Genomic DNA, 87029 nt, shown 5'->3' with positions numbered 1-87029 from the left:
TTCACCCAGCTGATCCAGGTCTCCATGGCCTATCGCAAGATCGATTGGGAGCACACCGTTGCCGGTACCTCCGGTGCGGACGACTGGCGCGCGCCGATCGAAGCGTAATTCTCAGTCAAAGGGCACTGCTTGCGGTGCCCTTTTGCCGTTTCTGGCATTTCCCGCTCCGTTTCAATACACGCGTTTTTTCTTTTGCCCGTTTGCCTGAGGTGAGGGGGCACAAGAAAAAATCCGAGTTTACGTCTTGCCGCACGCCGTCAAGGGCGTGCGGTAGCCATGGTGTCAGAAAAACCGGGGCGAAGGCGGATCTCTCACACGGCTTGAAGTGCCCCGCCTGATGGGGCTGCACGATATCTCAGGGGCGAGCAACGATGGCAGACAGCACAGGATTACAATTTACCGTCAAGGTGGGGGCCCTGCCCGAGAGCACCTTCGTGGTGGCCGAGTTTGCGCTTGATGAAGCGCTCAACCGGCCGTTCAACCTGCGCCTGGAGCTGGCGAGTGCCCAGCCCGACATCGACGTTGGCGCCGTGCTGGACCAGCCGTGCGAGCTGCTGGTGTGGTACAACGGCGAGCGGCAGCGCCGGGTGTGCGGGGTGGCCAGTGACTTTACGCAGGGGGACAGCGGTTTTCGCCGAACCCGCTATCAGCTCATGGTACAGCCGGCCCTGTGGCGGCTGTCACTTCGCCAGAACTCCCGCATCTTCCAGGCGCAGAAGCCCGATGAAATCCTCAGTATCCTCTTGCAAGAACACGGCATCACCGACTATGCGTTTGCGCTGAAAAACGAGCATGCCAAGCGGGAATATTGTGTTCAGTACCGCGAGTCCGACCTCGATTTCGTGAACCGGCTCGCCGCCGAAGAGGGGATGTTCTACTTCCACGAGTTTGAAGCGGGCAAGCACCGCATCGTGTTTGCCGACGATACGGCGGCATTGACTCAAGGCCCCGAGCTCTTCTTCAACCTCGGCAACCGCTCGCTCGAGCAGGGGCCCTATGTCCGCCAGTTCCATTACCGGGAGGCGGTACGCCCCTCGGACGTTGAGCTCAAGGACTACAGCTTCAAGACCCCGGCCTACGGTCTCTCCCACAAGAAGGTGGGCGTAGAGCTCGAGCATCAACGGGATACCTACCAGCACTTCGACTATCCGGGTCGCTACAAGCAGGATGGCAGCGGCAAGGCCTTTGCCCAGCACAGGCTCGATGCGCTGCGCAACGATGCGGTGGCGGGCCAGGCTAAGTCCAACTGCGCCGCCTTGCAGCCGGGGCAGACGTTTTCCCTCACCGAACACCCCAACGGCAGCCTCAACACCGATTGGCAAATTGTGCGCATCCAGCACACCGGCTTGCAGCCGCAGGCGCTGGAAGAGGAGGGGGGCAGCGGCCCGACCGTCTATCACAACGAATTTGGGGTGGTGAAAGCCAGCACTACTTGGCGGGCACGCATCGGCAGCCCGGAGGCTCCTCACAAGCCGATGGTGGATGGCCCGCAAATCGCCATGGTGGTGGGGCCCGAAGGGGAGGAGATTTACTGCGACGAGCACGGCCGGGTGAAGCTGCAGTTCCCGTGGGACAGATATGGTAGCTCCAATGACCAGAGCTCCTGCTGGGTGCGGGTCTCCCAGGACTGGGCGGGCGGTCAGTATGGCATGATGGCCATCCCGCGCATCGGCCACGAAGTCATCGTGAGTTTTTTGGAAGGGGACCCGGATCAGCCCATCGTCACCGGTCGCACCTATCACGCCACCAACCGCCCGCCCTACGAGCTGCCTGCCAACAAGACCCGCACCGTGCTGCGCACCGAGACCCATCAGGGGGAGGGCTTCAACGAGCTGCGCTTTGAAGACCAGGCGGGGCAGGAAGAGATTTATATCCACGGTCAGAAAGACCTGAATGTACTTATCGAGAATGATGCGGCGTGGCATATCAAACACGACGAGCATCGTGACATCGACAACGAGCGGGTGACTCGTGTCAGAAAGGTGCCGGGTGAGGAGGGGGCTCCGCCCAGTCTTGGCAACGATCATCTGACCGTTGAAGGAGAGAGGCGGGATCATATCAAGGCTGACTACTCGCTGACGGTGGATACCTCCATGCATCAAAAACTGGGTGACAGCTGGCTCACCCAGGCGGGGCAGGAGGTGCACGTCAAGGCCGGTGCCAAGGTGGTGCTGGAAGCAGGTTCTGAAATTACCGTCAAGGTCGACGGCTGTTTTATCAAGGTCGATGGCGGGGGGGTCACCCTGGTGGGGCCCACCATCAAGATGAACTCGGGTGGCAATGCAGGCTCTGGATCCGGTTGGGCTGGCAAGGTACCCAAGAGTATTGAGGGTATGTTGGATAGCCCTCACACGCACTGGATGAAGTTCTATCACCTCGACTCCGAGCTGATGCCGCTGGCGGGCACTCCCTACAAGGCCGTATTGAGCGATGGTTCGGTGCGGGAAGGCACGCTGGATGGTGATGGCATGGCGCTGCTCGAGGATGTGCCTGCTGGCACCGCTTCAGTGACCTATGACCTGCAGGACAATTTTGTCGATCTGCCCCGTGAATCCATCTCGGCCCTCACCGGCCATCTCGACAGTCTGAGCGACGAGGGCTGATATGTTCGGTAACGATCTGTTTGAGCAGCTCTATGACCACCTGGATCAGGCTGTTTCCGGTGGGGCTGCCTATGTCAAACAAAGTGCTGAGGCCGTCAAAAAAGGGGTTGCCTCCAGCTTGCAGTGGATCTGGTAGGCCCTGCAGGGGGATTTCAACCCCAATCAAAGCGCAGGACAGATCGCCGCCAATGCGGTGCTGGGTCTCATTCCCGTAGTTGACCAGGTGCTGGATTGTCGCGATCTGATTGCCAATGCTCGGGATATTTCCCGTGATCCCAAGCAGCCGAATAAGTGGGTTTTCTTAAGCTTTACCCTGATAGGGCTGATCCCGTCGCTGGGTTCAGCCCTCAAGGGGGTGTTGAAAATCATCTTCCTGTTTGTCCGCAAGGCGGGTGGGGATGCCACCAAGGCGATCAGACCTGCAATGGCGCCCGTGCTGACGTTTCTCAGTGATCCCAAGGTCAAGAAAGTGCTGGGTATCTCGCGCCTCGACAAAGTGCTAAAAGAATTTGCCGGTCAGATCCGTGGGTTGAGGGGACAGATTGCGGTCAGTGTGTTGCTGGGTTATCTGAACGATGCCGTCAAGTCGCTGACCAGCTTGATCTGCAAGATAAAGGGATTGGCTCCTGCTTCAGTCAGGATCTGGCTTGAGCAATCCCAGCGTTTGGTGTTGCAGATGCAGTCACAGGCCGGTCAGATGCTGCCTGTCGCCATGGGGCCCGTGCTCAAGTCCCTCGATGAGATAGCCGCTGGATTGGAGAAAGAGGCGGTCAAGCATGCCCCTGGTTACAAGGCCATGCCCGGTGGTACCGTTATCCACCCGCTGCCGGATGATGTGGTCAAAGTGGAGCTCAAGATCCTGAGCCGCTCGAAGAAAGGGATTTATGGCGAGATCATCAGCGACAATTGGATGGCAAATCACAAGTTCGAGAACCTGTTGCCAGAACATCGCCGGGTACGTAGCCTGAATGACAAGCCCAGAGGGCGGGGCATCGATGGTATCTACAAGAACACCAATCCTCCGCCTCCCTACGTGGTGACCGAGACCAAGTTTCGGACGGCAGGGGGGGAGTATATCGACGAGGATGGCACCAAGAGCACCCAGTTGTTGTCGATGACCAAGGGGTCGGGCAAGCAGATGAGCAATTTGTGGATAGAAAGGCGATTACCGGATGAAATAGCAGATAAAAAGCTATTGGCGGATATCAGAAAACAAAAATATGAATCTTGGTTGATGATCGTCGATGAGTCTGGTGAGGTGATTCAGATCACCAAGTTGAATAAGAATGCCGATGCTATCGGTACTATCCCGGTCAAGTAGGAGTAGAGAATGAGTTCGTTTATTGAGCAGCGTCGAGATCCACTATTATCTGAGGATTTCTTCTTGGTTCAGCTAGAAGACTACAAAGAATCGCTCTATTTTGACCAGGAGTGGTGGAGTTGGATAAATGATCCTCACCATGAACGCTGGAGTGACCCAGCAGGATTGCCTACTCGCTCTGGTGCCAGTGCGGGCATGTTTATGGATAATCTTGAACATCTGATCTTGCTTTATTCTGGCGGAGTCTCTCATGAAGAGGTTATTGCTCAGCTAGGCGTCGTCACTAAAGAGTTTTTACGCCATAAAAAAGAGTTTCCAGATGAACAGTTTTATTACTGGGAGCAAGATGCTTATCAATATCTGCTCTGGATGCTCTCATTAAGCATCCTCTATGGCCAGGATGAGATATTGCCCGAGTTGGTGCGTTATATCAGTAAGAATCCGGAAGGGGACGACGACCCGCTGTGGAGCGTACTGTTGGCCCGCTTGGGTTATCTTGGCTTCCCTCGAGGTCCAGAATCCTATATTCCAGAGGTGTACCGCCCGCTATTTGATGCCATCAAGGGAGATGATGTGAATCCCACCAAGGTTGAGCGTCAGGCGAGCATCAAGCAATATCTCAAAGGATGGTACAAGGGGTGTAAAGAGTGCTATTGGCACGACAGGCACAAGGCAAAGCATGCCATCTACTTTGGCTATTGGGCTTTTGAAGCGGCGCTGGTCACCCTGCTTTATGAGCTGGATGACAGCAGCTATCGAGACATGCGCTATTACCCCAAGGATCTGGTCGATTATGCCAGAGCCAATGGTATTGCAGAGAAATGGCAGGCATTGCGAGTAGCCCAACATCCTATTGCCATGCCGGGTTCCGTGGTGGAGCAGGATGGCAACTGGCGCTGCAACCTGACCGATGAGCAGTGGCAGCTTCGCAAAGGGCAGCGCTTACCTTCCCAAACCCATGTCAACAAGGATGACATGTTGTTCTGGGTACAGGAGTAGTCCGCAGTGTATCGATCATGCATTGTCTGCGTGATCGATACATCGCGAACCGAACATCGTTTTGGTGCTGCCGTGGTATTGCTTGGCCCCTTTGGCTCTGTATGAAACAATCGGGAAAGAAAGGTGAAGGCGATAAAAAAACTATTTCTGCTCCTATCCGTCATTATCTTGTCACCCCTGTTGATTCCCATGGTCTATGTCGAAAGACGAAGAAAGAAATGGCTTCTATCAATTTTACTATCTCCTCTGCCTGAAGAGATCAGAGTCGGCAGATTGAACGCGCTGATGAATACCCATACCGATGAGCTACAGGGTGGCATTGTGTCAGCACTTGTTGAATTCAACTCTGATGAACATTGGGTGTGTCTCAATATTGACTGGCGAGACGTCGAGGAAGTTGAGTTGCAGGGCAACGCATTGGCGGATATTCACGGTATCAAGGAACATTTTATTTGCTCCGAACCGGGTGAGGATACATCGGTTTGGCGCCTGTTGGTGCTTTATGACTTATGGCTGCAAGCGCGAGGATATGCAGTCGTGCTTTGGGATATAGATGCAGATCAATATACAGGGTTTATTTGTCGAACGGATGTTCTCGATAAACTGTTAAACGAGGGGCGCAAGCTGGGTTTGGCTATGGTCAAGCTGGAACATGTGAACGAACAATAGCGCCTTGTATCAACCGAAAAAGCCCTATACCGGTATTTATTGAAACAGAGCCAACGTGAAATAGTAAATACAGAAAGTAGTTAGAAAATGTCATGTATGCAGTTCTCCCACCCATCTTAATTAGTCGCAGATATCAATGATGACATACCGCACATTATGCTTGGTGCTGGCGAGCCATTGGCTGGCCGCTTGTACAACCACGACGTCACAGACGGAATCCGAACTCTTGCAAGCCGCACAACAAGGGCAGGGCAAGGCCCAATATGAATTGGCCAATCGTTTGGTGGCCAAGCCCGATTACCCGCAGGCGATGCGCTGGATGAAGCAGGTGGTCGAGCAATCCGGTCCGTTGGCGGCTGATGCCGGACTGCGGGGAAAGGCAGCCCTGCAAGTAGGGAGTTGGTATCAGGCAGGGTTGGGGGAACCAAAGAACCCCATGCTGGCCACGCAATGGTGGCAAAAATCAGCCAAGTTGGGCAATGCCGAAGCCAGCTATCAGTTGGGTCAGGATTGCCGGCAACGGCACAAGGACAAGCTGGTCAGTGAGTGCCTCGACTGGTTCGAGCAGGCTGCCAAGCGCGATCATGCGAATGCCCAGTTGGTTCTGGGGCAGTGGTATGCAGGCCAGGCTGGGGCCGATGAAGATGCCGTCAAGTGGCTGGAGAAGGCCGCAGAGCAGGGTAATCGCGATGCTCAATATCAGCTTGGTGCTCGCTATGAGCAAGGGAAGGGGGTGAGCAAGCGCTCCGATCTTGCTTTGCACTGGTATGAGAAAGCAGCCGCGCAGCAACAGCCGGATGCCTTGTTGGTGCTGGCCCGCAAGGCGCCTTCTGAAGAGGCATCCAGCCTTTATCAGCGAGCCGCCAATGCGGGCTCTACACCGGCCCAGTTGTGGCTGGGGCAAGCCTATCTGGTCGGCAAACAGGTTCACCAGGATCTTGCGCTTGGCCGCTATTGGCTGGAGCTGGCCGCGGGCAGTGGTTCCCACGAGGCAGAATATCAATTGAGCCTGCAACAGAGCGATAGCGTCGCGCGAGAACATTGGTTGACACGTGCCGCAGAAGGGGGATTCAGCGAAGCTCAGCTGGCATTGGCGCAATGGCAGCAAGAGCAAGGAGATCTCGTCACAGCACGCCAGTATTTTGCTTTGGCAGCAGCACAGGGCAACGTCGATGCTCACTATGCCTATGGCGAGATGCTACGGCTGGGATTGGGCGGCAAGGAAGACTACCCGCAGGCGCTTAAAGAGTATCGACAGGCCGCCAATGCTCAGCACCGATCTGCTCAATACCGCATGGGTATGATGCGAGAGCAGGGGTTGGGAGCTCCACGCAATAGACTGCATGCCTATGCATGGTATCTGCTTGCTGCCACGGATGGAAACAGTGAGGCTTCTGAAGCACGTGACGAGCTTGAAAAAGGTATGACTGAAAAAGAGAAGAGCGCAGGGCAAAAACTGGCTCTGCATTGGTTTGTAGCGCTTGCCAAAGGGAAGAAATTGAACAGTTAGTCTGTTTCTTGTCAACAATGATGAGATTTACAATCTACCTGAACGGTCGATGATCCAGAGTGCTTGATATAAGCCGCCTTATCCTGGTGATATCGTCGTGCATATTATGTTCTCCAGTCCCTTCATTGTTTTGCATGATGAAGGGATTTTTCGTTCTTGAGCGGTAATTTTTTGTTACATATCCATGTCTGGTTACGACAATCATTGTCGCATTGGGCCGTGGTGAAATGCATGAATCACTAACGCTCAAAGTGAATGACTCTGGAATATGTTTTTCTGAGAGCGTGGAGGATATGGGGTGTATTTTAAAACATCACGCAAAGGCATTGTGATTTTGCATTAACTTGTTGTTTTTGCTTTTCTTTTTTCTTTTTGCTCTTCTTCGTTGAGAAATAATCAATTGACTATCTGTGCTACACGCATATACCATGCGGCGCAAATGGCTCTAGGGCCAATATGACCTCTAACAAAGAGTAGAGGCAAAATCGGATTGTATAGATAACAAGATGCATACTGCGTTTTTGATTATTAGAGCTTTTGCTTTTGTATATCGGAGACGCATCGTCAGCTGATGAACTACTCACTTAATCCGTCAGTGAGTTCAGTCAACTGTCATTTTTGACAGTTGTTGGTATGTGCATTGGCTATAAGCTTTAGGGTCTTTGTTGACCTTTAACTTGGTATTTAGAGCATGGGAAAAGGAATTGACGGCGGCACTGTTGCGCCCAAAGAACGTATCAACATCAAATATGTACCGGCAACCGGTGGTCAGCAGGCGGAAATAGAGCTTCCGTTGACCATGATGGTGGTCGGCAATATGAAGGGTCGTACCGAAGACACTCCGATCGAGGAGCGTCAGACCGTCTCCATCGACAAGAATAACTTCTCGTCTGTCATGAAAGAATCCGCGCTGGAACTGAAGTTTTCCGTTCCCAATCGTCTGGAAGAGAATAGCCAGGATGAGCTGCCGGTTTCGATCAAGATCCAGTCTCTGGAAGACTTCACCCCTGACAGCGTGGCACAGCAAGTGCCCGAGCTGCGCAAGCTGTTGGAACTGCGTGAGGCCTTGGTTGCCCTGAAGGGACCGCTGGGTAATATCCCTGCCTTCCGCAATCGTTTGCAGGATCTGCTGTCCAGTGATGATGCTCGTGAGCAGCTGCTCAAGGAGCTGGATTTGATTAAGCCTGCCGAGTGATCGCCGGGTTGGATTGACTGAACGAGAAAGGAACAAACATGTCTTTGGTCGAAGAACAGGTTCAAGCGGGGGCGAGTGCAGCCTCCTCGTCCTTGCTGGACGAAATCATGGCGCAGGCTCGTATCACCCCGGTGGACGAGGGTTACAGCGTTGCCAAGCAGGGGGTTGCAGCCCTGATCGCCAACATCCTGGACAGCGGTACTACCAGTGAGCCGGTTAACAAGGCGCTGGTCGACAGCATGATTGTCGAGCTCGACAAGAAGCTGAGCAAGCAGATGGACGTCATCCTGCATGCCAAGGAGCTGCAGGAGATGGAGTCCTCCTGGCGCTCCCTCAAGCTTTTGGTGGATCGCACCGATTTTCGCGAGAACATCAAAATCCAGGTGCTGCATGCCACCAAGGAAGAGCTGCTGGAAGATTTTGAGTTCTCACCCGAAATCACCCAGTCCGGTCTCTACAAGCATGTCTACTCGACTGGCTACGGTCAGTTCGGTGGTCAGCCCGTCGGCGCAGTGATCGGTGACTACGCTTTTACCCACAGCTCCCCCGACATCAAGCTGATGCAGTATGTCAGCGCGGTGGGCGCCATGGCCCATGCGCCGTTCATCTCTTCCGTCGCACCCGCTTTCTTCGGTGTCGACAGCTTTACCGATCTGCCTTCCATCAAGGATCTGAAATCGGTTTTCGAAGGCCCGGCCTACACCAAGTGGCGTTCCCTGCGTGAATCGGAAGATGCCCGTTATCTGGGGCTGACCGCACCGCGCTTCCTGGCGCGTCTGCCCTACGACCCGACCGAGAACCCCATCAAGGGCTTCAACTATCAGGAAGATATCAGCTCGGATCACGACCACTATCTGTGGGGCAACACCGCCTATCTGATGGGCACCTCCCTGACCGACAGTTTCGCCAAGTATCGCTGGTGCCCGAACATCATAGGCCCGCAGAGTGGTGGTGCCATCCACGATCTGCCGGTACACGTCTATGAAGCCATGGGCCAGCTGCAGGCGAAGATCCCGACCGAGGTGCTCATCACCGATCGTCGTGAATACGAGCTGTCGGAAGAGGGCTTCATCACCCTGACCATGCGTAAAGACAGCGACAACGCCGCCTTCTTCTCCGCCAACTCGGTGCAAAAACCCAAGGTGTTCCCGAACACCAAGGAAGGGAAAGAAGCGGAAACCAACTACAAGCTGGGAACCCAGCTGCCCTACATGTTCATCATCAACCGCCTGGCGCACTACATCAAAGTGCTGCAGCGCGAGCAGATCGGCTCCTGGAAGGAGCGTCAGGATCTGGAACGCGAGCTGAATGGCTGGATCAAGCAGTACGTTGCCGATCAGGAGAACCCGCCGGCAGACGTACGTAGCCGCCGTCCGCTGCGCGCTGCCCAGATCAAGGTGCTGGATGTGGAAGGGGAGCCGGGCTGGTACCAGGTTGCCATGGCCGTGCGCCCGCACTTCAAGTACATGGGGGCGAGCTTCGAGCTCTCTCTGGTAGGTCGACTGGACAAGGAATAAGGCACGATGCCGCATCTCTCTTCCTGGGATAGAGGAAATGCGGCCAGCCTGTTTGATCGCATCCGGGGGGAGGGGCTTGGCTCCTCCCCTCGTTCGGAAGTTGATGAACTGGTCGAGTCTGTCAAACGGCAGCTCGACCAGATCCTCAACACCCGTCCCGGCAATTGCCGCAGTGCACCCGATCTGGGGGTCATTGATCTCAATGACGCGACCCAGGGCAGTGCGGATATCAAGGGGCGGATCCGGGAAGCGATCCGGCAATGCATCCGCCGTTATGAACCGCGGATCATCCATGTGGATGTTCGTTCACCGGACTATCAGGCGAGCCCGCTTGAGATGTCGTTTCAGGTGACGGCCCACGTGCGGCTGGAGCATATCGAGCAAGTTACCTCGTTCAACGTCCATATGGACAGTCATCGTCACTACCGCATGGTCTGATCAATGTCGCTGGAACATTACTTCAGGGATGAACTGGCATTTTTGCGCCTGCAAGGGCGCGAATTTGCAGATAGCCATCCCGAGCTCACCCGCTTTCTGTCGGAGCAAAATAGCGATCCGGACGTGGAGCGCCTGCTGGAGGGATTCGCCTTCCTCACGGGCAACCTGCGCGCCAAGATTGAGGATGAGTTTCCCGAGCTGACCCACGGTCTGCTCAACATGCTCTGGCCCAACTACCTGCGTCCCGTGCCCAGCATGACCATCATGCAGTTTTCGGTCATTCCGGGGGCCATCGCCCAGCCGGCGCTGGTCAGGCAAGGCTGCCAGCTCGACAGCCTGCCCATGGACGAGGTGACCTGCCATTTCCAGACCTGTCACGATACCTGGGTCTATCCGGCCGATATCCGTCATATTGCCGCCCAGAGCGGCAACGATCTCTCCACCATCTCGCTGGATATCGCCCTGCATGCCCCTCTGCCGCTCAGCGAGTTGCAGCTGGACAAGCTGCGCTTCTTCCTCGGTGGCGACAGCTACACCGCCTATGAGCTCTACTTCTGGCTCTCCAACCAGCTCTCCCATATCGAGCTCGAGATCGACGGCAAGCGCTTTCGTCAGGAGGCCAAGGCCCTCAAACCGGTCGGCTTCGAGCGCGGTGATGCGCTCTTGCCCTATCCGAACAACGTCTATTCCGGCTACCGGATCCTGCAGGAGTATTTCTGCTTCCCGGAAAGCTTCCTCTTCTTCGAACTCGCCGGTGGCGACTGGCCCAAACAGCCGCTGCCGGTGAGCGAATTCAAGGTGCACTTCTGCTTCGACCGGCCGCTGCCGGCAGAGCTCAAGATCCGTCCCGACTCCTTCATGCTCAACTGCGTGCCGGCCATCAACCTGTTCCAGCACGACAGCGAGCCGGTCAATCTGAATGGCCGCCAGGCGGAGTACCCCCTCAAGGCGAGCTATCGCCACGCCGACAGCTTCGAGATCTTCTCGGTGGATCAGGTGGAAGGCTGGGTCGAGGGGAACCTCGGTCGCTCCCGCGGCACGCCGCGCATCTATCAGCCGTTCGAGAGCTTCCAGCACCAGATTGAGCGGGCCAAGCAGCGGCTGGCGCTCTACTACCGGGTGCGGGTCAAGGAGGCGGTGAGCGGGGATGGTTTCGAGCACAGTCTCTCGTTCGTGCGCGGGGATGAAACCACCACGGTCGAACTGGATGAATCCATCTCGGTGACGCTCACCTGCACCAACCGCTCCCGCGCCGCCCGCCTCAAGGTGGGCAGCGTCTGCGTACCGACCGGCAGTTCGCCCTCGTTTGCCACCTTCCGCAACCTGATCCGACCGACCCGGCCGTTGCGCCCGGCGCTGGACGGCAGTCTGCACTGGACGCTGATCTCCAACCTCTCCCTCAACTATGTCTCCTTGTTGCGCCGCGATGCCCTAGTGCAGGTGCTGCGCACCTACGATTTTCCGGCGCTGCACGACAAGCAGGCAGAGCAGGCCTCGCGCAAGCGGCTGGCGGGGATCGAGGAGATCGAGACCAAGCCGGTGGACCGGCTGGTGCGCGGCATGCCGGTGCGGGGGCTCAAGTCGGTGCTCTCCATCCGCCAGTCCGCCTTTGGCAGCGAAGGGGAGCTCTATCTGTTCAGCACCGTGCTGGCCCACTTCTTCTCGCTGTATGCCAGCGTCAACGCCTTCCACCTGCTTGAGGTGGTCAATCTCGACAACAAGGAGCGCTATCAGTGGCCAGTCCAGATCGGTCAGCACTCCCTGATGTGACGTCCGGCAAGGACGCGCCCCGCTTCAACTTCTTCCAGCTGGTTGAGCTGCTCAACCGGCTGGATGGTGCCGATCAGGAGCGAGGGCTCGACTACCTGCCCGGTGACGAGAACATCCGCTTCAAGGCGACCGCCTCCCTGGGGTTCCCTACCAGCGACGTGTTGCAGATTGGCCGGGACGGACAGGGCCGCCACGAGCTGGAGGTGGCCTTTCTCGGCCTGCACGGCAGCCAGTCGCCGATGCCCGGCTATTACCTCGATTCGCTGGCGTGGGAGTACGCCCAGGGGGAGCAGAAGCTCGGCCTGTTCCTGGACTTCTTCCATCACCGCCTGCTGACCCTGCTGCACCGGATCTGGCGCAAGTATCGCTACCACGTCCGGTTTCAGGACAACGGCGAGGATGGTTTCTCCCGCCTGATGTTTGCCCTGGTAGGGCTTGGCAACGAGGCGGTCTGCCAGAGCCTGCCGGTCAACCGGGCCAAGATGCTCTCCTATGCGGGCATGCTGGCGAGCCCCAGCCGCTCCCCCGAGGTGGTGGCTGGTCTGGTGGCCCACTGTTTCGATCTGGCGGACGTGGAGGTGAGCGCCTGGCAGTGGCGCAAGGTGCCTATTCATCAGGATCAGCAGAACCGCCTCGGCGGGGCTGGCTCCACCCTGGGGGATGACTTTGTTATCGGCGACAAGGTGAACGACTGTGCCGGCAAGTTCTTGTTGAAGATCAACAACCTGAGTTTTGGCCAGTTTCTCGGGTTTCTGCCGAACGGGGAGCACTTCCACGCCCTGGTGACCTTCGTCTCCTTCATCCTGCGCGATCAGCTGGCCTGGGATCTGCGGCTGGGTTTCGGCCAGGAGCAGGCGAAGGGACTGAGACTCGGTGAGGAGCAGAGTGCCCGTCTGGGGTGGAGTACCTTTCTCGGTCAGCCGCCAAGAGATCCGTTTGTGACCATTTGTGTACAGGAATAAGTGCAGAAATAAGCTGCGCGGAACATTTAAGTACAGAGATCAGTGCAGGAGTAACCGTGGACGATTTTAACCAGCAACTTTCCCTGGTGGTGCTCAACAGCGAACAGCTCGACGGCAGCCAGCAGGTGCAGTACCGCTTCGACGAGATGGGGGGGACCCTGGGCGCCTCCGAGCAGGATGACTGGCAGCTGCGGGACAGGTTGGGGGCCGTGCTGCCCGCCCACGCCCGCATCGAGCTCAACGATGGCCGCTTCTGCCTGTGCGATCTGAGCGGCCAGACCTACATCAATGGCGCCACCTCACCCATCGGGCGGGCCCGCAAGGTGCATCTGGAACAGGGGGACGAGCTCATCGTCGGCCCATTCCGGCTGCGTACCTACCTGGGGGCCATTACCCCGGAGCAGAGCCTGCAGCAGGTGCTGGGCAATCGTGCCACCGAGCAGCTCGACGAGTGGCTGACCGGTGATGAGCCCGCCGCCCGGGCCGATGATCCGCGTACCCTGGCGGCCGATCCCCTGCTGGCACTGCAACAGGAGCGCCGGACCCCCAATTCGTTGATGGATGGCTTGCCAACAGCTGGCGTGCCGACGGATGGCCCGCTGGCGGATAGTCGCCTGCAGGCTTCACCGCGTTCACAGCCGGATGTGGACGTTCCCCCCCTTGCCCCCTTTTCTGCTGTCGAGAACACCATGAACCAAGAATTTCTGGATATGCCCAGCATCGAGAACCACCCCGATTATCAGCTGTCGCTGGACGGCGTCGATCACGTGGCCCTGACCCCGCTGATGCGCGGCCTGGGTCAGCCCTTACAACTGCAGGACACCCAGCAGGCCCACGACATGCTCGAAGAGATGGGCAAGACGGTGCGGGCCATGGTGGAGGGGTTGCTGCAGTTGCAAACCGAACAGGCGGCGCTGGCGGACAAGCACCTGCGCCCCATCGAGGACAATCCGCTGCGCCTGGGCCTTGACTATGACGAGACCCTGGCGGTGCTGTTTGCCGAGCAGAAGAGCCCAGTCCACCTGAGTGCGCCGGCGGCGGTGGCCGAGAGCCTACACAATGTGCGCATCCACCACGTGGCAAACCAGCAGGCCATCGGTGCGGCGCTGGACAGCATTCTGCAAGCCTTCTCGCCCGAGGCGCTGATCGGCCGGTTCGAACAATACCGCCGCAGTGGCGCGTCGGGCATGGCCGATGAAGGTTGGGCCTGGAACATGTACCAGCACTACTACCGCGAGCTCACCTCCGCCCGCCAGCAGGGGTTCGACAAGCTGTTCCACCAGGTGTATGCCCAGGCCTATGACCAGGCCGTGCGTCAGCAACAGGGACTGATTTGATGATACGTGCGCTGATGCTGGGCGCCGCGCTGCTGGCCCTGGCTGGCTGTACCACCATGGGCAAGATGGCCGACGTCGCCATGAACCCGGATATCCAGGTGGGCAGCAATGACAGTCAACCCTCCACCCTGGGACTGAGCCTGCTGGCGGAGCCTGATGTCAACCCCAACGAGAGCGGGGAGGCGGCACCTATAGAGTTTCAGGTGGTGCTGCTGGCCGAGGATTCCAAGCTGCTTGCCACCGACTACGACCAGGTGACGGCAGATGTCGAGAAGGCCCTTGGCAAGAACTACCTCGACCATCAGGACTACACCCTGCTGCCGGGCCAGTTCAAATACCTGCCCCCCGTCAAGCTCGACGAGAAGACCCGTTACATCGGCGTGATCGCACGCTACGCCGACCCGGACAGCGCCGAGTGGCGCAAGGTCATCAAGATCAAGAGCAAGGGCGCGGCTTATCAAATCCTGGTGCACTTGCGCCTGGATGAAGTGGAACTGCAAAAAGAAGAAGAATAACCATGTCGAGTCGAAATCGGGTTATCTGGCGTGAGGGGCTGTTCATCAAGCCCCAGCACTTCCAGCAACAACAAAGGCATTCGGATTACGCGCTGCACGCTCGCCTGAGCGCGCTGTCCGACTATTTCTACGGCTTGCAGTCGCTCGCCATCAACGAGGATTACCTCGGCTTTGGCCGCATCGCCCTGGTGGGAGCTACCGGCATACTGCCGGACGGAACCGTGTTCAACATCCCCAACGACGACATGCTGCCGACCCCGCTGGAGATCACCGACGCCTCGGTGGCCAACCAGAAGGTCTATCTGGCGCTGCCGCTCTCGGTGAGTGGCGTCAACGAGGTGGGGCAGGGCGGCCAGGTGGCCACCCGGCTGCAGGCCCATCGCCACGATGTGCGCGATCTGCACAGCGAAGGGGGGGACGTGGTCTCCCTCGAAGTGGGGCGGGTCAGCCTGCGGCTGATGCTGGAGCGCGAAGATCGCAGCGCCTACGCGTCGCTCGCCATTGCCCGCATTCTGGACAAGCGTCCGGACGGCGGTCTGGTGCTGGATCCCAACTTCATGCCCTGCAGTATCAGCGTCTCCGCCATCCCGACCCTCAAGCGCTTCCTCGGCGAGTCGGCCGGCCTCGTGGCCGAGCGGGCCCGCAGCCTCTCCCAGCGCATCGCGGCGCCCGGTCAGCAAGGGGTGGCCGACGTGGCCGAGTTCATGATGTTGCAGCTCCTGAACCGGGCTCAGCCCCAGCTCTCCCATCTGGCGCGCCTGGGCACCCTGCACCCGGAGCGGCTGCACGAGTCGCTGGTGCAGCTCTGTGGCGAACTGATGACTTTCACTGACGAGTCCCGCCTGCCGCCAGAGTTTCCCGCCTATCGTCACGACGATCAGCAGGTGAGCTTCGAGCCGGTGATGCTGGCACTGCGCCAGGCGCTCAGTACAGTGCTGTCGCCGCGCGCCGTCTCCATCCAGCTGCGCAAGCACCAGTACGGCATCATGGTGGCCATGGTCAACGAGAGCGAGCTGATGAAAAGCGCCGACTTCGTGCTGGCGGTGCGCGCCCGCATGCCGCAGGAGCAGTTGCGCAAGCAGCTGCTGCAGCAGACCAAGGTGGCCTCCAGCGACAAGATCCGCGAGCTCATCAGCCTGCAACTGCCGGGCATCCCGCTGCTGCCGCTGCCGGTGGCGCCGCGCCAGCTGCCCTATCACGCCGGTTACAGCTACTTCCAGCTCGATCGGCAGAGCCCGGCCTGGCAGATGCTGGCGGTCAGCAACACCCTCGCCTTCCACATTGCCGGCGACTTCCCCGAGCTCGACATGCAGCTCTGGGCCATTCGCAGCCAGTGATCGCACCAAGGAATAAGCAGAGATGACCACGGACATTATCAAGAACGAGCAACTCAGCGACCTGCTGTTCGATCACGCCGAGCAGCTGGACATGGATTCGGACTACTGGTTCCGCCTGCGCGGCCAGAGCATCAACCCGATGATCGACGCGGTGACCCCCTTGCTGGGGCTGGTGCAGCGGGTGCGCCTGCTGTCGCGCTATGACCAGGTGCCCGAGCTCTACCAGCGGGTGGTGACCGAGATCCAGGCCATCGAACAGGAGCTGATGGCCCAGGGTTACGAGAACGGGGTGGTGCTGTCGTTTCGCTACATCCTTTGCACCTTCATCGACGAGGCCGTGATGGGGCGCGACTGGGGCAGCCAGAGCGAGTGGTCCCAGCACTCCCTGCTGGCCCGCTTCCACAACGAGACCTGGGGCGGCGAGAAGGTGTTCGTGTTGCTGGCCCGCCTGCAGGAAGACCCGGTGCGCTACCGCGACATTCTGGAGTTCATCTACCTGTGCCTCTGCCTCGGTTTCGAGGGGCGCTACAAGGTGATGAGCCAGGGGCGGGAAGAGTTCGAACGCATCGTGCGCCAGCTGCACAAGCAGTTGGCCCCCGAGGCTGGTGGCGAGGCGCCCAGCGTGTTTCACCTCGATCTGGGGCAGCAGGCCTCCCGCTATCAGCTGCGCAAGCAGGTTTCCCTGCGCAGCCTGTTCATGGGCGGGGCGCTGATCCTGGCACTGATCTTCGGCCTCTATCACCACCAACTCAATAACCAGACCCAGGACGTTCTGCGTCAACTGGGCGAATTATTAAAATAAAATACTAAGGAGAGCACGCCTTGATTCGTATAGAGCTACCGGTACTGGTGGAAAGACTCAACCCCATCTGCCGTCACATGCTGGAGGAGGCTGCGGCCCTCTGTGTCAATCACCAGGGAGCCGAGATCCGCATCGAGCACCTGCTGCTCAAGATGCTGGAGACCCCGCTGAGCGACGTGCGCCAGATCCTGAAGGTGGCCGAGGTCGACGTTGAAGAGCTGAAGGCCCTGCTGCAACCCTCGCCGGCTGACAATGGTTATGGCCAGGGTTACCCCTCCTTTTCGCCCATGCTGGTGGAGTGGCTGCAAGACAGCTGGCTGCTCGCCTCCGCCGAGTTGCAACATGCCCAGCTGCGCAGCGGTGTCATGCTGCTGGTGCTGCTGATGACCCCGCAGCGTTACCTGCCGGGCTCGGTGACCCGCCTGCTCGCCAAGGTCAATCGCGAGCTGCTGCGCCAGCAGTTTGACGAGTGGGTCAAGGAGTCCGCCGAGACGCAAGTGACCACTACCCCCGGCGGCAAGACAGCCCAGGCCGCGCTGCCGGCCGATGCCAGCCTGCTGGCCCGTTTTACCGTCAACGTGACCGAACAGGCCCGTCAGGGCAGCCTGGATCCCGTGCTCTGCCGGGATCACGAAATCGACCTGATGATCGACATCCTCTCTCGTCGTCGCAAGAACAACCCCATAGTCGTGGGGGAGGCCGGTGTCGGCAAGAGCGCCCTCATCGAGGGGCTGGCCCTGCGCATGGTGGCGGGTCAGGTGCCCGAAAAGCTGCGCGGGGTCGAGCTGATGACGCTGGATCTTGGCGCCATGCAGGCCGGCGCCTCGGTCAAGGGGGAGTTCGAGAAACGCTTCAAGGGGGTGATGCAGGAGGTCAAGGACGCCGTGCAACCTGTCATCCTGTTCATCGACGAGGCGCACACCCTGATCGGGGCCGGCAACCAGGCTGGCGGGCTGGATGTTTCCAACCTCATCAAGCCGGCGCTGGCCCGGGGCGAGCTGCGCACCATCGCCGCCACCACCTGGGGCGAGTACAAGAAATACGTGGAAAAAGACGCGGCCCTGTCGCGCCGCTTCCAGCTGGTGAAGGTCGGTGAGCCCGATGCCGACGAGGCCACCGTGATCCTGCGCGGCCTGCGCAGCATCTACGAGAAGGCCCACGGGGTACTGATCGACGAGGAGGCACTGCAGGCGGCCGCCCAGCTCTCCGCCCGCTACATCTCCGGCCGCCAGCTGCCGGACAAGGCGATCGACGTGCTCGACACCGCCTGTGCCCGGGTGGCCATCAACCTCACCACGCCGCCACGCGCGGTCAGCCACCTGCAAAACGCGCTGCGCCAGCGCGAGCTGGAGATCCGCCAGCTGGAGCGCCAGAGCCTGATCGGCCTCGGTGACAACGCAGAGCGCCTGGCCGAACTGCAGGCGGCCCAGCAGGCTTGCCGTGAAGAGCTGGCCGAGCAGGAGGCCCGCTGGCAGCAACAGCAGGGGCTGGTGCACCAGATTGTCGAGCTGCGTGCGGCCCTGCTGGCCGATCAGCAGGATGAGATGCTGGCCAGAGAGGCGCTGGATCTCGCCGACGTGCCGCTCGATCCGCAGGCCGCTGCCGAGCAGCTGGCCACCCTCGAGCGCGAGCTGGCCGAGCTGCAGCAAGGAGAAGTGCTGGTCTCAGCTCACGTCGACAAGACCCAGATTGCTGCCGTCATCGCCGAGTGGACCGGGGTGCCCCTCAATCGCATCTCGCAAGGGGAGCTGGACGTGGTGACCCGATTGCCGGAATACCTCGGCGAGCTTATCAAGGGGCAGGATGTGGCGGTGGCCCACCTGCACAAGCACCTGCTCACCGCCCGTGCCGATCTGCGCCGTCCCGGCCGCCCGCTCGGCGCCTTCCTGCTGGTGGGGCCGAGCGGGGTCGGCAAGACCGAAACCGTGCTGCAGATTGCCGAGCTGATGTTCGGTGGCCGCCAGTATCTGACCACCATCAACATGTCCGAGTATCAGGAGAAGCACACCGTCTCCCGTCTCATCGGTTCGCCGCCCGGCTACGTCGGTTTCGGTGAGGGGGGCGTGCTGACCGAGGCGATTCGGCAGAAGCCTTACTCCGTGGTGCTGCTGGACGAGGTAGAGAAGGCCCACCCGGACGTGCTCAACCTCTTCTATCAGGCGTTCGACAAGGGCGAGCTGGCGGATGGGGAAGGGCGCATCATCGACTGCAAGAACGTGGTCTTCTTCCTCACCTCCAACCTCGGTTTCCAGACCATAGTCGATCACGCCGAGCAGCCTGACGTGCTGCTGGATGCCCTCTATCCGGAGCTCGCCGCCTTCTTCAAGCCGGCGCTGCTGGCACGGATGGAGGTGATCCCCTACCTGCCGCTCGGTCACGATACCCTGGTGCAGATCGTCGGCGGCAAGCTCAACCGGCTGGTCAAGCTGCTCAAGGAGCGCTTCGGCGCCGAGGTGGTGCTGGACGACGAGGTGGCCGAGGAGATCCTGCTGCGGGCCAATCGCAGCGAGAACGGCGCGCGGATGCTGGAATCCGTCATCGATGGTGCCCTGCTGCCGCCGGTCTCCCTGCAACTGCTGCAGCGCCTCTCGGCCGGTGAACCCATCAAGCGCGTCCACTTTTCCGTGGCCGATCACCAGTTCGTGGCCGAGGTGGGGGCTTGAGTATGGAGCAAGCCCTCGCATTTGCCCTGGCCCTCACCGCCCAGCGCGATGAGCCGCACCTGTGCCACTGGTGGAGCTCGACCCTTCATGCCAGCTTCCAGCCCAAGGGGCTGCTGCTCGGCATGCTGGATGTGAGTGGCCGTCAGCTCGAATGCAAAGGCTGGGTCAGGGGGAAGGAAGTGACGCTGGGGCTGGCGGTGGACGATTTTTCCCACCCGCTGGCCTATGTACTGCACAAGGCTCAGTCCCGCACCTGGGACTCCCTCTACGGCGGTGCCCGCATCGAGCACGCCGGTTTTCGCGCACTGCTGGCCGATCTTGGCCAGCAGTGCGGCCTGCACGCCTATCCGCTGCTGGATGGCAACGGCAAGCCGTTTGCCGTGCTGGCCCTGATGGATGAAGGGGAGGTGCTGCGGGCCTGGGCCGAGGGGCCCGAGCTGGCCCAGCTCTCCCAGGTCTTTTGCAACCAGCTCACCCTCATTCGCGATCTCGGCCGCAGCCGACGGGATCAGGGGGTACTGCGCGACTCCCTGCGCCAGATGAAGGGGGAGGGGGAGCGGCTGCGTCAGCACGAGAAGCTGCTCGGCGATCAGCTGGTCGGCCAGTCGGCGGTGATCCGCGGGCTGCGCGAGCAGATAAACCAGGCCGGCCAGCACAAGCTGACCGTGCTGATCCAGGGTGAGACCGGCAGCGGCAAGGAGGTGGTGGCACGGCTGGTGCACCAGTGCTCGGATCGCGCCAACAAGCCGTTTGTCGCCATCAACTGCGCCGCCATCCCGGAGAACCTCATCGAGAGCGAGCTGTTCGGCTACCAGAAGGGGGCCTTCTCCGGCGCCCTAGCCAACAAGACCGGGCTGGTGGCTCAGGCCAACGGCGGCACCCTGTTTCTGGACGAAGTGGGGGACATGCCCGCCGCCATGCAGGCCAAGCTGCTGCGGGTGCTGGAAACCCGCAGTTACCGGCCGCTCGGGGCCGAGCAGGAGTATCACTCCGATTTTCGCCTCATCGCCGCCACCCACCAGCCACTCACCCGTCATGTGGAGGATGGGCGGTTTCGGGCCGACCTCTACCACCGTCTCTGTCAGTGCCTGCTGCTGATCGCCCCCCTGCGCGAGCATATCGAGGATGTACCGCTCTTGTGCCAGCACTTCATGGCCCAGTTTGCCGCCCAGGATGGAAAGGTGCTCGCCGGCTTGCAGCGCAAGTTCTTGAAACAGCTGCAGACCTATGACTTCCCCGGCAACGTGCGCGAGCTGCGCAACCTGCTGGAAGTGGCCTGTGCCCATACCCGCTCCGGGGAGGAGGTGGGGCTGGAGGCGCTGCCGCCAGAGCTGCGCGAGCGGGTCTGCGTCGAGTTGCCCGGCTACATGGACGATTACAACCATATCCGCGATCTGCGCCGGGCCATGCAGCAGTACGAGGCCTCCGTCATCGAGGCGCGGCTGCGCCACTTCCACGGCAACCGGATGCTGGTGGCCGAGAGTCTCAACATTCCCAAGCGCACCCTGGATCACAAGTGCCAGAAACTGGAGGTGAACTGATGAGCGTCATCGCCCTATTGCCTCTGCTGCTGGCCACCAGTGCGGCCGAGGCACCGCTGGACATGGCGCGCTGGCAGGCCTGCCGGCAGGAGCCCTCGCCGCTGGTGCGGCTCGCCTGCTACGACGCCATCGGCAATGGAGCGGTCAGTGCCACCGAAGGGGATTCCCCCAAATCGGCGGCCTGGCAGGCCATCTGGGCCCAGGAGCAGGCCCGCACGCCAGAGAGCGCCCCCTTCCTCCTGCAAAGCGATGAGGCGCGCGGCAGTGAAACCCTGACCCGTCCGGCGCTGCGTGGGGCGACGCTCTCCATCGGCTGCGTCGACAGCATCACCCATATCCGGCTGCGGCTGGATCAGCCCTGGAGCGGCGAGAAGGTGCAGGTCGCGCTGGATGGTCAGCCGAGTGCCGGCTCCCAGAGCTGGTTTATTCGGGATCAGGGTCTGTTGCTGGAATATGGCCGCGGTCTGCCCGCCATCGAAGAGCTCAAGCGCTGGCTGGGCCATCGCGAGCTGCAGGTGCGGGCCGACAACGGTGCCCTCTTGCGGGTCGATTTGAGCGGCCTGAAAGAGGCGCTGGCACCGCTGCGTCAGCAGTGCCGTTGGTAGGGGGGAAGATGAGCTATCAACACCCCTGGTGTGCACGCCTGCTCACCAGCCTGCCGGATGAACAGATCAGAGGCGCGGTGCTGGCCGATGAGCCGCGCTGGGACTATGTGGAGACCGAGCTGGTCAAGCTGGGCTCCCTCGCTCACAGCCAGGTCGATCTCAATGCGGTGGCCGAGGCCTGCCTCGGGTTGCTGGAGAGCCGTACCAAGGACATGCGGGTGCTGGCCCAGCTGCTGCGCTGCCTGCAGCACCCGGCCAAGGCGACCCCGCTGGGGGCGGCGATCAGCCTGCTGGAGGCCTGGATCCAGGCCTACTGGCTGTTGGCCTGGCCCGGCAATGCCAGCCAGAAACAGCGGCTGATGGTGCAAATCGTCAAGCGCTTCGAAGGGGCACTGCCGCGTATTTGCGAGAGCGCTTCGGCAGCCGAGCTGGCCCAGTTGCTGGCCCAGGCCGAGCAGCTGGAGCAGGTCTGGCTGGCGCAGTGTCCCGACAAGGGGGAACTGCTCGACCCGCTGGTGATGGGACTGAAGCGGGCCCAGCGCCAGCAGGTGGCACAGGCCGAGGCCAATGCCGCCGGGCAGCCCCAGAGCAGCGGCGCGGCGGCAGCGGGCAACCCGACAGCGGCTGGGCCGAGTGCCAGCGGCGCCATGCTGCTCAGCGGTGGTGGCGGCAGTGCCGGCATCGATGTCGACAGCTCCAACGATCGCGCCTGGCGCCAGACTCAGCTCAAGGTGGCGGAGCTCCTGATCGAGCGCCAGCCGGAGGCGGCAGTGGGCTATCGGCTGCGCCGTCATGCCGTCTGGGCCGGGATCACGGCGGTTCCCATGAGCGGGGCGGGCAATAAAACCCCGCTGGCGCCCATGTCGGCGGACATGGTGGATGAGTACCGCGCCGCCATGAACGCCCCTGATCAGGGGCTCTGGCAGCGCATCGAGCAGAGCCTGACCCTGGCGCCTTACTGGTTCGAGGGGCACAGGCTCTCGGCCGAGGTGGCCCAGAAACTCGGCTTTGGAGCTGTGGCCCAGGCGATCGCCGAGGAGCTCGGGACTTTTCTGCAGCGCCTGCCGGCCCTGCGGGAGCTCGCCTTCAGCGACGGCTCGCCGTTTCTCTCCCCCGAGTGCAGCCGCTGGCTGCAACCGGCCAAGGGCGGCAGTGCCGGCAGTGGCGAAACAGGGCTGGCCGAGGAGGTCGCCCAGCGCCATGGCGAGCAGGGGGTTGCGGCGGCGCTCGCCCTGCTCGATGAGCGGATTGCGCAGTTGAAAGAGCCAAGAGATCGTTTCCACGCCTTGCTGGTGCAGGCGGAGCTGTTGGCGCAGGAAGGCATGGAGGCGCTTGCGCGCCAGCACTATCAACACTTGTGGCAAGAGGCCAGTCGCCTCGGGTTGTCGCACTGGGAGCCCGGGCTGGTCAACCGCCTGGAGAGCCTGGCGGCGCCGTTGTCGAAATGAGTGCCGAAATGAGTCATTGAGTCGGAGTTGGATCACATTTTATGTTCAAAACCATTTTTACTTTTCTGCGGCAACAGCTGCCGAAATTGAAACCCTCCTGGCCCCTGCTCGGTGCTGTGCTCTGGGTGCTCGCCCTCATCCTGGTGTGGTGGCTGGGCCCTCGTCTCGAGCTGCGCGGCGCCAAGCCGTTCGAGCCGCTGTGGGGGCGGGTGGTGTTCACCCTGCTCTGGCTCTGGCTGCTGCTGGGGGTGGTCTCCTGGCGGGTGTGGCGCAAGATGCAGCAACTCAAGGCCGAGCGTCAGCACGAACAGGTGCTGGAGCAGGACCCGGTCAAGGGGCTCATCGACAGGCAGGCGCTGTTCCTCGATCGCTGGCTGCAGGCGTTGAATACCCATCTGGGTAAGGGGGCGCTCTACGCCATGCCCTGGTATCTGGTGCTGGGCCTGCCCGGCAGCGGCAAGAGCAGCCTCATTCACCGCGCCAACCCGGCCAACAAGCTTAACCCGAGACTCGATACCGAACTGCGCGACGTGGCGCAGGATCAGCTGGTGGATTGCTGGCTGGGGGAACAGGCGGTAATGCTGGATCCGGCCGGGGTACTGCTCTCCCAGAGCGAAGCCGAGCTGGATCCGCAGGCGCGCAAACATGAGCGGCTCTGGCTGCACCTGCTTGGCTGGCTCAATGAACACCGTCGTCGCCAGCCCCTCAACGGCCTGGTGCTGACCGTGGATCTGGCCTGGCTCTCCCACGCCAGCGTGGCCGAGCGCAAGGCCTATGCCCAGCTGATGCGCTCGCGCCTGCAGGAGGTGTCGGCCACCATGAATACCCGGTTGCCGCTCTATGTCACCTTCACCAAGCTCGATCTGCTGCGCGGCTTTGACGTGATCTACCAGCAGCTCGACAAGGAGGCCCGCGAGGCCGTGCTGGGGGTGACCTTCAAGCCGGGGGCCGACTGGCAGCAGGATCTGGCCCTGTTCTGGGATCAGTGGGTGGACAACCTCAACCAGAATCTGCCCGAGCTGATGCTGAGCCGGCTCGATGCTGCCCAGCGCAACGCGCTGTTCTCGTTCGTGCGCCAGCTGGCGGGCCTCAAGGATTACGTGACCAGCCTGCTGGCCGAGACCCTGGCCATCGAGGAGAGCAAGCCGCTGCTGGTGCGCGGGGTCTATGTCAGCTCCGTCTATCAGCAAGGGGTGCCGTTCGATGCGTTTGCCCAGGCAGCCTCCCGCCGCTACAACCTGCCAGATCCCATCCACTCGGCCCTGCGCGGGGAGTCCAACACCTATTTCGTGCGCCAGCTGTTCTCCTCCATCATCTTCCCGGAGGCCCATCTGGCCGGCGAGAACCGGCTGCACACCCTCTATCGCCGGCGCCGCATGGCCATCGGCCTCAGCTGCCTGTCGCTCTTCTCGGCCGCTCTCATCGGTGGCTGGCACTACTTCTACCGGGTCAACGAGGAGGCGGGCCGCAACGTACTGACCAAGGCTCAGGCTTTCATGGAGACCAACGAGGTGGCTGATGCCCACGCCTTCGGGGTGAGCCAGCTGCCGCGCCTCAACCTCATTCGCGAGGCGACCCTCTCCTTTGGTAACTACCGCGAGCGCATGCCGCTGGTGGCCGACCTCGGCCTCTACCAGGGGGACGAAATTGGTCCCTATGTGGAGGGTTCCTACCTGCAACTGCTGAGCCTGCGCTTCCTGCCGGCCCAGATGCAGGGGTTGCTTGAGGATCTCAACCAGGCGCCTGCGGGGAGCGAGGAGAAGCTTGCCATCCTGCGGGTGATGCGGATGCTGGACGATGCCTCCGGTCGCAACAAGGAGCTGGTGGCGCAGTACATGGCGAGCCGCTGGCAGAAGGCCTTCCCGGGGCAGGGGGCGGTACAGGAGCAGCTGATGGGGCACCTGGACTATGCCCTCGATCACACCAACTGGTATGGCGCCAGGGCCGAGCGGGATCAGGCCGCCATCACCGCCTTCGTGCCCTTCAAGGAGCCGGTCTACGGTGCCCAGCGCGAGCTCGGCAAGCTGCCCATGTATCAGCGGGTCTACCAGAACCTGGTGGTGAAGGCGAACGACGTGCTGCCGCCGGATCTCAACGTGCGTGACGAGGTGGGCCCCACCTTCGACACCGTGTTTGCCCTGCGCAGCGACAACGCCGGTCAGGTGCCGCGGCTGCTCACCTGGCCCGGTTTCAACGACTTCTTCCTCAAACAAGACAAGGCCCTCATCGATCTCACCGCGATGGATGCCTGGGTGCTGGGCCAGCGCAAGCTGAGCCAGTTGAGCGAGGCGGATCGCAAGGAGATCACCCGTCAGGTCAACGACCGTTACGTCACCGATTACGTCAACCAGTGGCAAAAACTGCTGACCAATCTGGATGTGCAAACCCTGGAGAGCCCTGAGCAGGCGCTGGACGTGCTTGCCGCCATCACCGGCAACGATCAGCCGTTCCAGCGGGTGCTGGCCTCGCTGGATGACAACACCCGCATTCGCAAGATCTCCGACGTGGAAGGGGACCCGGCTCAGGCCATCAGCGCCCGCATCGGTCGTCCCTTCATGGCTACCAACGCGGCGCTCAGTGGTCGCGGCGAGCAGGGGCCGCTCATCTCCGAGGTCAATCAGAAGCTGGTGGAGCTGCAGCACTACCTGGAGCTCATCGTCAACGCCACCGAGCCGGGTCAGTCCGCCTTGAAAGCGGTGCAGCTGCGCATGACCAACAAGTACGCCGATCCGGTGTTCGCCCTGCAGCAATATGCCCGCAGCCTGCCGGCCCCGCTCGATCGCTGGGTGGGTCAGCTCTCCGAGCAGAGCTCGCGGCTGGTGATCGACCTGGCCATGTCCTCCCTCAACCAGGAGTGGCAGGACAAGGTGCTGGCGCCCTTCAACAGCCAGCTGGCCGGCCGTTATCCGTTTGATCCGAGCTCGAACAAGGATGTGCCCCTCTCCGAGATGGAGCGCTTCTTTGCGCCGGGCGGGACGCTGGACAGCTTCTATCAGGTCAACCTCAAACCCATGGTGGAGAGCGGCCTGATGGAAGGGGAGTTCAGCTCGCCCATCCAGGCCGAGCTGGTCAAGCAGCTGGACCGTGCTGCCCGCATCCGTCAGATCTTCTTCAGCCAGCAGGGCAACCTGGAGGTGCAGTTCGCCCTCGAGCCCATCGAGCTCACCGCCAACAAGCGGCGCAGCGTGCTGAACCTGGATGGCCAGTTGCTGGAATATGCCCATGGCCGCCGTACCAAGATCCCGCTGGTGTGGCCCAACACCATGCGCGACGGGGCCGAGAGCAAGATCACCCTGGTGCCGGCCGCCCGCGAGCGTTCACCGCGCAGCGAAGGCTTCGTCGGCCCCTGGGCCATGTTCCGCCTGATGGACAAGGGGGAGCTGACCCAGGTCAATGACGCCACCTTCGATGTGCGCTTCCCGGTGGATCAGGGGGCCATGACCTATCGCGTCTACACCGACAGCGCGCAAAACCCCTTCACCGGCGGTCTGTTCAGCCAGTTCAGACTGCCCGAATCCCTCTATTGATCGCGTCGGGGGCACGCTGTGCCCCCTTCCTGCGTTGGAAGTCCATATGTCACAGAATCAACAAGGTCAGCAGGCCCTGAAAGTGGGGCGCGACCCCAGGATGTTGCCGGAGTACGAGGCGCTGCGGGCCGAGATCAACAAGCTCAGCCACGCTTCGCGCCCCGAGGTGGACTGGCAGCGGATCCATCAGCTCGCCAGCCTCATCTTCGAAAAACACGGGGTGGATCTGCAGACCGCCATCTACTTCACCCTGGCCCGTTCGCGCCTGCAGGGGCTGAGCGGTTTTACCGAAGGATGCGAGTTTCTCGCCAACCTCATCGTCACCCAGTGGGAGAGCTTCTGGCCGCCGGTCCATCAGGAGCGGGCCCGTATCGAGATGCTCGACTGGTTTATCGCCCGCATCAGCGACGTCATTCGCCAGTACCAGATCAGCCACGAGGACAAGCGGCTGATCTATCGCTGCGAGCGGGCGCTGCAGCTCATCAGCGAGAAGCTGCACAACGCGGATCTGAGCCGCATTCCCCGGGTCGAGAATCTGGTGCACTTCATCGAGGGGTATACCCACCTGTTCGATGAGACCGAGATCGTCATCGTCTCCGACGAGCCGGGCCTCAAGGAGGATCTGCAGATCCCGCCCATGGTGTTCTTCAAGTCCGACATGGAGAGTGATCATGGCGGCACGGTTTCGGCATCTGCCCCGCACCTGCCCCAGGGCAGCATTCTGGTGGGGCGCGAGAAGGGGCAGGTCAAGCCGACCGTGCTGAAGATTGAGCAGCACCGCCGGCAGCGTCCCGCCTGGTTCTGGTTTGGCTGCGGCCTACTCAGCTGCGCCCTGCCGGTGATGGGCTGGCTCGGCTGGCAGCAACACCAGCAGGAGAAAACCGTGGCGGCCCAGCGCCTGGTACAGCCGGCCGCCGAGCTGCCCCGAGCCCTCAGCTACGACGACATTCGCCAGGCACGCATCGTGCTGGGGGAGCAGACCCTGCAGAACATGGAGAGCGATCTGGTGGCCCGCTACCAGAACCAGTTGACCCGGCTCGAGCAGACGTCGCCGCTCTACTGGTATCGCTATGGTGAGGGACTGCGCAACTCGTTACAGATGCTCTATCCCGACTCGCTGGCGGTCAAGGCGCTGGACAAACAGTGGCAGACGCAGCTTGGCAGTCAGCAGGGGGGTGTCATCAGCGTGCCCACCTATCTGGATGCCCGCGCCGGGGTGGATGCCCTGCTTGATCAGCTGCTGGAGCTGGAGCGCCAGCGCAAGACGGTGACCATCTCCTACCTCAAATCCCAGCTCTACGAAGTGCAGAAGAACCTGATGCAGAACATCCCGTTCAGTCTGCGCCTGGATGAACTGGAGGCGAGAAAAGCCTCTCAGGAGCCCATCACGGCAGCGGAGCTCAAGAGCCTGGAAAATGATCTGAAAGCGCTCAACATCCGCCTCTATCAGCTGCAACAGGGCGCTTATGGTAGCTGAAAATGCTGTTGTGAGCAAAGAGTTGCGCAAAATGTGGTGAGTTTGACTGGCAAGGCAAGGTTTGCCGGAAAACTAGCTCTGTCTTGCGCAATGGATTGCAGCAGATTGGTCAGACTCAACGAGCTTGAATCGTAATTGACTGATTTTTAATGTGATTGTGGGCGACCATGCCATGGCATGGAGGCTGCTGGGTCGCCGCTTCAACTGTCTCTGCACCAGGCTGCGCTTGCACCATGGTTGCCCCACGGAGAATCCAGATGTGTCCTTCTATTGCATTGCTCGGTGACATCGGCACCGACCACGAGGGTTTCCACCCATCCCCCGTGATTGCCGCCAGCCCCGATGTGTTCCTCGATGGCAAGCCGGTGGCCCGCCAGGGTGATCCGCTGGCCCCCCACGACAAACCCAACAATCCACCCCATCCACGCAGTATCTCGGGCGGGGTCGGCTCTGTGCTGGTCAACGGCAAGCCCATCGCCGTGACCGGCACCGCAGTCGGCTGCGGCGGCGTGGTGATTGGTTCAGGCAGCGGACAGGCAGGTTAAGGAGCGCTTCATGGCAGACAGCACAGGATTACAATTTACCGTCAAGGTGGGGGCCCTGCCCGAGAGCACCTTCGTGGTGGCCGAGTTTGCGCTGGATGAAGGGCTCAACCGGCCGTTCAACCTGCGCCTGGAGCTGGCGAGTGCCCAGCCCGACATCGACTTTGGAGCCGTGCTGGACCAGCCGTGCGAGCTGTTGGTGTGGTACAACGGCGAGCTGCAGCGGCGGGTGTGCGGGGTGGTGAGTGACTTTGCGCAGGGTGACAGCGGTTTTCGCCGCACCCGCTATCAGCTCATGGTGCAGCCGGCCCTGTGGCGGCTGTCACTTCGCCAGAACTCCCGCATCTTCCAGGCGCAAAAGCCCGATGAAATCCTCAGCATTCTTCTGCAAGAGCACGGCATCACCGACTACGCCTTTGCCCTCAAGAACGAGCACGCCAAGCGGGAATATTGTGTTCAGTACCGGGAAACCGACCTCGATTTCGTGAACCGCCTCGCCGCCGAAGAGGGGATGTTCTACTTCCACGAGTTTGAAGCGGGCAAGCATCGCATCGTCTTTGCCGATGACGCAGCCGCCCTGACCGCTGGCCCCGAGCTCTTCTTCAACCTCGGCAACCGTTCCCTCGAGCAAGGCCCCTATGTGCGCCAGTTCCATTACCGGGAGGCGGTGCGCCCCTCGGATGTGGAGCTCAAAGACTACAGCTTCAAAACCCCGGCCTACGGCCTCTCCCACAAGAAACAGGGCGCAGAGCTCGAACACCAGCGCGATACCTACCAGCACTTCGACTATCCGGGTCGCTACAAGCAGGACGACAGTGGCAAGGCCTTTGCCCAGCACAGGCTCGATGCGCTGCGCAACGATGCGGTAGCCGGTAGTGGCAAGTCCAATAGCTCAGCCCTGCAGCCGGGGCAGACCTTCTCGCTCACCGAACACCCCAATGACAGCCTCAACACCGACTGGCAAATCGTACGCATCCAGCACACCGGCTTGCAGCCACAGGCGCTGGAAGAGGAGGGGGGCAGTGGCCCGACCGTCTACCACAACGAATTCGGGGTGGTGAAAGCGAGTACCACCTGGCGGGCACACATCGGCAGTCCCGAAGCCCCTCACAAGCCCATGGTGGATGGCCCGCAAATCGCCATGGTGGTGGGGCCCGAGGGGGAGGAGATTTATTGCGACGAGCACGGCCGGGTGAAGCTGCAGTTTCCGTGGGACCGCTACGGCAGTTCCAACGACCAGAGCTCCTGCTGGGTGCGGGTGAGCCAGGGCTGGGCCGGTGGCCAGTACGGCATGATGGCCATACCCCGTATCGGCCACGAGGTTATCGTGAGTTTCCTGGAAGGGGACCCGGATCAGCCCATCGTGACTGGTCGCACCTATCACGCCACCAACCGCCCGCCCTACGAGTTGCCGGCCAACAAGACCCGCACCGTGCTGCGTACCGAGACCCACCAGGGGGAGGGCTTCAACGAACTGCGCTTCGAAGACCAGGCGGGGCAGGAAGAGATTTACATCCACGGCCAGAAAGACCTGAACCTGTTGATAGAAAACGACGCCGCCTGGCATATCAAGCACGACGAGTACAGGGACATCGACAATGAGCGGGTGACTCGCATCAAGGCCAACGACCACCTGACGGTGGAGGGTGAGAAGCGCGACCAGATAAAAGCCGACTACTCGCTGACGGTGGATGCCAGTCTGCATCAGAAGCTGGGGCTGTCCCTGCTGGTTGAAGCCGGGCAGGAAGTGCATATCAAGGTGGGCGACAAGCTGGTGCTGGAGGCGGGTTCCGAGATCACCCTCAAGGGCGGCGGCAGCTTTGTGAAAGTGGACCCGAGCGGCATCAAGCTGGTGGGCCCCGCTATCAAACTCAATGCCGGCGGCAGCGCAGGTTCTGGCTCTGGCTGGGGTGGTAAGGCCCCCGTGGTGCCCAAGGGAGTAGAAGTTGTCAAGGCTCCCGAACTGGTTGAACTGGTCAAGGCCATCCCCACCGAGAAGGCGATGGAGGCGCTGCTCAAGGAGCAAGGGCCTGCGCAGACCTTTTTCGTGCCATCCCGCTAGGGGCCATAGTTCGTACGATTACGAGTGAAAAGAAAATAAGATGAAAACCCTATATCCAATGCAAGTGGGAGGCGGTGATGCTCCCAAAGAAGTTGCCTCACTTGAAGAGTTCATCGGCATGCTCAATGGTGAGCCGGGCGGCACTTTCCTGCTCGGCGGCAACCGTATTTGGCATGGCGGCATTCATTTAAGCGACAAGGGCGGTTGGCATCCAGGGGGGGCCGTACGAGCTATTGCTGATGGAGAGATAGTGGCCTACCGCATCGCGTCCGATCCCGTTGCCGTGACGTTGGAGCCGGAAAAGGGAAAGCCTGGTGAGCCAATTACTCTGCATACCTCCCCTTCATTTTGCTTGGTCCGGCATCGCTATGAGGCCACAGAAGAAGTTTCCGGACAGCAGCAGCCAAAGAGCAATACCCTTACCTTCTACTGCCTCTATATGCATATAGCCTGCAAAAACGCTTATCAGGGGGAGCCTGAACGTTATGTGCTGACAGGGAGTGGTGTCGCTATATACAAGGCTACTGCAAGTCTGCAGTTTCAGAAAGAGGATAAGCTCGGTACGGCTCGCAAGGGGGTTGACGTTACCTTGATTGGAGCACCATCGCAGCGGATGAATCTGAATAATGAGCCTTATTCTTACCAGCTAGTCAGATATGCGACTCCAAAGAGCGATGATCCGTCAGAGTTTTATGTAGCTTCACAGTTTATCAAGGAAGAACGCAAGATTGAGCCCAGCTGGATGATGGCCAAGCAAGATATTCCTTGTCTCTATCCTGTCAGTCGCAACAGCTATCTGCGTAAAAGTAAAGATCAGGGTGAAGCTGTAACAGCAGGATTGCCAAAAACGAGCAAAGTAGCACGAACCACAGCTCAGCCCGTCGTATTTTCCAATATGAAGGAGTATCTCGAGATTGAGGTCTGGGAGGTTACGCAAGGCAAACTTACCGATGGTAAAGGGAATGTTGTACCCAATGCCTCGAAAGGTGATCGTTATTGGATTGCCAAAGAGATGTTGGGTCAACCCAGCGATGCCATTCGGCATACCCCCATTGTTTACGACAAAGTGGAACTGCGACATACCAATCCCATCCCTGTCAAGGTCGGTGAGGTGGTTGGACATTGGGGAGAGCATGAGACTCCGAAACTGACGGCCAATGGTTTTGATCTCAATGAGGATCGTAAAGCAATCCATATGGAGATATTTGTCACAGAGAGTGACAAGGATGCTCTTGGTAAATGTATCAGCAATGAAGGGAAGTTGGCCAAGGGACAAGAGTATTTGCTGCTCAAAAATGGGGATCCGGTAGACACCTACAAGTTGACCAAGGAGAATAATAAAATCGGTTACAGCAAGGTGGGAGACTTTGGCCCGCTGGAGGCACCCAAACCGATAAATACTCAAGATATCGTGACCCATGGTGCCGACAAATTTGTGAAGGTGGCCGAAGATCAGTATGTGCTTATTAGTGGTGACACCCGTTTGGTGAGCCAACATGAATGGGCCAGCTTGGGTGTGACACTGGTTGATGGCGGCTCGGATCCCGACGGATTCCTGGACAAGGCTGACACTGACGGCAAGGAGGGGGGAGACTTTTTCAGTACCCTTTACGAAGAGCTGGTGACAGATCGGGATGGCGATGGCAGTATCAGTGCCGATGAAATCCAGGCGGCGATGGCTGAGAAAATGGTTGCAGAAAAAGTGCGAAAGCTGTTTATCAAGCACGAAAGTGAATGGGTAAAGCGCGATACGTGGCCAAGGCTCGAGCAAGAGCTAAAAAACATGCCCAATCTGTATAAATATGTACTGGAAGTGACCAATGACATGGCCTGGATAGAGCAGGCTGCTGAAGTAGTGGGTGATACCAAACCTTGGTTTATTCATCCGGCTGGAATGATGGGGCTGGTGGCTGATCCTGTCTCTGATGATGAAATGGATGAAAAATGGCTCATAGTTACCAAGGGGCAGCTTACATTTGACGCAGAAGGAAATGATGTTGAAAATAGTACTTTCTTCTCAAGAAGAATCCATTGGCCAGGTAATAGTGAGTCTGGTGTAACCATCGGTCGTGGATATGATATTGGAAGTCGCTCAAAAGAAGAAGTATACCGTGATTTATTTGGCTCAGGGGTTCCTGATAATATCGCCTCATTAATATCCGATGGTGCGGGAATAAAAGGGGGGGCTGCATCTAATTTTGTTTTGGCAAATAAAAACTCGACCTTAATAACTAGGAAGTCACAACATCGTTTATTTGAAAAAATATACCCTGATTATGTTCTCAGGGCAAAATCAAACTATGAGCGCTGGACTACAGCTCAAAGTATTAACGATGCTAATATCCCAAGTGTATCTATATCTGATAAAATCAATTGGGAAATCTTAGACGATAAGGTTAAAGATGTTATTGTTGATTTAGTTTATCAGGGTTTTACGAAAGGCCCCAAGCCCATGATCTATGGAATGTTAAATGATAGACAAAAATACGCCGATTACATCAAAAATAACCCCACCTTGAGCCAATATGAACCAGGGCGTAAAAGAGCTAAATATCTAACTGGAGAATAACTGTGAAAAGACTATCTTTTTTCCTATTTTTTATATCATTGAATGTGTTTTCAAGCACAGATAGTAATTGTGATATCTCTGCGCCAGCTACCAATCTTGCTGCTTGTTATGAAAGTAAATCAATACAAGCTGATACTGAGTTAAACAAAATATATAATAATTTAAAGTCTACATTGTCATCTAGTGGTTATGATAAACAATCTAAAGAAAAATACTGGAGTCAACTGGTTCAATCCCAAAGGAATTGGATTAAGCTCAGAGACGCTCAGTGTAACGCAAGGGGGGCTTTCTTTGAAGACAGTTCTATCGCTCAACAGATAGAAATTAAAAAATGCCTTATGAATGTGACAAATGAAAGAGTATTTTTCTTGAATAATGAGATTCAATTCATTCATGATTTACCTTGATAGGCAAGGCTGATGGCCAAGGAAGGCGCTGCATCAGCTTTGTGCCCATCAGATGGTTGTGTAGCATATTAGCTTTTTTACAAAACAGCATATTAGGCAAAAAATATAGAAGGAAGCAGCCTATCCAAATCGCTTCTTTTATTTGGTCGATATTTCTCCAGTAACAAATTCAGTCTAGGCATCCATCATGGGAAGACGTTGATCCAGTAAGTCCGTACGGTGGAAAAATCTGGGACACCCAGGATTTTTGACCCTGCTAGATACTCAACCATTTACTCAGCAGGAGATGAGTAAAAAGTGGTATGGACGGCTTTGTCGAGATTGGCGAGGTTTTGTTGAACAGCGTATTATCACTCTAGAGTAACTTAAATGAATAAATATTTGGCCTTGGTTTTTATTCTGTTGTCTTCTGTCTGCCGTGCTGAAGATATTGGCGTAGACTATCGATGCTTTGTTAGTCCCAATGGTAAAATTAAAATGCGAATGATGTGGGCCTCCACTGTAGGTTGGGTTGGAGGATATGTTCAATATGGGAAAAACAAAGTTAAAATAACTATAGTTCAAGTGAATTATGAAGAAGAGACGAATGATGAAGGTCGACCATATGCTGTTAATAGTGACTGGGTTGAAATAATTGATGGCAAGGTAAATGGACGGTATCACTTTGGTTACCAAGGTGCTAACTTTGACAATGTTTTTTATATAAATGCTAAAGGAAAGAAATTTGATTTTTCTCAGGCATTAGAAAATTATGAGGATTGTTTTTGATTGCGGTGGTTGTGAAATACTGAGGCACCTTATTCTTCGGGTGTACAGATCTAGTTATCACCTGACGGCGTTGTTGCCCAAATCAACCATCAAGTCATCACTTCCCCATCCCCGGGTGACAGCTACACTCGGGGCTTTCTGACTGGCAGGCCCATGATATTCAGTTTGTTTATGGTGCTTACATACGCTATGACTTCCTCCACTTGGCCGTTGTAGTTACGCAGACTAATTTTCCCCGCCAGCAACTGCTTGAACCGATATTACCTAATAGGCATTGATAATAGTGAGTGAAAATTTGTGAGGTCATAATGAGGAAGTATGATTTTTTCATTTTAAATTTAATTTTTCCCACTTTGTTTGTGAATGCAGCTGATCTTATTCAAGGGCCATATAGGATAAGTAATGATACAGCGAGCGTTAAAATTGAGAAAAATGATGACATAAACTGCCCATTATCTATAGTTATATATGATAAATCATCACATTATGAGTTGGATAAAATATGTGAGAACGGCGATTACCCGAATCTCAGGAGCGTTTTTTTCTTTACTCTGAAAGGTGTTAATCATATAGGAACTATAGTTTCATGGCATAATAAGCATCAGGCAGAAGGGATTGATGAGACAAATTTTGAAGTTAAGATTTATAAAAATAACGCTGGTGGAGAATATACTGTTGATAAGGCAAAGACTTTGGATCCAGTTTTAAGTGGCACAGAGGATGGGGCAGGTGATGGAACATATAAGTTTAACAATGCAATATCGGTAAAGAAGTATATGAAAGAAAGATATGGTTAAGAGTTTGGCAAGGTGCGATAGGCATCCAGTGAGAATATGGGGTGCACACCTTTTTCATAGCTGTTTAGCTGCATGTTAAAGAGTATTGCTGGCAGTGGATAAGCTGGTAGTAGCATGCACAAATATAGTTACCATATGACACTGGTCTCAAACCGGTGTCTTGCCTACACCACTCTAAGAGCACACCTTCTTCGGTACCAATTTCAGAGCCTTCTTGAGCATGCAATAAGGGGGCCTGTCCCTCCATCATTAGGCCCTGACAAGACCACTGTTTGTTGTAGTGTTCTAGGTAGTTGTCCAGACCTGTTTGCATCTGCTCCACCGGTTCGTCCGGGTAGTGCTGATCGAGCAGGCGACTTTGCTCGTCATTGAGCACAATCGTTTGTTCTTGGTGGTTTTTCTCGAGGCGCAACAAACGTCGTATCTGGAGTGCAGGTTGTGACGTTGCCATTACGCCACACACACCACCCGTACCGGCACTGATGCCTCCCTTGAGGCCCATTACAGACATTTTGCAGGCAACCATCAGGACGCAGGAATATAGGGTTATTTCTACTGGATTGAAATAGCTAAGATTGGATGTTTTCTGAAAGGAGATAATGGGGTGGCTGATGGGGCTCGAACCCACGACAACCGGAATCACAATCCGGGACTCTACCAACTGAGCTACAGCCACCACTGAAGATAACCATCAATGCCTGCATTGGGGAGATGCATATCATCAATGGCGCGCCCTGCAGGATTCGAACCTGCGACCCACGGCTTAGAAGGCCGTTGCTCTATCCGACTGAGCTAAGGGCGCATTGCCTCGACAAGCCTGGCGGCATGTCGAAAAACCTGGTCGGTGATAAAGGATTCGAACCTTTGACCCTCTGGTCCCAAACCAGATGCGCTACCGGGCTGCGCTAATCACCGAAAATCTCGTCTCCAGCATAGCGACAGCGGCTGTACTGGGCAACGGGCCGGCATCATACCCAAGCGGGAAAGCCAGCGTCAACGAATTTTTCCACCAATGAATTCAAATGCCTACTTATTGCCCTCCATGCGAGAGCCGCTAACACCCGTGGCAAAAAAATGCGACAATGCGCGGCAGTTGAACACATGGTGAGTGAAGAACGATGTCTGCCAAAATCATTGATGGAAAACAGGTTGCGCAAACGATTCGCAATCAGGTCGCAGCGCAAGTCCAACAGCGGTTGGCACAAGGAAAACGGGCGCCGGGCTTGGCGGTGATCTTGGTCGGGGTAGATCCTGCCTCTCAGGTCTATGTCGGCAGCAAGCGGCGTGCCTGTGAAGAGGTGGGCTTTATCTCCCGCTCTTACGATCTGGATGCGACGGCGAGCCAGGAAGAGTTGTTGGCACTAATCGATAAGCTGAATGAAGACGCAGACGTTGACGGTATTCTGGTGCAGCTCCCCTTGCCGGCTCACTGCGATACGACTCAGGTATTGGAGCGTATTCGCCCCGACAAGGATGTGGATGGTTTCCACCCCTACAACGTGGGTCGGCTGGCACAGCGAATTCCGGCACTGCGTCCCTGTACTCCCAAAGGTATCATGACCTTGATTGAAACGACCGGGGTCAAGACACACGGCTTGCATGCGGTGGTGGTCGGTGCGTCCAACATCGTTGGCCGGCCGATGACGCTGGAGCTGCTGCTGGCCGGTTGTACTACCACCACCTGTCACCGTTTCACCCAGGATCTGGAAGAGCAGGTTCGCCGTGCCGACCTGCTGGTGGTCGCCGTTGGCAAACCCAATTTCATCCCGGGTGAGTGGGTCAAGCCGGGGGCACTGGTGATCGATGTGGGTATCAACCGGTTGGCTGATGGATCTCTGGTTGGTGACGTGGAGTTCGAGACGGCCCGCAACCACGCATCCTTCATCACGCCCGTACCGGGTGGGGTGGGCCCCATGACGGTCGCCAGCCTGATGGAAAACACCCTGAGCGCCTGTCAGGACTATCACGACAACGCAAAATGATCTTTGCCTGACCCGCCAGGAGAATGCACTTCTCCTCTAGGATCGCAGCAATAAAAAAACCGGCAAGCCGCAAGGTTGCCGGTTTTTTTATTTATCCAGTTCGACTCTTACATGTTCTGTGCTTCGTTTGGCACAATGACAGAGGCATGATTGCCTTTCGGCCCCTGCTGCAGTTCGAAGTTGACTGCTTGACCTGCTTTCAACGTCTTGTAGCCTTCCATTTGTATCGTGGAGTAGTGGGCGAAAATATCTTCGCCACCTCCTTCCGGACAGATAAACCCAAATCCTTTTGCGTTGTTAAACCACTTGACTGTTCCGGTTGCCATACATCTACATCCTTTTATTGATTACCTTGAAGTCGTTGAGTAACCTGCGCCAGCCCTTTATAACTAGTAACATAGCCCATAGCAGACGGGCGCCGATTAGCAAGTAACCAATCTAGTCTAACTTTTGAGCGAGTCAAGGAGTTGTTAACAACTGATGTGATCTGGTTAACAAGTCTATTGACCAATCTTGTGTTAGGCGGTAGTAATCTAGAGGTACCAAAGCGCGACTATGAGCAAGCAGAAAGAACTCTTTGCTAATGAAGAGATTGCAGAGGCAGAGAAAACCAAGCTGCAACCGCCACCCATGTACAAGGTCGTCCTGAACAACGACGACTACACACCGATGGAGTTCGTGGTGGAGGTGCTGCAAAAGTTCTTTGGTATGGATTTGGACAAGGCCACTCAGGTGATGCTGAGCGTGCATTATAGTGGTAAGGGAGTCTGTGGCACATTCACCGCCGAGATTGCCGAAACCAAAGTGGTCCAGGTCAACACCTATGCACGTAACAACGAACATCCACTGCTCTGTACCATGGAAAAGGCTTGAATCTGATGACTTGATGGCGATGACGACACCACATTGTTGCTGTACTAGGGGAGGTGCCTATGTTGAATAAAGATCTAGAAAAGACGCTGAACGAGGCTTTTAAACTGGCCCGTGACGAGCGCCACGAATTCATGACCGTCGAGCACCTGTTGTTAGCCCTGCTGGATAACAGCTCAGCCAATGAGGCGCTGAGTTCTTGTGGTGCTGACGTGGAGCAGATGCGCAAAGAGATCAGCGCATTCATCAGTCAAACAACCCCGCTTATTCCCCGTGATGATGAAGACCGCGAGACCCAGCCCACACTGGGCTTCCAGCGGGTGCTGCAGCGCGCCGTGTTTCACGTTCAGTCCTCCGGCAACACCGAGGTCAGTGGAGCCAACGTGCTGGTTGCCATCTTCAGCGAGCAGGAGTCCCAGGCTGCTTACTTCCTGAAAAAGGCCGAGATCAGCCGGCTGGATGTGGTCAACTTCCTCTCCCATGGGGTACGTAAAGACAGCAAACCGGACAACAGCAGCAACAACGTCGAGTCTGACGATGAGGTCTCTGCTGCCCAGATTGAGAGCTTTGCCACCAACCTCAATCAGCTGGTACTGGAAGGGCGTATCGATCCGCTCATCGGGCGCGATCAGGAGCTCAACCGCACCATTCAGGTGCTCTGCCGCCGTCGCAAGAACAACCCCTTGCTGGTGGGCGAAGCGGGGGTGGGCAAGACAGCCATCGCTGAAGGGCTGGCCTACCGTATCGTCAAGGGTGATGTACCCGAGGTGATTGCGGGCAGTACCATCTACTCCCTGGATATGGGGTCGCTGCTGGCAGGGACCAAATATCGCGGTGACTTCGAGAAGCGCCTCAAGGTGCTGCTCAAGCAGATCGAGCGTCAGGAAGGGGCCATCCTCTTTATCGACGAGATCCACACCATCATTGGGGCAGGGGCTGCCTCCGGTGGTCAGCTGGATGCGGCCAACCTCATCAAGCCACTGCTCTCCAATGGCTTGCTGCGCTGCGTCGGCTCTACCACCTACCAGGAATACTCCCAGATCTTTGAAAAAGACCGCGCCCTGGCGCGTCGCTTCCAGAAGATCGACATCGTCGAGCCCAGCGTGGATGACACTACCCGCATCCTGATGGGCCTCAAGAGCCGCTATGAGGCGCACCACGGGGTACGTTACACCGTCAAGGCCATCCGTGCCGCGGTGGAGCTTTCCGCCAAGTACATCAATGACCGCCATCTGCCGGACAAGGCGATCGACGTGATCGATGAGGCCGGCGCGGGTCAACGCTTGCTGCCGGTGAGCAAGCGCAAGAAAGTGATCAATGTGCAGGAGATCGAAACCATCGTCGCCAAGATTGCCCGCATCCCGGAGAAATCAGTCTCCTCTTCCGACAAGGAAGTGCTGAAGAATCTGGAGCGCAATCTCAAGATGGTGGTCTTTGGCCAGGACAAGGCCATCGAGGTGCTGACAGACTCCATTCGCCTCTCCCGCTCGGGGCTAGGTAATGAGCGTCGCCCAGTGGGCTGCTTCCTGTTTGCCGGCCCGACCGGGGTAGGCAAGACCGAAGTCACCCAGCAGCTCGGCAAGGCGCTTGGCGTCGAGGTGCTGCGCTTTGATATGTCCGAGTACATGGAGCGCCACACCGTCTCTCGTCTGATCGGGGCGCCTCCCGGTTATGTGGGATTTGAGCAGGGGGGTCTGCTGACCGACTCTGTCCTCAAGCATCCGCACTCAGTGGTACTGCTGGACGAGATCGAAAAAGCGCATCCGGACGTGTTCAACCTGCTGCTGCAGGTGATGGACAACGGCACTCTGACTGACAACAACGGGCGCAAGGCGGATTTTCGCAACGTGATCCTGGTGATGACCACCAACGCAGGGGTACAGGAGACCCAGCGCAAGTCCATCGGCTTCCAGCAGCAGGATATGAGCCACGATGCCATGGCGGTGATCAACAAGACGTTCAGTCCGGAGTTTCGCAACCGGCTTGATCACATCATCTGGTTCAACCATCTGGACATGCAGATCATCCATCAGGTGGTCGACAAGTTCATCGTCGAGTTGCAGGTACAGCTGGATGCGAAAGGGGTATCCCTTGAAGTGTCCGAGGGTGTCCGCCACTGGTTGGCCGAGAAAGGGTATGACAGGGCCATGGGGGCAAGACCCATGGGACGGGTCATCCAGGAACACCTCAAGAAACCCCTGGCCAACGAGATCCTGTTCGGGGCGCTGGTCGATGGGGGGGTTGTGAAGGTTGAGTTGATAAACGACAGCCTCAGCTTTGACTATCAGGTCAATGTTGAAGCCGTTTCCCACTAAGCATTGAACAGTTGAAAGACCACAAAAAACCCCAACCGAAAGGTTGGGGTTTTTTGCTGAATTCCTGGCTTAGCGAGAGCGGAAAACAATACGTCCCTTGGAGAGATCGTACGGAGTCAGAGCTACCGTTACTTTGTCTCCAGTCAGGATACGGATGTAGTTTTTGCGCATCTTGCCGGAAATATGAGCGATAACCACGTGACCATTTTCCAGTTCCACACGGAACATGGTATTGGGCAGGGTTTCGAGAATAGTGCCCTGCATCTCAATACTGTCTTCTTTAGCCATTGAATCCTCTTGATAAGCCACAACAAAAATCCGCTGGATCATGCCGGATTTAAGGCTATGTGTAAAGTTTACTCGGGCTTGCTGTCGATATTTTTCCATTCTCCCTGTATCAGGCGCTCATGAGGCAGGTACTGGCTCTTGTAATTCATCTTGCGGCACTCCTCCACCAGGTAGCCCAGATACAGCCAGTTGCGGCCGGTACGCCTGGCCAGTTCCAACTGGCTCAGAATGGCAAAGGTACCGAGTGAGCGATCGGCATGGGCCGGGTCGAAGAAGGTGTACATGGCGCTGAGGGAATGGGGCAGCAGATCCGTAGTGGCGACCCCGATCAGCCGGTTATCCTTGCGCATTTCCAGATAGAGGGGCGGCATCCAGTCACAGTGCAGGAAGCCCTTGTACTGGGTGCGGCTGGGGGGATACATGCTGCCGTCATGGTGGCGTTCGCGAATGTAGCGCTCATAGAGCTGATAGTATTCGGGCTTGTCGTCGTAACTCAGCACCAGCTCGATATCCCGGTTGAGCTGGCGGATCCGCTTCTGGCTGCGGCTGGGCACGAAGCGTTCGCTGTGGATGCGCAGTGACTGGCAGGCATTGCAGGCCGGGCAGTGGGGGCGATAGATGTCGTTGCCACTGCGGCGGAAGCCGGCCGTCAGCAGGCGCTCGTAACCGCTGGCGTTGAGCAGGCTGTGATCCATCAATACCAGCAGCTGTTCCTGTTCATGACCCAGATAGCTGCATTGATGCTTGGGGGTCAGTCCTACCTTGAGGATCACTTCTTCGGTCATAGTGTCATGCTCCCCGCCTGCCAGCAGCCGGCCGCCAGTGGTTGCCGACTCAGCTGGGTCAGCGTCGTCAGGAATTTGCTTCTCGGCCACTCCTCTATTCCCATGGTGGCCAGAAAGTCGTTCTGCATCTGGCAATCGATCAGGGCCCCGTCATGCCGGGCAAAGTGCTGGCAGAGGGCTACCATGGCCAGCTTGGCGCCGTTGTCGATGCGACTGAACATGGACTCGCCACAGAACACCCGGCCGAGGGAGAGACCGTAGAGGCCGGCCTGCAGCTGACCATCCTGCCAGATCTCGATGGAGTGGGCATGGCCAAGGTGGTGCAGCTGTCGATAGGCGTCGATCATGGGTGTGCTTATCCAGGTTCCACTGGCACTGCGACGGGGGGCGGCGCAGGCCGCTATCACCTCATTAAAGGCGCGATCGATGGAAATATCGAATGGGGTACGGCGGATAAATTTGCGCAGGCTGCGGCCGATGTGCAGTTGCGTCGGCAGCACTACGCCTCTGGGATCGGGTGACCACCACAGCAGCGGCTGGTGGGGTTCGTTCCACGGGAAGATCCCCTTGTGGTAAGCTGCCAGCAAACGGGCGGGGGAGAGATCGCCACCGATCGCCAGCAGGCCGTTGGGTTCATCCAGGGCGTGCTCGGGGTCGGGAAACCAGCACAGCTCATCATCCAATTGGGTAAGATAGCGAGACATAAGGCAACGAGGTTCATAGATGAAGGCCATTATCCTGATAGTATCCAGCTTGTTCTGCTTTGTCACTGCGCCCGCCTGGGCCCAGGTCTACGAGCGCAATACCGCCAGGCCCGTGAATCAGGTGGTGTTTGGTCAGGTTGAAACGGTGCGCAACATCACCCAGCGTCAGATTCTGGAATCCGAGCGTTCAGGCTGGAAAACCCTGGGCGGCGCCGTGCTGGGTGGCCTGCTTGGCAACCAGTTCGGTGGCGGCCATGGTCGAGAAATCGCCACTGCCGTCGGGGCTCTGGCGGGCGCCGCTGCGGCGCAGCAGTATCAATCCGGCGGCACAGTGGTGGAGAACAAGCTGGTGGAACTGCTCATTCGCAACGAACAGAACGGACTGATCAACGTCATTCAGGATTACGATCCGGCCATGGTATTCATGAACGGTGACAAGGTGCGCATCCTCTATTTCGACGATGGCGTGCGGGTCGACAAGACCTACTGAGCAGGGCTGTGGCATGACGGGAGGTAACAGGAGGGGAACCCGACGTGTGCCCGGGGAGGGGCTGCGGTCGGGCGGTACTACACGACGAGCATCCGGGATGGTGCGATCAGGCCGCTGAGCCTTGAGATACTATCTTGTCACGACCGGTGTTCTTGGCCTGATAGAGCAGGCGATCCGCTTCGCTCAATGCCTCGTCCATGGAGACGCGCCCGACCTGGATCACCCCGAAACTGGCGCGAACGAACAGCGGCGTTTCCCGTGACAGCGGTTGCTGGCGCATCTGCTGGCGCAACCCTTCCAGCCGCTTGAGCAGCACGGGCACGGTGCAGTGAGGCACCATCAGGGCAAACTCCTCGCCGCCAAAGCGGGCGATCATGGCATCGGGGAAGAACTGGGTGAGCAGACGGGTGAGGTGACACAACAGCTGATCGCCGATGGCGTGACCCCAGTGATCGTTGACCTGCTTGAAGTGATCTACATCGAGCACGCACAGTGCAAGCGGCGTCTCCTGGCGCTGGTGTTCCTCGAACCATTTTTGACCCTCGTTGAACCAGTAGCGCCGGTTGTAGAGCCCGGTCAGGTAGTCACGATTGGCCGACTCCTGGATGCTGTTGAACTGTTCCAGCGCCTCCAGATTGTGGCTGACCCGGCACTGCAGCTCTTCCGGCTCGAACGGCTGGTTGAGGAAGTCGTTGGCACCCTGTTTGAGGTAGCGGGCGGAGAGGCCGCGTTTGTCCGACACCGAGATCCCGATGATGGCGAGCTGCTGCTTGCTGTAGCGCTCGCGCAACATACGTACCAGGCTGATCCCGTCAATTTCTGGCATATAGTAGTCGACCAGTACCAGCCGGATGGCCGGGTTCTGCTCGAGCTGGGCCAGTGCTTCACGGGCGTGGCTCGCCTCGTACACCTGCAGCAGTTGCTTGCGCAGCTGGGCCATGGTGCGGTGGCGGGAGGTACGGGAATCATCGACCACCAGCACTTCGATGCGCTGGTTGAGGTAGAGGCGATGGACCAGGCTGACGGCATACTGCAGGGAGTGACGTGAATCTTTCATCACATAATCGAGCACCCCGGCCTCAAGCCAGGCTTCTCGTTTCTCCTCGCTGATGTCGGCGGTGAGGATCACCACCGGCAGGCCGCGCTCCAGCAATACCTTGACCGCTTCTCCGCTGGGGGCATCCGGCAAGGTGAGATCCACCAGGGCAACCACATACTCTTCTCCCCGACAGTGTCGGGCCCCTTCCAGGGTTTCGAACGCATCGATTTCCAGCCCGGTTTGCTGGGCAATGGCCTGGATCAGCATGCGACGAATAGTCAGACTATCCTCGACAATCAATATTTTCTGTTTCATCCGGCTCCTTAAAGCAAAAAGGCATGCCTTGCGGCATGCCTTTTATATCCCTTGTGCTTATTGCGCGTCCAGATAACGCTCTGCATCGAGGGCGGCCATACAGCCAGTACCGGCGGAGGTGATGGCTTGACGGTAGGTGTGGTCAGCCACGTCACCGGCGGCAAAAACCCCTTCGATGCTGGTCTGGGTGGCAAAGCCGTCGAGGCCGCCACGCACCTTCAGATAGCCGTTCTGCATCTCCAGCTGGCCGTCGAAGATCTGGGTGTTGGGCTGGTGACCGATGGCGATGAAGACCCCCATCAGCGGCAGATCCTGGGTGGTATTGTTCTGGGTGTTGCGCAGGCGCACACCGGTCACCCCCATGTCGTCACCCAGCACTTCGTCCAGGGTCTGGTGGGTGTGCAGCACGATGTTGCCGCTGGCAACCTTGTCGTGCAGGCGCTTGATCAGGATCTTCTCGGCGCGGAACTCGTCGCGGCGATGGATCAGGTGCACCTTCTTGGCGATGTTGGCCAGATAGAGTGCCTCTTCCACGGCGGTGTTGCCGCCGCCGACCACGGCCACCTCCTGGTTGCGATAGAAGAAGCCGTCACAGGTGGCGCAGGCGGAGACGCCACGGCCCTTGAAGGCCTCTTCGGAAGGCAGGCCCAAGTACTTGGCGGAGGCGCCGGTCGCGATGATCAGCGCATCACAGGTGTATTCGCCGTTGTCTCCCTTGAGGCGGAACGGACGCTGGGTCAGCTCCACTTCATTGATGTGATCGAACAGGATGCGGGTATCGAACTTCTCCGCATGCTCTTTCATGCGCTCCATCAGGGCCGGACCGGTCAGACCCTCGGGGTCACCGGGCCAGTTCTCCACTTCGGTGGTGGTAGTCAGCTGACCGCCTTGCTGCATGCCGGTGATGAGCAGCGGATTGAGGTTGGCACGGGCGGCGTAGACAGCCGCGGTGTAACCAGCCGGGCCGGAGCCCAGGATCAGCAGTTTGCTATGAGTGACTTGGCTCATGATGTGATTTCCGAGACGTGATGAGTTTGCGCGATTGTAGGTAATTCGTGATATGGGGTCAAAGGCCAGTGCGTCGATTGCATCAATCGGCCTCAAGGCCCTTCATGAAGGGGAAGCGCTCTCTTGTCACGGGTTGTTTGCCACGGGTTGTCCCTGGCGGTCGTCATGGGCCCGGGCGAGCTGTACCTGGTGGCCCCACAGCCGACAACAAGGGGAGTGGTGCTTGAGCGCATTGATTGCCGGCACAAGTGAACCGGACCCCGCTCAGATGGAGACAAGCTCGCCAGGATTGACAGCTTCTGGCGCAATGGTGCCCGCCGTGGGTGGGACTATCCGGCTTCTATGGGGCTCACCAGGAGGCCCTGTTGTCAGCGAGGGTCGCTTCGGCGGTGCTGCTTGGGGGACGAGCCTGGGCTCTCTTGCCGAAGAAACGCCCTCGTTATGGCACGTCGGATGCAAACACGCTGGGGTGGTGAGGTGCATATCTATAGAAAGGAGGGAAACACGAGAGGGTGACTGCCGGCTTGGCGGCCTTGGCTGATCGTTGTGGTGACTCTGCCCGGGCGAAAAGTTCGGCAACACAGGACAAAATAGCAGCAGTGGCAGCGTGATAATCTGCATTGGCAAACTCATTGCCGCTTCCTGCGCCGCTTTGGGCGAAAACGGTATGGTTTCGTGCTGTTAGTTAACGTACACTGGCCAGAACCATGCCTAAGCGGTATTCATGGTTTTTTATTTCTTCAGGTACACCGATAATCATGCTATCCCTCGACTATCGATTGGTGTTTTGTGTTGCGTTCGTTTTCCGCAACATTTGCGCCTAGCATATTCAGGTATTGACAGGATTTGTGACCATAATTATAAAATGACTGGTGATTCTTACCAAAAAATAGCCAAAGGATGGAATAAATGATGGAAGCTAAGAGTCGGCTAAAGGATTTGGACAGGATTGACCGCAACATTCTGAATGAGCTGCAAAAGGATGGCAGAATTTCGAACGTTGAGTTGTCCAAACGTGTTGGCCTGAGTCCCACACCGTGTCTGGAACGGGTTCGTCGCCTTGAGCGACAAGGGTATATCGAAGGATATGCCGCCATTCTGAACCCTCATTATCTGGATGCGTCTCTGCTGGTATTCGTGGAAATCACCCTCAATCGCGGTGCCCCGGATGTATTTGAACAGTTCAACAAGGCTGTTCAGGTGCTCGAAGAGATCCAGGAGTGCCATCTGGTCTCCGGCGATTTCGACTATCTGCTCAAGACCCGAGTCAGCGACATGTCGGCCTACCGCCGCCTGCTGGGGGAAACCCTGCTGCGTCTGCCCGGTGTCAACGACACCCGCACCTACGTGGTGATGGAAGAGGTCAAACAGAGCAGTCGGCTGGTGATCAGCACCCGTTGAGTTGGGTTATGCTGTGGCTTGCCAGCCTTGCGACAAGTCACGACATTCAGAAACGAGCGGCCGGTCCGCTCGTTTCTTCTTATCGTGCCGGTTGTGAATACGGTCGGCACATCGGGCACTGGCTGACAACCGGTGGGCTTTTCAGTGATACTAGGCCCCCTTATCCCCCTGCATTACATGTTTTCAGAAAGGAGCCGGAGTTTGGCCGATAAAAAGCTGTTTACTCCTTTATCAGGTACACAACGGATCTTCGAAGCCGTCTTGATCGCCATCACCCTGATGGCTGCCTATCTCTTGCTTGCCCTGTTGTCCTACCACCCCGCCGATCCCGGTTGGTCCCAGACCTCCTGGCAAGGGGAGGTGAAGAACCTCGCCGGCAGCGCGGGGGCCTGGCTCGCCGATATCACCATGTTTACCTTCGGGGCTTTCTCCTACCTGGTGCCCCCCTTGGTCGTGCTGCTTGGCTGGAGCCTGTTTTGGCGCCCGAGCCGCTTGCTCGATGTGGACTACCTTACCCTGTCGGTGCGCATCGTCGGTTTCATCCTGACCGTGCTCGGCATGTCCGCCATCGCCAGCATGAACTTCAACGATCTGCAGAATTTCTCCGCCGGCGGCCTGGTGGGGGACGTCATCTCCTCCGCCGTGGTGCCGCTGTTTGGCGGCGTCGGGGCCAACCTGTTGCTGCTTTGCTTCGTGGCCACCGGCATCACCCTGTTTACCGGCTGGTCCTGGCTCACCATCGTCGAGCGGATCGGCGCCGCCTGCACCGGCTCGGTCAGCGCCGTTTATCACTTTCCTGCCACCCTGGGCCGCTGGCTCACCGGTGGCTGGCGCCAGCCCCGTTACGAGGGGCCGGATCCCCTGCTGGAAGGAGGCGTAGGTGCCATCGAGCTGGGTGACGACGAGGAGGATGAGCCGCACACCGGCTGGACCCGTCGTCCCAAGGAGAAGGTGGCCGCCAAGGGCCAGAAGGCCAAGTCCGAGGAGTGGCTGCCCGAGCTCGACGAGGATACCTTCCAGTTCGATCCGCAGTTTGACGACGACGATGATGACGCGCCTGCGCCGGTTACCCGCACCAAGCGGGCCGCCGCGGCCGCCGCCCGTCGTCAGCCCGCGCTGGTGACGGCCGATGACGAGGACGATGATCTCGACTTGCCCTGGGCTGAAGGGGATGAGGAGGCGCCGGCACCGGCTGCCCCAACTCCTGGCAAGCCCAAGCGCCGTCTGCAACCAGGGCTGCCCCCCTTGCCGAGCATCGAGCTGCTGGACCGTCCGCCCGCCAAGACCCAGATGATGAGCAAGGACGAGCTGGAGCGCATGGGCCGGCTGGTGGAGGCGAAACTCGCCGACTACAACGTGCAGGCCAAGGTGGTGGGCGTCTATCCGGGCCCCGTCATCACCCGCTTCGAGCTGGATCTGGCTCCCGGCATGAAGGCGAGCAAGATCACCAACCTCTCCCGCGACTTGGCCCGTTCTCTGTCGGCCAGCAGCGTGCGGGTGGTGGAGGTGATCCCGGGCAAGACTTATGTGGGGATCGAGCTGCCCAACCGGGTGCGTCAGACCGTCTACCTGCGCGAGACCCTTGACTGCGAGGCGTTCTCGGGCAGCCGCAACCCGCTCACCATGGGCCTGGGTCAGGACATCGCCGGCGAACCCGTGGTGGTGAACCTCGCCAAGATGCCCCACCTGCTGGTGGCCGGTACCACCGGCTCCGGTAAGTCGGTGGGGGTGAACACCATGATCATCTCCATGCTCTACAAGTCGACGCCGGACGATCTGCGCTTCATCATGATCGACCCCAAGATGCTGGAGCTGTCGGTCTACGAAGGGATCCCCCATCTGCTGACCGAGGTGGTGACCGACATGAAGGACGCCGCCAACGCCCTGCGCTGGTGCGTGGGCGAGATGGAGCGTCGCTACAAGCTGATGTCGGCGGTCGGGGTGCGCAACCTCAAGGGCTACAACGACAAGGTGCTGGCAGCCATCGAGGAGGGCGACCCTCTGCTGGATCCGCTGTGGCGTCCGGGCGACTCCATGGATCAGATGCCGCCTGAGCTGGAAAAACTGCCCCATATCGTGGTGGTGGTGGACGAGTTTGCCGACATGATGATGATCGTCGGCAAGAAGGTGGAGGAGCTCATCGCCCGTATCGCCCAGAAGGCGCGGGCGGCCGGTATTCACCTCATTCTCGCGACCCAGCGTCCGTCGGTGGATGTCATTACCGGTCTTATCAAGGCCAACATCCCGACCCGTATCTCGTTCCAGGTGTCGAGCAAGATCGACTCCCGTACCATCATCGACCAGGGCGGTGCAGAATCCCTGCTCGGCATGGGCGACATGCTCTACATGCCGGCCGGTACCTCCAACCCGACCCGGGTGCACGGTGCCTTCGTCGATGACCACGAGGTACACAAGGTGGTGGCGGACTGGAAACTACGCGGCGAGCCGAACTACATCGAGGAGATCCTCTCCGGTGAGTCGGGCGGCGAGGGCGGCAGCGGCGAATATGGCGGTGGTGACGACGAAGAGCTCGACCCCCTGTTCGACGAGGCGGTGGCCTTCGTGGTGGAGTCGCGCCGCGGTTCCACCTCCAGCGTGCAGCGCAAGTTCAAGATTGGTTACAACCGGGCGGCCCGTCTCATCGAGCAGATGGAAAACCAGGGCATCGTCAGCGCCCCGGGCGGCAATGGTCAGCGCGACGTGCTGGCCCCGCCGCCGGTGCGGGACTAAGGCTCACCCCTCTATCATCCTGGCCATGCCCTCTGCGGGCGTGGCCTTTTATCGAGATAGCCGTTATGAAAAGAGTGATGAAAAAACAACTGTTGATGGGCACAGTGCTGCTGGTGGCCAGCAGCCAGGCGTGGGCCGATGCGGCCAGCGATCTCAAGCAGAAACTGGCGGGGGTGAGCCTCTTCTCGGCCAAGTTTGCCCAGGTGGTCTATGACAGCAAGGGCAAGGAGCTGCAGCGTGCCGGCGGCACCCTGCTGGTGCAGCGTCCCAACCGTTTCAACTGGCATACCACCACGCCGGACGAGAGCCTGATCGTGGCCGATGGCAAGGATGTCTGGATCTACGATCCCTTCGTCGAGCAGGTGACGGCGCTCAAGCTCAAGGATGCGGTGCTCAACACCCCCTTCGTGCTGATCGCCGGCAACGACGATGCGCTCTGGAAGAACTACGACGTGACCCAGCAGGGGGACGTCTACACCGTCACCAGCCGCAGTCAGGATGAGCTGATCGCCTCCTTTCGCATCACCTTCGACCGCCAGAACAACATCAACCGCTTCGACGTGAAAGAGGCCCAGGGGCAGTGGAGCGAGTTCACCCTGAGCAACTTCAACCGCAAGCCGGCGCTCAAGGGCAACGAATTTGTCTTCAAGACGCCTGCGGGGGTCGCACTGGACGATCAGCGCTGATGCGCAAGCAGGCGCTGGCTTTATTGGCAGGCCGCCCGGCAACGGCGGCCTGCACCCTTCCTGACGGTCAATGCAGATGAGCAATTTATCGCTGGATTTCTCGTCGGACTTTCGTCCGCTGGCGGCCCGGATGCGGCCGCAAACCCTCGAGCAGTACATAGGTCAGCAACATATCCTCGGGCCCGACAAACCCCTGCGCAAGGCGATCCTGGCGGGTCACTGCCACTCCATGATCTTGTGGGGGCCACCCGGCACCGGCAAGACCACGCTGGCAGAACTGGTTGCCCACTACTGCCAGGCCGAGGTGGAGCGGCTCTCGGCGGTGACCTCCGGCATCAAGGAGATCCGCGCCGCCATCGACAAGGCCAAGGAGAACAGCTGGCGCGGGGTGCGCACCATCCTGTTTGTGGACGAGGTGCACCGCTTCAACAAGAGCCAGCAGGATGTGTTCCTGCCCCACATCGAAGACGGCACCATCACCTTCATCGGTGCCACCACCGAGAACCCCTCGTTCGAACTCAACAACGCGCTGCTCTCCCGGGCCCGGGTCTATCTGCTCAAACGGCTGGAAGAGCTGGATATCCTCGCCATGATCGATCAGGCGCTGCAGGACCCCCGTGGCCTCAATGACCCTAGCCTCGCCTTCGCCCCCGGGGTGAAGGAGGCGCTGGCGAAAGCCGTGGACGGGGATGGGCGCAAGTCCCTCAACTATCTGGAGCTGTTGGCCGACATGGCCGAAACCGACAGTGCCGGGGCGCGGGTGATCGACAGCAGCCTGCTCGCCGCCGTGGTGGGGGAGCACGTGGCGCGCTTCGACAAGGGGGGCGATCACTTCTACGACCTCATCTCGGCGGTACACAAGTCCATTCGCGGCTCGGCGCCGGATGCGGCGCTCTATTGGTATGCCCGCATGGTGAGCGCCGGTTGCGATCCGCTCTATATTGCGCGCCGGCTGCTGGCGATTGCCTCAGAGGATGTGGGCAACGCCGATCCCCGTGCCATGCAGGTGGCGCTCTCGGCCTGGGACTGTTTCCATCGCATCGGCCCGGCGGAAGGGGAGCGGGCCATCGCCCAAGCGATCGTCTACCTTGCCTGCGCCCCCAAGAGCAATGCGGTCTACACCGCCTGGAAGGCGGCGCTTCATGATGCCAAAAACCTGCCGGACTTCGAGGTGCCGCCGCACCTGCGCAACGCGCCGACCAGGCTGATGAGCGAGCTGGGCTACGGCGCCGAGTATCGCTATGCCCACGACGAGCCGGGCGCCTATGCCGCTGGCGAGCAGTACTTCCCGCCTGAGCTGGCTGGCAAGCAGTACTATCAGCCCACCGATCGCGGCCTTGAGAAGCAGATCGGCCAGAAGCTCGACTACCTGCACGAACTGGACAAGCAGAGCCCGCGTCAGCGGGAGAAATAACCGGTCGGGGCAGGGGAGTGGCCGTACCTCTGCCTGACCAATTCGGGCCGATTGCACGTTAATTGGTCAGCCGATTTGATCCAGGTCGTCATCCCCCGGAAAACAGGGCAAAACGGGCGCAATAGTCCCTGTTCGGGCGGGGGGGCGGTCTGATACACTGCCCCTCTGACCCCGCTTGTCTTGGCCTGGTGCCATCTTCTTGATTTCGAAGGCTTGCTCTTGTTGGCCCGATGCAAAAAGACGACAGGGGTGTGCCAACCGATGTTAACTTCCGGATCTGTTTCCCAGCCCGTCATGATGACTCAGGCCCAGATCCCATTTTAAAAAAGTAGGTAAACCATGCTGGATCCCAAATATCTGCGCAGCGACATCGACGATGCCGCCGCTCGTCTGGCGACACGTGGCTACGCTCTGGACGTAGCGGCTGTCAATGCTCTGGAAGAGAAACGCAAGGATCTGCAGTCCCGTACCCAGGAGCTGCAGGCCGAGCGCAACGCCCGCTCCAAATCCATCGGTGAGGCTGCCCGTCGCGGCGAAGATGTTACCCCGCTCAAGGCCATCGTTTCCAAGATCAACGAAGAGCTCGAGACCAGCAAGGTCGAGCTGGATGCCCTGCTGGCCGAGCTGAAGACCATCGCCGACGCCATCCCCAACCTGCCGAGCGACACCACTCCGGTCGGTCGTGACGAGAACGACAACGTAGAAGTGCGCCGCTGGGGTACCCCGCGCGAGTTCAGTTTCCAGGTGCGCGATCACATCGATCTGGGTGAAGCGGCCAAGGGCGTCGATTTCAAGAACGGCGTCAAGCTCTCCGGCTCCCGTTTCGTGGTGATGAAGGGCCAGATCGCCCGCCTGCACCGCGCTCTGGCCCAGTTCATGCTGGACCTGCACACCCTGCAACACGGTTACACCGAGTGCTACGTGCCCTACCTGGTCAACCCGGACAGCCTGTACGGCACCGGTCAGCTGCCCAAGTTCTCTCAGGATCTCTTCAATACCGGTATCGAAGGGGAAGGGGAAGAAGAGGGCAAGGTACGCAAGTTCTCCCTGATCCCGACCTCCGAAGTGCCGCTCACCAACATGGCCCGCGACGAGATCTTCGACGAGCAGGAACTGCCCATCAAGATGACCGCCCACAGCCCCTGCTTCCGCTCCGAAGCGGGCTCCTACGGCCGTGACACCCGCGGTCTCATCCGCATGCACCAGTTCGACAAGGTCGAGATGGTACAGCTGGTGCACCCGGAAAAATCCTGGGACGCGCTGGAAGAGATGGTGGGTCACGCCGAGAAGGTACTGCAACTGCTGGAGCTGCCGTATCGTGTGATGGCGCTCTCCACCGGTGACATGGGCTTCTGCGCTGCCAAGACCTACGATCTGGAAGTGTGGCTGCCGGCCCAGAACACCTATCGCGAGATCTCCTCCGTCTCCAACTGCACCGACTTCCAGGCACGCCGCATGCAGGCTCGCGTGCGCATCGATGGCAAGCCGCAGCTGCTGCACACCCTGAACGGCTCCGGCCTGGCGGTGGGTCGCACCCTGGTGGCGGTGCTGGAGAACTACCAGCAGGAAGATGGCCGCATCGCCATCCCGGCTGCGCTGCAATCCTACATGGGCGGCCTGACCCACATCGGGTAAGCGCTCATTGCAGACGACAACGCCATGGCATGCCATGGCGTTGTGCATTCTGGCGCCGGTCAACCGTTTTAATTGTGAATAAATCTGCGTTGCCGGCGTCTCTTTGAACATGTAACACAATTTTATCAAGCATTGCGCAATCGTTTTTGTTAGACTGCGCCGCAATTTCGCAGGACATCTTTTTCTATGGTCTGGATTGATTACGCCATCATCGGCATCGTCGGTTTCTCTGCTCTCATCAGCCTGGTGCGCGGCTTCGTCAAGGAGGCCATGTCTCTTGTCACCTGGTTCGTCGCCTTCTTCATCGCCAGCCATTTCTATCCCGATCTCGCCGTCTATTTCACCTCGTTCAGCGATCCCCTGGTGCGCAATGGCCTGGCCATCGCCGCCCTGTTCGTGGCGACCCTGATCCTGGGCAGCGTGGTCAACTACGTGGTGGGCCTGCTGGTAGACAAGACGGGGCTGTCCGGCACCGACCGGGTGCTCGGCATCTGTTTTGGCGCAATTCGCGGGGTACTGATCGTCAGTGCCCTGCTTTTCTTCATGGATACCTTCACCAGCCTCTCCCAGAGCGACTGGTGGGTGGCATCCAAGCTGGTGCCCGAGTTCAAGCCGGTGATCCAGTGGTTCTTCGGGTTCATGCTGAACTCATCGAGTTTTCTTAAACAGGTATAGTGACTTCGAGGTAGCAAAGACATGTGTGGTATTGTCGGTATAGTTGGCACCACCCCCGTCAATCAGGCCCTCTACGACGCCTTGACGGTGTTGCAGCACAGGGGACAGGATGCCGCCGGGATCGTGACCATTGACAGTGGAAACTTCCGGCAACGCAAGGCCAACGGCCTGGTGAAGGACGTGTTTGAAGTGCGTCACATGCAGCGCCTGAAAGGGCATATCGGCATAGGACATGTCAGATATCCCACCGCAGGCAGCTCCAGTGCCGCTGAAGCCCAGCCTTTTTACGTGAACTCCCCCTACGGCATGGTGCTGGCCCACAACGGCAACCTCACCAACGCCAAGGAGCTCAAGGAGCAGCAGTTCAAGGTGGCCCGCCGCCACATCAACACCACCTCGGATTCCGAAGTGCTGCTGAACGTGCTGGCCCACGAGCTGGATCGCTGCGACAAGATGGCCCTGCAACCGGAGGATATCTTCGCTGCGGTGCGCAAGGTGCATCAGCAGATCCGCGGCGCCTATGCGGTGGTCTCTCTGGTGATTGGCCACGGTCTCATCGGCTTTCGCGATCCCAACGGCATTCGCCCGCTGATCCTGGGTCGCCGGGTCGACGAGCAGGGGCAGGTGGAGTACATGCTCGCCTCCGAGAGCGTGGCGCTCGATGCCATCGGTTTCGAGACGGTGCGCGACATCGCCCCGGGCGAGGCCATCTACATCACCGAGCAGGGCCAGCTCTTCTCCGAGCAGTGTGCGGAGAACCCGCAGATGAGCTCCTGCATCTTCGAATATGTCTACTTCGCTCGCCCTGATTCGTGCATCGACAAGGTGTCGGTCTATGCCGCCCGCCTCAACATGGGTCGCAAGCTGGGTCAGAAGATCGCCCGCGAGTGGGAAGATCTCGACGTGGACGTGGTCATCCCCATCCCCGAGACCTCCTGCGACGTGGCGCTGGAAATCGCCCACACCCTGGATCTGCCGTACCGTCAGGGCTTCGTGAAGAACCGCTATATCGGCCGTACCTTCATCATGCCGGGCCAGACCCAGCGCAAGAAGTCGGTGCGTCGCAAGCTCAACGCCATCAGCTCCGAGTTCAAGGGCAAGAAGGTGTTGCTGGTGGATGACAGCATAGTGCGCGGCACCACCTCCGAGCAGATCATCCAGATGGCCCGTGAAGCGGGGGCTGCCAAGGTTTACTTCGCCTCGGCGGCACCGGAAATTCGTTTCCCCAACGTCTACGGCATCGACATGCCCACCGCCAACGAGCTGATCGCCCACGGCCGGGAAGTGGAAGAGGTGTGCAAGCTCATCGGCGCCGATGGCCTCATCTTCCAGGATCTGGAAGATCTGGAAGCGGCGGTGCGGGAGATCAACCCCGAGCTGCGTCACTTCGAGACCTCGGTGTTCAACGGCCACTACGTCACCTCCGACGTGGATCAATCCTACCTCGACCACCTCAATGCCATGCGCAGCGACGACAACAAGGCGGTGCGCGAGTGGCAGGAAGGCACCAGCAACCTGGAAATTTTTAACGAAGGCAGTTAAACGTTTTCCACGCTGAGGTGTTGCAACGAGATGGGGGCCAAGGCCCCCATTGTTGTTTCCGCTTGCCGAAAAGGGCCCTGTATCTGCTTGAAAAAGCAGCGTTTGTAGCCGCAGCTATGGGCAGTGGCGGCGGGATCCGCTAGCATGGGCCGCCGCCGTATCAACCCGACCAGACGAGAGTTCAGATGGATGACCTGCTAGCCCCCGTGCGCCAGTTTTTGCACTGCGAGACCCCGGATGCGTGGATCGAGATGGCGCGGGATCCCGCCCAGCTGCCGACCCTGCTCATCGATCACGCCAACTGCGAAAATAAGGCTGCGCTCACCGCCCACAGCCTGGTGCGCCGCTACTGCCTGCCCAAGGGCAAGCGCCATCTGCTGCCCAAGCTGGAGTTCTATCGGGAGCTGGACGCGATTCCGGAGAAGGCCGAGATCTTGGGCAAGCGGACCATGGGAGAGACCGATCGCACCGTGTTCGAGGAGCTCTCTCGCAATCCGCTGCTGTTTCCCATGGTGCGGCTCATTCAGGAGGAGCTGCACCACTTCGAGCAGGTGCTGGAGATCATGCAGGCCCGCGACATTCCCTACGGCCCGGTGACCGCCTCCCGCTATGCGCGCAACCTGATGCAGCACGTGCGCACCCACGAACCCGCCACCATAGTCGACAAGCTGATCATCGGCGCCTACATAGAGGCGCGCTCCTGCGAGCGTTTTGCCAAGCTGGCACCTCATCTGGACGAGGAGCTGGGTCGCTTCTACGTCTCCCTGCTGCGCTCAGAGGCGCGCCACTATCAGGATTATCTGGCGCTGGCCGAGCAATATGCGGGGGAGGACATCAGCGAGCGGGTGGCCTTCTTCGGCCAGCTGGAGGCGGAGCTGATCCGCTCGCCGGATCCGCAGTTCAGGTTCCATAGCGGTCTTCCTGTCAGATCTGACAGTTGTTGACGCGAAGGGGGCTGCCTACCATTGCAGCGTTCCTACTACGAGCGACGCATTTACTTTTGAGCGCAATTCCCGGCCCCTGAGCCGGGATTTTTTTGTCTCATTTTCGGGGCAGCGGAAAGGCGGGAAAGGGCCGGCGGCAGGCCGCCGGGCAGGGCTCAGCGGCGGTATTCGTTGTCGTAGTTCTGGATGAGGCGGCGGGTCACCTCGTGCTGGGGATCGGCGAACACCTTGAGGGTCTTGCCGCGCTCCACCACCCGCCCTTCGTGCATCACCAGCACCTCGTCGCTGATGTGGCTCACTACCCCCAGATCGTTGGCCACCAGCACATAGCTGAGCCCCATGGTCTCCTGCATCTCCAGCAGCAGGTTGATGATCTGGGAGCGCACCGAGATATCCAGGGTAGAGAGCGCCTCGTCGGCCACGACTATCTTGGGGTTGAGGATCAGCGCCCGCGCCAGCGCCACCCGCTGCTGCTGGCCGGCGGAGAGCATCTGCGGGTAGAAGAGGGCGTGATCCGCCAGCATGCCCACCATGCGCAGGGTCTGTATCACCTTGTCGCGGCGCTCCTCCTCGGTCATCTCGGTGTTGAGGCGCAGCGGCGTCTCCAGGATCTGGCCGACCCGGATCTTGCGATTGAGGGAGGAGTTGGGGTCCTGGAAGATCATCCGCAGCAGCTTGCAGCGGGTCTGATAGTCGCCGTGGATCATCGGCTGCCCCTCGATGGCGATCTCGCCACCGCTCGGCTCTATCATGCCCGCCAGAATGCGGGCCAGGGTGCTCTTGCCGGAGCCGGCCTCGCCGACGATGGCCAGGGTCTGGCCCACCTCGAGATCAAAGGAGAGCGGCTTGATGGCTTCCACCGCCCGGCGTCGAAACAGGCCGGTGCGGTTCTGATAGGTCTTGCACAGGCCTCGGACCTGCAGCAGAGAGGGTTCGATCACTGTCCTGACTCCTTGGTGACAGGGCTCGCTGTCACGCACTGATACGAAATTGACGTCACTTCTTGGGCTCTTCCATGTTCAGCGGGAAGTGGCAGCTGAACTGGTGCCCCTTGATCTTGCTCATCAGCGGTGTCTGCACGCACTGCTTCTGGGCGTAGGGGCAGCGGGGGCCGAGCCGGCAACCGATGGGCAGGTGCTGCAGCGGCGGAATGACGCCGGGCAGGGTCTCGAGGCGCGACTTGTGGCGCACCAGCTTGTCAAAGTCGGGGATCGACTTGAGCAGCGCATCGGTGTAGGGGTGGTGCGGGGTCTCCAGGATCTGCTCCCGGGTGCCCACCTCCACCATCTGGCCGCAATACATCACGTTGATGGTGTCGGTCAGGTTGGCGATGGCGGCTATGTCGTTGCTGATGATGAGGATGGTGGTGTTGCCCAGCTTGTTCATCTTGTCCAGCAGCCGCAGGATCTGCGAATGGGTGGTGGACTCCATGGCGCTGGTGGGCTCGTCCGCCACCAGCAGGCGCGGCTGGTTGGCAATCGCCATGGCGATCATCACCTTCTGGCACATGCCGTCCGACAGCTCGTGAGGGTAGGCCCGCATCACCTTGCGGTGATCCTTGACCCCAACCCGGTGCAGCAAGGCGATGGCCTTCTTCTTGCGCCACTGGAAGCGCTGCCAGAACTGCCCCTCGAACGAGTCGGTCGGGATCGCCTCTTCCAGCTGGGTGCCGATCTCCTCGGAGGGGTCGAGACAGCTGATGGGGTCCTGGAAGATCATGGCGATCTCGCGGCCCATGATGCGGCGCCGCTCGCGGGGCGCCATGGTCAGCAGGTCCATGTCGTTGAAGCGCATCCGGTCGGCGCGCACCGTCCAGTTGTCCTTCTGGATGCCGACGATCACCTTGGCCACCAGGCTCTTGCCGGAGCCGGATTCCCCCACCAGGCCGCGGATCTCCCCCTCGGCCAGGGTCAGGCTCACCTTGTCCACCGCCTTGACCTTGCCCTGCGGGGTGTCGATCTCGATGGTGAGGTTGCGTATGTCGAGCAGAGGCATTAGTCATTCCCCTCTTTGAGTGCTTCGCGAATGCCTTCGCCAACCAGCGATGGGTTGACCTGCACGCCGTACAGGAATTGGCGGGGGACAAGGGTGAGCATGCCTATCTTGGGCACAGAGCATTGCATCAGTCGTTCCCCTCTTTGAGTGCTTCGCGAATGCCTTCACCAACCAGGTTGGTGACCAGCACGCTGAACAGGATGGCCATGCCCGGCAGGGTCACGGTCCAGGGGGCGAGATAGATGAGATCGCTGGAGTCCGCCAGCATGGCGCCCCATTCCGGTTGCGGTGACTGGGCGCCGAGGCCGAGAAAGCCCACCGCCGAGATGTCGAGGATGGCCGCCGACAGGGTGCGGGTGGTTTGGGCCACCAGGGTCTCGACGATGTTCGGCAAAATGGCGAGGCGCATGATCCGCAAGGGGGGCGAGCCGTCGAGCCGGCTGGCGATGATGTACTCCTTCTGCATCTCGGTGTGGACCGCGTTGTAGGTGGCCCGGATGAAGGGAGGGATCAGCGCCAGGGTGATGGCGATCAGGGTGTTGAACAGACCCGGCCCCAGGATGGCGACCATGATGATGGCCAGCAGCAGGGAGGGGATGGAGAGCAGGGTATCGAGCAGGTGGTGCAGCACGCTCGACTTGAGCCCCTTGCTCATGCCGCCGAGGATGCCGATGGCGGTGCCCACCACCATGGCGATCACCACCACCAGCAGGGCGTTGCCAAAGGTGAGCCTGGCGCCCACCACCAGCCGGGAGAGGATGTCGCGGCCCAGATCGTCGGTGCCGAGGAAGTAGTCGATGTTGCCGCTGTTGGCCCAGGAGGGGGCCAGCAGCAGGCGGGAGCTGTGCTGCTCGTCGATGCCGTAGGGCACCACCAGCGGGCCGAGCAGGGTGATGAGCAGCAGGATCACGAAGCACCAGAGTCCTGCCATCGCCAGCGGATTGCGGCGATAGGAGGCCCAGGTCTGCTCCAGCGGCGAGAGGATCTTGAGCTCGGGGTAGAGGCTAGTCTTGTCTTGCATAGGATTCCTGGCTCCGGGTTATGCCATGAGCACGTTCAGTCTTGTTTTGCATAGAGTTCTTTGCGCCGCGCCGGGTAGATGATGGTGGTGAGCAGCTCGGTGCTGACGCTGATGAAGATGACGAAGCTGGCCACCACCAGGGTGGCACCGCGGATGGCGGCGTAGTCCTGCAGGGCGATGCTGTTGATGAGCCAGCGGCCGATGCCGTGCCACTCGAACACCACCTCGGTGATCATGGCGGAGGTGAGCACGCTGCCCAGCTGCAGGCCCAGCAGCGGCAGCACCGGCGGCAGGGCGTTCTTGAGGCCGTGGCGCCAGACGATCTGGCGGCGGGAGAGGCCGCGGCTGGCCGCTGCCTTGATGTAGTTCTGCTTCATCACGTCGATGAGGGAGCTGCGCACGTGGCGGATCACCTCGGTGGTGGGCACCACCGCCAGCACCAGCGAGGGCAGGATCAGGTGGCGCAGGGCGTCGTGCAGGGCGGCCTGGCGCCAGGGCTCGTGGCTCATCAAGACGTCGATGAGGGCGATGCCGGTGATGGAGGGCACGTCATAGAGCAGGCTGATCTGGCCGGAGGCGGGCAGCCAGCCCAGCTCCAGCGAGAAGAACATCACCACCAACAGTGCCAGCCAGAACACAGGCACCGCGTAACCGATGAGGCCGGCGGTCATGATGGTGAGATCGAGCGGCTTGCCCTGGGAGAGGGCCGCCAGGGTGCCGAGCGGAATGCCCACCAGCAGAGAGATGGCAAAGGCCGCCCCGCAGAGGATCAGGGTGGCGGGGAAGTAGTGACGGATCTCGTCCAGCACCGGCAGGCCGGAGACGCTGGAGAGCCCCAGATCCCCGTCCAGAATGCGACGCAGGAAGTCGGGGTAGCCGCTCCAGAAGCTGGCTTGCTGGCCGATGAGGCGCACGTCCAGCAGGTAGGCGACGAAGGTCAGCGCCAGCAGGGTGATGAGCAGCAGATTGATGCGACGCAGGATATAGAGAAACATGCTTACTCCCGATAGGCCTGGTTGAAGACGGAGCCGCCAAAGGGCATCAGGGAGAGCCCCTCGATGTCGCTGCGGCTGACCTGGGTACGCAGGGCATGGGCCAGCGGAATGAGCGGCATCTGTTCGTTGAGCAGGGTCTGGGCGTAATAGTAGTTGCGCAGCCGGAACGCCAGCTGGGGCGTGGTCACCGCGTCGTCCAGCAGCTGATCAAACGCCGGGCTGCACCAGCGGCTGTAGTTGTTGCCGCGCTCGACGGCGGCGCAGCTCAGCAGCTGGCGAAAGAAGTTGTCCGGGTCTGCGTTGTCGGCGATCCAGCCGCTGAGCAAGCTGTCGTACTGGCCCTGGGCGAGGCGGGCCTCGATGACCGGCCACTCCTGCTGCACGATTTTGAGCTTGATGCCTATCTTGGCCAGATCGCTTCGCATCAGCTGGGCGGTCTTGAGGGCATCCGGGTTGTAGGCGCGCGAGCCCGGCTGCACCAGCACCTGCATCTCGAAGCCCTGCGCCAGTCCCGCCTCCTTGAGCAGCTGACGTGCCCGCTTGAGATCCGGCTGGCGCATCGGCAGGGAGGGGTTGTAACCCCAGGAGAGCGGCGGCAGCAGGCTGTTGGCGGGCTGGCCCGTCTCGAAATAGACCGCCTGCAGCAGGTTGTCGATGTTGATGGCGCTGGCGATGGCCTGGCGCACCTGCACCTTGTTGAACGGTGCCTTGCGGGTGTTGAGGGCGAGGAAGGCGACGTTCATGCCGGACTGCACCGCCAGGCTGAGGTCGGGATCCTTGTCGATCACCGACAGCTGGCTGGCGGAGGGGGTACTCATCACGTCGCACTCGCCGGTCAGCAGCTTGGCCAGCCGCTTGGAGGATTTGGGGGTGATGTCGTAGATGAGCTGCTCAATCTTGGCCTCGCCGCCCCAGTAACCGGGGTGACGCAGGTAGCGCACGTATTCGTTGTGGCGATACTCCTTGAAGCTGAACGGCCCTGTGCCCACCGGGCGGCTGTCGATGAGCCCCGGGGTGCCGGCCTTTTGCAACTGCTCGGCATACTCGGCGGAGAGCACGATGGCGTAGTCGCTGGCCAGGGTGGCGAGGAAGGAGGCGTCCGGTCGGTTGAGCTCGAACACGACTTTATCGGCCCCCTTCCGGTAGACCCGCTTGATCAGCTGATCCAGCCCCAGACTGTAGAAGTAGGGGTACTCGCCGCCGGACACCTCGTGATAGGGGTGCAGCTTGTTGAGCAGCCGCTGCCAGGTGAACACCACGTCGTCGGCGTTGAGGGGGCGGGAGGGGTTGAACCAGGGCGTGTGGTGAAAGGTCACCCCCTGGCGCAGGGTCAGGGTATAGGAGAGGCCATCCTCGCTCACCTGCCAGCGGGTAGCGAGCCCGCCTTCGAGCGCCAGGGTGTTGGGGTTCACCTCCAGCAGGCGGTCATAGAGCGGGCGCGAGCTGGCATCCAGGGTCACCCCCGAGTTGGAGACCTGGGGATTGAAGGTCTGGGGCGAGCCTTCCGCACAATAGATGAGTCCCGTTCTGGACGCGTCATCCTGTTTGTGACAACCGGTGAGCAGCACCAGCACACCAAGCAGCAGGGGTTTGAGCATTCTCATTGTCGAACCATGTTTTTATACGAAGTTGCCGGCGATGGGGCCGGCAAGGGGTGGAAGCCGCTCTGGCACGGGCTGCCCGGGTTATTAATCCGCATCGTTGTCACTGTCCAGCAGCTGGTATTTGCGCAGCATGCCGCGGAACTGGTGATAGCTCAGGGCCAGCAGTTGGGCGGCTTTGCGCTGATTATACTGGGATTGCTGCAGTGCTTGCTTGAGTAAATTAATCTCGTAGCCCGCCACCGCCTGTTTGAGGTCCAGCGGCAGGGTGGCAGTGGCCGCAACGGGCGCCGGTTGCGCCTCGCTTGGCTGCGCCGCGGCGGTGTCGGTGCGAGCCAAGGGTCGCCAGGGGGAATCGAACGGGTTGAGCACCAGCTCGGCCAGCGGCAACTGGGGGTTGCCCTGGCGGTAGATGCTGCGCTCCACCACGTTTTTCAGCTCCCGCACGTTGCCGGGCCAGGGGTAGTCCAGCAGCAGCTGGGTCGCCTTGCGCGAGAAGCCGGCAAACAGCGGATAGCCGAGCTCCCGGGTCATGCCGTGGGCGAAGTGCTCCGCCAGCATCAGAATATCGTCGCGCCGCTCCCGCAGAGGGGGCAGGGTGATGACGTCGAAGGCGAGCCGGTCGAGCAGATCGTGGCGAAATTGCCCCTTGTCAGCCAGCGCCGGCAGATCCTCGTTGGTGGCGCACACCAGCCGCACATCCACCTTGAGCGCCTTGGCGCCACCCACCCGTTCGAACTCGCCGTACTCGATGACCCGCAGCAGTTTTTCCTGCACCCGGGCGCTGGTGGTGGCCAGCTCGTCAAGGAAGAGGGTGCCGCCATCGGCCCGCTCGAAGCGACCCTGGTGACGTTTGGCGGCGCCGGTGAAGGAGCCCGCCTCGTGGCCGAACAGCTCGGTCTCCAGCAGGCTCTCGCTCAGGGTGGCGCAGTTGACGGTGACAAAGCTTTGATCCCAGCGCGCCGAGAGATAATGTAGGCGGTGGGCGATCAGCTCCTTGCCGGTACCCCGTTCGCCGATGATCAGCACGGGCTTGCGCAGCGGCGCCAGGCGGGAGGCCTGCTCAATGATCTCGAGAAATGCGTTGGATTCCCCCAACAGGCTTTCCGTGGCCGTGGTCATAGTCATCCCCGTGAGTCGGTGAAAGCTGGTCAATCTTACCAAAAGTTGGTGATTCTAATCATTACTTGTGTGGTGCCTCTTGAAATGTGATCGAGCAGCCCCATATAAATCAACAAGTTAAATTCTGTTCCAGATTGGCACACAAGTTGCCATTGTCAATGGAGAAACAACGTATGCCAACCACAGGAGTACAATCATGAGTATTTTTTCCCGCCTGGCCGACATCATCAATTCCAACCTGACGGCCCTGCTCGACAAAGCAGAAGATCCCCAGAAGATGGTTCGCCTGATCATCCAGGAGATGGAAGACGAATTGGTGAAGGAGCGCTCCAACCTGGCCCGCTTCCTCGCCAACCAGAAAGAGATCGGCCGCCAGGTCGCCCGCCATCACGAGCGGGTCGCCGAGTGGCAGGGCAAGGCCGAGCTGGCCCTGAGCAAGGAGCGGGAAGATCTGGCCCGTGCCGCGCTCATCGAGAAGAAGAAGCAGGCCGAGCTGGCCGACTCCCTGTTGCGTGAGCAGCAGGCGGTGGACAGCGGCATCGAGAAGCTGGGGGAGGAGATCCGTCAGCTGGAAGCCAAGCTGGAAGATGCCCGTGCCCGCCAGAAGGCGATGGCCATTCGCACCGAAGCGGCCAGCAGCCGTCTCAACGTGCAGAGCCAGGTTGCCCGTGGCGACAGCCAGGCGGTGGTGAGCAAGTTCGAGCGCATGGAGCGCCGCATCGACGAGATGGAGGCCCGCGCCGATCTGGGGCAGTCCGACAAGGCGCTGGCCCAGCAGTTTGCCGAGCTGGAAGCCGACGATCAGATAAGCAAAGAGCTGGAAGCCATGCGCCAGAAGCTGGGCCAGAGCGACACCACGCCGAAACAGGGAGAGTAACAGATGGAAGATCTGCTGGGTGTGTTGATGGTTCCCATGGTGGTCTTCATGGTAGTGGTGGCCCCCATCTGGCTGGTGCTGCACTACCGCGCCAAGGGGCGTATTGGCGCCGGTCTTGCCGATGGCGAGCGTGAACAGCTGCAGGGTTTGCTGGTGCGTGCCGAGAAGATGCAGGAGCGGGTGGGCGCCCTGGAGTCGATTCTGGATGCGGAAGTCCCGGGCTGGAGGAACAAGGTATGACACAGTGGAGCAAAGAGGGGCGCAACCTCTATCGTGACCCCCAGCGCGGCAAGATAGCCGGGGTCTGTGCCGGCCTGGCAGAGTACTTCGGGGTGGAGACCTGGATCGTGCGGCTGCTGGCCATCAGCGGCCTCATCTTCGCCGGTTTCATCACCTTCACCGCCTACGTCGCCGCCTGGTTTCTGCTCGACAAGAAGCCGGTCACCCTTTACGCCCAGGAGGATGCCGACTTTGCCGAGGTGCGGATGAAGGCACGCAGCTGGCAGGCAGGCGTCACGCCTCATCAGGCCCTTGCCCGCATCGGCCAGGAGCTGGATGCGCTGGAGCCCAGGGTGCAGCGCATCGAGAAGCTGGTGACCTCCAAGGAGTTCACCCTGCAGCGGGAGTTTCGCAACTTGTAAGGCCTGAGCGGTACGATGGCCCCGCCGGCCTGGACTTGCCTCTGATGGCAGGGGAGGCGGGCGGGGATCATGACGAGGGGGGGCTGCCTGCCACCCGCTTCGCCAGGTTGGTATGGGAGAACAGAACAAGCCTTGATACTCAATAAACTGGAACAGCAATTCAATCGCCTGCAGCACAAGGCAAGCGACGTGGTGAACCGGGTACGGGATCGTCACATCCGGCTGGCGGTGACCGGCCTCTCTCGCAGCGGCAAGACCGCCTTCATCACGGCCCTGGTCAACCAGCTGGAACACGCGGCCATCGACGGCCGGCTGCCCCTGTGGGATGCCCTGCGCCAGGGGCGCATCCTCGGCGCTCGTCGGGTACCCCAGCAAAATGCTCACATACCCACCTTCCCCTACGAGCGCGGCCTCGACTCTCTGTTTGGCGATCCGCCGGCCTGGCCCGAGCCGACCCGCGGGGTGGCCGAGGTGCGCCTGGAAATCCGCTATCGCACCCGTCATCCGCTGCGCAAGCACCTGGGGGAGATCTCCACCCTCTACGTGGATCTGGTGGATTACCCCGGGGAGTGGCTGCTCGACCTGCCACTGCTTGAGATGAGCTACGAGCAGTGGAGCGAGCAGGTGCGCGAGCAGCTGCGCCGCCCCGAGCTGCAGGCCCTTGCCGCCGGCTGGCTGGCACCCGAGTGGCAGGCGGATCAGGGCTTCGAGGAGCGGCCGGTGGCCCAGCTCGCCGAGCGCTATACCGATTACCTGCACGCCTGCAAGCGGGAGCTGGGGCTGCACCTGATCCAGCCCGGCCGCTTCGTGCTGCCGGGGGAGTATGCCGGCGCCCCCATGCTGCAGTTCGTGCCCTGGGTGTGGGAGAAGCCTGCCGGCGAGCCCGCCGAGGGGACCCTCTACGTCACCCTCAAACAGCGCTTCGAGCAGTACAAGCAGCATCTGGTGCAGGGGTTTTATGAGCAGCACTTTGCCGGTTTCGATCGCCAGATCGTGCTGGTGGATTGCCTGCAGCCCCTCAACGCCGGGGCGGCCAGTTTTGGCGACATGCAGCAGGCCATCGCCCGCATTATGGAGAGCTTTGCCTACGGCAAGAGCAACTGGTGGCGGCGGCTCTTCTCACCGCGCATCGACAAGCTGCTGTTCGTGGCGAGCAAGGCCGATCACGTCACCCCGGAGCAGCATGGCTCTATGGTCTCCCTGCTGCAGCACCTGGTGCGCAGCGGCCGCGGCCAGGCCCGTTTTGAAGGGATTGCCACCGAGTGTCTGGCGCTGGCCGCCATCAAGGCGACCGAGGTGGGCAAGGGGGTGGCCGATGGCCGCGAGTTCCCCGCCATCCGTGGCACCAGCCTCTCGGGTGAGCCGCTCTTGCTGTTTCCGGGTGAGGTGCCATCCCATATCCCCCCTGCGCAGTGGTGGAACAATCAGGGCTTTGATTTTCAGGCTTTTCGCCCGCTGCCCATGAGCGCCCATCAGGCGCTGCCCCATATCCGGCTCGATGCGGCGCTGGAGTTTCTGCTCGGGGATCACCTCGAATAAGGGTGTGCGGCCGGGGTTGTTTCCGTCGCCGCACCCAGAAGACGGTTTTCAGGAGAAGCGATGAACGATCAGACAAAAGCGCAGCCGCCGCTGCAGGGCAAGGTGATCCTGGAGCCCACCTTGACGACAGCTGACGACCAGCGAGCGCCGGCACCCGCCCAGCGACTGGAGGAGGCGAGCTTCGAGCGCCTCGATGAGCTGGAAGAGCTCACCGAGGTGGAGAGTGCCCTCGTCATCAAGCCGCGCCGCCGTCATCGGCTGCTGGCCTGGGGGCTGGGAGCGGTCGGCCTGCTCTCTCTGGGCCAGTACGGCGCCTTTCTCTACGAGCAGTTTCTCACCACCCCGCTCTGGGGTGGTGCCTGGTTGGCGGCCTCGGCACTGGTGGCGGCGGGCACCGCCGGGGTGGTGGGGCGCGAGTGGCTGCGCCTGCGCACCCTCAAGCGGCGCCAGGATGTGCGCTCGCGGGCCGAGGATCTGCTGGCCCATCAGGGGGTCGGTCAGGGGCAGGGGTTTTGCGAAGGGCTGGCCGAGCGCAGCGGCGACAAGGGGCGCGAGGGATATCAAACCTGGCTGGCCCAGCTCGACGAGAGCCACAACGATCGGGAGGTGTTGACCCTCTACAGCCAGCTGGTGCTCGGTGAGCGCGACAAGCTGGCCCAGGCGCGGGTGGCCAAATGGTCGGGAGAGGCTGCCGTGCTGGTGGCCCTGAGCCCGCTCGCCACCGTCGACATGATGCTGATGCTGTGGCGCAACCTGCGGATGATCGAGGACATCGCCGACGTCTACGCCATCGAGCTCGGCTACTGGAGCCGCATTCGCCTCATCCGTCAGGTGTTTCGCAACATGCTCTACGCCGGCGCCACCGAGCTGGTGACCGAGGTGGGGATGGATTTGCTGGGGGCCGAGCTCACCGCCAAGCTCTCCGCCCGCGCCGCGCAAGGGGTGGGGGCCGGGCTGCTCACTGCCCGGCTCGGCCTGCGCACCATAGAGGCGTGCCGCCCGCTGCCCTGGTGTGCGGACGAGAAACCCAGGCTCGGTGAGCTGCGCAAGCGGCTGATCGGTCAGCTGGCGGGCTACCTCAACAAGGGGTGAGCACCAGGCCAGGGGCTCGATTGTGGTTGTCACAAATTATTTACAATTGTCCACGGCAGCCGACCCCTGGGTCGGCTGCTTTTTTGGGAGGCAAACCGTTACAGTGATCTCATCGCGCAATGGCGCCACACCGCCCGGATGGCGGGTTGCAACCCAGAGGATGGAGTCACCCATGGCAAGTCTCTACACCGCCCATCAGCCGGACGAAGCGGGCACGATCCACTACTCGGACGAGGAGCACTGCACCTGGCAGATCCTGATCGCACGCCAGTTGGCGGCGCTCGAAGGCAAGGCCTGTGACGAGTACCAGGCCGGGCTGGCGCGGCTCGACCTGCCCCGGGATCGGATCCCCCAACTGGCCCAGATCAACGCCGTGCTGCAACCGGCCACCGGCTGGTCGGTGGCGGCGGTGCCGGCGCTCATCTCCTTTGACCGCTTCTTTGCCCTGCTGGCCAACCGCCAGTTTCCGGTGGCCACCTTTATTCGCCGCCGGGACGAGCTCGATTACCTGCAGGAGCCCGACATCTTTCACGAGATCTTCGGCCATTGCGCCATGCTGACCAACCCCGCCTTCGCCCACTTCACCCATGTCTATGGCCAGCTCGGCCAGCGGGCCGGCAAGGAAGATCGGGTCTTTCTGGCGCGGCTCTACTGGTTCACGGTGGAGTTTGGCCTGCTGGCCACGGCGAAGGGGCTTCGCATCTACGGTGGCGGCATTCTCTCCTCCATCGGCGAGACCGCCTATGCCCTCGGCAGCCAACCTGTGCTGCAACCCTTTGATCCCATCGAGGTGCTGCGCACCCCGTATCGCATCGACATCATGCAGCCCACCTATTTCGTGCTGCCCGAGCTTGATGAGCTCTATCGTCTGGCGGAGCAGGACATCATGGCCATGGTGGCCGAGGCGCGCCGCATGGGGCTGCGTCCACCCCGTTTTGCACCGGCCGGCGGCAAGCAGGCGAGCTGAGCCGTCCGCCGGTGTTGATCACCCCTTTTCATCGATACACAAGGAGAGTCCCATGTCCGAACTGGCCAGCCAGCAGTGTGAAGCGTGCCGCGCCGATGCCCCCAAGGTGAGCGAGCAGGAGCTGAGCGAACTGATGCGCCTCATCCCCGACTGGCAGCCGCTGGTGGTAAAAGGTGAGCTGCAGCTGCGGCGCGAATTCACCTTCCGCAACTTCAAGGAGGCGCTCGCCTTCACCAACCGCCTGGGTGAGCTGGCGGAGGCGGAGTTTCATCATCCCGCCATTCTCACCGAATGGGGCAAGGTGACCGTCAGCTGGTGGACCCACAAAATTGGCGGATTACACCGCAACGACTTCATCATGGCGGCGCGTACGGATGAGCTGCTGAAGTGAAGACGCCCTCACTCACCGAGTGGGCGAGATGGTGACCGCCAGCTGGTGGACCCACAAGATAGGTGGCTTGCACCGCAACGACTTCATCATGGCGGCGCGCACGGATGAGCTGCTGAAGTGAAGAGGCCATCGTTCACCGACAAGTCGTTCAAATAAACGCCTGTAGATGACGCGGGCCTGCCCGGTGAAAACGGGGCGGGCCCGCATTTTTATGGGCTGGCGCTCGCACTGGCGGGATCGAGTCTGTATTATCCGGTCATTCATAGAGTTAGCTAGGAAGTGTGTCCCGAATGCGTCTTGAAGTCAGCTGTGAAGACCGCCTGGGCCTGACCCGGGAACTGCTCGACCGCCTGGTGGAGCACAACATCGATCTGCGCGGCATCGAAATCGATACCTCAGGCATCATCTATCTCAACTTTCCCGAGCTGGAGTTTCGTGATTTCCAGCACCTGATGCCGGAGATCCGCCGCATTCCCGGCGTCTATGACGTCAAGACCATCCCCTACATGCCCTCCGAGCGAGAGCACCACGAGATTGAGGCCCTGCTCAAGGCGCTGCCGGATCTGGTCTTCTCCCTCGATGCCAAGGGCAAGGTGACCCAGGCCAACCAGTCCGCCCTCACCACCCTGGCCCTGCCGGTGGAGGAGGTGCGCGGCGCGGCGCTCGGCTCCCTGGTCAAGGGCTTCTCCTTCAGCCGCTGGCTGGAGGCGAGCGAGATCCGCCCGCAGACCTGCAAGCTCAGCATCGGCGGCGAGGAGTATCTGGCGGATCTGATGCCGCTGTTCGTGGCCGAGGAGAAGGGCAAGCAGGCCCTGGCCGGCGCTGTGGTGGTGCTCAAGTCCGCCCGCCGGGTCGGCATGCACTTCAGCGCGCTGCACGCGGTGGAAGTGGGGGGCTTTGAGCACCTGCAGGCCGAGAGCCAGAAGATGAAACAGGTGCTGGCCCAGGCGAGCAAGCTGGCGATGCAGGATGCGCCGCTGCTCATCGTCGGCGAGACCGGCACCGGCAAGGAGCTGCTGGCCCGCGCCTGCCACGGTGCCAGCCTGCGCTCCAGTCACCCCTTCATGGCGCTCAACTGCGCGGCCATGCCGGACAACGTGGCCGAGAGCGAGCTGTTCGGCTACGCCCCCGGCGCCTTTGGCAACAACACCGAGGGCAAGCGCGGGGTACTGGAGCTGGCCAGCGGCGGCACCCTGATGCTGGACGAGATCGGCGACATGTCCCCCCATCTGCAGACCAAGTTTCTGCGGGTGCTGCAGGACGGCGTGTTCCGCCGGGTCGGCGACGAGCAGGAGGTGAAGGTCAACGTGCGCTTCATCTGCACCACCCAGAAACAGCTGCTGGATCTGGTGCACGAGGGCAAGTTCCGGGAAGACCTCTACTATCGCCTCAACGTGCTGAGTCTGGCGCTGCCGCCGCTGCGCGAGCGCAAGGCGGACATCATGGCGCTGGCCCAGCAGTTCGTCTCCCGCTTTGCCAGCGAACTGCAGCGCCCGCGCCCGCGCTTTACCCGCAACATGGCCGAGTACCTGACCGCCTATCGCTGGCCCGGCAACGTGCGCCAGCTGCGCAACTGCCTCTATCGTGCCATGACCTTGCTGGAAGGGGACGAGATCGGACCGGAGCACGTGGACTTGCCGGTGGCGGCCGATGCCATGCCGCTCATCGACGAGTGGTTCGAAGGGGGGCTGGACGAGGCGGTGAAACGCTTCGAGAGCCGGCTGCTGGAGCGGCTCTACCCGGCGTTCCCCTCCACCCGTCAGCTGGCCAAACGGCTGGGGGTGTCGCACACCGCCATCGCCAACAAACTGCGGGAATACGGGATCAGCAAGAAGTAACCCCATGAATGTAACTTATCGCAGGGCTCACGCCGGGGTGGGCCCTTTTCATTATTGTGACGCCAGCCCGGCCAACCCCTTGCTCTGCGGGCTGCGCCTTGTCATGCTGCTGACAAGTTCCATACTATCTCCTGCCGGCTCACCCCCTTCGGGTCTGTGCCCTGTGTGGTTGCTGAGGCGGGTGTAAGCGCAGGCATGATGCACACTTTTTCACTGTTCAGGATCCTGGTGTGGCTGGCGCCCCTGTTTTGCTCGCTGGCCCTCTCCGGCGAGTCGCCCCCGCTCACCGCGGCCGAGCTGCGGTCCGAGCAGGTACGCCAGACCGTGCTCGACATTCTCAGCTATACCCGCTGGCCGAGTGAACCGAGCGAGCTGCGCCTGTGCGTGGCGGCGCCGACGGAGTATGCCACCGCACTCTTTTCCATCAAGCAGCAGGCCAACGGCCGGCCGGTCAGCGTCCATCGCTACGAGATCGATGACGAGGCGATCGGCCCCCAGTGCGACGTGCTCTATCTGGGGGTGCTCTCCTCCGAGCGGCGCTTGCCGCTGTTCGAGCGGCTGCGTGGCTACCCCATCCTCAGCATCAGCGAATCCAGTTCGGAGTGCGTGGCCGACGCCGTCTTCTGCCTGCAGATCGGCAAGGAGCGGATCCGGTTCAGGGTCAATCTGGATGCCCTGGCCAGGAGCGGAGTGCGGGTCCATCCGGCGGTGCTCAAACTGGCCAAGGCCGATGAGGGGGGGGCATGATAGGTCTGTTCCGCCCCCCCTCCCAGCGCCTTACCTTGCGACAGAGTCTGGGACGCACCCATCTGGTGACGTCCCTGACCGCGGTCTGCATGGCCGGTCTGCTGCTGACCGGCATCGCCCTGCTGGCGCTGCGGCTCTATGCGGATCACAATCTGGAGCTGGTCGCCCGCGCCATCGGCTATACCAGCGAAGCGGCCGTGGTGTTCCACGACGAGGAGGCGGCCCGGGAGGCGCTGGAGGCCATCCTCACGCACGAAGACGTGGCGCAGGCCAGCATCTATCTGCCGAGCGGCCAGCTGCTGGCGAGCTGGAGCCGGGCCATGAGCACCCCCTGGTCCGGCCTTGAGCAGTATCTGGCGCGGATCATCCTGCCGGGGCCGGTGGATCAGCCCATGATGCGGGGGGGCATGGAGATCGCCCACATCCACCTGGTGGGGCACGGCCAGTATCTGTTGTTGTTCCTGCTGCAAACCCTGCTGGCCATGCTGCTCTGTCTGGTGCTCAGCACTCTGGGGGCCCTCTATGTGGCGCACCGGATGCAACACTCCCTCACGGCGCCGCTCAAGGAGCTGGCCCAGGTGGCCCACAGCGTGAGCCGCCAGCGGATCCTCGCCATGCGGGTGCCGGAGGCCAACATCGCCGAGCTGCACGAGCTGGGTCAGGATTTCAACTCCCTGCTCGACGAGCTGGAGGCCTGGCAGGCCCACCAACGGCGGGAGAATGCCAGCCTGCTGCACCAGGCCACCCACGATGCCTTGACCGGCTTGCCCAATCGCGCTCTGTTTGAGGCTCGTCTGGATCAGGCGGTCACCACGGGCCGGCTGCATGACGAGCGCTTCGCGCTGCTCTACCTCGATTGTGATCGCTTCAAGCAGATCAACGACACCCTGGGCCATGCCGCTGGGGATGACGTACTGATCGCGCTGGCCAGACGGGTACAACATCAGCTGCGGCCGATGGATCTGGTATGCCGTCTGGGGGGCGACGAGTTTGCCATCCTGCTTACCCCCCTCTCCCTGGTGGAGGAGGCGGAGGATGTGGTTGCCCGCATCCAGCAGGCCATGGCGGACCCCGTGGTACTGGGGGACGGCAGCCAGCTGGTGGCGGCCGTCAGCATCGGCGTCGCGCTGTATCCGGATCAGGGGCAGAGTGCCGCCGATCTGCTGCAGCAGGCGGACCATGCCATGTACCAAGCCAAACGGCTGCGTCGGGAGCTTGCACTCCATGATCAGCTGGAATTTGATGTCTCTGCTGAGGAAAAATAACAATGAAGATCCATGTCCTGATGAAAACCGGCTTGATCGGTCTGCTGCTGAGCGTGCTGATGGGTTGCCAGAGTGCTCCCCACGGCCTCACGGCAGAGCAGATCGCCGTACTCAAGGAGCAAGGCTTTCGCCTGACCGACGAGGGTTGGACTCTGGACTTCTCCAACCGTGTGCTGTTTGCCAACAACGCGGATGCCCTGACCCCCAAGACGCGCGTCGTGGTGGAAAAACTGGGGACGACTCTGCTGGAAGTGGGCTTGAACCGGGCGCGGATCGATGGTCATACCGACTCCAACGGGGCGGCGGACTATAACGATCAGCTCTCCTACAAGCGGGCACAGTCGGTGGCCGACGTGCTGGTTTCGGTCGGCATGCCGCAGGCCAACCTGGACATCCGGGGCCGTGGCGAGCGCGATCCGATAGCCGACAACAAGACGGCTGCCGGTCGGGCCGAGAACCGCCGCGTGGCGATTGTCATCAGCAATGAATGACACGGTTGTGTAGATACAAAAAGAGCGCCATCAGGCGCTCTTTTTTGTGGCTCGCCGTTATTGCTGCTTGAGCTTCTCGCGGTCGTGATGACTGCGCAGGCGGATGTTGATCATCTCCACCGTCAGCGAGAAGGCCATGGCGAAGTAGATGTAGCCCTTCGGAATGTGCAGGTCCATCCCCTCGGCCATCAGTGCAAAGCCCACCAGGGTGAGGAAGGAGAGGGCCAGCATCTTGATGGTGGGGTGGTTGTCGACGAAGTCGCCGATGGCCTTGGCGGCGAACATCATGATGAAGACGGCGATCATGATGGCCAGCACCATGACCGGCACGTGATCCGCCATGCCCACCGCCGTGATGACCGAGTCCAGGCTGAAGACGATGTCGAGGATGGCGATCTGGATCAGGGTGCTGATGAAGCCGGAGGCGGCCGTGCTCACGCTCTCGGGCTCGGCGGCCCCCTCCAGGGTGGCGTGGATCTCGTGGGCACTCTTGCCGATGAGGAACAGGCCCCCCAGCAACAGGATGAGATCGCGGCCCGAGATGGCCTCGCCCAGCACGGTGAACAGCGGCTCGGTGAGGCGCATCACCCAGGCCAAGGAGAGCAGCAGCAGGATGCGGGTGCCCATGGCAAGCGCCAGCCCCAGGATCCGCGCCTTCTGGCGCTGGGCTTCCGGCAGACGGCCGACCAGGATGGAGATGAAGATGATGTTGTCGATGCCGAGCACGATCTCGAGCAGGGTCAGGGTGGCGAGCGCGACCCAGGCAGAGGGGTCCAGAACCCATTCCAGCATGATGAAACCTTGGTTGAACTTTGGTTGAGGGTTGAAACCGCGCATTTTAGCAGGGGGTTATGGCTTGTCCCAGTGGCTGGAAAAGATAAAAATGGCGACCATCCAACGGGAGGGACATATGTTTCGTTTAGGACTCATCATCAATCCGGTCGCCGGCATCGGCGGCGCGGTCGGTCTCAAGGGCAGTGACGGCATGGTGGCCGAGGCGCTGGCCCGTGGCGCCGTGCCCAAGGCTTGCGAGCGGGCTCGTCAGGCGCTGCTGCCATTGTGTGAACTGGCGGAGCGCTTCGAGCTGCTGACGGTGGCGGGGGAGATGGGGGCCGGGCTTGCCGGCGAGCTCGGTCTGCCCTGTCGCATCGTCTACCAGCCCGCCACTGTGCCCACCACGGCGGCCGATACCCGCGCGGCGGCGCTGGCGCTGCGCGAGGCCGGCGTCGATCTGCTGCTGTTTGCCGGCGGTGACGGCACGGCGCGGGACATCTGTACGGCGGTGGGGGAGTCATGCCATGTGCTGGGCATTCCGGCCGGCTGCAAGATCCACTCCGGGGTGTACGGGGTGACCCCCGCCGCCAGCGGCCGGGTGGCGGCCAGGATGATCGCAGGCGAACTGCTGAGCCTGGTGGATGCCGAGGTGATGGACATCGACGAGGAGGCGTTTCGCGCCGGCAAGGTGCGCGCCCGCCACTATGGCCAGCTGCAGGTGCCCGGCGATCTGCGCTACGTGCAGGCGGTCAAGCAGGGGGGACGAGAGTCCGAAGAGCTGGTGCTGGCGGACATCGCCGCCGGTGTGGTCGAGCAGATGGAGCCCGATACCCTCTATCTGATGGGCTCCGGCAGCACGGTGGCGGCCTGCATGGCGGAGCTGGGTCTGGAAAATACCCTGCTCGGTGTGGATCTGGTGGAAAATGGCCAGCTTATCGGGCAGGATCTCTGCGCCGCCGAGATCCTGACCCGGATCCGCGGTCGTCGCTGCCGGCTGATCATCACCCTGATCGGCGGTCAGGGACATCTGTTCGGGCGCGGAAATCAGCAACTGAGTCCAGAGGTGATCCGGGCCGTCGGGCGGGACCAGATCCAGGTCCTGGCCACCAAAGCCAAGCTGGCAGCCCTCGCTGGCCGTCCGCTGCTGGTGGATACCGATGATCCGGCGCTGAACCGGTCGTTAAGTGGTTATCTGCGGATCACCACGGGATACAAGGATCAGGTCATCTACCCGGTGGCCAACCCGGAATAGGACATCAAGGATGCGGCTGGCCTGGCGCCAGAGAGCCGCGATCAACCGGATCGCGGTTCCACTCCCCCGAATTATTTTGCCGGCAATCCCGGAAAATGAGGCTGCGTTAAATGACGATTCATGAATTTGAGCACAAGTTGTTGGGACTGATAGACAGCATGGTGGCCACGGCGACCGATGACGAGCTGTTTGCCGGGGGCTACCTGCGCGGCCACATCTCGCTGGCGGTGGCGCGGGCCGAGCTGGAAGGCAAGACCCTGGTGCGGGATGTAAAGAGCTATGTGCTGCGCAGCCTGAACGAGGCCATTTTGCAGGGTGAACTCTCGGAAGAGGATGAGAAGCTGGTGCAGGCGATGTGGATTCGTTTGCAACAACAGGCAGAAGCTTGATCGGTTACACAGTTCAAACAGAAGTTTAAGTTTATTCTTCCCTGAGGTTAGTGAAAGGTTAATAATAAGTTTCGCCTTTTGTTTCAGGGATTAAACTATGGCTTCCTCCTCGCGTATTGCCAATAAACTGCCGCTCGAAATGCTCTATCACTGGGAGCGGCAGTCTCCTGACAGAGTCTATCTGCGTCAAACCATCAACCGAGAATACGTGGACTTCACCTGGGGCGAAGTGGCCGACGAGGCCCGCCGCATGGTGACGGCACTGCGTCAACTGGGGCTGGTGGCCGGCGACAAGGTGGCACTGCTTTCCAAGAACTGCGCCCAGTGGTTCATCGCCGATCTCGCCATGCAGATGGGGCAGTACGTGAGCGTGCCCATCTACCCCACCGCCAACGTCGACACCATCGAATACGTGCTGCGCCACAGCGAGGCCAAGGCCATTTTCGTCGGCAAGCTCGATGACTGGAAGAGCCAGGAGGCGGGGGTGCCTGCCGATCTGCTGCGCATCGCCTTTCCCTATGACACCATGCCGGCGGCCCACCAGTGGGACGAACTGCTGGATCGCCACGAGCCGATCCCGGACAGCCCGGTGCAGGCGCCGGACGCCCTGCTGAGCCTGGTCTACACCTCCGGCAGCACCGGCAAGCCGAAAGGGGCCATGCTGAGCGTCGAACGTTACGCCTGGTCGTGCGAGAAGCTGGTGGAGACCGTGGGTCTGACCCAGTCCGACCGCGGTTTCTCCTATCTGCCGCTCGCCCACATCACAGAGCGGGTCTACATCTACGGTGGCAGCCTCTACGGCGGCGCCACCATCGCCTTCCCCGAGTCCCTCGATACCTTCATCGAGGACGTCAAACGCTGCCGTCCCACCGTGTTCATCTCGGTGCCGCGGCTGTGGGCCATGTTCCGCATCAAGATCCTCGAGAAGCTGCCCCAGCAGAAGCTGGCGCTGCTGCTCAAGATCCCCTTCGTCTCGGGCCTCATCAAGCGCAAGCTGCAGAAGGGGCTGGGGCTGGATCAGGCGCGGGTGCTGGGCTGCGGCTCGGCCCCCGTGTCGCCGGCCCTGCTTGAGTGGTACCTGAGCATAGGCCTTCAGGTGACCGAAGCCTGGGGCATGACCGAAAACCACGCCTACTCGACCATCAACTACCCGTTCAGGGCCGACAAGATAGGCACTGTCGGCAAGGCGGGGATCGGAGTCAACATCAAGATCTCCGACGAGGGGGAGATCCTCTGTCGCTGCGAGGGCATGATGCTGGGCTACTACAAGGATCCCGAGCACAGCCGCGAGGCCATCGATGAAGAGGGCTGGCTGCACACCGGCGACATGGGCAAGCTGGATCGGGAGGGCTACCTCACCATCACCGGCCGCATGAAGGACGTGTTCAAGACCGCCAAGGGCAAGTATGTGGCGCCGGTGCCCATCGAGGGGCTGCTGGGCCAGGAGCCCATCATCGAGCAGCTGTGCGTGATCGGCTATGGCATGCCGCAGCCGGTGGCGCTGGTACAGCTGGCTGAACACGCCATGAAGGGGGATCGCAATCAGGTCAATGCCCAGCTGGAGGCGGCCCGCAACCGGGTCAACGAGCAGCTGGAGTCCCATGCCAAAATTCGCGGCATCCTGGTGGTGAAGAGCCCCTGGAACATCGAGAACGGGGTGCTGACGCCCACCATGAAGATCCGTCGCCACCTGCTGGAGCAGAAGTACGCAAACCTGGGGGACGCCTGGTCCTCCTCCCAGAGCATCGTCTGGGAGTCATGACAGGGGATCAGCTGATCACCACAAAGCAACAAGGGGAGCCATTGGCTCCCCTTGTTGTTTCAGGCTATGGCCGATCAGACCGCCTGATACTCCAGTTCGACCGAACCGAGCGCCTTGAGGGTGGCGCGGGCGGAGTCCTGCTGGCTGATCTGGCCATCCTTGCTCTCCAGCAGCACGGCGCGGCGGATGGTGGCGAGATCCTCGCCGCCCAGCACTGCATGGGCACAGGCCATCTGCATCGGTGGCAGGCTGGGGTTGAAGGCGGCATTCTCGGCGTAGCGGCCGCAGAAGATGCGCCCGTCGGCGAACTGCAGTGCCACTGCGGCATAACCCTGGCTGTAGGGGGCGTAGCTCTGGCGGGCGGCGGCCAGCGCGGCCTGCCACAGCGGATCCTCGCTCTCAAGCTGGAGCTCGTCGTGGGACTGCGGGCTCATCAGGGCGTCCGTGATGTCCAGATCCGCCGGGCCGAACGAGTGGGGCAGGAAGGATTGCAGCGCGCTCAAGTCGTCCGGCAGGGAGACCTTGAGGGTCTTGGCGGTGCTCAGCTCGTTCATGAACTGGCGGCAGTGACCGCAGGGGGTGTAGTTGACGGTGATCTCGGAGATGCCGGTCTCGCCGCCCAGCCAGGCGTTGGAGATGGCGGACTGCTCGGCATGCACCGAGTGGAACAGTCCCTGGCCGGCGAACTCCATGTTGGCGCCGAAATACCAGTTGCCGCTCAGGCCGCAGGCGATGGCACCGACGAAGAACTTGGAGATGGGGGCCACCGAGCAGGCGGCGGCCAGCGGCAGCAGGGCCAGGCGCAGGGCGCGATCGTCAAGACCGGTAGCGGCTTTCAGGGTCGCGACCTGATCGGCGGTGAAGCGGGCCTGGAAGTCATCGCCCAGCATGGGCAGCAGGGCTGCCTTGAGCGGAGCGGACAGGGTATCGAGTGGCTTGGCAAAACGGGGATGCATAGTGTGTCCTCAAAGGCCAATTGGGGGGCCATTGTAGGGAGCAAGCTCGGCTAAATGTGTGAGCGTGCTCACGCCCTGACGGGCAAACGGAGGGGGATGTTAATGGAAACGTTTGTCTTGTGCAAATTGTGCGGCAGGTCGCACATCGGCGGGCCCGCAGGCCCGCCGCAGCGGAAAAGGGTGCGCTTCAGCCCAACCAGTGGTAAATGGCAAACAGCAGGGGCGCCACGGCGGCGGTGAGGATGCCGCACACCACCATGGCCAGCGAGGCAAAGGCGCCCTGGGTGATGCCCTGCTCGGCGGAGGTGGCGGTGCCGATGGCGTGGGCGCAGGCCCCCATGGCCAGCCCCTGGGCTTCAGGGTCGGTGACCCGCATCAGCCTGAGCAGGGGGAAGCCTACCAGGGCGCCGACGATCCCGACTACCACCACCACGGCGGCGGCGATGGCAGGAATGCCGCCGAGGGACTGGCTGACGCTCATGGCGAGCGGGGTGGTGATGGATTTGGTGGCGAGCGAGGCCAGCAGTGCCGGATCGGCGCCCATGAAATGACCGACTGCCAGGGTAGTGCAGACCGAGATCAGGACCGAGCTCAGGGTGCAGATCAGGATGGGTTTGAGCCTGGCCTGGATCTGGCGGGCCTGCTGATAGAGGGGCAGCGCCAGCGCCACCACCGCCGGCTCCAGCAGCGCCGTGATGGGGCGGGTGCCGCTCTCGTACTGCTCTAGCGGCAGATCGAACCAGAGCAGCAGGCCGATGATGATGGCAGTGGGCACCAGCACCGGGTTGATGATGGGCCAGGGCAGCTTGCGATAGAGGGCCCGGGTGGCGAAGTAGAGCGCCAGGGTCAAGGGAATGGCCAGCCAGAAGATCATCTGTTCATCCTCTGGTAGAGGCGGCCGACGGTGCCGAGGATCAGCACGATCCCGAGCACGATGCAGAGCATGATGAGGCCGAAGGATTGGCGCAGCGGCTCCAGCCAGGCCACCAGCCCGACCGCCACCGGCACGAACAAGACCCCCATGTGGCGCAGCAGCAGGCCGGCGCCCTGCTCGACCCAGTGCAGTTTCACCAGCTGCAGGGAGAGCAGCACGAACAGCAGCAGCATGCCGATGATGCTGCCGGGAAAGGCGAACGGCAGGATGGCTGCCAGGGTTTTGCCCGCCAGCAGGCAGGCGACGATGACCAGAAAGTCACGAAGGTACAGCAAGGCACGTTGCGCGATCACAGGAGCCCCATCTTGGTAACGGTGAACTAAGTAATACGCCAGTCTACCAGAGAGACAGGGTCGCGGCATTAAAACAATAACAGCTGAAATCAGTTCGTTTGAGGCTGATTTCATTGAGGATTTTCAGATAGAACCCTTTTCGAACCACAAGGAGTCGCCATGACATCTCTCTTGTCCCGCCTGCGTCAGCTGGCGGACGACCACCATCTCCCCCCTTCGTTGCTGCAAACCCGCCAGTGGGAAGGCCCCCTGTGCCGGGTGCGGCTCGACAACACCGGCAGCAGCGAGACCCGGGTCGGGCACTGGACGCTGTTTGACGGCAAGCTCGGCCTCTCGCCCGCGAGCGCCATCTACGGCGAAGGCTTCCAGATGCTGGCCCAGACCATGGGCAGCTGGCACGCGCCGCAACCGGTCGGCCGCTGCCCCGATGCCGGCGTCTATCGCATCACCGACGATCAGGGCTATCATACGGTGCACAACCTGCTGCTGGTGGAGCATGACAAGGGCTGGCTACTGCTCGCCTTTGCCAGCTGCCAGCGCTTTGGCGGGGAGTTTCGGCTCTACCCCGATGGCCGGCTGCAGATCCTGATGAACGGCGAGGGGCGTGCGCTCCCGGCCGGCCAGTTCTGGCAGAGCGAGGCGCTGCTCTGTCTCGAGGGAAAAGATCGGGAGGCGCTGCTGGCCGAACTGGCGCAGCGGATCGAGGCCGAGCATGGCTCGCTGATCGGCCAGGTCGGGGAGCGTCCCAGCGGCTGGTGCTCCTGGTACCACTATTATGCGGACGTGAGCGCCGCCGACATTCGCGAGAACCTGCAGGTGCGTGCCGAGCGTTTCCCGGCCCTGCGCTACGTGCAGATTGACGACGGTTATCAGGCCAAAATGGGCGACTGGCTCACCCCGTCGGCCAAGTTCGAGCAGGGGGTGGCGTCCCTGGCCGCCGAGATCAAAGACGCTGGCTGCGAGCCGGCGCTCTGGGTGGCCCCCTTTATCGCCGAGCCCGGCTCCCAGGTGTTTCAGGATCACCCCGACTGGTTCGTGAAGGGGGAGGACGGGCTGCCGCTACCCTCCGAGCGGGTTACCTACGGCGGCTGGCGCTGTACCCCCTGGTACGTGCTGGATGGCACCCACCCCGAGGTGCAGGCTCACCTCGAGCGGGTGTTCTGCACCCTGCGCGAGCAGTGGGGCATCCACTACTTCAAGCTCGATGCCAACTTCTGGGGGGCCATCCACGGCGGTTGCTTCCACGACCCGGCTGCCACCCGGGTCGAGGCCTACCGGCGCGGCATGGCCGCCATCCTGCGCGGGGCGGGCGAGGGGGCCTTCCTGCTCGGTTGCAATGCGCCCATCTGGCCAAGCCTTGGTCTGGTGCACGGCATGCGGGTGAGCGATGACGTGGAGCGCCACGGCCAGCGCTATCGCCAGATCGCTCGTGAGGCCTTCTGCCGCGCCTGGCAGAACGACCGGCTGTGGGCCCTCGACCCCGACTGCATCTGCCTGCGGGATCTGCCGAGCCAGCAGGCGAGCCCTGCCGAGTACCGTTTCCATCTGGCGGCGCTGGTGGCAAGCGGCGGCATGATGCTGGCCGGGGACAGGCTGCAAGATCTCGACGAGGAACAGGCGGCGCAGCTGCGCAAGCTGCTCGAGCTCTGCGCGGCGCGGGCCCCTGGCGCCCGTTTCGAGTCGATGGACTTTGCCTGCGGCGAGGTGAGCCTACCCGAGGGCGGCACCCTGCTCTGCCTCTTCAACTGGGAGGCGCAGCCTCAGGAGTTCCTGTTGCCGGCAGGAGGCGAAGATTTCTGGGATGAGGGGGCCGTCGGCACTGCGCTCATCCTGCAGGGGGGCGAGGGGCGGGTGATCCGCTACCGCTGAGCAGGCTGGCAATCATGATTCAGGCTCCCACGGGAGCCTGAATCTATTGTGAAAGGAGCTGCTATAGCGGAGTCAGTAACGCCACTCGAAGCCGATGGCGTAGTTGGCGGCGCCATAGCCCGGGATCTCGTTGCTGGAGAGCAGGGCCTTGAAGGTGAGCTGCGCCGTGAGCGGAATGCCGAGCCCCATGCCGAGGGCCACCTCGTCGTTGGTGTTACCCATCATGTCGGCCCGGATCATCCGATAGAGCGACATGTCCTGGCTCATGTGCACATAGCTCTGGGAGGCGCGGTTGTAGAGCTGGCCGAATACCTCCAGCTGAAAACCGGCCTGGGGAGTGATGGCCAATGGCACGCCGACGAAGTTGTAGAGATCGGAGCGGTTGAAATAGCTATTGGTGATCTGGGGGGTGAAGTCGGTCTGCCGATAGAGGCGACTGAAGTTGCTCTCGATCAGCTCATAGGTCTGCTGCGGCAACTGCAGCAGGTAGTCGGGGATATCAAAGCGCACACCTGCCATGCTGGTCGATGGCAGCAGGGCGCAGATGAGCAAACCAAAACCGGATAATCCTGAACGCATCGGATGAGGCATCCCCAAGGGTCGATAGGCCAACCGGCCGTTAGTGCAATGTTAGCGCACAAATAATTGAAACATCAGGAGTCTTTGCTCCCCTTCCCATTATGTCGCGGGGCGGGGGAGCGTACAGTCATTTAACCGTGAGGCGGGTCACATCTCACAGATTTTCGAGGTAGTGATAGAGGCTCTTGAGGATGGCAAAGTTCCGATCGTTCCCCTGATTCTGCTCGGCCAGCGCCTCGAGGCGTGGCACATAGTCGGGCAGACGACGGCTGAAGTAGTCGCTGCAGTGCAGCCGCCAGCGCTTTTGCTCCGTTTCGCTCAAAGTGTGCGGCCAGTTGCGGGCGCGGTAGCGGAACAGCATCTCCGGCAGCCGTGGATCCGTGAAGGCAAACTCCCGCTCGCCCAGCAGGTCCGCCGGGGTGGCGCGCACCAGATCCATGGTGGACTTGTCGCCGTGACCAAAGAAGCCGGCGTAGAGCTGGGTATCCGGATCGCCGTCATTGTTGCCGGCAAACTCCTGATTGAATACTTCCACCAGTTTTTCCCGCACTTCGGGGTGGGCGCGCAGCAGATCCAGGCTCTTGCGGCACTGAGCCCGGTCGATGCCCAGCTGGTCCGCCCGCTCCGGCGTCAGGGTGGCGGCCGGCGCCAGCACCGGGCACTTGTTGATGTGCACCAGCTTCACCGGAATGCCGGCCAGATCCCCCAGCTCCTCTTTCTTGGTGTAGAGGCGCTCGCGGATTTCCTCGCTGGTGAGCTCGATGAGTGGGGTGGGATCGCGAGTCAGATCCACCATGATGACCGCGTTCTGGTTGCTGGGGTGCCATGCGAGCGGCGACACCCAGCTTGCGCACCCCTGCCAGGGGGAGAACATGCCGGAGACGTGTACCAGCGGCTTCATGGTCACCACGTCGATGAGGGCCTTCACCTTGCTCTTGTTGCGAAGATCAAAGAGATAATCGAACAGCTTGGGCTGGGCCTTTTTCACCAGCCTGGCCATCTCGATGGTGGCCAGTACGTCGGAGAGCGCATCGTGGGCGTTGGCGTGGGCCACGCCGTTGGCGACGGTGAGCTTCTCCAGCCGGAAACTCGGCTTGCCCTCTTCGTCAAACGCCCACTCGATCCCCTCCCGGCGCAGGGCATAGCAGGCGCGCAGCATGTCGAGGATATCCCAGCGGGAGTTGCCGTTTTGCCAGGCGTAGGCATAGGGGTCATAGAAGTTGCGATAAAGGGTGTAGCGGGTCACCTCGTCATCGAAGCGGATGCTGTTGTAGCCAAGTACGCAGGTGCCCGGGGTGGCGAACTGCTCGTGGATCTGACGGATGAAATCCGCCTCGCACAGGCCGTCCTTCATCGCTTTTTGCGGCGTGATGCCGGTGATGAGGCACGCCTCCGGCTCCGGCAGGTAATCCGCCGGCGGCTTGCAATAGATGACCAGCGGCTCGCCGATGAGGTTGAAATCGGCGTCGGTGCGAATGCCGGCAAACTGCGCCGGTCTGTCCTTGGCCGGGCTGATGCCGAAAGTCTCGTAATCGTGGAAATAGAAGGTAGGATTTGTCTGCTGGTTCATTTCGTGGTTCTGAATTGTGTCTATATGCTTGAAAAACAAGTCGTTATACGGAGTGTTATCTCAGATTGTCTCACTTTGTCCGATCTTGATTCAGTCCGTTTCAGACCAGTTTGGTACATATCTGTGTACACGTTAGGACGCGTTAATGTGTCAGTGAAAAATCAGATAACCAGTCACAGGAGAGTCATATGCCACTTACTGATACGAAGCTACGGGCCCTCTATGGTAAGCCCTACTTTGGCAAGACGGAATTGTCAGACCGTGATGGATTGTCAGCTCGGGTCACCGAGCGAGGCACCATCTCGTGGCAATATCGCTATCGCTGGCAAGGAAAAGCGGCGAGACTCAAAATTGGACGCTATCCCGACCTTAAACTCGCTGATGCCAGGGCGTTGATCCCTGCAATCCGTGGTGCACTTGAGCGTAATGAACATCCCAGAGTTTTCTGGGATAAGCTCCACCAGAAGCATGATGTCACACTTAAACAGTGCTGCGAGCATTTTCGTGAACACCATCTGCCCAAGCTGCGGCCTCGTACGGTCATGCTCTATGAGCATACCATGCAGCGCTATTTCGAACCTCTGTTTATTGGTATTCCGGTTGAACAGATCCCGTTTTCGAGCTGGCTGGAGTGGTTTGATAAGATTGGCAAGAAAAAGCCGAAAAACGCAGGGCATTTATTGCGCAGGTTAAAATCCATTCTTAGTTTTTGTATTCGGCGTAATCTCATTGGCGGCTCCCCGGTGCTGCAATTACGCACCGAAGATGTGGGCTCTCAACCTGAGAGAGGCACTCGTGTGTTGACCATGCGTGAACTCGCTCAGATTTGGATTGCATTTGAACAGAGCAGGGCCAGCCGCGGATTAAAATTGGCAGCCAAATTGGTGATCCTGCTTGGCTGTCGTAGCGGCGAGGCATTGGGTGCGCAGTGGAGTGAGTTCAATATGGAGGAGCAAATTTGGACGGTTCCCGCTGCTCGAGCCAAATGTGGTGCGCCAATACGTCGGCCTATTCCTACGAGAGTGATGATGTTGTTGCAAGAAACGGCAGCGAGATCTCGGCTAAAGGGCGGCTCTGTATGTCGCTCGCCAGTGAATCCGAAAAGGTCATTGAGCAGTGCATCTCTCATCCAGTTAGCAGAGCGTGTGCGAGATAAACTGGATCTGCCGTATTGGCGTATGCATGACATGTGTCGAACGTTGAGTACGCGACTATCGGAAGAGCGTGTTATGCCACAGGTAACCGAAAAAATGCTTGGCCACCGAATGGCTGGAGTGATGGCCATCTACAATCTGCATGACTGGATTGATGAGCAACGTGAGGCATATGAGTTATGGGATACAAAATTAATGGAAGCAGTAAAATCCTTGCAGGATATTTAAATATAATTGAACCATAAGATGGTGTGATTCATCATCTAAGATGAGTGCTTTTCCCTTGATATCCAGCTATTTATCGCTGCGACAGAATAAAAGCCCTTATTGATAGGTGGTGGGAATTTGTCTTCTTTAATCCATCTGTACAGCGTCGATCTGGATATGCCAAGTTTTTTTAATAGTGTTTTTGTTCTTATTAGTGCTGGTTCATTGTTGTTCATATAGCCTCCTATTTTTTAGGAGGTTAAACATGATTGGTATATGTGTCAATTTACCATATTTTTAGACGGCTTGCTTTTATGATATAGAAAAACAAGTCGTCATTTTCATACTGCTGAAATCAATTTAATAATTGTTTTTGTATATTATAAAAGCAATGAAAATGGCTATGGAACAATATGGCTTATGGTCATGACATGTAAATTTCAATAACAATTATGGCTCGTTTTAGCTCTCGATAGTTGGGTATAGAGTGTGTTCGTGTTGTTAAGTCAACGGGTGGCTCTATTCATTATTGGTAAAGTTGTAAAAGTGATTGGATAGGTTAGCCCCGAGGGGGTAATAAAGTGGGGGTTAAGCAGAGAGTTAATAAAATCTTTGTGTTTCATGGGATTGTGAATCCGTTCACAAATCATGACGTTTTTTTTAAAACATCATGTCACGCATTGCAAATTGGATTCGTTGGAGTGTTTTTTTCGGTTTCATATGGTTATACTAGTTCCGGAGAAACTATTGATGTCAAAGCTACTCCTTATGGCTGCAACCTTGGTTGCAAGCAATGCGGTGATGGCCACTACGGTTATTGATGTAAACGTAATGGTTCCTAAATCCATCGTTGATCAAGATGGTGCCGAAAAAGTGTTTAACACTATTCACCAGCGCGTAGCGGCTATGGACGAGTATTACACTAGTCAACGCACCGGCATCGTCAAAAATGGCAATCCTGAGAACCTGCATTTCGAGGTGAAGCAGATCCTCGTTATGAGCGATACCGTCCTGAACCCGACGTGTAAAACAGGCTACTCAGCCGCGGTTGTTCTGCTCAACGAAAAGGTTATCGGTGTTCGTAGCTCTTATGGCCCGAACTTCGGCATCATGGCGCCTCCGCTGTGGGACGGTGTATGCACCAACGAGCAGGACATTCAAGACCTGACCTTCGCTGCGCACAGCTCTGGTGCCGATATGTGGATCACCACCAAGGGCGGCCCAGATGGCAAGTTTGATGGGATGGCTACTTCCGGCGCTGATTTAATGGTGAGTCGTTATGACACCACCCCTGATACCTACGCACATGAAGCATTCCACCTGTTCGGCGCAGAAGATCTTTACAACCGTAAAGGTGCAGAAGGATTCTGCGACCAAGGGGGCATCTGGGCTGGTCGTCTGATGTGTGGTTACGGTAACCTGACCAAGAACAACATGTTCGGTGGCAGTCCTTCCGCCATTGACAAAGGGGATATTTACTCGTATGGCCCAAGCGAGAGATATTTGCTCCAAAACTTCTACAACAGCCCTGACAGCCCTGATGCCGCTCGCCTGTTGACGATGCCTGATGGCAACCTCCGTGCTTACTACGGATGGACAAAAGGCACAGGTGCAGGCGTCATGCCGAGTGCAGACGTCATGCCGAGTGCAGACGTTGCTGACCGCACTTTCACCATGAAAGTAGACGGCACTGCCCTGACCAATGCGAAGCCGTACATCGATGTTACCATCACTGCCTCTGGCACTGATGCTGCCGGTAAGCGTCTCTCTGTAGAGCTGTATAGCGAGTCTGGCAGCGCGGTTGTGGGCCAGCACTACAACGATGGTATCTCGCAACTGGTGCGCTTTGACCCGACTACAGGCCAAACAGCACTCGATGCGGCAGGCAATCTGTAGTGGTCTAATCATCCCGGACACCATTTTAGGTGGTACAGTCGCCACCCAGACCTGAGGTGTTCAATGACAAGATTACGTCGCTCATTTACTGCCGAGTTCAAGCTGGAAGCCGCATCCCTGGTGCTCGACCAGGGATATTCTGTCCCCGAAGCCAGCCGTTCACTGGATGTCGGTGAAACCGTGCTTCGCCGCTGGGTTCAGCAGCTTCAATCCGAACGAACTGGCACAACCCCGATCAGCAAGGCGCTGACCCCGGAACAGCAAAAAATCCAGGAGCTGGAAGCCCGTATCAACCGGCTCGAGCGCGAAAAGGACATTCTAAAAAAGGCTACTGCTCTCTTGATGGCGGACGAATTCACACGTACGCGCTGATAGACCGATTAAGGGAGCAAGCCCCCATCACCCTGGTCTGCTGCGCTTTTGATGTTCCCACGTCCTGTTTTTACGACTATCAGGCTCGCAAACGGGTGATTAACCGTGAGCGGATGCAACAACGCAGCGAGTTGCGCCGTTTGTTCAAAGCGAGCCGGGACTCGGCTGGCAGCCGCGCCTTGATGTCGATGATGCAAGAGTTGGGACATCAGATTGGTCGATTCAAAGTGCGCAGT

The 87029-nt window shown here is 60.0% G+C and carries 74 protein-coding genes, 3 tRNA genes and 5 pseudogenes; 58 read left to right on the top strand and 24 right to left on the bottom strand.

Annotation, left to right across the window (positions count from 1 at the left end; translation table 11 throughout):
- The 26 genes and pseudogenes from AB5Y98_RS04735 to AB5Y98_RS04610 all read left to right on the top strand — a co-directional run.
- Positions 1-108 (top strand): annotated as a pseudogene (locus tag AB5Y98_RS04735) (type VI secretion system tube protein Hcp); the annotation flags it as partial.
- Positions 109-371: 263 nt separating this feature from the next.
- Positions 372-2603: a type VI secretion system effector VgrG gene (gene vgrG / locus AB5Y98_RS04730; RefSeq protein WP_368231429.1), complete on the top strand. Its 2232-nt coding sequence runs from the start codon at positions 372-374 to the stop codon at positions 2601-2603.
- A 1-nt stretch (position 2604) separates the two neighbouring features.
- Positions 2605-3924 (top strand): annotated as a pseudogene (locus tag AB5Y98_RS04725) (type VI secretion system polymorphic nuclease effector).
- Positions 3925-3933: 9 nt separating this feature from the next.
- Complete coding sequence (locus AB5Y98_RS04720; RefSeq protein ID WP_368231428.1) at positions 3934-4923, top strand: PoNe immunity protein domain-containing protein; 990 nt, start codon at positions 3934-3936, stop codon at positions 4921-4923.
- A gap of 123 nt (positions 4924-5046) precedes the next feature.
- Entirely contained in the window at positions 5047-5592 is a 546-nt protein-coding gene (locus tag AB5Y98_RS04715; protein ID WP_368231427.1) for a hypothetical protein, read from the top strand.
- Positions 5593-5731: 139 nt separating this feature from the next.
- Entirely contained in the window at positions 5732-7102 is a 1371-nt protein-coding gene (locus AB5Y98_RS04710) for a tetratricopeptide repeat protein (protein WP_368231431.1), read from the top strand.
- A gap of 691 nt (positions 7103-7793) precedes the next feature.
- Positions 7794-8297 carry a type VI secretion system contractile sheath small subunit gene (gene tssB, locus AB5Y98_RS04705; protein WP_005299975.1) on the top strand — a complete coding sequence of 168 codons (504 nt, stop codon included), beginning with the start codon at positions 7794-7796 and terminating at the stop codon, positions 8295-8297.
- A 38-nt stretch (positions 8298-8335) separates the two neighbouring features.
- Positions 8336-9814: a type VI secretion system contractile sheath large subunit gene (tssC, locus tag AB5Y98_RS04700; RefSeq protein ID WP_005299978.1), complete on the top strand. Its 1479-nt coding sequence runs from the start codon at positions 8336-8338 to the stop codon at positions 9812-9814.
- A gap of 6 nt (positions 9815-9820) precedes the next feature.
- Positions 9821-10252 (top strand): type VI secretion system baseplate subunit TssE, encoded by a 432-nt coding sequence (gene tssE / locus AB5Y98_RS04695; RefSeq protein WP_368231426.1) that lies wholly within the window; start codon positions 9821-9823, stop codon positions 10250-10252.
- A gap of 3 nt (positions 10253-10255) precedes the next feature.
- Positions 10256-12022, top strand: coding sequence for a type VI secretion system baseplate subunit TssF (gene tssF / locus AB5Y98_RS04690; protein ID WP_019840944.1), 1767 nt, complete (start codon positions 10256-10258; stop codon positions 12020-12022).
- Complete coding sequence (gene tssG / locus AB5Y98_RS04685; RefSeq protein WP_124250516.1) at positions 11986-12984, top strand: type VI secretion system baseplate subunit TssG; 999 nt, start codon at positions 11986-11988, stop codon at positions 12982-12984. The genes tssF and tssG overlap by 37 nt, the downstream gene beginning before the upstream one ends.
- Positions 12985-13040: 56 nt before the next feature.
- Complete coding sequence (gene tagH / locus AB5Y98_RS04680; RefSeq protein ID WP_368231425.1) at positions 13041-14321, top strand: type VI secretion system-associated FHA domain protein TagH; 1281 nt, start codon at positions 13041-13043, stop codon at positions 14319-14321.
- Positions 14321-14836, top strand: a complete 516-nt coding sequence (tssJ, locus tag AB5Y98_RS04675; protein ID WP_005299990.1) for a type VI secretion system lipoprotein TssJ — start codon at positions 14321-14323, stop codon at positions 14834-14836. The genes tagH and tssJ overlap by 1 nt, the downstream gene beginning before the upstream one ends.
- Positions 14837-14838: 2 nt before the next feature.
- Positions 14839-16173 carry a type VI secretion system baseplate subunit TssK gene (gene tssK / locus AB5Y98_RS04670; protein WP_017764290.1) on the top strand — a complete coding sequence of 445 codons (1335 nt, stop codon included), beginning with the start codon at positions 14839-14841 and terminating at the stop codon, positions 16171-16173.
- 22 nt (positions 16174-16195) lie between these two features.
- Positions 16196-16975 carry a type IVB secretion system protein IcmH/DotU gene (icmH, locus tag AB5Y98_RS04665; RefSeq protein WP_017764291.1) on the top strand — a complete coding sequence of 260 codons (780 nt, stop codon included), beginning with the start codon at positions 16196-16198 and terminating at the stop codon, positions 16973-16975.
- 20 nt (positions 16976-16995) lie between these two features.
- Entirely contained in the window at positions 16996-19638 is a 2643-nt protein-coding gene (tssH, locus tag AB5Y98_RS04660) for a type VI secretion system ATPase TssH (protein WP_368231424.1), read from the top strand.
- A gap of 2 nt (positions 19639-19640) precedes the next feature.
- The gene (vasH, locus tag AB5Y98_RS04655) at positions 19641-21179 is read left to right on the top strand and encodes a sigma-54-dependent transcriptional regulator VasH (protein ID WP_368231423.1); all 1539 of its coding nucleotides are present in this window, start codon (positions 19641-19643) and stop codon (positions 21177-21179) included.
- The gene (vasI, locus tag AB5Y98_RS04650) at positions 21179-21784 is read left to right on the top strand and encodes a type VI secretion system-associated protein VasI (RefSeq protein ID WP_124250511.1); all 606 of its coding nucleotides are present in this window, start codon (positions 21179-21181) and stop codon (positions 21782-21784) included. The genes vasH and vasI overlap by 1 nt, the downstream gene beginning before the upstream one ends.
- Before the next feature lie 8 nt (positions 21785-21792).
- The gene (gene tssA, locus AB5Y98_RS04645) at positions 21793-23232 is read left to right on the top strand and encodes a type VI secretion system protein TssA (protein WP_124250510.1); all 1440 of its coding nucleotides are present in this window, start codon (positions 21793-21795) and stop codon (positions 23230-23232) included.
- A gap of 41 nt (positions 23233-23273) precedes the next feature.
- Positions 23274-26759 carry a type VI secretion system membrane subunit TssM gene (tssM, locus tag AB5Y98_RS04640; protein ID WP_368231422.1) on the top strand — a complete coding sequence of 1162 codons (3486 nt, stop codon included), beginning with the start codon at positions 23274-23276 and terminating at the stop codon, positions 26757-26759.
- A gap of 46 nt (positions 26760-26805) precedes the next feature.
- Positions 26806-28236, top strand: coding sequence for a VasL domain-containing protein (locus tag AB5Y98_RS04635; protein WP_368231421.1), 1431 nt, complete (start codon positions 26806-26808; stop codon positions 28234-28236).
- A 257-nt stretch (positions 28237-28493) separates the two neighbouring features.
- Positions 28494-28781 carry a type VI secretion system PAAR protein gene (locus AB5Y98_RS04630; protein WP_005300007.1) on the top strand — a complete coding sequence of 96 codons (288 nt, stop codon included), beginning with the start codon at positions 28494-28496 and terminating at the stop codon, positions 28779-28781.
- 10 nt (positions 28782-28791) lie between these two features.
- Positions 28792-30840, top strand: a complete 2049-nt coding sequence (tssI, locus tag AB5Y98_RS04625; protein WP_368231420.1) for a type VI secretion system tip protein TssI/VgrG — start codon at positions 28792-28794, stop codon at positions 30838-30840.
- A gap of 40 nt (positions 30841-30880) precedes the next feature.
- Complete coding sequence (locus tag AB5Y98_RS04620) at positions 30881-33409, top strand: pesticin C-terminus-like muramidase (RefSeq protein WP_368231419.1); 2529 nt, start codon at positions 30881-30883, stop codon at positions 33407-33409.
- 2 nt (positions 33410-33411) lie between these two features.
- Positions 33412-33816 (top strand): lysozyme inhibitor LprI family protein, encoded by a 405-nt coding sequence (locus tag AB5Y98_RS04615; protein ID WP_336291858.1) that lies wholly within the window; start codon positions 33412-33414, stop codon positions 33814-33816.
- Between the two features lie 369 nt (positions 33817-34185).
- A complete protein-coding gene (locus AB5Y98_RS04610; RefSeq protein WP_368231418.1) occupies positions 34186-34584 on the top strand; it encodes a hypothetical protein in 399 nt (132 codons plus the stop codon).
- Between the two features lie 122 nt (positions 34585-34706).
- On the opposite strand, the pseudogene AB5Y98_RS04605 reads toward AB5Y98_RS04610, so the two are convergent.
- Positions 34707-34844 (bottom strand): annotated as a pseudogene (locus AB5Y98_RS04605) (IS5/IS1182 family transposase); the annotation flags it as partial.
- Between the two features lie 48 nt (positions 34845-34892).
- On the opposite strand from AB5Y98_RS04605, the gene AB5Y98_RS04600 reads away from it, so the two are divergent.
- Complete coding sequence (locus tag AB5Y98_RS04600; RefSeq protein WP_368231417.1) at positions 34893-35381, top strand: hypothetical protein; 489 nt, start codon at positions 34893-34895, stop codon at positions 35379-35381.
- A 64-nt stretch (positions 35382-35445) separates the two neighbouring features.
- Here AB5Y98_RS04600 and AB5Y98_RS04595 read toward each other — a convergent pair whose 3' ends face one another.
- From AB5Y98_RS04595 to AB5Y98_RS04580, 4 genes are all read right to left on the bottom strand, one after another.
- Positions 35446-35892: a hypothetical protein gene (locus AB5Y98_RS04595; protein ID WP_336291790.1), complete on the bottom strand. Its 447-nt coding sequence runs from the start codon at positions 35890-35892 to the stop codon at positions 35446-35448.
- A gap of 89 nt (positions 35893-35981) precedes the next feature.
- Positions 35982-36057: transfer RNA gene (locus AB5Y98_RS04590), tRNA-His, on the bottom strand.
- Positions 36058-36106: 49 nt separating this feature from the next.
- Positions 36107-36183 (bottom strand) — tRNA-Arg (locus tag AB5Y98_RS04585).
- A gap of 36 nt (positions 36184-36219) precedes the next feature.
- Positions 36220-36296, bottom strand: a tRNA-Pro gene (locus AB5Y98_RS04580).
- Positions 36297-36499: 203 nt separating this feature from the next.
- Here AB5Y98_RS04580 and folD point away from each other — a divergent pair.
- Complete coding sequence (gene folD / locus AB5Y98_RS04575; RefSeq protein WP_005300012.1) at positions 36500-37363, top strand: bifunctional methylenetetrahydrofolate dehydrogenase/methenyltetrahydrofolate cyclohydrolase FolD; 864 nt, start codon at positions 36500-36502, stop codon at positions 37361-37363.
- 107 nt (positions 37364-37470) lie between these two features.
- Here folD and cspD read toward each other — a convergent pair whose 3' ends face one another.
- The gene (gene cspD, locus AB5Y98_RS04570) at positions 37471-37689 is read right to left on the bottom strand and encodes a cold shock-like protein CspD (protein ID WP_005300025.1); all 219 of its coding nucleotides are present in this window, start codon (positions 37687-37689) and stop codon (positions 37471-37473) included.
- Between the two features lie 229 nt (positions 37690-37918).
- On the opposite strand from cspD, the gene clpS reads away from it, so the two are divergent.
- Both clpS and clpA read left to right on the top strand, forming a co-directional pair.
- Positions 37919-38236: an ATP-dependent Clp protease adapter ClpS gene (gene clpS / locus AB5Y98_RS04565; RefSeq protein WP_005300028.1), complete on the top strand. Its 318-nt coding sequence runs from the start codon at positions 37919-37921 to the stop codon at positions 38234-38236.
- Positions 38237-38295: 59 nt separating this feature from the next.
- Positions 38296-40548 (top strand): ATP-dependent Clp protease ATP-binding subunit ClpA, encoded by a 2253-nt coding sequence (gene clpA / locus AB5Y98_RS04560; RefSeq protein WP_010634216.1) that lies wholly within the window; start codon positions 38296-38298, stop codon positions 40546-40548.
- A 69-nt stretch (positions 40549-40617) separates the two neighbouring features.
- Here clpA and infA read toward each other — a convergent pair whose 3' ends face one another.
- From infA to aat, 3 genes are all read right to left on the bottom strand, one after another.
- Positions 40618-40836 (bottom strand): translation initiation factor IF-1, encoded by a 219-nt coding sequence (infA, locus tag AB5Y98_RS04555; RefSeq protein ID WP_005300033.1) that lies wholly within the window; start codon positions 40834-40836, stop codon positions 40618-40620.
- A gap of 68 nt (positions 40837-40904) precedes the next feature.
- Positions 40905-41621 carry an arginyltransferase gene (locus AB5Y98_RS04550; protein ID WP_215269375.1) on the bottom strand — a complete coding sequence of 239 codons (717 nt, stop codon included), beginning with the start codon at positions 41619-41621 and terminating at the stop codon, positions 40905-40907.
- The gene (gene aat, locus AB5Y98_RS04545) at positions 41618-42325 is read right to left on the bottom strand and encodes a leucyl/phenylalanyl-tRNA--protein transferase (protein ID WP_368231416.1); all 708 of its coding nucleotides are present in this window, start codon (positions 42323-42325) and stop codon (positions 41618-41620) included. Before aat ends, AB5Y98_RS04550 begins: the two co-directional genes overlap by 4 nt.
- 19 nt (positions 42326-42344) lie before the next feature.
- Here aat and AB5Y98_RS04540 point away from each other — a divergent pair, with 19 nt between their 5' ends.
- Positions 42345-42815 (top strand): glycine zipper 2TM domain-containing protein, encoded by a 471-nt coding sequence (locus tag AB5Y98_RS04540; RefSeq protein ID WP_017765515.1) that lies wholly within the window; start codon positions 42345-42347, stop codon positions 42813-42815.
- A 106-nt stretch (positions 42816-42921) separates the two neighbouring features.
- Here AB5Y98_RS04540 and AB5Y98_RS04535 read toward each other — a convergent pair whose 3' ends face one another.
- Together AB5Y98_RS04535 and trxB are read right to left on the bottom strand one after the other, a co-directional pair.
- Complete coding sequence (locus tag AB5Y98_RS04535; protein WP_368231415.1) at positions 42922-44169, bottom strand: diguanylate cyclase; 1248 nt, start codon at positions 44167-44169, stop codon at positions 42922-42924.
- A gap of 57 nt (positions 44170-44226) precedes the next feature.
- Positions 44227-45177, bottom strand: coding sequence for a thioredoxin-disulfide reductase (trxB, locus tag AB5Y98_RS04530; RefSeq protein WP_290035900.1), 951 nt, complete (start codon positions 45175-45177; stop codon positions 44227-44229).
- A 909-nt stretch (positions 45178-46086) separates the two neighbouring features.
- On the opposite strand from trxB, the gene lrp reads away from it, so the two are divergent.
- From lrp to miaE, 8 genes are all read left to right on the top strand, one after another.
- Positions 46087-46578 (top strand): leucine-responsive transcriptional regulator Lrp, encoded by a 492-nt coding sequence (gene lrp, locus AB5Y98_RS04525; protein WP_005300047.1) that lies wholly within the window; start codon positions 46087-46089, stop codon positions 46576-46578.
- Positions 46579-46779: 201 nt separating this feature from the next.
- Complete coding sequence (locus AB5Y98_RS04520) at positions 46780-49308, top strand: DNA translocase FtsK (protein ID WP_274437134.1); 2529 nt, start codon at positions 46780-46782, stop codon at positions 49306-49308.
- 77 nt (positions 49309-49385) lie between these two features.
- On the top strand, positions 49386-49994 hold the full coding sequence (gene lolA, locus AB5Y98_RS04515) for an outer membrane lipoprotein chaperone LolA (RefSeq protein ID WP_041202943.1): 609 nt from the start codon (positions 49386-49388) through the stop codon (positions 49992-49994).
- Between the two features lie 70 nt (positions 49995-50064).
- A complete protein-coding gene (locus tag AB5Y98_RS04510; protein ID WP_336291788.1) occupies positions 50065-51408 on the top strand; it encodes a replication-associated recombination protein A in 1344 nt (447 codons plus the stop codon).
- Positions 51409-51747: 339 nt separating this feature from the next.
- Positions 51748-53043: a serine--tRNA ligase gene (gene serS, locus AB5Y98_RS04505; RefSeq protein ID WP_368231414.1), complete on the top strand. Its 1296-nt coding sequence runs from the start codon at positions 51748-51750 to the stop codon at positions 53041-53043.
- Positions 53044-53229: 186 nt separating this feature from the next.
- Positions 53230-53718 carry a CvpA family protein gene (locus tag AB5Y98_RS04500; protein WP_005300057.1) on the top strand — a complete coding sequence of 163 codons (489 nt, stop codon included), beginning with the start codon at positions 53230-53232 and terminating at the stop codon, positions 53716-53718.
- A 21-nt stretch (positions 53719-53739) separates the two neighbouring features.
- Positions 53740-55260 carry an amidophosphoribosyltransferase gene (purF, locus tag AB5Y98_RS04495; protein ID WP_005300060.1) on the top strand — a complete coding sequence of 507 codons (1521 nt, stop codon included), beginning with the start codon at positions 53740-53742 and terminating at the stop codon, positions 55258-55260.
- Positions 55261-55445: 185 nt separating this feature from the next.
- Complete coding sequence (miaE, locus tag AB5Y98_RS04490; protein ID WP_267997057.1) at positions 55446-56204, top strand: tRNA-(ms[2]io[6]A)-hydroxylase; 759 nt, start codon at positions 55446-55448, stop codon at positions 56202-56204.
- Between the two features lie 155 nt (positions 56205-56359).
- Here miaE and AB5Y98_RS04485 read toward each other — a convergent pair whose 3' ends face one another.
- The 6 genes from AB5Y98_RS04485 to pspF form a co-directional block, all read right to left on the bottom strand.
- On the bottom strand, positions 56360-57145 hold the full coding sequence (locus AB5Y98_RS04485) for an ATP-binding cassette domain-containing protein (RefSeq protein WP_005300064.1): 786 nt from the start codon (positions 57143-57145) through the stop codon (positions 56360-56362).
- A gap of 55 nt (positions 57146-57200) precedes the next feature.
- Complete coding sequence (locus tag AB5Y98_RS04480; protein WP_005300065.1) at positions 57201-58199, bottom strand: oligopeptide/dipeptide ABC transporter ATP-binding protein; 999 nt, start codon at positions 58197-58199, stop codon at positions 57201-57203.
- A gap of 127 nt (positions 58200-58326) precedes the next feature.
- A complete protein-coding gene (locus AB5Y98_RS04475) occupies positions 58327-59220 on the bottom strand; it encodes an ABC transporter permease subunit (RefSeq protein WP_005300069.1) in 894 nt (297 codons plus the stop codon).
- Positions 59221-59255: 35 nt separating this feature from the next.
- A complete protein-coding gene (locus AB5Y98_RS04470; RefSeq protein ID WP_005300071.1) occupies positions 59256-60215 on the bottom strand; it encodes an ABC transporter permease subunit in 960 nt (319 codons plus the stop codon).
- 2 nt (positions 60216-60217) lie between these two features.
- Positions 60218-61813, bottom strand: coding sequence for an ABC transporter substrate-binding protein SapA (gene sapA / locus AB5Y98_RS04465; protein ID WP_368231430.1), 1596 nt, complete (start codon positions 61811-61813; stop codon positions 60218-60220).
- Between the two features lie 90 nt (positions 61814-61903).
- Complete coding sequence (gene pspF / locus AB5Y98_RS04460; RefSeq protein ID WP_065017765.1) at positions 61904-62938, bottom strand: phage shock protein operon transcriptional activator; 1035 nt, start codon at positions 62936-62938, stop codon at positions 61904-61906.
- A gap of 196 nt (positions 62939-63134) precedes the next feature.
- Between pspF and pspA the strand changes: the two genes are divergently transcribed.
- From pspA to AB5Y98_RS04400, 12 genes and pseudogenes are all read left to right on the top strand, one after another.
- Positions 63135-63815, top strand: a complete 681-nt coding sequence (gene pspA / locus AB5Y98_RS04455; protein WP_368231413.1) for a phage shock protein PspA — start codon at positions 63135-63137, stop codon at positions 63813-63815.
- Between the two features lie 3 nt (positions 63816-63818).
- Positions 63819-64055, top strand: a complete 237-nt coding sequence (pspB, locus tag AB5Y98_RS04450; RefSeq protein ID WP_005300084.1) for an envelope stress response membrane protein PspB — start codon at positions 63819-63821, stop codon at positions 64053-64055.
- Positions 64052-64456 (top strand): envelope stress response membrane protein PspC, encoded by a 405-nt coding sequence (pspC, locus tag AB5Y98_RS04445; protein ID WP_005300085.1) that lies wholly within the window; start codon positions 64052-64054, stop codon positions 64454-64456. The genes pspB and pspC overlap by 4 nt, the downstream gene beginning before the upstream one ends.
- Before the next feature lie 132 nt (positions 64457-64588).
- Complete coding sequence (locus AB5Y98_RS04440; protein ID WP_368231412.1) at positions 64589-65995, top strand: YcjX family protein; 1407 nt, start codon at positions 64589-64591, stop codon at positions 65993-65995.
- Between the two features lie 60 nt (positions 65996-66055).
- A complete protein-coding gene (locus AB5Y98_RS04435; protein ID WP_010634204.1) occupies positions 66056-67087 on the top strand; it encodes a YcjF family protein in 1032 nt (343 codons plus the stop codon).
- Between the two features lie 172 nt (positions 67088-67259).
- Positions 67260-68054, top strand: a complete 795-nt coding sequence (gene phhA, locus AB5Y98_RS04430; RefSeq protein ID WP_368231411.1) for a phenylalanine 4-monooxygenase — start codon at positions 67260-67262, stop codon at positions 68052-68054.
- A gap of 52 nt (positions 68055-68106) precedes the next feature.
- On the top strand, positions 68107-68445 hold the full coding sequence (locus AB5Y98_RS04425; RefSeq protein WP_005300093.1) for a 4a-hydroxytetrahydrobiopterin dehydratase: 339 nt from the start codon (positions 68107-68109) through the stop codon (positions 68443-68445).
- A 31-nt stretch (positions 68446-68476) separates the two neighbouring features.
- Positions 68477-68566 (top strand): annotated as a pseudogene (locus tag AB5Y98_RS04420) (4a-hydroxytetrahydrobiopterin dehydratase); the annotation flags it as partial.
- A 169-nt stretch (positions 68567-68735) separates the two neighbouring features.
- Complete coding sequence (gene tyrR, locus AB5Y98_RS04415; protein WP_010634201.1) at positions 68736-70283, top strand: transcriptional regulator TyrR; 1548 nt, start codon at positions 68736-68738, stop codon at positions 70281-70283.
- Positions 70284-70478: 195 nt separating this feature from the next.
- Positions 70479-71030: a YfiR family protein gene (locus AB5Y98_RS04410; RefSeq protein WP_026141383.1), complete on the top strand. Its 552-nt coding sequence runs from the start codon at positions 70479-70481 to the stop codon at positions 71028-71030.
- A complete protein-coding gene (locus tag AB5Y98_RS04405; protein WP_095592910.1) occupies positions 71027-72295 on the top strand; it encodes a diguanylate cyclase in 1269 nt (422 codons plus the stop codon). Before AB5Y98_RS04410 ends, AB5Y98_RS04405 begins: the two co-directional genes overlap by 4 nt.
- 2 nt (positions 72296-72297) lie before the next feature.
- Positions 72298-72786, top strand: coding sequence for an OmpA family protein (locus AB5Y98_RS04400; protein ID WP_005300102.1), 489 nt, complete (start codon positions 72298-72300; stop codon positions 72784-72786).
- A gap of 57 nt (positions 72787-72843) precedes the next feature.
- Here AB5Y98_RS04400 and AB5Y98_RS04395 read toward each other — a convergent pair whose 3' ends face one another.
- Positions 72844-73578: a TerC family protein gene (locus tag AB5Y98_RS04395; protein ID WP_005300104.1), complete on the bottom strand. Its 735-nt coding sequence runs from the start codon at positions 73576-73578 to the stop codon at positions 72844-72846.
- Positions 73579-73696: 118 nt separating this feature from the next.
- Between AB5Y98_RS04395 and AB5Y98_RS04390 the strand changes: the two genes are divergently transcribed.
- The 3 genes from AB5Y98_RS04390 to AB5Y98_RS04380 all read left to right on the top strand — a co-directional run bounded on the left by AB5Y98_RS04390 (position 73697) and on the right by AB5Y98_RS04380 (position 76963).
- A complete protein-coding gene (locus AB5Y98_RS04390) occupies positions 73697-74812 on the top strand; it encodes an ATP-NAD kinase family protein (RefSeq protein ID WP_206865313.1) in 1116 nt (371 codons plus the stop codon).
- A gap of 110 nt (positions 74813-74922) precedes the next feature.
- Entirely contained in the window at positions 74923-75201 is a 279-nt protein-coding gene (locus AB5Y98_RS04385) for a YfcL family protein (protein ID WP_005300108.1), read from the top strand.
- Between the two features lie 97 nt (positions 75202-75298).
- Positions 75299-76963 (top strand): AMP-binding protein, encoded by a 1665-nt coding sequence (locus AB5Y98_RS04380; RefSeq protein WP_010634196.1) that lies wholly within the window; start codon positions 75299-75301, stop codon positions 76961-76963.
- Between the two features lie 74 nt (positions 76964-77037).
- Here the strand turns inward: AB5Y98_RS04380 and cdd are convergent, their stop codons facing one another.
- From cdd to AB5Y98_RS04365, 3 genes are all read right to left on the bottom strand, one after another.
- Positions 77038-77919 carry a cytidine deaminase gene (gene cdd / locus AB5Y98_RS04375; protein WP_042007764.1) on the bottom strand — a complete coding sequence of 294 codons (882 nt, stop codon included), beginning with the start codon at positions 77917-77919 and terminating at the stop codon, positions 77038-77040.
- 187 nt (positions 77920-78106) lie between these two features.
- Positions 78107-78793: an LrgB family protein gene (locus tag AB5Y98_RS04370; protein ID WP_324002611.1), complete on the bottom strand. Its 687-nt coding sequence runs from the start codon at positions 78791-78793 to the stop codon at positions 78107-78109.
- The gene (locus AB5Y98_RS04365; protein ID WP_010634193.1) at positions 78790-79146 is read right to left on the bottom strand and encodes a CidA/LrgA family protein; all 357 of its coding nucleotides are present in this window, start codon (positions 79144-79146) and stop codon (positions 78790-78792) included. The genes AB5Y98_RS04370 and AB5Y98_RS04365 overlap by 4 nt, the downstream gene beginning before the upstream one ends.
- A 159-nt stretch (positions 79147-79305) precedes the next feature.
- Between AB5Y98_RS04365 and AB5Y98_RS04360 the strand changes: the two genes are divergently transcribed.
- The gene (locus AB5Y98_RS04360) at positions 79306-81015 is read left to right on the top strand and encodes a glycoside hydrolase family 36 protein (RefSeq protein ID WP_368231410.1); all 1710 of its coding nucleotides are present in this window, start codon (positions 79306-79308) and stop codon (positions 81013-81015) included.
- Between the two features lie 72 nt (positions 81016-81087).
- On the opposite strand, the gene AB5Y98_RS04355 is transcribed toward AB5Y98_RS04360, so the two are convergent.
- The gene (locus AB5Y98_RS04355) at positions 81088-81594 is read right to left on the bottom strand and encodes a hypothetical protein (RefSeq protein ID WP_005300120.1); all 507 of its coding nucleotides are present in this window, start codon (positions 81592-81594) and stop codon (positions 81088-81090) included.
- A 154-nt stretch (positions 81595-81748) separates the two neighbouring features.
- Complete coding sequence (sbcB, locus tag AB5Y98_RS04350) at positions 81749-83164, bottom strand: exodeoxyribonuclease I (RefSeq protein ID WP_368231409.1); 1416 nt, start codon at positions 83162-83164, stop codon at positions 81749-81751.
- A 188-nt stretch (positions 83165-83352) separates the two neighbouring features.
- Here sbcB and AB5Y98_RS04345 point away from each other — a divergent pair, with 188 nt between their 5' ends.
- On the top strand, positions 83353-84546 hold the full coding sequence (locus AB5Y98_RS04345; RefSeq protein WP_368231408.1) for a tyrosine-type recombinase/integrase: 1194 nt from the start codon (positions 83353-83355) through the stop codon (positions 84544-84546).
- A gap of 35 nt (positions 84547-84581) precedes the next feature.
- On the opposite strand, the gene AB5Y98_RS04340 is transcribed toward AB5Y98_RS04345, so the two are convergent.
- The gene (locus AB5Y98_RS04340) at positions 84582-84761 is read right to left on the bottom strand and encodes an AlpA family phage regulatory protein (RefSeq protein ID WP_080689340.1); all 180 of its coding nucleotides are present in this window, start codon (positions 84759-84761) and stop codon (positions 84582-84584) included.
- A 514-nt stretch (positions 84762-85275) separates the two neighbouring features.
- Between AB5Y98_RS04340 and AB5Y98_RS04335 the strand changes: the two genes are divergently transcribed.
- Positions 85276-86421, top strand: a complete 1146-nt coding sequence (locus AB5Y98_RS04335) for an SVAGG family GlyGly-CTERM protein (protein WP_368231407.1) — start codon at positions 85276-85278, stop codon at positions 86419-86421.
- A 63-nt stretch (positions 86422-86484) separates the two neighbouring features.
- Positions 86485-87029 (top strand): annotated as a pseudogene (locus AB5Y98_RS04330) (transposase); the annotation flags it as partial.

This window comes from Aeromonas sp. s3 (genome assembly GCF_040907805.1).
Lineage (GTDB): Bacteria > Pseudomonadota > Gammaproteobacteria > Enterobacterales > Aeromonadaceae > Aeromonas > Aeromonas dhakensis.
The sequence above is the reverse complement of the archived record's forward strand: the minus strand, read 5'-3'. Positions and strand labels throughout refer to the sequence as shown.

Coding starts and splice junctions, on each gene's coding strand:
- vgrG (WP_368231429.1), top strand. CDS start 372: ATGGCAGACAGCACAGGATTACAATTTACCGTCAAGGTGGGGGCCCTG.
- AB5Y98_RS04720 (WP_368231428.1), top strand. CDS start 3,934: ATGAGTTCGTTTATTGAGCAGCGTCGAGATCCACTATTATCTGAGGAT.
- AB5Y98_RS04710 (WP_368231431.1), top strand. CDS start 5,732: ATGACATACCGCACATTATGCTTGGTGCTGGCGAGCCATTGGCTGGCC.
- tssB (WP_005299975.1), top strand. CDS start 7,794: ATGGGAAAAGGAATTGACGGCGGCACTGTTGCGCCCAAAGAACGTATC.
- tssC (WP_005299978.1), top strand. CDS start 8,336: ATGTCTTTGGTCGAAGAACAGGTTCAAGCGGGGGCGAGTGCAGCCTCC.
- tssE (WP_368231426.1), top strand. CDS start 9,821: ATGCCGCATCTCTCTTCCTGGGATAGAGGAAATGCGGCCAGCCTGTTT.
- tssF (WP_019840944.1), top strand. CDS start 10,256: ATGTCGCTGGAACATTACTTCAGGGATGAACTGGCATTTTTGCGCCTG.
- tssJ (WP_005299990.1), top strand. CDS start 14,321: ATGATACGTGCGCTGATGCTGGGCGCCGCGCTGCTGGCCCTGGCTGGC.
- tssK (WP_017764290.1), top strand. CDS start 14,839: ATGTCGAGTCGAAATCGGGTTATCTGGCGTGAGGGGCTGTTCATCAAG.
- icmH (WP_017764291.1), top strand. CDS start 16,196: ATGACCACGGACATTATCAAGAACGAGCAACTCAGCGACCTGCTGTTC.
- vasH (WP_368231423.1), top strand. CDS start 19,641: ATGGAGCAAGCCCTCGCATTTGCCCTGGCCCTCACCGCCCAGCGCGAT.
- vasI (WP_124250511.1), top strand. CDS start 21,179: ATGAGCGTCATCGCCCTATTGCCTCTGCTGCTGGCCACCAGTGCGGCC.
- tssA (WP_124250510.1), top strand. CDS start 21,793: ATGAGCTATCAACACCCCTGGTGTGCACGCCTGCTCACCAGCCTGCCG.
- tssM (WP_368231422.1), top strand. CDS start 23,274: ATGTTCAAAACCATTTTTACTTTTCTGCGGCAACAGCTGCCGAAATTG.
- AB5Y98_RS04635 (WP_368231421.1), top strand. CDS start 26,806: ATGTCACAGAATCAACAAGGTCAGCAGGCCCTGAAAGTGGGGCGCGAC.
- AB5Y98_RS04630 (WP_005300007.1), top strand. CDS start 28,494: ATGTGTCCTTCTATTGCATTGCTCGGTGACATCGGCACCGACCACGAG.
- tssI (WP_368231420.1), top strand. CDS start 28,792: ATGGCAGACAGCACAGGATTACAATTTACCGTCAAGGTGGGGGCCCTG.
- AB5Y98_RS04620 (WP_368231419.1), top strand. CDS start 30,881: ATGAAAACCCTATATCCAATGCAAGTGGGAGGCGGTGATGCTCCCAAA.
- AB5Y98_RS04610 (WP_368231418.1), top strand. CDS start 34,186: ATGAATAAATATTTGGCCTTGGTTTTTATTCTGTTGTCTTCTGTCTGC.
- AB5Y98_RS04600 (WP_368231417.1), top strand. CDS start 34,893: ATGAGGAAGTATGATTTTTTCATTTTAAATTTAATTTTTCCCACTTTG.
- AB5Y98_RS04595 (WP_336291790.1), bottom strand. CDS start 35,892: ATGTCTGTAATGGGCCTCAAGGGAGGCATCAGTGCCGGTACGGGTGGT.
- folD (WP_005300012.1), top strand. CDS start 36,500: ATGTCTGCCAAAATCATTGATGGAAAACAGGTTGCGCAAACGATTCGC.
- cspD (WP_005300025.1), bottom strand. CDS start 37,689: ATGGCAACCGGAACAGTCAAGTGGTTTAACAACGCAAAAGGATTTGGG.
- clpS (WP_005300028.1), top strand. CDS start 37,919: ATGAGCAAGCAGAAAGAACTCTTTGCTAATGAAGAGATTGCAGAGGCA.
- clpA (WP_010634216.1), top strand. CDS start 38,296: ATGTTGAATAAAGATCTAGAAAAGACGCTGAACGAGGCTTTTAAACTG.
- infA (WP_005300033.1), bottom strand. CDS start 40,836: ATGGCTAAAGAAGACAGTATTGAGATGCAGGGCACTATTCTCGAAACC.
- AB5Y98_RS04550 (WP_215269375.1), bottom strand. CDS start 41,621: ATGACCGAAGAAGTGATCCTCAAGGTAGGACTGACCCCCAAGCATCAA.
- aat (WP_368231416.1), bottom strand. CDS start 42,325: ATGTCTCGCTATCTTACCCAATTGGATGATGAGCTGTGCTGGTTTCCC.
- AB5Y98_RS04540 (WP_017765515.1), top strand. CDS start 42,345: ATGAAGGCCATTATCCTGATAGTATCCAGCTTGTTCTGCTTTGTCACT.
- AB5Y98_RS04535 (WP_368231415.1), bottom strand. CDS start 44,169: ATGAAACAGAAAATATTGATTGTCGAGGATAGTCTGACTATTCGTCGC.
- trxB (WP_290035900.1), bottom strand. CDS start 45,177: ATGAGCCAAGTCACTCATAGCAAACTGCTGATCCTGGGCTCCGGCCCG.
- lrp (WP_005300047.1), top strand. CDS start 46,087: ATGATGGAAGCTAAGAGTCGGCTAAAGGATTTGGACAGGATTGACCGC.
- lolA (WP_041202943.1), top strand. CDS start 49,386: ATGAAAAAACAACTGTTGATGGGCACAGTGCTGCTGGTGGCCAGCAGC.
- AB5Y98_RS04510 (WP_336291788.1), top strand. CDS start 50,065: ATGCAGATGAGCAATTTATCGCTGGATTTCTCGTCGGACTTTCGTCCG.
- serS (WP_368231414.1), top strand. CDS start 51,748: ATGCTGGATCCCAAATATCTGCGCAGCGACATCGACGATGCCGCCGCT.
- AB5Y98_RS04500 (WP_005300057.1), top strand. CDS start 53,230: ATGGTCTGGATTGATTACGCCATCATCGGCATCGTCGGTTTCTCTGCT.
- purF (WP_005300060.1), top strand. CDS start 53,740: ATGTGTGGTATTGTCGGTATAGTTGGCACCACCCCCGTCAATCAGGCC.
- miaE (WP_267997057.1), top strand. CDS start 55,446: ATGGATGACCTGCTAGCCCCCGTGCGCCAGTTTTTGCACTGCGAGACC.
- AB5Y98_RS04480 (WP_005300065.1), bottom strand. CDS start 58,199: ATGCCTCTGCTCGACATACGCAACCTCACCATCGAGATCGACACCCCG.
- AB5Y98_RS04475 (WP_005300069.1), bottom strand. CDS start 59,220: ATGCAAGACAAGACTAGCCTCTACCCCGAGCTCAAGATCCTCTCGCCG.
- AB5Y98_RS04470 (WP_005300071.1), bottom strand. CDS start 60,215: ATGTTTCTCTATATCCTGCGTCGCATCAATCTGCTGCTCATCACCCTG.
- sapA (WP_368231430.1), bottom strand. CDS start 61,813: ATGCTCAAACCCCTGCTGCTTGGTGTGCTGGTGCTGCTCACCGGTTGT.
- pspF (WP_065017765.1), bottom strand. CDS start 62,938: ATGACCACGGCCACGGAAAGCCTGTTGGGGGAATCCAACGCATTTCTC.
- pspA (WP_368231413.1), top strand. CDS start 63,135: ATGAGTATTTTTTCCCGCCTGGCCGACATCATCAATTCCAACCTGACG.
- pspB (WP_005300084.1), top strand. CDS start 63,819: ATGGAAGATCTGCTGGGTGTGTTGATGGTTCCCATGGTGGTCTTCATG.
- pspC (WP_005300085.1), top strand. CDS start 64,052: ATGACACAGTGGAGCAAAGAGGGGCGCAACCTCTATCGTGACCCCCAG.
- AB5Y98_RS04435 (WP_010634204.1), top strand. CDS start 66,056: ATGAACGATCAGACAAAAGCGCAGCCGCCGCTGCAGGGCAAGGTGATC.
- phhA (WP_368231411.1), top strand. CDS start 67,260: ATGGCAAGTCTCTACACCGCCCATCAGCCGGACGAAGCGGGCACGATC.
- AB5Y98_RS04425 (WP_005300093.1), top strand. CDS start 68,107: ATGTCCGAACTGGCCAGCCAGCAGTGTGAAGCGTGCCGCGCCGATGCC.
- tyrR (WP_010634201.1), top strand. CDS start 68,736: ATGCGTCTTGAAGTCAGCTGTGAAGACCGCCTGGGCCTGACCCGGGAA.
- AB5Y98_RS04410 (WP_026141383.1), top strand. CDS start 70,479: ATGATGCACACTTTTTCACTGTTCAGGATCCTGGTGTGGCTGGCGCCC.
- AB5Y98_RS04405 (WP_095592910.1), top strand. CDS start 71,027: ATGATAGGTCTGTTCCGCCCCCCCTCCCAGCGCCTTACCTTGCGACAG.
- AB5Y98_RS04400 (WP_005300102.1), top strand. CDS start 72,298: ATGAAGATCCATGTCCTGATGAAAACCGGCTTGATCGGTCTGCTGCTG.
- AB5Y98_RS04395 (WP_005300104.1), bottom strand. CDS start 73,578: ATGCTGGAATGGGTTCTGGACCCCTCTGCCTGGGTCGCGCTCGCCACC.
- AB5Y98_RS04390 (WP_206865313.1), top strand. CDS start 73,697: ATGTTTCGTTTAGGACTCATCATCAATCCGGTCGCCGGCATCGGCGGC.
- AB5Y98_RS04385 (WP_005300108.1), top strand. CDS start 74,923: ATGACGATTCATGAATTTGAGCACAAGTTGTTGGGACTGATAGACAGC.
- AB5Y98_RS04380 (WP_010634196.1), top strand. CDS start 75,299: ATGGCTTCCTCCTCGCGTATTGCCAATAAACTGCCGCTCGAAATGCTC.
- cdd (WP_042007764.1), bottom strand. CDS start 77,919: ATGCATCCCCGTTTTGCCAAGCCACTCGATACCCTGTCCGCTCCGCTC.
- AB5Y98_RS04370 (WP_324002611.1), bottom strand. CDS start 78,793: ATGATCTTCTGGCTGGCCATTCCCTTGACCCTGGCGCTCTACTTCGCC.
- AB5Y98_RS04360 (WP_368231410.1), top strand. CDS start 79,306: ATGACATCTCTCTTGTCCCGCCTGCGTCAGCTGGCGGACGACCACCAT.
- AB5Y98_RS04355 (WP_005300120.1), bottom strand. CDS start 81,594: ATGCGTTCAGGATTATCCGGTTTTGGTTTGCTCATCTGCGCCCTGCTG.
- sbcB (WP_368231409.1), bottom strand. CDS start 83,164: ATGAACCAGCAGACAAATCCTACCTTCTATTTCCACGATTACGAGACT.
- AB5Y98_RS04345 (WP_368231408.1), top strand. CDS start 83,353: ATGCCACTTACTGATACGAAGCTACGGGCCCTCTATGGTAAGCCCTAC.
- AB5Y98_RS04340 (WP_080689340.1), bottom strand. CDS start 84,761: ATGAACAACAATGAACCAGCACTAATAAGAACAAAAACACTATTAAAA.
- AB5Y98_RS04335 (WP_368231407.1), top strand. CDS start 85,276: ATGTCAAAGCTACTCCTTATGGCTGCAACCTTGGTTGCAAGCAATGCG.